Genomic DNA, 102486 nt, shown 5'->3' on the forward strand with positions numbered 1-102486 from the left:
CGATGAACCTAAAAAAAGGGCCAACTCTTTCGAGTTGGCCCTTTCCAAACGTTTGGTGGAGCTGGCGGGAGTTGAACCCGCGTCCAAAAATCATTCATCATTGGTACTACATGCTTAGTCGATCTTTAATTTCACCAGCAACCTGCGAACCGACACGCTAGTTAAAGGCTAACCTGAATTATAATTCGCGCTTTTCCTCTCAGGTGGGAGAAGCCACGCTAGCTAGTTTGGGTTTGATCTCTTATTGGTCCCCGTCTTACGAGCGGAAGCTAGGGTAAGAGAGCTCTGAGCAGGTTATTAAGCTGCTAGTGCGTAGTTTTCGTCGTTTGCGACTATTTTTTTGCGGCTTTTAACGTGGCCAACCGCCCCACGGCATGCACCTCAGACTTCAAAATTCCTGTCGAATCCTAAATCAGCCCCAAGTGTTATTTGCATAGTACCAGAAAAGCTTACCCTGTCTAGCACTGTGCGTTTAAGTGCTTAAAATTAACGCAAATTACTCTTCATAATTCGTGCTTTATCTCTCGCCCAATCTTTTTCTTTCATATCAGTACGTTTATCGTGCAGCTTTTTACCTTTCGCTACGCCAACTTTAATCTTCGCCCAAGAGCGAGACCAGTAAAGTGCGGTTGCGACAAGCGTCATGCCTTCACGGTTAATACGACCGATAAGGTTGTCGAGTTCTTTTCTCGACATTAATAGTTTACGGATACGTGTTGGGTTCGCCACGATATGAGTACTCGCTTGAGTTAGCGGAGTAATCGTCATACCACTGATGAATGCTTCGCCATCTCGGATGTATACGTAGCTTTCTGCGATATTGGTTTTGCCTTCACGTAGGGATTTTACTTCCCAGCCTTGTAGCTCAAGCCCCGCTTCTATCTCATCATCGATGAAATATTCGTGGCGAGCTTTCTTATTAAGCGCAATGGTATTACTACCGGCTTTTGATTTTGATTTATTCTTTGCCATAATGGCCTCATTATACGGAATGCGCCCTAGATGGGGAATCCTTTTTATTTGCGCTCTGGCCCAATACAATTAAAATTGCAGTTTGTGTTAATGTAACGCTGTCTTTAACAGGAGTCTATATGCCAAAGGTTACTCGTTCAGCATTAGTGTCTTTTAGTGCCGACCAGATGTTCAGCTTGGTCAATGATGTTGCTCGTTATCCTGAGTTTTTGCCAGGATGTTCTGGTTCTCGTGTGATCGAATCTTCAGATTCCGCGATGGTGGCTTCGGTTGATGTCTCTAAAGCTGGTATCAGTAAAACATTCACTACGTCGAATCGAATGGCGGATGGTGCTGAAATTTTAATGGAGCTGGTAGATGGCCCGTTTAAGAAGCTGGAGGGGGGCTGGTATTTCACTCCTCTAGACGACCAAGCATGTAAGGTTGAACTTAAACTAGAGTTTGAATTTTCTAGTCGAATGATTGAAATGGCATTTGGCAAGATTTTCAATGAACTGACAAGCAATATGGTCAGTGCTTTTACTCAACGAGCGAAACAGGTTTACTAAGCCATGACTATTGAATCAGATATGATCCACGTAGAAGTTGTGTTTGCGCTTCCACATGAGCAGCGTGTATTTACCTTAGTGGTAAATAAGAACGCGACCGTTGAAGAGATTATTGCGCAGTCTGGTGTTTTAGAGTTGTATCCAGAAATCGACTTGGCGAAAAATAAAGTTGGCGTATACAGCCGCAACGTTAAGTTAGATGCAACCGTTCGAGATAAAGATCGTATCGAAATTTATCGAGCACTGTTAGCCGATCCAAAAGAAATTCGCCGTAAGCGTGCTGAACAAGCAAAAGCGGCCGCAGCTAAATCGTAATGCTAAACAAGTTTGACTAAGAAGAGAGCTCGCTATATTGGCGAGCTTTTTTGTGCCTGTTGGTTAGACAACGCAGCTAATTTGTTAGCAGATATTAAAAAGCCTGCTCATGTGAGCAGGCTTTTGCGATTCTTGCTTTGTCGACGGATAGTTTTGTCGACTGATAGCTTTATCGGCCGAGAGCTTTGTTGACTGGAAAGCTAGCGAAGGCTTTCGAAGAATTCATCACTGGCTTCAAAATCACCATTGATCGTCACTAAGGTGCCCGTTGCATCAAAGTTAACAACAAGATTTTTTTGAATCGAGTCTTCATGGCCTTTTGTGTGGTGGTAAATGTAGTACCACGTATCTGGGTAGCCATTTTCGATAAGCATAGGTGAGCCCATAACGTAACGAACTTGTGTTTTTGTCATGCCAAATTTCAGCTGATCGACAGCTTCTTGTTCAACATAGTTACCCTGATTGATGTCAATTCGATAAACCAACTTCTCTAGTAGAGAGCAACCGGTCAACATTGTTAGTGCAAGTGGAACTGCAACTAACCACTTTTTAATTCGCATAGTCTGAGATCTTTCTTCGCTAAAATACTGCCTGATAATAAACAAGCTCCAGCAAGAAGTAAAAAGCTCCTTGCACTTTGAGCTTGTTATGACTGGCAATTTTGAATTAAGTTGCAAAATTGCCAAGAATTTTCGGTAAATTATCAGAAAGTTGCTGAATATGTAACCTAAGCTGCGATTAATAACTCTTTTGCGTTGGCAAGCGTCGATTCTGTAATCTGGCTGCCACCAAGCAGTCGAGCAAGCTCTGAAACGCGTTGTTGCTCATCAAGCGTGTGCATTTGAGTCTCTGTTTTACCTGATTTCGTGTTCTTCGCAACAAACAGCTGTTGGTGACCGCAACCGGCAACTTGAGGTAAGTGCGTCACACACATCACCTGCGTAGATTCGCCCAGCTTACGTAGCATTTTCCCGACAACCGCAGCCGTTGGTCCACTGATACCCACATCGACTTCATCGAAAATCAGGCTTGGTGTGTCGACTTTTTGCGCTGTGATCACCTGAATCGCTAATGAGATTCGTGATAACTCACCACCAGAAGCCACTTTAGCAATTGGCTGCATTGGTTGGCCTGGGTTGGTCGAAACAATGAAGGTCACGTTATCCATACCCAATGGAGAAGGGTGTGTGTTGGTGTTGTTCACTTCAATGGCAAACTGCGCTTTTTCCATGCTCAGTTCGTGCATGCTTTGCGTGATCAGTTTGTTGAGCTCTTTTGCATAACGAGTTCGAGATTTATGAAGCTTCTCTGATTTGGCAACGAACGACTGGTATTGGTTTTCCACCTCGTTTGCCAGTTCTTCTAATTTTTCATCAGAGCAATCAAGCGCTTCAACTTGTTGTAGTAAGTCTTGATGGTGCTTATACAGCTCTTCAGGTAACACGTGGTGTTTACGAGACATCGACATCACTTTAGAGAAACGCTCCTCAACGTAAGCCATACGACCGGGATCAACATCAATGCTGTCTAGGTAGGTTCTTAACTCGTTGTTGGTCTCTTCGATCTGAATAATGGCTTCAGAAAGCAAGTTCGGTAACTCGGCCAATCTTTCATCTAGCTCAGCTAGCTGAATTAAGGAGTTATTGGCCGATTGCAGAATACCAAGCGCATTAACTTCTTCGCCTTCATAAATAAGCTCGATAGCTTGCTGACAGGTTGTGGCCAGTTCTCCGCTATTGGAGAGGCGCTTATGCTCTTGTTCGAGGTCTTCATATTCTTCCTCCCCAATAGACAGCTCATTTAACTCTTTGATTTGGTATTCAAGAAGTTGTTTTTGAGCTTGGTTTTGCTGGCTATTTTCACGTAACTCTTTTAAGTGGTTATCCGCTTGTCGCCAGGCTTGATAAGCATTACGTGTCGATTTCAATAGGTTCAAGTGGCCTGCGTATTGATCAAGCATGGCCATTTGGTAATCGCTTTTCATCAACTGGTGATGCGCGTGTTGACCATGGATGTTGATCAGCAGTTGTCCTAGCGATTTCAATTGCGAAAGAGGGACAGGGCTACCGTTGATGAATGCACGAGAACGACCTTCTTTTGAGATGGTTCTGCGCAGGATGCACTCACTGCCATCAAGCAATTCGTTGTCTTCTAACCAGCGGGTAGCATGCAGATTGTTCTCAAGTAAAAAAGCGGCACTGACTTCGGTTTTTTCTTCACCTTGTCGAACCATTCCTGCATCGGATCTTCCTCCAAGGCATAAGCCTAAAGCATCGATAGCGATAGATTTACCCGCACCAGTTTCCCCGGTGATTGTTGTCATGCCTTTAGAGAGTTCTAGCTGTAAAGACTTAACAATAGCGAAATTATTAACACTTAAATGAGCCAGCATTTTTATTTACCTGTATAACTGAACAATACTGTATATAAGCTCAGTATATACTGTTTCTTTATACAGTAAAGTCGACAGGTGAAAATTTTTTGCGACAGCTCTCAGAATTGAGCTTGTCTGTAGATCACTGAAACCGCTATAGATTCCCAACTCAGTCGTTCCTCCCTCTTGGGAGTGGAGGTATAAGGAACTGCAGAGAAGCTAGAGCCGACGGGCTTTTACTGGCAATAAAAAGGCTGACGAATGTCGTCAGCCTTTCAAATTTTCGGTTACCACTGGAGCGTTTATTCTTTTAGAACAGCTTACTCGACCAACCTAGTTTGTTACGTAGAACATGGTAGTAGTTGTAGTCTTTAGGATGGATCAACTTAAGTACATTCGGGCTTTGGTAAATGTGGATCTCATCACCAGGAGAAACAGGCAGTGAGATTTGACCATCGCAGCTCACCTCCTGAGTTCCACGGTTATCAGGCGATACGATAAGCTTAATACGACGCTTGCCATCCACCACCAATGGGCGGCTTGAAAGGGTATGCGGGAACATTGGCACGAGTGAGATAGCATTTAGGCTTGATGACAGGATAGGGCCGCCGCCGGAAAGCGAGTAGGCGGTAGAACCTGTCGGTGTTGAGACGATTAAGCCATCAGAGCGCTGTGAGAAGGCGAAGCTGTCATCGATATACACTTCGAACTCGATCATGTGAGCAACTTGGCCGGGGTGCAGTACAGCCTCATTAAGGGCTGCATTGTGGCTTTTTATCTGGCCGTGACGATGAATTTCAGTTTCAAGTAAGAAGCGTTCTTCTTCCATGAACTCTCCCTTAAGCACATCAGTCAGCGCGCTCTGGAAGTTTTCAGGGTTGAGATCGGTTAGGAAACCAAGATTACCTCGGTTAACACCTATCACTGAAATGTCGAAACGTGACAAAATTCTAGCCGCACCGAGCATATTTCCATCACCACCCACAACAATTGCGAGATCGGCACGTTTACCCAATTCAATCAGGCTAGAAAAATGTTCTTGTGGGATATCGTCCAAAATGCTGGAGAGCCTATCATCAACAAACACTTGATAACCCTCAGTACTTAACCACTGATAGAGCTCTCTATGAGTCTGAATTGCTTGCTGATCTCGAGGTTTACCAATAATTGCGATGACTTCAAATGGCTTTTTCATAACGTTTCCAAACGAATTAGGCTTGAATCAAAATTCTTCATCCCCATAATAAAGGCAAGTTGAACGTCTATGCGAGTGTTTTATATCAATTTGGGGTGCAAACACGCCTGTCACTTGCATTGAAAACGAATTCTGGAGATATCATGAGCAACGAAGAAAACAAAGTAACCGAAGCAGAGCTAGATCAGATCATCGCTGAAGCTGAGAAAGTTGAAGAAGCTGAACTGAATGAAGACGCTGCTGATGAGCAGGAAGCAAAAATCGCTCAACTGGAAGCTGCACTGCTTTCTAGTGAATCTAAAGTGAAAGAGCAGCAAGATTCTGTTCTTCGCGCGAAAGCTGAAGTTGAAAACATGCGTCGCCGTAGCGAACAAGAAATTGATAAAGCGCGTAAATTCGCTTTGAACAAGTTTGCTGAAGGTCTGCTTCCTGTAATCGACAACCTAGAGCGTGCAATGCAAGCAGCAGACGCTGAAAACGAAGTGGTTAAGCCACTGTATGAAGGTGTTGAGCTAACGCACAAAACGTTCGTAGACACAGTTGCTAAGTTTGGTCTTAAAGAGATCAACCCTGAAGGTGAAGCGTTCAACCCTGAATTCCACCAAGCGATGTCTATTCAAGAAAGCCCAGATCACGAATCGAACACGGTTATGTTTGTGATGCAAAAAGGCTACGAACTAAACGGTCGTGTGGTTCGCCCAGCGATGGTTATGGTTGCTAAGTAATGACGAATTACGTTGCCAAGTGATTGACTGGTGCATTGACTGAGTTAGTCGCAGCGACAAAATAAATCACTGGTTTGCGTAAAATAAAAAGAGAGGTATAGGCCTCTCTTTTTTTGTGCCTATAACTTGAGAGTCCACGTAAATAAGCATCAAAACCGCATTAAGAATGTCGTTCTTTTTATTTCATTCAGGTCAGCGATTTAGAGTTTTGTGTTATGAAGCTTGTTGTTATTGAGTAAATGTTTTGATGTCACATTTGTGATATTTTTGTAAATAAATACTTTTAATTGTTATCTTTGTATGTAAAATCCACTGCCATATAGCGATTTTGGTCGCATATATAACTATAAAAGTACAAATTTCAAACACAACAAACTGGAGAAGAACGATGGATAAATCGCTCTCAAGTAAAATTTTTGTAGGCTTGTTCGCCGGTCTACTTATTGGTACTGCTATTCAGTACCTATTCAGCGGTATTGCTATTTTTGATACGTATCTACTTGGCGCTGCCGAAGGTGCTGGTGGTATGTTCGTATCACTTATCAAATTGCTTGTAGTTCCTCTTGTTTACGTATCTATTGTTTGCGGTATCGTTGAGCTAAAAGATATTCGTTCATTTGGTCGTCTTGGTGGTAAAACCTTTGGTCTTTACATTATTAACACCATCATCGCGATTTCTGCAGCGCTAACGATTGGTCTTATTTTCCAACCGGGTGCTGGTGCGAATCTAGCGGGTACAGTTTCTGAGACAATTGCGCTTACAACAACTGAAACGCCAGATATCTTCTCTCTTGTTGTTAATATCGTTCCTAGCAACCCTGTAGAAGCATTTGCAAGTGGAGACATGCTACAAATCATCTTCATGGCAATTTTGACAGGTCTTGCTATTCAAGCGCTTGATTCTCGTGGTGGCCCAGCTATCAAGACATTCAAGATGGCTAACGAAATCATGATGAAGCTTATCGGCCTAGTAATGAGCTTGGCGCCTTACGGTGTATTTGCTCTGATGATTCAACTGGGCGCAACACTGGATGCAGACACGCTAATGTCAGTTGCTGGCTATGTAGCGCTTGTTGTAGCGATGCTTGTGTTCTGGATCTTCTTCTTCTACCCAATGATGGTTGGTTCATTCACTGGTATTTCTCCAAAGCAGTTCCTACGTGCAACTCGTGAGCAAATCCTTTTCTCACTATCGACTGCAAGCTCGAACGCGACGATTCCAGTAACAATGCGTACTCTGACGGACAAACTAAACGTATCTAAGTCAGTGGCAGGTTTCGGTGTACCACTAGGTGCAACAATGAACATGTCTGGTGTATCTATCTACATCGCACTAGCAACTATGTTCGTAGCAAACGCATTCGGTCAGCCAATCAACACTGCTGATATCTTTACTCTAGGTCTAACTATCTTGCTACTTTCTATCGGTGCTGGTGGTGTTCCTGGTGGTGGTGTGGTTATGGTCGGTGTTCTATTGCACCAACTAGGTTTGCCACCAGAAGGTCTAGCGATTGTTGCTGCTGTTGACCGTATCTGTGACATGTTCTGTACTTCTTCTAACGTTGTTGGTGATACTGCGGTTAACACTATCGTAGCGAAATCTGAAAACGAAATCGGCGTTGAAGCTAACGAAGAAGCTGAGCTAAAGAAAGCAGAAGCATAATTCTTAATTAAGATTCGATAATTAGAAGCCCCGCTCAATGAGAGCGGGGCTTTTTTGTTTCTGATGATAAGTGCTTTGGGCTATCTGATAACTTAGCTAAAAAGATCTTTGATTGGTGTTAAGTCTCATTTTTTCTTTTTACTCGTGCCGAATTGGCCATCAGTTTTCAATCTTTAATATAGATCACATATAATAATACAATATTATTATATTGTTCTGACAACCTACATTATGACGACATAAAGGAAACCCAATAATGAAGCTGTCTTACCTTAGCCTACTGACTGCCAGCCTTTTAGCCGCTCCCGCTCTTGCTTCTAATCACGATATTGGTCAACAGTTCAATCTTGACCCTGCAAAAGCACCAGCACAAAACTTCGATTTATCTAAATGGAAAATTAACTTACCGGAGCTGACGACTGAAGGGTCTAGAAAAGGTAAAACGCTGGAGATTGGTAAAAAGGAACTGTCGAATGTAGACACGCCTTACGTTCACCCTAAATGGTTCTACACGGATGCCGAGTCTGGTGCGATGGTGTTTGTGGCTCCGAATACAGCTCCAACGACGCCAAACAGTAAAAACACGCGTAGTGAGCTAAGAGCGATGCTAGCGGATAGCTACTCTGCGCCGAGCAACAACTTCGCGATTTCAAGCCATAAGAACGCGGAAGAGTTTGGCTCTATCGGTGGCCAGATGACGGCAACACTTTCTGTTGATCAGGTGAGCACCAGCGGTAACTATAAGAAAACCGGTGCATTCTCTGTGGTTATTGGTCAAATCCATGGGTCGGATAATGAACCTCTGAAAATTGTTTACCGCAAATTGCCAGAGCATGAGCATGGTTCGTTAACGTGGAACTATGAATTAAACCCGCCGACAGAGATGAAAAATGCGAAGGATGAAAACGGTAAGAAGCTTCGTAAAGACATTCGCCATGATGTATTTGGCCAATACAATCTGAAAAAAGGCAGCTCGGATCCTACTGATGGTATCAAGCTAGGTGAAGTGTTCTCATATGATGTGAATATCAAAGATAACATCATGCACTTAACCTTTACTAAAAATCCAAACTCAGCCGAACCTGTTGTGAAGACCTATGATGTTGACTTGGCAAAGGGTAAATATCAGGGACACGATATCGATCTTGGTTACGGTCAAGACTGGATGTACTTCAAAGCGGGTGCGTATAACCAGTGTAATACTAAGAAGTCGAGCTCAGCCTGTGAATGGCGTGGTATGGAAGCGGGTGATTACACTCAAGCGAGCTTCTACCAGTTAGTGCTCAACCAATAATATGGCTGAATCAGTCACCATTTGAACAATATTTAACTGATTAATATCTATTTGAAAAAGACCTTCCACATGAAGGTCTTTTTTTATGGCATCTGGAATAGGGTTGAGGTTTCAATGTGGCGACAAATGCGAGAGTTTCTCAACATTGGAGCCTTAATTGGCAAGGGATCGGTCACTTTTTACCTTTATGTAAAAAGATACGGGAAAAAATAGATTTTTTTTACTTATTCCCTTGAAAACCAGTTTGCAGCCCTTATCTATGGTGCATACGAAAGCAAATTACATTTGCACTTTAATTTTGTGTATTAGGGTTGATTCCCTGATTACCACCCCCACATATGTGGGTATAGCAAAAACTTAATAGAAAATATTTCGGAGATGGCCTGATGGGTAAAATCATTGGTATTGATTTAGGTACTACTAACTCTTGTGTTGCTGTTCTTGACGGCGACAAACCACGCGTAATTGAAAATGCTGAAGGCGAACGCACAACAGCATCAGTAATCGCATACACAGAAGGCGAAACGCTAGTTGGTCAACCTGCAAAACGTCAAGCTGTTACTAACCCTCAAAACACACTGTTCGCTATCAAGCGTCTAATCGGTCGTCGTTTTGAAGATGAAGAAGTTCAACGCGATATCGAAATCATGCCTTTCAACATTGTTAAGGCTGACAACGGTGATGCATGGGTTGAAGCGCAAGGCCAAAAAATGGCTGCTCCTCAAGTATCTGCTGAAGTTCTTAAGAAAATGAAGAAAACAGCTGAAGACTTCCTAGGCGAAGAAGTAACTGGCGCAGTAGTAACTGTTCCTGCTTACTTCAACGATGCTCAACGTCAAGCAACGAAAGATGCTGGCCGTATCGCTGGTCTAGATGTTAAACGTATCATCAACGAACCAACTGCTGCTGCTCTAGCTTACGGCCTAGACAAGCAAGGTGGTGATCGCACTATCGCTGTATACGACCTTGGTGGTGGTACATTCGATATCTCTATCATCGAAATCGATGAAGTAGAAGGCGAGAAGACTTTCGAAGTTCTTTCAACTAACGGTGACACTCACCTTGGTGGTGAAGATTTCGATAACCGCATGATCAACTACCTAGTAGATGAGTTCAAGAAAGAGCAAGGTATCGACCTTAAAGCTGATCCACTAGCAATGCAGCGTGTTAAAGAAGCAGCAGAAAAAGCGAAAATCGAGCTTTCTTCTACTACTCAAACTGACGTAAACCTACCTTACGTTACTGCTGATGCGACTGGTCCTAAGCACATGAACATCAAAGTGACTCGTGCGAAGCTTGAGTCTCTAGTTGAAGACCTAGTTCAACGTTCTCTTGAGCCACTAAAAGTTGCTCTAGCGGATGCTGACCTATCTGTAGGCGAAATCACTGACGTTATCCTAGTTGGTGGTCAAACTCGTATGCCTATGGTTCAAGCTAAAGTAACTGAATTCTTCGGTAAAGAGCCACGTAAAGACGTGAACCCTGACGAAGCTGTTGCAATGGGTGCTGCTGTTCAAGGTGGTGTACTAGCGGGTGACGTTAAAGACGTTCTACTACTAGACGTTACTCCTCTATCTTTCGGTATCGAAACGATGGGCGGCGTGATGACTAAGCTTATCGAGAAAAACACAACTATCCCTACTAAAGCGGATCAAGTGTTCTCTACAGCTGAAGACAACCAAAACGCAGTAACTATCCACGTTCTTCAAGGTGAGCGTAAGCAAGCGACTTACAACAAGTCTCTTGGTCAGTTCAACCTAGAAGGTATCCAACCAGCACCACGTGGCATGCCACAAATCGAAGTAACATTCGACCTAGATGCTGATGGTATCCTGAACGTATCTGCTAAAGATAAAGCAACAGGTAAAGAGCAGAAGATCACTATCCAAGCATCAGGCGGCCTGTCTGAGGAAGAGATCGAAGCAATGGTACAAGAAGCAGAAGCTAACAAAGAAGCGGACAAAAAGTTCGAAGAGCTAGTAACTGCACGTAACCAAGCTGACCAAATGATTCACGGCACTAAGAAGCAAGTAGAAGAAGCTGGTGAAGCTTTACCTGCAGACGAGAAAGCTAAAATCGAAGCGGCTATCACTGCACTAGAAGAAGTTAAGTCTGGTAACGATAAAGAAGCTATCGACGCTAAAGTTCAAGAACTTATGCAAGCAGCTCAAAAGCTAATGGAAATTGCTCAACAGAAAGCTCAAGCTGAACAAGCTGGTGCTGACGCTGGTGAACAACCTAAGCAAGACGACGATGTTGTAGACGCTGAGTTTGAAGAAGTTAAAGAAGACAAAAAATAATTTCGTCGCAGAGTAGCCTGATTTCGTTATCGGAAGTGTCCACCTACTAACGTAGGCTCCGCGCTTCCACTTAGGACTCAAGCTATCTGCTTAGAAATTTGTCTCAAAGACTTATTATTGCGGGCGTCAGAGGTAACTCTCACGCCCGTAAATTTGTATTTAGACTTGTCGATCTAGATAATAGCTTTATTCGGCATTTCAGCCGGCAGAACTTTTATCTAGATTGATACACAGACTACTGAAGTGATCATTCGGTAGTAGCAATTATTTTGGTGACCTAGAACATGTCAAAACGTGATTTTTACGAAGTATTAGGCGTAAGCCGCGATGCATCAGAGCGCGATATTAAAAAAGCGTACAAACGCTTAGCGATGAAATTCCACCCGGACCGTAACCAGGGTGATGAGACCGCAGCAGATAAGTTTAAAGAAGTAAAAGTAGCGTACGAGATCCTAACCGATTCTCAAAAGAAAGCAGCTTACGACCAATACGGTCATGCAGCCTTTGAACAAGGTGGCATGGGCGGCGGCGGTGGTTTCGGCGGCGGTGGCCAAGGTGACTTCGGCGATATCTTCGGTGACGTATTTGGCGACATCTTCGGCGGCGGTCGTCGTGGTGGCGGTCAACAGCGTGCACAACGTGGTTCAGATCTACGTTACAACATGGAACTTTCTCTAGAAGAAGCGGTTCGTGGTGTTTCTAAAGAAATCGAAGTACCAACACTTGTAGAGTGTGATACGTGTGACGGCAGCGGCGCGAAAGCGGGTTCTTCTGCACAAACGTGTGGCACTTGTCATGGCCACGGCCAAGTACAAATGCGCCAAGGTTTCTTTGCGGTTCAACAGACTTGTCCTACTTGTAACGGTAAAGGCAAGATCATCAAAGACCCATGTAACTCATGTCATGGTCAAGGTCGCAAACAGAAGACGAAAACACTTAACGTTAAGATCCCTGCTGGTGTTGATACTGGCGATCGTATTCGTCTATCAGGCGAAGGCGAAGCGGGAGAGCAAGGCGCTCCAGCTGGCGATCTGTACGTACAAGTACACGTAAAAGAACACAACATCTTTGAGCGTGACGGCAACAACCTTTACTGTGAGGTTCCAGTAAGCTTCTCAATGGCTGCTTTAGGCGGTGAAGTTGAAGTTCCAACACTGGATGGTCGTGTAAACCTTAAAGTGCCAGAAGAAACACAAACGGGCCGTATGTTCCGTATGCGTGGCAAAGGCGTGAAAGGCGTTCGTGGCGGCGGTGTGGGTGACCTAATCGTTAAGCTAGTGGTTGAGACTCCAGTTAAGCTAAGCTCTCGCCAAAAAGAACTACTGCGTGAATTCGAAGAAACATGTTGTGGTGAAGCGGCAAGCAAGCATAAGCCAAAGTCTGAAGGTTTCTTTAGCGGCGTTAAAAACTTCTTCGATGACCTAACTAAGTAATCAATTTATTGATGTCTTAGGTTATTGATGCCTTGAGTTTTTAATGATTTAAGTTATTGATAAAGTTGGAAAAGCCTGCTCGTTTAGCAGGCTTTTTTGTATCTGTAGATCAGGGGAAAAGAAGCTCGAGAAGAAAGAGTCGAGATTTATCAGATAAATTCTAGAGCCCTTTGGTGGTTGCTCTTGTTACTTCCAACACGTTTCTGGCTCCGAAATGCCCGAGTGGTGCAATTCCAACTTATCGGTATTCGAGTCAAAACATTCATCATTTACTTGCTGCGAAAGCGGTTCCGCTTGAATTGAATAGGTGGTGCTACTCGCAGAGATCGCTAGCGTGTATCGGCTAGTATCGGTATCGCAAAACAAGCATGTCCCTCCTGAAATAATATTCTCCGCTGCCGACGCATAGTTCCCTGTGTATAGAGTTTCTATCTCCAGTTGCATCTTGGTTAAGTCGGCCATCGCTGTAACTCGATGTGCCTTGATAACATGGTTGGTATAACTTGGATACGCAATGGCGCCGAGTATCCCCACGATGGCGACAGCGATCAATAATTCGATCAATGTCATTCCTCTAATGCTTAAGTTGTTGTTGTTGCATATATTTCTTCGAATCATCGCGAGTAGTTTCCTTTCATATCTCTGCCCATTTTTCTCTGGTGGTAGCATCGGTGCAAGATTAAATGCAGTTGCGCATTGAGTTACATAGGAATTTGGGAAATGACTCGCGGGTTTACTTTATTAGAGCTGTTAGTAACGGTATCGGTACTGTCGATACTGATAGCGACGGCTGCCCCGAGTTTTAGTTCGGTTACTGAAACCGTCAAGATGCAGCGACTCGCCGGAGAGTTGAATGGTTTTCTCATTCAGGCCAAGTCTGAATCGGTCAAAAGGAATCAAGATCTGTGGGTACATTTCTCTATGGATAAAAATGAGGTGCAATCAACCGGAGAGTGGACTGTAAGGTTAAAGCCTACTGAAGACCTTTCTGGTGAAACGTTACTGATGTTGTCAGGCGAACCGTTTCGAGATGTCTCGTTTTCCCATAATTACACAGGTGCAAGAATCAGTTTTGAGAGTGTAAGGGGAAGGCCAGCCAGAGGGACGATTTATCTTTCTCCAAACACAGCGTCCACAGACAGATTGTTGGTTAAATTATCCAGCCCTCCTGGGCGAATTAAGGTGTGCGGTGAGTCGAGTGCGCAGTATGGCTATGATGCGTGTTAGACCGATTGTGGTAGCGCCTACTAAACAGCAAGGCACATCATTAATTGAGTTAATGGTGGCGTCTGTGATTGGTGTGTTTGCGATTTCGATTATTGGCAGTGTCTTTATAACAGGGCAGAGAATTGCCAAAGACAAAGGCATTGAATTATTGCTGCTACAAAATCTAACCAGCACCATGCAGGTCATGAAAGAGGATATCCAACGAGCGGGTTACGATGGTTCAAACGGTTACTCAATCAAGTTGTCTGGCGCGAGTAACACCATCCAAGTGAGTGGCGGTGTGGCGGTGGGTTTTGTTTACTTCCGAGAGGGCTCAAGCGCAAGTAAAGAACATCGAAATATCGTTTACAGAAAAAATGGAACCAAACTGCAAATATGTGAGAAGGGCACCACTGTATCGGAGGCAATTCCTACATTTCATGAGGTTACTGGATGTTACTCACTGTTCGATGACAACCTCATTGATGTTGATGAGTTCAGCATTAATTCCCAAGTATTGGAGCAGAATTCTATCAAGAGCACGCTCACTGATATCAGTATTACAGCGTCAATCCCAACCGCAGGTGTTTCCAAATCTGTTTCGGTTTCCGTTAAGCAGAGGAACTGGCAATGATGATATTTAAAAAGCAGCGTGGTGTGGTGACGTTATTGATTACGTCAGTGCTTTTAATTGGTGCTTTAGTGGTGACATTAGGCACGTATCGCAGTGTATTCCATCAAATTAAAGTCGCACAGAATGAAGTGCAGGGCAGACAAGAACACTGGCGATCGGAAGGAGGCTTGGAGTGTGGCTTCACTTACATCGCTGAAAATGATCTGACAGCTATTCCCAATGATTTAATGGATTATTGTCAGCAGTCGAAAGTCGTTACGTTGGGATCAGAAGCACTCACGCCAAATATATTGGTGTCGAGTTCTGAGTCTTTATCGCTGAACAAAGAGATTAGTTTTGTAGACGCTTCGGGATTAGGAGTAATGCAAACCAATTCGAGTTTAGAATTTATTTCTGATCACAATATCGATATTAATCCTGATATTGCTCTTACTGCTGTTGATGGTATTAACGAGTGTGTATCGGTTCGATTTTTAGATAGTGTTATCTATAAGCAAAAGGGAGGAGGACGTTTGAAGACCATTACTCCAGAGTCACCTCCTTTTTCTACGTTTGAGTCTTGCCAACAAACCACCAATATTAGCAATGATGCAACCATCGACTCCGTTGGGGCGCTGCCTTCAAACTCTTTTCAATCAGATTTCAAATTCGATCCGGATATCGATACGTTCTCTAATTATTTTGGCGTGCCAAAGACGTCAGAGAACATTGACCAAATTAAGCTTGATTATCATGTTATAGACCTTATTGATCGGACAGTTGTCCCCCCTAAGCATATTGACTTGGTTGATGGTGAATATGAAGGAAATAAGTGTAGCAAAGCCATTAATGATGCCTTTTCAAGTGGGGAGAATAAGGTATGGGTTATAGGTGATTGCGTCGTTTATTCACCTGCGATTAATGTAGTTGAACCTATCCCAGGGGTTATTACGCCTCGCTCTTTAGTGATTCAGGACGGCATCGTTGCGAATGGTAACGCGAGCGTATTTGACGGGGCTTTTTATCAGCTAAATGATATGACCGTATTCGATAACACTAACTCTCCCGATACTGATACCGACCTACTGAGTGGTTTGTGGGCTAAAGTTCCAGATACAATTCCTATTACTGATTTAGTACAGAGTAATTCGGTTTATATTGGATTTGCTTCTTTTTTCCCTAAAGGAGGGATGTTCTTTGATTCCGTTGGTGGGTTATCGACAATTCAGGGTTCAATCAATTTGGATTATACCGGTGAATACAACCCTCATAGCACTCCTTTAAAAGCGAAGTGGAAGCGAGGATCATGGAATGATTTCTAAGAACTCAGGTTTTAGCTTGATAGAGGTTCTTATCTCTTTTCTGTTGATTGGCGTTGCCTCACTAGGGCTGGTTAAATTACAGGTCTACGCTGAACAAAAATCGGATTTTGCGCTCCACAGCGTAGAGGCGCTGCATTTTGCTGAAAGGCAGATGGAGTATTATCGAACTCGGGCGTCTAATGCGAGTGGGGCGGTAGGTTTAATTCCTTTTTCAGAACTAAATCAGGCGAGTCATTGTCTCAACACAGCAAGTTCAGATCCTTTATCCGGTTTGTCGGGGTCTGCCTATGCCATGACTTGTGAAGTGACTAATGCAAACGGTGCTCTGTCTAGCGCATTAAAAAGCATTACTGTCACAATTGCATGGCAAGATCGTATGAACCACGCACAAAGTATTTACCTCGAAACTATGCTCTCCAAATACAGTGAATTTGATTGATCTATTAAGCAAACGTTTACTGCATGCCAAGGCCTACGCATCCCCTTTACTGATAGTTTTCACTCCTCGGACATTGTTTACGTGCCAGTTAAAACTCTGTATATGGAATGGTGTTTTTTGTGTTTTTATATTGTTGCTGTTGTACAGTATTTTTGCAAAATATGTCTCCATTTATGGAAAATGATGTGGAACCTTGTGCTTTTTAACAGCGACTTTAATAGAATATGTGCTGTACCAATAGGCCGTGGTCAAAACTTATATTAGGCCTAAACAAAACAACATCACATATGGAGTTACAATGAGTAACCAAGCCGTAAAAAAAGCACCATCGACTGAGAAGATCAGTGGTATGGACCGCTTTCTAAACTTCATTGAACGCGCCGGCAACAAAATTCCAGATCCAGCAATCCTGTTCTTCTGGGCTCTAGTTATTGTATGGGTAGCATCTGCACTTTTATCGAATCTTTCATTCGACTTAATCAACCCTCAAACGGGTGCTGCTCTTGAAGTAAACAACCTACTAACTGGTGAAGCGCTTGCTAGCTTCCTAGCGAATATGGTTACCACATTCACAGGCTTCGCACCTCTAGGCATCGTACTTGTTGCTATGCTAGGTGTTGGCGTTGCAGACTCTTCAGGCTTCATTACGACTGGCCTTAAGAAGATGCTTAACTTCACGCCAGCTAAGCTACTAACGCCGATGCTAATCTTGGTTGCTATCGTGTCTCACACAGCAGCTGATGCAGGTTACGTTCTAGTAATCCCTCTTGGCGGTATCATCTTCCACGCTGCGGGTCGTCACCCTCTAGCGGGTATTGCAGCAGCGTTTGCTGGTGTATCAGGTGGTTTCTCAGCGAACTTTATCCCTTCAGGTATTGATCCGCTACTAGCTGGTTTCACTCAAACAGCGGCAAACGTTCTTGACCCTGCATATGTGATCAACCCTCTAGCGAACATCTTCTTTACTGGTTTGTCTTCAATTCTAATTGTGGCAATTGGTTGGTACGTTACAGAGAAAATTATCGAGCCTCGTCTTGCTAATACGCCTGTAGATGAAGATGCAGAACAAGCACCTGATCTAGGTACGTTCACAGCCATTGAATCTAAAGCATTCAAATTCGCTGGTTGGGCAATGGTTGCCGGTATTGGTCTGCTTATCGCGGCTCTAATGCCTGAAAACTCAGCACTTCGTTCACCTGAAGGCGAATTAACGGCGTTCTCAGCACCAGTAATGAAGTCTATCGTTCCTCTGATCTTCATCCTGTTTATTATTCCGGGTATCGTCTACGGCCGTGTAGCGGGTACATTCAAGAATAGTAATGATGTTATCAAAGCAATGTCTGAGACGATGGCAACGATGGGCGCATACATTGTAATGTCGTTCTTCTGTGCTCAGTTCCTATCTGCATTCGCTCAATCAAACATCGGTACTATGCTGGCACTTTACGGTGCTGAAGGCTTGAAAGCGATGGACCTTCCAGGTGAAGCAACGGTTGTTGGTATGATTCTACTAACGGCTGCAGTTAACCTTCTTGTTGGTTCTGCTTCAGCTAAGTGGGCACTGATTGGTCCTATCCTAGTTCCAATGCTAATGGTTGTGGGTATCTCTCCTGAGCTATCTCAAGCGGCTTACCGTGTAGGTGACTCAGTGTCTAACATCATCTCTCCACTAATGGTGTTCTTCCCACTGGTTGTTGTTTACTGTCAGCGCTATGTTAAGTCGACAGGTATCGGTACTCTAGCTTCTCTAATGATGCCATTCTCGATTGCGATGTTAATCGGTTGGTCTATCTTCTTGCTAGCTTACTGGGCTCTTGGTATCCCACTAGGTATCCAAGCACCTTACACTTACACAATGTAAGATTGAACTAAGCAAAACTAAGCTTTATTCATTGCTAAGCCCGCACCGAAATGTGCGGGCTTTTTTTCGCTATTTTTTCCGTTTTTTATATCCAAGGTTTTTATATCCAAAACTTTCTATATCCAAAAATTTTTATATTCAAAATAATGGCACTCAGCTTATACTCCGGATTACGGCTAATTGTTGGCCGGTAAATTTAGGAAATCCAAGCCACATGAAAATTCTGCTTTTAGTAGGGTTAATTGTTTTAAATGGTCTGTTTGCCATGTCTGAGATTGCATTGGTAACAGCAAAAAATAGTCGGCTGAAACGCTTAGCCGAAAAACACCGCTCCGCTCAGGTTGCTCTTGATCTCAAAGAAAACCCAACCCGCTTCCTCTCTACAATCCAAATCGGTATCACGGTAATCGGCCTACTCAGCGGGATTGTGGGTGAGGCGACGCTATCGGCTCCACTAGCCGTTCAACTTGAACTGTGGGGACTAGACCCAACACAAGCGAACATCTTGTCTACTGCGGTTGTGGTGGTAGGTATTACTTATTTCGCTATCGTTGTCGGTGAGTTGGTACCAAAGCGTTTTACTCAGTCTCAAGCTGAAAACATTGCTGTGTTAGTCGCGCTGCCAATCTTCTGGTTATCTAAAATCGCGACGCCGTTTGTGTTTGCGTTGTCGGCTTCAACGGAAGGTATTCTTAAGTTGATGGGCCGAGGCGGTGAAGAAGATAGCGTTACCGAAGATGATATCCATGCACTTGTGAAAGAGGGCTCAGAATCGGGTGTGATTGAACGCGGCGAACAAGAGATGATTCGTAATATCTTGCAGCTTGATGATCGTCTTGTGAGCTCATTGATGACTCCGCGTCGAGACATCGACTTTCTGGATGTCGACCAACCCGTTGAGCAGATATTAAAGAAACTGCGTTCATCAAAACACAGTGTGTTTCCATTGTGCCAAGATCACCTCAATAAAGTGGTGGGTACACTGTCAGCCAAAGCCTTGCTGAATCAGGCGGGCAATCTAAGCATTCAAGTGATCATGGGGCTGTCTCGCTCGCCGATCTATGTTCCAGAATCGATGAAAGCTCTGCGTCTACTTGGCTACTTTAAAGAGTCGGGCACCGAGATGGCATTCATTGTCGACGAGTATGGCGATGTTCAAGGTCTTGTGACTCATTACGATATTCTTGAGGCGATTGCTGGCGAGCTATCGAATAATCCGAACGATCTTTGGACCGAGCAAGTGGAAGACGGTTTGTTGGTGGATGGATTGATTCCTATCAGTGAACTGAAAAACCGTTTAGAGCTATCGGATTTTGAGGGCGAAAGCGAGAGCTTCCAAACGCTGAATGGCCTTGTGACATGGTTAATAGGGCGCTTACCGGATGCAGGCGAAGTTGTTCAATACCAGCAGTGGCAGTTTGAAATTATCTCTGTTGAGAACAATCGCATTGTGAGTATCAAAGCGACGCCAATAGCCGATGACATAGAAGACGCTAATAGCTAACAGTTCGACCAACCAGCAAGCGGCAATGGTTCATTGTCTGTTGTTGTCTATTACCTCTTTATTGTTCATTATCTCTAAGATTAGGTATGCTTCACCGCATACCTATTTTCGTTTTTATCCTTTGTTTCTGGAGTTCCCTTTGTCAGACCATCAATTCACCCCTCAAGATGAAATCTTCATGCGACGCGCCATTGAGGTAGCTAAGCAAGCAGAGAGCGAGGGAGAGGTTCCTGTTGGTGCAGTATTAGTAAAAGGTGGGGAGATTATCTCTGAAGGATGGAACCGTTCGATTGGCAGCCACGATGCTACGGCACACGCAGAAATTGAAACCTTGCGTAAAGCCGGTCAAACCTTAGAAAACTATCGGCTACTCGATACCACTTTATACGTTACGCTAGAGCCTTGCCCAATGTGCGCAGGTGCCTTGCTACACAGCCGAGTAAAGCGCATTGTGTTTGGTGCTCCAGACTTAAAAGCAGGCGCTGCAGGTACAGTGTTGAATTTGTTTGAAAGCCAAGCCTCATACCACTATGCCGACGTTGAACATGGTTTGTTAGAGGAAGAGTGCCGTGAGCAATTACAAGCGTTTTTCAAGCGTCGTAGAAAAGAGATAAAAGAGAAGCGAAAGCAAGAACGTCTGTTGGAAGAGCAGCGTTTAGAAGCAGAGATGAAGGCTGGCAATAAGAAATAGCAGCGTACTTTCGGCACTCTCTATCGCAAGAGTGCCAAGCAAACTGACTGAGTAACTACATTTACTCAGCAATCATCTGCATGAAAGCGCGATTGCGCCAAATGATCTTCTTCTTATTATTTGAAAGCATACGCTTACGACGGTTTGCAGCAACGGTCTTATCAAGGCGCTTCGATTTCAGTTTCTTCATCATTTCAATGATTTCCTATTTGTCGTCTGACTTTTTAGTTTGGACTAACGATTTAATTATAGTGTTATTCGTTTATTTGGCCTGTCGCGCGCTTGGCTTAAATAGAAGAGCAGTTCTAGTCTAAAGCCAGCACGGAAGTGCAACAGAGCGTAATTTTGATTATGGTGTGCCGTTATAAAGTTCGATTGTTACTGCAATATGACACATCGATTTTCACGGCCTTTTGTCGAGCTTATTCTTTTATGCGCAGTTATAAAAAGCACAATAAAAAAGAGCAATGCTTAATGGCATTGCTCTTTTAGTTTCTATTGCGAAGATTCTGAACTGCTTACTGTCGATTCAGCAGCGCTAATGCTTGATTCAGCACTAGAAGTCTCTAAAGGTGGGATGACAATCAAACCCTCAAGACTCTCTTCTTGTTCTTTATTACGCTTATTTACATGGCCGATGATGCTTTGGTAATAACGGCGAATGTTCTCAACGTAATTTCTAGCTTCATCACCACGCGCATAGCCGTAGCGAGTTTGGCTGTAGTACTTCTTCTGTCTTAACAGAGGCAGTCTGTCTTTCACATCGCCCCAAGCATCGGGATCGCCACCTTGTGCCTTCGTGAGGCGACGCGCGTCCATCATGTGCCCGTAACCGACATTGTATGAAGCAAGTGCAAACCAGATCTTTTCGTGTTGAGTGATTGAATCTGGTACTCGGTTCACGATACGACGCAGGTACTCAACACCGCCTTGTACCGACTGGTTCGGGTCGAGACGGTTGGTTACCCCAACACTCTTCGCGGTGGGCAGTGTCAACATCATCATGCCACGAACACCCGTTGGTGAGCGCGCAACAGGGTTCCAGTGTGATTCTTGGTAGGCCAAAGCGGCAATCAAGCGCCAATCAAATTCTTGAGAGTACCTTTGAAATAGCGGCGACCATTTTGGCAACTTGCTGTCCAGTGCGCGGATAAAGGCACGAGTATCAACGTAGTCAAAAGTGCCGATGTGGCCGATGTATTTCTCTTCTAGTGAAGCCAGTTCACCAGACTGTTTTAGGTTACCGAAGAACTCAATCAACAGAGCATAAAGGCTTTCATCTTCAGACTTCTGCAAATACCAAGAGATAGGTTGGTCTTCTGTCAGTTCAAAAGCCAAAGCTACGTCTGGGTATAAACGTTGTGCCAGTGACAGCTCAATTGAGTCCGCAACCGTAAATAAGCGCTCGCCAGTCGATACTTCTTTGAGCAGGTCGTTGATATCAGCATTGCCGACCGCATCATAGATAAAGTCATCGTGTGTTTTCTGCAGCTGCTTTAGTGTTGGCTCAAAGTGTGAGTCTTTCACCACAACCAAAGATGGCGTTAATGTGTCAGTAGACGCCGCCTCTTCTGATTCAGTTTGTGCTTTAACAAAGTCAACCTGACGCTCATTCTCGAAATTGATCAGTTGTTCAAGGTTTCTCGGTCGCCACTGGCCTTTTTTGTATACGACCTGTTGGCTTACGTAGTAATAAGCAGGTGCGGCGCGATAAGCTCGTGTCAGTTTGTTGTTTTGCGTTAAGCCGGTCGCGATAAGATCGATTTCGCCTTTCTGCAGTGCAGGGAACAAGCCAGACAAACGGTAAGCGGGTTTAACCTCAAGCTTTACACCAAGCTCCTGCGCAAATTCACGAGCTAATTCGTAATCCAAGCCAGCAGGACCATCAGGACCGATGTAATAAGAGAGTTGGTTATTTAGGGTGCCGACACGAAGAACGCCACGATCTCGTATCTGCTCAAGGACACTTTTAGGTTCAGATTCAATCTGGCATCCAGCCAACCCAAATAGGGCGATGGCGAGCAGAAGGAACTTAGACGAAAAGATGAGCGTAAATTTAGGCATCAAAATGAAATCTCGAAAAGTGGAAGCTCCTTTATACCAAACCCCGCAAGGCTGGCAAAGCAGGTTTAATTAAACAGTTGTAAAAGTGGTGATAAATGCAGCAAAAGTACCATTTACGCAGAAAGATAAAAAAAATCACGCAAACGGTTGCTTTTGGTGTTACGTCACAAAAAGAAATGCTTTATAATGCGCTCGCATTGAAGAGGTGGGATCGGCATAGGTTTTTAAACCTTCGGGAATAGCTTCGAAGAAAACAGTTAGGTTTTTCCTTTAACCCACTGAATTTATTCCAATACTACCTTAATCAACTGCATAAGAGACGTAAGCACATGAGAATTTTGCGTGGCTCCCCAGCTCTATCTGAGTTTCGTGTTAACAAGCTTTTAGAGCTTTGTCGTGAATTAAGCTTACCTGTAACAGGTATTTACGCTGAGTTTGCCCACTTTGCTGATCTAACGGCAGACCTAGATGAGTCTGAAGTTGAGAAGCTAGAAAAGCTACTGACTTACGGTCCAACGATTGAAGAGCATGAACCTGAAGGTTTACTGCTGCTTGCTACACCTCGTCCAGGCACTATCTCGCCTTGGTCTTCAAAATCAACAGATATCGCACACAACTGCGGACTGGCTAAAGTGTCACGTCTAGAGCGCGGTACTGCTTTCTACATTGAAACCTCTGCTGAACTTTCTGAACTTCAACTTGTTGAGCTGAAAGCAATCCTGCACGACCGTATGATGGAAGTGGTTTTCACTGACTTCGAATCAGCGGCGGCACTATTTACCGTTGCTGAGCCTGCTCCTTATGCGGAAGTTGACCTACTAACTGGTGGACGTAAAGCGCTTGAAAAAGCAAACGTTACCCTAGGTCTTGCACTTGCAGAAGATGAGATTGATTACCTTCTTGAAAGCTTCACTGAGAAGCTAGGTCGTAACCCGACGGACATCGAGCTAATGATGTTTGCACAAGCGAACTCAGAGCACTGTCGTCATAAGATTTTTAACGCTGATTGGACTATCGATGGCGTTAAGCAAGAAAAATCATTGTTCAAGATGATTAAGAACACCTTTGAAACGACACCAGAACATGTTCTGTCTGCTTATAAAGATAACGCAGCGGTAATGACAGGTTCTGAAGTTGGTCGTTTCTTCCCAGATCCAGAAACTCGCCAGTACAGCTACCACCAAGAAAAAACACACATCTTGATGAAAGTTGAAACGCACAACCACCCAACGGCAATCTCACCGTGGCCAGGCGCATCGACAGGTTCAGGCGGTGAAATCCGTGATGAAGGCGCAACCGGTATTGGTGGTAAGCCAAAAGCGGGTCTTGTTGCTTTCTCTGTATCTAACCTTAAGATCCCGAACTTCGTTCAACCTTGGGAAACTGACTTTGGTAAGCCAAGCCGTATCGTTACTGCTCTGGATATCATGCTTGAAGGTCCTCTTGGTGGCGCGGCATTCAACAACGAATTTGGTCGTCCAAACCTACTTGGCTACTTCCGTACTTACGAAGAGAAAGTAAACTCTCACGCAGGTGAAGAAGTGCGTGGTTACCACAAACCAATCATGCTAGCTGGTGGTCTTGGCAACATCCGTGATGAGCACGTTCAGAAGAAAGAGATCCCGGTAGGTGCAAGCCTAATCGTTCTAGGTGGTCCTGCGATGAACATCGGCCTTGGCGGCGGTGCGGCATCTTCAATGGATTCTGGTTCTTCTTCTGAAGATCTTGATTTCGCTTCTGTACAACGTGAAAACCCAGAGATGGAGCGTCGTTGTCAGGAAGTTATCGACCGTTGTTGGCAGCTTGGTGATGCGAACCCAATCGCATTTATCCACGATGTGGGCGCGGGCGGTATCTCGAATGCTCTTCCTGAGCTAGTCGACGATGGCGAGCGTGGCGGTATCTTTAATCTACGTGACGTGCCAAACGATGAGCCGGGCATGAGCCCACTTGAGATCTGGTGTAACGAATCTCAAGAGCGTTATGTAATGGCGGTTGCTGATAAAGACATGGCAACGTTCGACGCGATTTGTAAGCGTGAACGTGCACCGTACGCAGTGGTTGGTAAAGCAACTGAAGAACGTGATCTGAAATTAGAAGATTCACACTTCGACAACACGCCAATCGACATGCCAATGGACATCCTATTAGGTAAAACACCTAAGATGCACCGTGACGCGAAAACGCTAAAAGCTAACAACCCTGCGATTGACCGTTCTGGCATCGAGATGAACGAAGCGGTTGACCGTGTTCTTCGCTTGCCAACAGTCGCTGAGAAAACATTCCTTATCACCATCGGTGACCGCTCGGTAACAGGCCTTGTAGCTCGTGACCAAATGGTTGGTCCATGGCAGGTTCCTGTTGCTAACTGCGCAGTAACAGCGGCAAGCTACGACTCTTACCACGGTGAGGCTATGTCTCTTGGTGAGCGTACGCCAGTGGCACTTCTAGACTTCGGCGCATCGGCTCGTCTAGCGGTTGGTGAAGCAATTACTAACATCGCAGCGACCAACATCGGCGATATCAAACACATTAAACTGTCGGCTAACTGGATGTCTCCAGCAGGTCACCCAGGTGAAGATGCAGGTCTTTACGAAGCGGTTAAAGCGGTTGGTGAAGAACTATGTCCAGCTCTGGGTCTAACTATCCCAGTGGGTAAAGACTCAATGTCGATGAAGACTAAGTGGGAAGAGAATGGCGAGCAGAAAGAAGTAACGTCTCCGCTATCTCTTGTTATCACTGCGTTTGCACGTGTTGAAGATGTTCGTAAGACGATTACTCCTCAGCTTCGCACTGACAAAGGTAATACAAGCCTAGTTCTTATCGACCTAGGTAACGGCAAAAACCGTATGGGTGCAACAGCACTTGCACAGGTTTACAAGCAGCTTGGTGACAAGCCAGCAGACGTAGACAACGCAGCGCAACTAAAAGGTTTCTACGAAGGCGTTCAAGCACTTGTAGCGAACGACCAAGTTGTCGCTTACCACGATAAAGGCGATGGTGGTCTATTCGTAACGCTAGCAGAAATGGCATTCGCAGGTCACTGTGGTGTTAATGCAAACATTGAAGCGTTAGGTGAAGACACGCTAGCAGCACTGTTCAACGAAGAGCTAGGTGCAGTAATCCAAGTCCGTAACGACGACCTAGACGCAGTACTTTCTACTCTTGCAGCTAACGGTCTAGAAGCATGTTCTCATGTGATTGGCTGCGTTGTTGGTGAAGGGGAAGCATCAGATGAACTAGTGATTAAGTCTGGCGAGTCTGTAGTGATTGAACGTAACCGTACTGAACTACGTACTATCTGGGCTGAGACAACGCACAAGATGCAAGGTCTGCGTGATAACCCAGTATGTGCTGACCAAGAACATGAAGCGAAGAAAGACAACTCGGACCCAGGTCTGAACGTGAAACTGAGCTTTGACGTAAACGAAGACATTGCTGCACCGTTCATCAACACTGGCGCTAAGCCTAAGATGGCGATTCTACGTGAGCAGGGTGTTAACTCTCACGTTGAAATGGCAGCAGCATTCGACCGTGCAGGCTTCGAAGCAACTGATATTCACATGAGCGACATCCTTACGGGTCAAGCAGTTCTAGAAGAGTACAACGGCCTTGTGGCTTGTGGTGGCTTCTCTTACGGTGACGTACTAGGCGCTGGTGAAGGTTGGGCTAAGTCGGTTTTGTTTAATGACTCGACTCGTGAGCAATTTGAAAACTTCTTCAAGCGTGAAGATACCTTCTCTCTAGGTGTGTGTAACGGTTGTCAGATGTTGTCTAACCTACGTGAACTTATCCCTGGTGCAGAGTACTGGCCACGTTTCGTTCGCAACGAATCTGAGCGCTTTGAAGCACGTTTCAGCCTAGTAGAAGTTCAGAAGTCAGATTCTGTATTCTTCAACGGCATGGAAGGTTCTCGTATGCCAATCGCTGTTTCTCACGGTGAAGGCCGCGTAGAAGTACGTGATAACGACCACCTAAACGCGATTGAAAACTCAGGTACGGTTGCTCTACGTTACGTTGATAACAACGGTAACCAAACGCAGCAATACCCGAATAACCCGAATGGTTCGCCAAACGCTATCACAGGTTTAACAACGACTGACGGCCGCGTGACAATTATGATGCCTCACCCAGAGCGTGTATTCCGTACGGTTGCAAACTCTTGGTCTCCGGAAGGTTGGGGCGAGAATGGCGCTTGGATGCGTATGTTCCAAAACGCACGTAAGAACGTGGGTTAATTGAAAACGATTTAAACAGTGTTATCGGGACAATAACCACAAGCGCATATCGAAAGGTCTGCGCTTTTTTTGGTGGTGAGTGTGGTGTAGGGATCACCGTATAGTGGATGTGTGTATAACAAACTTTTGGACAGAAATGAGTTTTGGAAAATCAAACATTAGCAAATGACTAATAACTTCAGGTATGACAAATAACTAAACCTGATAGAAAAACTGCCACCAAAGAGCAAAAGACAAGACCTGACCCTATTGTTTTTTGTACGCAAAAAAACAGCAGTCAGTGATAGGGTTTAATCGCCAAATAAATTCTACGCAAACTACCATTTTCATGCCGGGCTAAATGACATGGTTCAGCATGCACTCCCAAGGGCCTCAAAGGGAAGATTGAGCACCTTCTGCCCATTTGGTCAGCTTTAAATCGTCCAAAATAAGCAGCACGCAAGGCACAACAATTGACGCTAGTAACGTAGCCGAGACTAAGCCAAACGCAATACTGGCAATTAACGGGATCAGAAATTGCGCTTGCGTACTGGTTTCGGTTAACAGTGGAAGCAATCCTGCAAATGTGGTTAACGAGGTGATAAATATCGCTCTAAATCGGTCACGTACCGCCTCTCGACAAGCGTCTATCAAGCGCTCGCCTTGGGCGATATTCTTCTTAATAAAATTGACCAACAGAATGTTATCGTTAACGACGATACCCGCTAAGGTAGCAAAGCCAACCAAGCTTGGAATAGTCAAATCGAACCCCATGCCCAAGTGCCCCCATACCACACCAATCCAGCCCATAGGGATTGCCAGCAGCACAGCAATCGGTTGAGTGTAGCTTTGTAACAGGAACACTAAAATAAGATAAATCCCCACCACGCCAAGAGCAAAGAAGGTCGCCAGCGAGGAGCCCGTATCTGAGCTTTCTTTATCCTGACCTTGCGAGGTGAAGGTGATGTCTGGGAATTTGTGTTGAGTTTGCGAGACAAATTCGCTATTGAACTGCAGCATGATTTCACGCGCATTGGCAACCCGCGTATCGATATTGCCTTGCACAACCACAGTGTTCATCCCATTAATGCGGTGAATTCGCGAGAAGGCTTGTTTTCTGTCAAACGTCGCAACACTTGATAATGGAACTAGGGTTCCATTGCCTGCCGTCACCATCAAGTTATTCAACTCATACAGGCTAGCTTGGTGCGTAAACTCATCCAGTCTCACACTAATATCCACCAGCTCGCCTTGTTGGAAAACCGTCAGATCAGTACTGCCTTTTACCGCGCTGCGCAGCGTTTGAGCAATGTTGGAAGCATTAACTCCCATCACGCCAGCTTCATCTTTAAGGTTAACGTGAAATTCGGTTCTGCCCTCACGCAGATCGGTGGAGAGGTTATAGACACCGTCAAATCCCTTCAACCATTTCACCAGCGAGCGGCTGACTTGATTGAGCTCTTGTAACGACTCACCCTGAACCCGAATATCAATGCCATTGCCAGCAATGCCCCGTTCTTTATCGGTAAACTTGAGTGAAACCACATCCGCCGTAGGGCCTACTTTTTGTTTCCAATCTTGGATCAGATCTTTAATGCTCTGCTGCCTAAATTGTGCTGGCAATAGATCGGCACTGACGGTTGCCATATGCGGCCCCGACTCATTAGCATCAGCATTTGAGTTGAACATGATCGTGGTGCTCGCGACCAAAGGTTTTGAGCTTGGGTATTTCTCTGCGTATTCTTGGTTGAGTTCATCAAGCGCGTTTGAAACCTTCTCCACCACCGCCTCTGTCTGGCTCAGTAAACTGCCTTGAGGGAGCAAGATACGCGCCTGCAGCACATCACTTTCCAAGGCAGGCATGGCTTTGAATTTCAGCCAACCTGACGAAATGGAAGCGGTTGAAATCATCACCACCATCACCAATATCCCTACTGAAAGATAAGGTGCATTCATCGCCTTGACACTCACTGGCACAAAGAATCTGTCTCTGATGTTTTCAAAACCGGCAATGAACTTGTCCCGTATAGGATTAGAGCGAGATTCAGTATGGCTATGTGCCAAATGAGACGGCAAGATCAAGAAAGCTTCTATCAGACTAACAAGCAAGGTAATCAATAACACGATGGGAATATAGCGTAGTACTTCGCCCATCTTGCCTGTGAGAAACATCAGCGGCCCTATCACCATGATGGTGGTAGCAAACGATGCAATCACACCTGGGAAGACTTGTTTGGTACCTTCAACTGCAGCGTCAAACGCGGGTAGCCCTTGTTGCCTCTTGGCAGCGATGTTTTCTGCAATGATCAACGAGTCGTCCATTAGCAGACCAATCGCGACAATCAGCCCGACCAGCGTCATCATATTCAGGGTATAACCGAGAAGTTGTATCGCAAAAATGGCGCCAAGGAATGAAACCGGCAGCCCCATGGTGACCCAAAAGCTAAAGCGAATATTAAAAAACGCCCACAACATCAAAAATGCCAGTGCTAATCCCTGTGCGCCATTGCTGGTGAGGATTCTCAGACGCTCAATAATATTGGTGCTGGAATCTTGGGTGATGGTTAAAGCGACGCCTTCAGGGGCTCTCGCCTGTTCTTTTTCAACCATGCTGACGATCGCATCTTTGACCGTTAAGGTATCTTGAAATTGCGTTTTGGACACCTGAAGCAAAGCGGCACGCTGACCATTGAACAGGATTTGATTTTCATCGCTAGTGAACTTCTGCTGAATAACGGCAACATCACCGAGGCGAACCTGAGTCCCCGTCTCACTGGATTTAATCACGATATTTTCGAAGTCTCTGACGTTGCTGCCTAAGTGGTCGAAGCGGACGCTGATCTCTTCCAAGTCATTACTAAATACGCCAGCAGGAGTGCTGATACTTTGCTGTTGTACTAGATTGGACAAGTCGGACACACTCAGGCCGTACTGCTGCAACTTCCACTGCGATACGCGAATTTCTATTTCTTGATCCGCAAAACCGCTCACGGTCACCTGAGCGATCAATGGGCTCTCTTTTAACTTGTGCTTAATTTGTTGGGCATAGAGATATAAGTCCCTATCTGACATATTGCCGGTAATCGCGACACTGGCCACCGTTGCCACTCGGTCCAGTTTCGACACCGTGATCTGCTCAACTCGATCCGGAAAATCACTGATGGCGTTAACCTGCTGTTGAATATCGCTGGTTAAAGTGTCAATGTCTTCATCATCGCCGATTTCCACATTGGCGATGACCAAACTCTCTCGGGCATCACAGCTTAACTCTTTAATTCCACTCAGCTTATCGAGAGAATCTTCCAACGGGTAACACACTTCTTCCATCATCTCAAAAGGTGACGCGCCCGGATAAACGATCCGAACCTCAATATTTTTGGTCGGCGTCAACGGAAAAGTGTCTTTCTGCAGTTTGGGCAAGGCAAAAGCCCCTAACAGCAGTACCGCCATCATCAGGACATTGGCGCCAGTGGTGTGCCGAGCAAAAAAAGCGATCATAATTTGCCCTCTTTCTGAATCGCGTTTAGGGCTTTAAATCCGCTCTGCGTATCCAACCAAAGGCCGATTTTCTCATCCGGTTGCGGTTGTAAAGCCATCCCCTCAACGGCGGGTGAAAGTTTACTTAGCACAACCACATCACCGAATTCCACGCCAGATTTGATCACCGCAACCTGCCCTTGGACGAAATCTATCCTGACAGGTTTGCTTTTCAGTTTACCTTCAGAGACAGTGTAAACTTTACCATCATGGATGGCGTTTATCGGTAGCAAGACTTGTTGCTCCATCATTGGTGCTTTAATCGTGACTTTAACGAAAGTCCCACGAATAAGTGGTGGCTTCTCCCCGGGAATGGCTTGCTGATAGGGCTGATTTACTTGTGCAACCAGGCTTTGGCTTTGAGTCTGAGCATCGATTTCACCGCCGGAGCGGCTGATCTCGGCAGGCCAAGTAATTACTTTATCGCCTGCTTGGAGCTCGACTGTCGCGCTCAAGTTGCTATGAACATCTTCGTCAAGCGAGTCAAAGCGATTGGAATTTCTTAGCGGACGCATTTTACCAAGCGGAAACTGCGCGCGAACCTCAACGGCATCGATGTCATCCGCTTTGAGCAGCAATTCCCCCTTGTTGACATACTCGGCGAGTCCAACCAAGGTTTCGACAATGCGAATATCAAATGGGGCTTTAATTACGGTTTGTTCGAGATCTCGGTTTGCAAGTGCTAGTTCCGTTTGCAAAACCTTTTGCTGCGCTTGATTAATTGCCAGTTGGTTTTTCTGTGTCTGGAGCTGTTGCTGGCTGCTGAGCAAGTCTTTGGTCGCGCGGTCTTTCTCTGTTTTGGAGATATGCCCGGTTTCACTCAATTTGATTGAGCGGGCATATTCTGACTGTTGTACCTCAAACTCTTTCTCTGCAATCTTGAGCGAATCGATAATGGTCTGATTCGTTAGCATTAGCACTTCAAGCTCAGCTTGCAAACGGGCAATAGTAAGTTGATAAGCGGTGGGGTCAATTCTAAGGAGTTCGCTGTCTTTGCGGATAATAGCGCCCGTTTTGTATTGCTCAGAAACCCACACAACCGCGCCGTCAAGTTCAGACTGTGCCTGCCAGTCTTGAACAGACTCGGTATGTCCATATCCGATGGCAGAAGGTTGGATATTTCGCGGCTCGACTTTCAACACCCGAACCACCTTTTTAGCAGCCGTATTACTCGCATTAGGCGGTTCAGCCTTCATCCCTGGTGCGATCACCAATAACGCGATGCCCAACAAAACAGGAGGAACAAACAGAGCCCTTTGTAACCAGCTATACCTAGTCATAGCGATTCCCTTACTATATATTAGCTTTTCCTTAAGCAAAAGGTAGCACACCAACATAAGCGGATTTGCTTCCTTGATCTCAAAATAAGTCAGGCCTCACAAATGGAGGCCTGATTGAATTGAGCTACTGATTGTTTTTGCCTTTGCCCATGGTATTTTTGGGGTTCACCATGCCTTGATGAGCATTAAACTCTTGTTGAGAGATAGCGCGATCCGCGTTGCTATCTAACGAAGCAAAACTGTGGCTTTGATTGATATTTTTCAACGTACGTCCCTCTTCTGCTCGCTGGGCAATACGTTCTGAGCGTGCTTGATTGAACTCGGCTTCGGTTATCTTGCCATCACCATCGAGATCAAACTGTGAAAATACTGGGCGTGACATATTGTTATTCATGCCACCAGCCATTGCTCCGAAGGCAATAACGATACCGAGTAACGCGAGTATCGTGCTTTTGATTTTCATGACGTTTTCCTTCTCTTTGTTTCACTACTTAAGAATATACTAATGTAAGTAAGATAACGTCATGTGATGTAAAGGTATGTAAAGATGGCTAAGTAGATATCGATTTATGTTCTTATCGGTTTGTAAGCGCAGCGCAACAGAAATTATGAAACTTCTGCCGCTAGTACTCTGGTAAGAGTACAGGCATAGCTATGTCCAAATGGTTTTCAAATTATCCCAAACTTTCAGCCACCGAAACCGAAACCGAAAAGCCAATGATATAAAATCCCTAGTTTCGAAAAATATGGCGATTTTTAGACATTCAGAGTGTTTTCGAACTTTTGCCCAGCAGTTTGCCTTGCAAATATCCAACAGACAAGGGATTACTTTTAGTAGGGCAAATACATGTTAACATTCTGTTAACTCTGACTGGTAATGGGGCAATAATGATTCCCAGAACATACAAAAAAGCCGCTGGATTGAACCCCAGCGGCTTATTATTTTCTAGCATCTAGCATCTAGCATCTAGCATCTAGCATCTAGCATCTAGCGCTTAGATTAGTTGTTGCTGTGCAGCTCGCTGTTTAGCTCAACCGCAGACTTGTTCGCTAGGCACTCGATTTGGCCTGTGATTGAGTTGCGACGGAACAGAAGATCAGACACGCCAGCAAGATCGCGAGCTTTAATGATTTCTACTTCATTGCCTTCTTTATCTAGCATGCGAACCTTAGTACCCGCAGTCACGTAAAGACCAGACTCAACTGTACAACGGTCACCCATAGGGAAGCCAAGACCCGCGTTTGCGCCTAGTAGGCAGTTTTCGCCGATAGAGATAACCATCGTACCGCCACCAGACAGAGTACCCATGATAGAAGCGCCGCCGCCGATGTCTGAACCGTTACCTACAACAACACCCGCAGAGATACGACCTTCAACCATGCTCACGCCAGTTGTACCAGCATTGAAGTTGATGAAACCTTCGTGCATTACTGTTGTGCCTTCGCCTACGTGTGCGCCAAGACGAACACGAGAAGTGTCAGCAATACGGATACCTGTTGGTACTACGTAGTCCACCATTTTAGGGAACTTGTCTACGCAATCTACAGACAGAGCACGACCTGCAAGGCGAGCTTCGATTTGACGTTCAGCCAGCTCAGGTAGGTCGATAGGGCCTTCGTTTGTCCATGCGATGTTGTGCAGTAGACCGAAGATGCCGTCCAGTACCGTACCGTGTGGTTGTACTAGGCGGTTAGAGATAAGTTGTAGCTTTAGGAAGCCTTCAGCAACTGATGCTGGCTTCTCGTCAGTAGCAAGAACAACAAGAACAAGTGGCTGTTCAGACGCTGCCGCTTTTTCTGCTAAAGATGCGTTAGCTGCATCATCGTTTGCTGCGAATGCCTTCGCCAGTTCTGCGCTTTGTGCAGCAGAGATTTCGATAGCTTGGTTGCCTTCAGCGTAACCTGACACTTCAGCTACAGCTGCTACAAGAGCGTCGCTTGGGTTTAGAAGCGGGTTAGGGAAGAACGCTTCAATGATTTTATTGTCGCGATTTTTGGTTGCCGTACCGAAGGCTAGTGAAAAATAAGCCATGTTGAATCTCCATGTGTTGAGTCTTGATTTTGCTATTCCAAAACAACGGCTCGAATAACAAGCGCTGCCGTTAGCAAAGTTAATTTAATTGCGTTCATCATAAAGAGAGCGCCCTCGTTATGAAAGGGCGTATCGGGATAAAGTCTGTAAAATGATATTGCTTGTCTTTTGAGAGATAGTTTTCATTATCCGGATATTATACCTCGCTCTTAAATATGGGCGTTCTTACTTAAGTAGCGCGGTGCCATTTCATTTCCATGCCTGACACTTATCTTTAGTCCATCCTCTTGTTAGCCGTATCAATAGAGTGAGTCACACTTTCTTTATAAATTCATGTTTATTATCAGAATTATTCGACTTCTGTTGATTAATCGCTTGTGCCTACAGTTAGGGTAAATACTCAACTTTCCAGACATGTAATTAAGAGAACGATCACTAAAACCCTGCAAGATGTCAGTATATTGCCTGCCATAACGACATTAAAACGATTAATAAAGGATCTTCTATGAATTTTACTAAGTCTTTACTGGTGTTATCTATCGGCGTAGCGATGGTTGGTTGTGGCTCGGACAGTGACGATATCGCAGTGACATGTGACACTGCCGCTTCTTGTACCAAGTTTACTGTTTTACATACCAACGATAACCATGGTCGCTTCTGGGAAAATAGTAAGGGTGAGTATGGAATGGCGGCTCGTAAGACGTTGATTGATAGTATTCGTGCGGAAGTGACTCAAAACGGTGGTGAGACGATCCTACTGTCCGGTGGTGACATTAATACTGGTGTTCCAGAGTCTGATATGCAGGATGCGATACCAGATTTTGTTGGCATGAACCTTCTTGGTTACGATGCGATGGCATTAGGTAACCATGAATTCGACAACACCTTGGATGTGCTTGAGATGCAATCTGAGCTAGCTGACTTCCCGATGCTTGCGGCGAATATTTATATCAAAGATGGAGACACAGTTACTGATGAACGCCTTTTCTCTCCATATAAAGTATTCACCATTAATGGTTTAAAGATTGCTGTTATTGGCCTGACAACCAAAGATACGGCTAAATTAGTTAATCCTGACAACGTCGCGACAATTCACTTTGCCGACCCACAAGTTGAAATCAAAAAAGCCATAAAAGAAATAGAGGCCAATGAAACGGTTGACCTGATTTTTGCTACCACGCATATGGGGCATTACGCAGATGGTCAGCATGGTAGTGAAGCGCCTGGCGATGTATTGCTTGCTCGCTCTCTAGAAGAAGGTCAGCTAGATGCAATTATTGGTGGACACTCTCAAAACCCTGTTTGTATGGAAGGCAATGAATACGCCGACTTCAACCCAGGGGATGACTGCAAACCTGATCAGCAAAATGGTACCTACATCATGCAAGCTCACGAGTGGGGTAAGTATGTAGGCAGAGCTGACTTTGAGTTTTATGACGGCAAACTGCATTTAGCGAAGTACGATCTGGTTCCTGTGAACCTAAAAGAGAAGGATGAAAACGGTGATTATCAGTTTATTCAATCTGAAATAAAGCCTGATGCAGCTGTAAAAGCTACTCTCTACCCATACCAACAACAAGGGCAAGATCTCCTCGATGTCATCATCTCAAAGACAGATGCAAAACTGGAAGGTGATCGTGATGTTGTTCGTTCAGAACAAACTAATCTTGGTCACTTGTTAGGAGAAGCATACCGCACTTATGAATTGGTGAATGCTGACTTTGGTGTAATGAACTCTGGTGGTGTCCGTGACTCAATTGCGGCAGGAGACATTGCTTATCGTGATGTACTGACGGTTCAACCTTTCGGGAACTTCGTGACTAAAGCAACGATGACAGGTGCTGAAGTAAAAGCGTATTTGGACGTTGTTGCGACGAAGACTGCAGGATCCGGCGCTTATGCCCAACTCGACAATATCAGCTTAACGGTTGACTGCGATTTGAGTGATGTGACCATTCGAGATATCAATGGCAAAGGTTTTGATTTAGCAGACACTTACACGTTCTCCGTGATCAGTTTCAGTGCGGCTGGTGGTGATGACTACCCAGTAATTGACGTTGAATCGACACAGTTAACGGATGCCTCGGTACTGCGCGAATTCTTTGTTAAGAACCCTGATGTCACTGCAGCGAATTACGCACCAGCGGATGGTGATCTAATCTACATGAGTAAAGGTTTAGAAGTAAAAGGCTGCCCTGCGAACTAATTTATAATTCGTAAACAAAAGCGCCAAAGAAAATAGCCAGCGAATCGCTGGCTATTTTTGTATCAGAAATTTGTTGTTCTGAGCTTAAACAAACAGCGCCTTATGAGCTTGTTCAATACCTTCAATCAGCATCTGCATACCAATAACGGCGAGTATCAAACCCATCATTCGGGTAATTACATTCAATGCACTTGGTCCAACGGCTTTAACGAAGCGCTCGCCAAATACAAACAATACGTAGGTTAAGGCGCATAGTAGGCCAAAGGCGACGATGGTGATGATGGTTTCGTAGATGCCTTCGGTGTTGGCAAAGTTCATCGCGGTGGCAATGGTGCCCGGTCCGGCTAATATTGGCATTGCCAGTGGCGAGACGGCGATACTGAGCGCCGCATCTTGTTGAGCGTCTGAGTTGACCTTCTCTTTTGCTTTAGAGTGTGTTGAGTCACATTGCAGCATATGAAAGCCAATCAAGAACACGAGGATCCCGCCGGTGATACGAAGCGCGTAAAGCGTGATACCAAAGAGGTCGAAGATGAGTTTGCCCGAGACAGCAAAGGTGCTGACGATGATGAAGGCGATGAACACTGAGCGGAAAGCGATAGACTTGACCGTTTCCCTATCATTATCACCTGTTAATCAAAGAAAGATCGGTGTGTTGGCGATAGGGTTCATGATGGCAAAAAAGCCCATGAACACGGTAATGGTATGAATGATGAGCTCTTTCATATTATTCCTTTGAAAATATGTAGTTAAATACGACAGCAGAATGTATTTAATCTTAGATACAAATAATTATTAGAAATAGATAGTAGAGCAAGTGTGAATAAAAAACAGCCAGCATAAGGCTGGCTGTTTGGTTTTAGTGATAGGTGTAGAGTTTTAGTCGTCCGTTATTGCTTGATTCTCAACTAACAGACTCTACATAACAGGCAGATTGTGGGACTCACTTTGTCGTTATGCGTGTTGAGATTCACTCACTGCCACAGCCAATGCAACCGTCGATCCGACCATTGGGTTGTTGCCCATGCCGATGAAGCCCATCATCGCCACGTGAGCAGGAACTGAAGAGCTACCTGCGAACTGAGCATCAGCGTGCATTCTGCCCATGGTATCGGTCATGCCGTAAGACGCTGGGCCTGCTGCTACGTTATCTGGGTGCAATGTTCGACCTGTACCGCCACCTGAAGCAACTGAGAAGTATGGCAAACCTTGGCGAGTGCGTTCTGCTTTGTAGATACCAGCAACAGGGTGTTGGAAGCGTGTTGGGTTGGTTGAGTTACCCGTGATACTCACATCCACTTCTTCTCTGTGCATGATCGCTACACCTTCACGTACATCATCAGCGCCGTAACACAAGATCTCGCCACGAGGGCCTTGTGAGAAGCGGCGACGTTCTGTTTCAACTAGCTCACCCGTTTGGTAATCAAATTGAGTGCGAACATAAGTAAAGCCATTGATGCGAGAGATTAGGTAAGCGGCATCTTTACCTAGACCGTTCAAGATAACTTTCAATGGTGTTTTGCGTGATTTGTTCACGTTCAGTGCAATCTTGATCGCACCTTCTGCAGCAGCAAAAGACTCATGGCCTGCAAGGAAAGCAAAGCAGTGGCTCTCTTCATTGAGAAGGCGAGCAGCCAGTGCGCCATGGCCGATACCGACTTGGCGTTGCTCCGCAACACTGCCGGGTTTTGTGAATCCTTGAAGGCCTTCACCAATGATATTCGCTGCTTGTTCTGCGTTGTTCGCTTTACGGAACAGCGCCAATGCTGCACCAAGAGTGTAAGCGTCAGCTGCGCTTTCAAATGCGATAGGTTGAGTGTCCATCACTAATGCTTTTGGATCGACATTGTGTGATAAACAGTATTGGTTTGCTTGCTCTAAAGAGTCGAAGTTCATTTCTGCCAATACGCGAGTTACTGATTCATTAAATTGAGTGTTCATCATATCTTTCCTCTTTTATTGGCAAAAGTTATTGTTGACGTGGGTTAATGGTGGTCACGGCTTCGTCGAAGCGACCATAAGTCCCTGTCGCAAGGTCGGCCGCTTCATTCGCTGGCACGCCTTGGTTAATCGCCTTCATCATTTTGCCGAGGTTGAGATATTCGTAGCCAATCACTTCGCTGTGATCATCAAGTGCAAGCTTGGTTACGTAACCTTCTGCAAGCTCTAGGTAACGAACGCCTTTTGCTGCGGTTGAGTAGCTGGTGCCAACTTGGCTGCGCTGTGTTTGACCTAAGTCTTCTAGTGCTGCGCCGATCTCTAGGCCACCTTCAGAGAAAGCCGACTGAGTTCGACCGTAAACAAACTGCAGGAAGATTTCGCGCATCGCGACGTTAATCGCGTCACATACCAAGTCAGTATTCAGCGCTTCTAGAATGGTTTTTCCGGTGAGGATTTCCGCAGCCATCGCGGCAGATTGAGTCATACCTGAACAACCAATCGTTTCGATTAATGCTTCTTCGATGATGCCGTTTTTTACGTTAAGAGTCAGTTTTGCAGCACCTTGTTGTGGTGCACAAGTGCCAACACCGTGGCTTAAGCCAGAAATAGCGATGACATCTTTTGGGCTAACCATTGCGCCTTCAACTGGAATTGGAGCTGAATTGTGAAGATCACCCCTTTGAATAGGGCACATTGATTGAATTTCTGAAGAGTAGTGCATAATGTTTTCTCACTTATAGAGCCATTTAAGGCCTAGGGCGTTGAGAAAACAGGACGTGTTGGAAGAGGTGCGGCTAATTCACTACAGATCTTGAGTATCGATAATCCAAAGGTGTCATGGAACTTGGTCTTAATAGACTAAGTCCATTTCAAAATGGAGGAATAGCGATACGTCCAACAGTATTACCTGTTTTCGATTCTGTAGGAGTCATTAGCACTGTTCGGAAAGAACGGGCGGTTGAAGCAAAAGCTTAGGTGGAACCCCATCACCTGATGGCTATAGATTAGATCTTCCTCACACTTTCATGCAAGCGAATGTTTAGAGCGATTTCGACTATAAACAAGCTTCATTATATTTCGATAAGTATAAAAAAACGCCAATAACGAACTCTGATTAGAGGCGTCATTGACGTTTTTTAGAAAGGTATCAGCTAGTTAAGCTGCATCTTCTTCTGCGTCTTCAACAGCTTCAAGCTTCTTAGCTTTTTTCGGAGCTGGCTTACGCTTAGCACCTAATGCGTAAAGAACTTCTTCTTTGTTCTTCGCTAGGTACATTGCAAGTTCTTCTTGCTTGCCTTCATCTTCAACTAAATCGCTTTTGCCTAACAGTTCAAAAAGCTCATCAGCCATATCCAGCATTTTGTCGTATGCGTCGGCTTCGGCTTTAGAGGTAAAAGTCATTTTCTCTTCTCCGTTGCGTTCCACCACGTACTTGACGATAACAGCCATGGTTAATCCTCTAAGTTTGATAAATTTTACTGGCTTTTTATACAGTTTCTGATGTTAAAAGTCCAGTTGGAGCCCTAACAATGCGGCCTCAATCTTGATGTGTAGCCCAGTCTTCACAATAACTCATGAAAGATTTCAGTAGTGGGCTCTGGTATTTGTCTTTATGGACCAGCATCCAGAATCGGCGTTTCATATCAAGTGGCACATTAAGCGCTTTTACTCGGCCTGAATCGATCGCTCGCTGAGCAGCTAAACGAGACAAACAGGCAAAGCCAAGACCGGCAGAAACAGAGTTGATGATTGCTTCTGTGGTGTTGAGTTCAAAAGATTCATACCAATGTTCGATGCGCGGTGCGACGGCACGAAGGAAAAACTCGCGAGTCCCTGAGCCTGATTCACGTAAAATCCAATGGCTGTCTTCTAAATCGCTTAAAATCACTTTTTCTTTGGCAACGAGAGGATGTTGATTACTAACAATAATACACATTTCATCGCTGCTAAACTGACTCGAAATGAGTTCAGGGTGTAATGTTTTTCCTTCAATTAGCGCGATATCAAGTTCATAATCCACCAACTTTTGGCAGATCAGGGCACTGTTTGAAATGAACAAGCTTTGATCCTGATGTTGAGTTCGTTCGCGAAAGCCTGACAAAATAAACGGTGCGACCTGATTACCAATCGTGTCACTCGCGCCGACCTTTAGATTGCCACTTAAAGGCTGATCATCACGGAACAAAACATCAATACCAGCAGCACGATGTAATATTTCATCCGCCAATGGAAGTAACTTATGTCCCTCTTGGTTGAGAATTAATCGGTTGTTGACCCGGTCAAATAGAGAGTGGCCGAGTTGTTTCTCCATTTCGCCTAGTGCCATGCTGACCGCAGCTTTAGACAGAAACAGAGCCTCAGAGGCAGCAGTCAATGTCGAGTGCTGAGTAATAGTGACGAACACTTTGAGCTGTTTTATTGAAATATTAGCCATCAGATTCCTAGTTTTACTCTGCTGGTGAAAATGGATTCTGTTCAGTATTGATGAACACTTGTTATATATAATTGGATATTGTTTAACGAAGCGCAAGCGTATTATGGCTTCAACAAGCTGATGAGTTCACAAGTTTAGTGAATTAGGTTTAAGAGAGGCTGACATGATTCAACGTATTAAATATAGATTAACAGGAGCTCCAACACCCATGGCAGGGTTAGCACTCGCAATTGCAAGCTTAGGCTGGTGTTGGGATGGTGTTCTAGTCGCACAAGGTATCTTACACACACCGGGTTTGGTGCAGTGGATCAGTGCTGGCATTGCGGCGGTATTACTTCTTGTTTTAGCTGTGAAATTTTTGATTCATGGTCACCTATTGCGTGAAGATCTTGCTCACCCTGTTGTCGGCAGTGTGGTACCAACATTTGCAATGGGGTGCATGGTGGTGTCAGCGTCTTTGGCGCCAATCTCTCAATTCTTACAAGAAGCTATGTGGTTGGCTTCTGTGGCTTTGCATGTTGTGTTTCTAATGAGCTTTTTGTACCACAGAGCTAAAAACTTTGAGATTCACCACATGGTGCCAAGCTGGTTTGTGCCACCGATCGGTATTATCGTCGCTGACGTCTCTTTCTCAGGTAATCCAGTTTTAGAGCCAGTAGCTAACGCGACTTTGGTATTCGGCTTATTGGTTTACGCAGTAATGCTACCAATCATGGTTTACCGTTTGATCTTCTCTCACGAAGTGCCAGATGCTGCAAAACCAACGATTGCGATTATGGCAGCACCGGCAAGCCTATCTTTGGCGGGTTACTTAACCGTTACTGCTAACCCTTCACCTGTGATCATTGATTTACTATTTGGTATTGCAGTGTTGATGACGTTCATTATCTATATGGCGTTTTTCAAACTACTTCGTCTTCCATTTAGCCCTGGTTATGCAGCGTTTACCTTCCCAATCGTGATTGGTGCAACAGCGTTATTTAAATTGGCTGCGTGGATGCAAGCACAAGGTATTGAAGCGCATTACATTAACCAAGTGTTTAACCTAGCTTATTTAGAGCTGATTGTTGCGACGTTGGTGGTAGGTTATGTGGCGGTTCGTTACTACATGAACTACAAACCTCACCGTGTTTTAAGTGCGGTAGCGGGCAGATTGTAAAGGGCAATAGTTCAAAAGATAAACGGAGCTTAAGTTTTCAGTATTTCATAAGCTTATATTCCTAATCCAAACTCGGCACTTATGCTAATCTGGCTTTATATTGTGGCAAGATTAGCGTGAGTGCACTTTGTTTACTGTTTACCATTCCAATAAAGTCGATACTTTAAAAATCCTTCTCGTTCATTTAATCAAAAGTGATCCTTTAGCCAACCCTTTCGAAAAAGAGCAGATCTTGGTTCAGAGCCCAGGTATGTCTCAATGGCTTAAGATGGAACTCGCCAAAGAGTTTGGTGTAGCAGCAAATATAGACTTTCCTCTTCCAGCAACCTTCATTTGGGATATGTTTACCCAAGTGCTTCCTGATGTACCTAAACGCAGTGCTTTTAACAAGGAAGCGATGACGTGGAAGCTGATGAGTTTGCTACCCGCTAAGCTTGACCACCCTGATTTCTTACCCTTACAACGCTATCTTGAAAACGACGAAGATGATTCGAAGCTGTATCAATTGGCTGAGAAGATTGCCGATATCTTCGATGGATACTTGGTATATCGTCCTGAGTGGATGGCGATGTGGGAAGCGGGCGAGCCCGTTACAGAATTGATTGATGGTGAAGGGCAGCAAGAACACCCTTGGCAGCCAATTTTGTGGAAGGCACTCTACGAGCAAACCCTGTCTCAAGGCCAATCGAAATATCACCGTGGTAACCTGTACCACGACTTCATTGAAGCGCTAGCCAACCAACAAGGTCAGCTACAACGCTTGCCGAAACGTCTGTTTGTGTTTGGTATATCGTCGCTGCCTCCTCGTTACATGGATGCCTTGAAAGCGCTGGGTGAGCAGATTGATGTTCACCTGATGTTTACCAACCCTTGCCAACATTACTGGGGCGATATTCGTGACCGTAAATACTTGGCTAGAGTGGAAGCGCAACGTCGTAAGCAGTTTGCTCTGATTGATGGCTTGCCTCAGCTAGAAGGCGAAGTCTCACCATTGAAAGACGGTATTGAAGCCAACGTTGAAGACGAACTGCATACTAGCCAAGCGGTAGGCAATAGCTTACTCGCATCTATGGGTAAGTTAGGTAGAGATAACCTGTTCTTGCTATCTCAATCAGACAGCGAAGAGCATGAGTTCTTTATTGATGTAGAGAGAGATAACCTGCTGCATCAACTGCAAGCCGACATTCTCCAGTTAGAAGAACACCAAGATGATCACATCTTAGACTCCAGCAACCACAAACAAGTGGTTGAGCTGGGTGATCGCTCATTGACGGTACATGCTTGTCACAGCCCAATGCGTGAGGTTGAAGTTCTTCATGATCAGCTGTTAGCAATGTTTGACGCTGACCCGACATTAAAGCCACGCGACATTATCGTGATGGTGGCAGACATCAATGCTTACAGCCCTGCGATTCAGGCGGTATTTGGTAATGCTCCGGGTGAGCGTTATATCCCTTACTCGATCTCGGATCGAACGGCAGACCAAGAGAGCCCGATTCTGACCGCGTTCATGCAGTTGGTCGCGCTACCGAATACGCGTTGTTTAGCGTCTGAGTTGTTAGAGCTACTAGAAATCCCAGCGATGATGGCACGCTTTGGCATTGATGAATTTCAATTCGAGCAAGCTAAGCAGTGGGTTGAAGAAGCAGGCATCCGTTGGGGTGTCGATTCGTCTACCGCAACTGAGTTTGATTTGCCTGCCACCGAGCAAAATACCTGGCTATTTGGTATCCAGCGAATGTTATTGGGTTATGCGATGTCGGATTCTGCGGGTCTGTTTGAAACCGAACACTCTCCAATTGCAGCTTATAACGAAGTTCAGGGCATTAACGCTGAACTTGCAGGTAAGTTAGCGCACTTTATTGACCGTATTGCCCATTACCGTCAACGCCTTACTGAGACGCAATCCATCGATATGTGGCGTGAAACCTTGCTGCAAATGATTGACGATTTCTTTGCCGTTGAGCTAGAAGGCGAGGTGGTGCTTAAGTCGATTCGTGATGCACTTTCTCAACTGAATGAACAGCTTGATGATGCCTTGTACGAACAAGAGCTATCGCCAAGCATCATTTATCAGTACTTAAACAATAAACTGTCGGGCGCGCGTATCAGTCAGCGTTTCTTAGCGGGGCAAGTGAATTTCTGTACTCTGATGCCGATGCGTTCTATCCCGTTCAAAACCGTTTGTCTATTAGGCATGAATGACGGTGTTTACCCACGCTCAATGCCGCCGGAAGGTTTTGATTTGATGAACGGACGCACTCGTCCGGGAGATCGTTCTCGTCGAGATGATGACCGCTACCTATTCTTAGAGGCGATGTTGTCGGCGCAAGAGTGCTTGTACATCAGCTATGTCGGCCGCTCGATTCAAGATAATACTGAGCGAGTGCCGTCGGTATTGGTTTCAGAGTTGATTGAGTACTGCCAGCAAAACTACTGCCTAAGTGAAGACCAATCATTACCAAGTGATGATTCAGGCATCAAACTGACTCAAGCGATCAGCTTTGAACACACAATGACGCCGTTCAGCCCTGCAGCCTTTACGCAAGGTGATGCAGGTCATGTATTGAGTTACGCCAAAGAATGGCTTCCTGCGGCTAACCGTTCCGGTGAATGCAGTGGCGAATTCAATCGTGCGTTGGATGACTATTTGCTTGGTGCGACTTATCCGTTAGAACTCGATCTGGTTGAACTGCAGCGTTTCTGGCGCTTGCCGGTACAATACTTCTTTAATCGTCGCCTAAAAGTAGTGTTTGAGCCACCGCTTCCGGTAATGGATGACGATGAGCCGTTCGTGCTTAATGGCTTAGAAAGCTTCCAGCTTAAGGATGCTCTGCTGCAAGTGTTGCTAGACCATCCAGAAGGGGCTGATGAAGCGGTTCGATTGTTTGTCTCTGAGCAAAAAGCACAGGGCCGATTACCGGTTGGCGCTTTTGGTGATATCGAATTTGAAACCAATCGCGTTCAAGCGGAAGACTTAGCCAAAGAGATTCGATTTGTAAGTGGGCAGCCACAGCAAGATCTTGAGGTAAATATTGAATTTGACGTGCTAGGCGAGGGTAAACCCGTTCGTTTGATGGGTTGGCTTACTCAAAACTATCAATCGGGGCTAGTACGTTTTCGTAGTGGCAAAATTCGTTCGCAAGATTACTTGGCCGCGTGGATCGATCACTTGTGTTGCGCAGTGATGGGGCACGGCAAAACGACTCATATTATTGGTTATGACAGAAAAGAAGGTGTGGTTCACCAAACGCTACAACCTATCGGTGATGCGCAGCAGGCGAAGAGTTTATTGGCTGAGTTAGTACGACTGTTTTATCAAGGTATGACTGCACCATTGCCATACTTCCCGAAAACGGCATTAGCTGGTGTTGAAGCGGGCTTTAGCCGTGGTAAGTGGGTCGATGATGAAGAAAAGTCACTCAAGAAAATGGCCGATACCTTTAATGACAGCTTCGCCTTCACGGGCGAGGGTAGAGATACCTACATCTCACGAATCTGGTCTAAATGGGACGATGAATTGGCTACTGAGTCGCGTATGTATTCAACGCTTGTGCTACAGGCGGCAAGGTTGGCTGCTGCCGATCTGGAAGATCAGGAGTAGGTGGCTGTGATCGACAAGATCAATAGCGAGTGCGCTGAATTAATGAAAGACAAAAGAGAGTCGCTGGTAAGCGTTTGGTACGCTTGCTTTCAAGATGAAGGGAATCAAGGTGAATAGAAGCAAGGTACAGGAAATAAAGTGGCCGCCAGTAAATCATTATTAGTGTAGGGCGTTCGCTGTACGGCCACAGGTCAGAGGGACCATTATTCTGTGGTTCAAAGTAACGCCGTAAAGTACAAAACTCGTACGCGCTCCTGAACTCGTGGGCGCATAGTAGCGAGGCGATCCGAATTGATCCGTGAGAGAGATCGCACTAACTATTAACAAATTAGCGTAGGACGTAAATTGAATGACGTTTTCCACGCTAGGTCACATTTGTAACAACATATTTATCAGAAGGCAGTAAGGCATGACGACCACAAGCAGTGTTCAGGTAATTGCTCCACAGACACTCAATACCATGACGTTTCCACTTCATGGCGCGCGTTTAATTGAAGCATCGGCGGGTACTGGTAAAACATTTACTATCGCTGGCTTGTACTTACGCTTACTGCTCGGACACGGCACGGCAGCACCAACAGGAGAGCTTACAGAAGCTACCCGACATCATGAGCCACTTACCGTAGATCAAATTCTGGTGGTGACTTTTACTGAAGCAGCTACGGCTGAGCTGCGAGATCGTATTCGTGCTCGTATTCATGATGCACGCATTGCGTTTGCACGTGGGCAAAGTGACGACCCAGTGATTGCACCTTTGTTACAAGCCATCGATGATCATGCTGGCGCGGCTAAAACTCTGCTTAACGCTGAAAGACAAATGGATGAGGCTGCGGTATACACCATTCACGGTTTCTGTCAGCGAATGTTGACTCAAAATGCTTTTGAGTCTGGAAGCCGCTTTGATAACGAATTTGTGACCGATGAAAGTCACCTAAAAGCACAAGTAGTTGCTGACTATTGGCGTAAACAGTTTTACCCGCTGCCCATTCAACTGGCTGGTGAGGTTCGTAATATCTGGGGTTCACCGGCTGCGTTATTAGCAGACGTAAATCGTTATCTGACAGGATCTCCGCTGAAATTGACGGTAGATGCGATGTCGGGCGACCTGCAAACTCTGCACAACCAAAACCTAGATAAAGTGAAGCAACTTAAAGCGCTATGGTGTGAATCCGAAGCGGACTTTTTGGCTTTGATCTCTGCTTCGGATGTGAACAAGCGTAGCTACACTAAGAAATCTCTGCCGACATGGTTAGAAGCTGTGACAGCATGGGCGCAGAGCGACACTCATGATTACCAGTTTCCAGATAAACTAGAGAATTTCTCACAAGCAACGTTAATTGAAAAAACACCAAAAGGCACCGCGCCTCAGCACGCGGTGTTTGAGGCTATTGAGAATTTCTTAAATTCTCCTGTAGATCTAAAAGCTCCATTGCTGGCGCATGCGATTACTCATTGTCGAATCATGTTAGCTAAGGCTAAACAGCAGAAGCAGTGGTTATCGTTTGATGACCTACTGACCCAGTTATCTGCGTCGATCGATGTCGATGAGCAGTCACTGCTGGTGGAGAGAATCCGTACCTTATACCCGGTGGCGATGATCGATGAATTCCAAGATACCGATCCGCTGCAATACAGTATTTTTAGCCGAATCTACCTCGATAATCCGCAGTGCGGCTTGTTTATGATCGGTGACCCGAAGCAGGCTATCTATGGTTTCCGCGGTGCAGATATCTTTACCTACATTAAGGCAAGAAACCAAGTTAGTGCTCACTATACGTTAGGCACTAACTGGCGTTCGAGTGCTGATATGGTCAGCGCGGTAAACCAAGTGTTTATGAATTCGGATAGCCCGTTTATCTACGACCAAGACATTCCATTTCTGCCCGTCGCTGCCAGTCCATCGGCTGACAACCGCCAATGGGTGATGAACGGAGAAACTCAACACGCACTGACCTTTTGGTTACAAGAAGCAGAAGATAAGCCACTACCTAAAGGCGAATATCACAAAGCCATGGCCGAGGCGACGGCGAGTCAAATTCAAACTATTCTGACCGCTTCTCAAAATCAACAAGCCTATTTTGATAACGGCAAAAAACAACATGCCGTGAATGCGGGTGATATTGCTGTTTTGGTTCGAACCGGTAGTGAAGGTCGTCTGATTAAGAACGCGTTGTCGGAACAAGGCATTGCGAGTGTGTATTTGTCGAACCGAGACAGTGTGTTTACCAGCTTAGTCGCACAAGATATTCAACGCTTGCTACAAGCTGTGCTGACACCTGAAAATGACCGAGCATTACGCGCCAGTTTAGCGTCGGAGTTGTTTGCTCTGGATGCCGCATCATTGGATGAACTCAACAACGATGAAGTGGTGTGGGAAAACGTCGTTAACGAGTTTAGAGAATATCGTAAGTTGTGGCTTCAGCGCGGCGTGTTGCCAATGCTTCGCAGCGTGATCAGTAAACGACATCTCGCGGAACGCTTACTGGAAGAAGAAAATGGTGAGCGCTCACTCACTGATTTAATGCACATTGGCGAATTGTTGCAACAAGCAAGACAAGAACTCGACAGTGACTATGGCTTGTTGCGTTGGCTGGCTGAAGCAATCTCAGATGCACAAAATGGTTTAGGTGGCAGTGACGACGACATTCAACGCCTTGAATCAGAAAGAAACTTGGTTCAAATCGTTACCATTCATAAATCGAAAGGCTTGGAATATGACTTAGTATTTTTGCCGTTCGTTGCAAGCTATCGTGAAGCGAGTGAAGGTAAGTTCTACGACCATGATTCAGACACCACAGTACTCGATATTACTGGCAGCGACAGTGCCTTAGCGCAAGCCGATAAAGAACGACTAGCGGAAGATTTGCGCCTGGTTTATGTAGCGCTGACTCGTGCGGTTTATGGCTGTTTTATTGGTATAGCGCCACTGCGTAAAGGGCGTTCAACCAAAGAACCGACAGGCGTGCATTTGAGTGCGATGGGCTACTTGGTTCAAAACGGACAAGAGCAGGGTATTGCCGAATTGCATCAAGCTCTAACGGCAATTGAAGGCAAAAATTCAAGTGTGCTGTTAGCCGAAACACCAACCGCTCATGAACAGGTGTTTGTACAAACAGAGCAAGTGAGTGACGACTTACATGCTAATGAACTCAAGGCTTCAATCGACCGAGCTTGGCGTATCACCAGTTACTCGGGGCTTGTAAAGCAAGGCAGTCACGGCGCGAGTCATGACGCGACCATTGAGGTGTCTGGCTTTGATATTGATTCGGCTGATGAGCAGGATGAGTCTGAGTTGATTGAGCCTGAACGCTCTATCTTTACGTTCCCTCGTGGTGCTCGCCCAGGTACTTTCTTACACACCTTGTTTGAGGAGGTTGAATTTACCGAGCCAGCAACCAGTGAACATAACACGCAAGTAATCACTCACTTATTAGAATCAGAGCAATACGAACTCGAGTGGCTACCTGTGCTTCAGCAACTGGTCGATACGGTACTGAACACCGCGTTGGATGGTAAGAGCTTAAAACTAAGTGAGAAAGACTCAACACAACGATTAGTTGAGATGGAGTTCTTACTACCAATCGAAGTGTTGGCTGCATCTGAATTGAATCAAACCATTCAATATCATGATCCGTTATCGGCAAAAGCGGGCGACCTAGGTTTCCAAACCGTGCAAGGTATGTTGAAAGGCTTCATCGATTTGGTGTTCGAGCATCAAGGTAAATACTATGTTCTTGACTGGAAATCGAATCATTTAGGAGATGATGTTGCTGTCTACCATGGCGAAGCATTGAAATCGGCGATGGCTGACCACCGTTATGATCTGCAATATCAGATCTATGCGTTGGCATTGCATCGCTTTTTACGCAGCCGCGTTGCGGATTACAGTTATGAACAACATTTTGGTGGGGTTTATTACTTGTTCTTAAGAGGAATGGACGGTCAATCTCAACAAGGTATTTTCTCGGCGAAACCAACACTGGCTTTGCTCGATGAAATGGATCAATTGATTGACGGTAAAGTGATAGACAGACGTTCAGCACAATTGAATGACAATGAAACTGGACAGATGGGGCTTTTATAATGACAACAACGACCACTAATACCGGCATAGATACTGCGAACACAGCAAAGCCAGTTTCACTTATTCCTGAGCAACTGATGGATGTACTCCAGTTTCTTGCGGATAAGGGTTCTATTCGTCAGTTGGATTATCAATTTGCCCGTTTTCTTGCTCAGCAAGCCACGAGCTACCCTCAAGAGATCGGCTTTCTCGCGGGGGTAGTGAGCCATGAATTAGGCAAAGGACACATTTGTACTCAGCTTATACAGCAGCATACGACAGGCCCTGAACTAGCGGCAGATCTTGCTCAGTTACTTGGGTTATACGGTGAAACTGCACTGCAATTGAACCAAAAACTGTTGGGTATTGATTGGGTGGCTGTGCTTCAATCATCAAACTTAGTGGGAACGACCAACGATTGTGTTAAGCCTCTAATGTTCGATGGGCAGCGTGTCTATTTACAGCGTTATTGGAACTACGAAGTTGTGTTGGCTGAGACCTTAAACCGTTTAAGTAAGCCGGTAGAGTTCAATACTGAGCAGAAAAAAGCGCTGACTGAAACGCTCAATCTGCTTTTTGCACGTAGCTATCATTTTCTGTTTAACGCCTTAGCCAGGGCTGAAGCAAATCAGCAGACGTCTCAGGTATTACGCCAACAATTGGTGTGTGACCATCTTGATATTGTGAATGAGCAGGCTTTAGATTGGGGATCAATCGACCAAGCGATTGTACAAGCTAAGCAGGTGACGGACTTAGATGTGTTGGACGACTTGGTGCCGTTATCGGCATGTTTGAACTGGCAAAAAGTCGCGGCAGCGGTGGCGCTGAGTCGTCGTTTTGCGGTGATTTCTGGTGGGCCGGGTACTGGTAAAACAACCACGGTAACCAAATTACTGTCGGCGATGGTCGAGCAATCTCTCAGCCAAGGTAAAACACCAACGATTAAGCTAGTGGCACCAACGGGTAAAGCGGCGGCGCGTTTAACCGAGTCGATCGGTAAAGCAATTGAACAGCTGCCATTAGCGCCTGAAGTGAAAGCCAACATACCGACCGAATCGAGCACCTTACACAGATTACTCGGCGCGATTCCTAACCGTGCTGAGTTTAGACATAACCGACGCAATCCACTCCACCTTGATATCTTGGTAGTGGATGAAGCTTCAATGGTTGATCTGTCGATGATGTATAAGCTGGTGGATGCACTTCCTGAGCACGCAAGGCTCATCTTATTGGGTGATAAAGACCAACTCGCTTCAGTAGAGGCAGGTGCTGTGCTCGGTGATATCTGTTCATTCAACTCTGCAGGGTACAGCACAGCGCAAGGCAATTTGATTGCAGAGATGACAGGTTTTGATGCGATAGCTAAACCAAGACAAGACAAAGCTGGAGCGGTGAATCCGCCTGCGATTGCGGATAGCTTGTGTATGCTGCAGAAGAGTTATCGTTTCGATGCGCGCTCCGGTATCGGTCAGCTGGCAAAAGCAATCAATAATGGTTCTGCGAATCAAGTAGACCAAGTGTTTGCCAAAGGTTTTGGCGATATCGAAAACCACCCTCTGTCGAGTGACAGCTATAACCTGATGCTGCGTACTTTGGTTAACGAGTATGGTGCGTACCTCAATAGAATGAATGTGCCGTTGGAAGAGTTAGAAACTCAAGAAGCGAGAGCGAAATCGGTACTCGATTTGTTCAGCCAATGCCGACTGTTGTGTTCCATTCGTGAAGGGGATTTTGGTGTTAAAGGCCTCAACCACAGAATTGAAAGAGCACTGGCCGCAAGGCGTTTGGTGAGCCCTCATAATGATGAGCTGTGGTATCACGGACGTCCTGTTATGGTGACGCGAAATGATCATGGCTTGGGTTTGTACAATGGTGATATTGGTATCTGTATGCTTGAGGCGGGTTCTAGTCAACCTGACTTAACCCCTCGTTTGAAGGTCTATTTTGAGTTGCCCGATGGCAGCGTAAAAGCTGTGCTACCAAGCCGAGTGCCCGATCATGAAACGGCTTATGCAATGACAATACACAAATCTCAGGGTAGTGAATTTGATCTGACCTTAATGATCTTGCCGCCAGATTTCAGCCCTATTTTAACGCGGGAGCTTATCTATACAGGTATTACACGTGCGAAGAAACGACTGATGATGTTCAGCGATACAAATGTGTTGAAGCGTGGGATTAAGGTGAAAACAGAGCGAGTGAGTGGTTTAGGCAGTCGCTTAACGAATTAGTCGTTATGGACGGCTAGAGAAGGTTTTGAACTTAGGGCTAGATAAACACAAAGCAACCATCCTTGGTTGCTTTGAGCGTTATTAGGAATGAGAGCCTAAAAACGCTCGAGTAAACGATATGTGGTTTATCTTGTACTTTGCTTGGCAATTCAAAATAAACTCTTTTAGATTCTCGCTAACAGGGAACACGCAGTGTACGTCTAGCCCTTCTAAGAATTGGTTATCAGCCATATCCCAAAAACTTTGCAGCGAGTTACAAACAATGGTTCTCATATCAATATTGCTCTTTTTGCTGTTTATATTAACGAGCAGAGCTAATGTTAGCGTGCTGGCCGTCAACGGGTATAGCAATCCGTGCAGTGACCACCTCAATGAGTTCGACATGACTATCGAGATGGCAATTCCAATAAAAACATTTGTTATTTTGTTAAAGCGACCAAATTCTAAACAATTTTGTTTGTGAGTTAAAGTGCATACCTAATAAATCTCATATAGAAAACGATTACATTTGCAATTATTTTTCCTTTGAAGTGAGATTTTAGTCCAAAACTTTATTTACACATTTAACGCTAAGATTTTTGAGTTACGTTGATAGTTGTACAGCCCCTGTTTTTCCATCGGTAGCTCATCAACTCCGATCTCGTAAAACCCTTGTTCACGGAACCAATGCAGGCTATGTGTGGTTAAAACGAAAATTTGGTCGATATCACGAGACTTCGATTGATGACGCATGTAGTCCAGTAATATTTGCCCGCGGTTGCCATCACGATAATCAGGATGAATAGCCACGCACGCCATCTCCGCCATATGATCTTCCGGGTATGCGTAAAGCGCTGCGCAACCGATAATCAGCCCGTCTTTTTCAATAATGGTAAATCGGTGGATTTCTTGCTCTAGCTGTTCTCGAGAGCGGCGCACTAAGATGCCTTGTTCTTCAAGAGGGCGAATAAGGTCAAAGATGCCGCCAATATCGTCGATCTGAGCTTGTCTTACTTGCTCGGCGCTCGCCATCACTACTTGGGTTCCAATACCATCGAAAGAGAACAACTCTTGGATTAATGCGCCATCTACCTTGTAGCTGATTAGATGACAACGAGGCACACCAGCTCGACAAGCGGAGATCGCTCCTTTCAAGAAGCGCAGTGTTCCTGTGCTCATGTCTTCGGCAGGATTTTGAGATTCCGTTAATCGTTCTAGAATTTGCTTGGCATCTTTAGGGAAGAGTTCGGCGAGCACGTTACCGCGTTCATCTGTTACCCCTTGTTCGGAGCAGAAGCCAATCAGCTTGTCGGCCTTTAGACGAATAGCAACTTGGGTAGCGACCTCTTCAGAAAGTAGGTTAAAGCTTTCGCCTGTCACGGAGCTGGCAATAGGGCCAAGCAGTACAATTGAACCTTGGTCAAGCGTGCGATTGATCCCTTCGATATCGATTCGACGAATACGCCCGCTGTGGCAATAATCCGTACCGTCATCCACGCCAAGCGGTTGAGCCGTAATGAAGTTACCACTCATAACATTGAGTTGAGTGCCTGCCATCGGCGTGTTGTTTAAGCTCATTGAGAGGCGTGCGGTGATGGCAAGTTGAAGCTGTCCAGCAGCCTGCATAGCGACGCCCAAAGAATATTCATCAGTGACCCTAATATTCTTGTGATAAGGCGTATGGCAATCTTGCTTGGCGAGCAATTGGTTGATCTGCGGTCTTGCCCCGTGAACGAGAACAATCTTTACTCCAAGGCTGTGGAGCAAGGCTATATCACTAATAATGTTACCAAAGTTCCTGTCGGCAACGGCTTCGCCTCCCAGCATAATGACCATGGTTTTGCCACGGTGAGCATTTACGTAAGGGGTTGATTGTCTGAAACCTTTTACTAGCGCTGTACTTCTTAATTTCACAGAACAAGTCCATTTTGTTTATTTATTCGATAATTTAGCATTTAAATTCAAATGTAAACAACACCTTTTTGGAATAAAGCGCAAACTATTCTTATCTAGGCTTCAATATATAAACTGTCTCAGTGTAGAATGCGCATAGCATCCTTATGAGTAGTCACCGAATGCAACAAGCTCCAGCAACAAAGAACAAAATCGATGAGATAACCAAAGGTCTCTACAGCGAAGCTGATCAGCGCAATCAATCTAAGTTGAAGCGTAAGATCATTGAACGTTGTTTAATGGTTCTAGCCTTAGTGGGTTCGTTTGCGGTGGTTTCTTTGTTCGGCGATGTGCTTTCCCGAGTGCAAAATGCGGCGACGCCCGACAATCTGATATACGGCACTTGGATAGAGCAAGATGTTGCACATTATGCGACCGATGAGTTTGTTCTGAATGCTAATGGTGTGTCAGTTCGTGGGTCTGTTGTTTCGACGAGCTTTGACTTTGATGGAAACTACTTTGAATACAAGGCGGGTGATAAAACCTATCGCTTCCGCATGACCAATTCTGACAATACAGAAATGGTGCTCGATTCTGACAGTCACTACAATCCCATCTTCCGCCTTAAGGGCCATATCGATAACTCCGTCCGATAGGTTATCTTCTTGTAAACTCTTACAATCTAAGATTGTGTTATCTGACTGTTTTTGTCATCCTCGATGCATAGAATTTTTAGGATGACTCTTGTGATTAAAAAATGGCTTCCCCTTGTCGCTGCCTCTTTGTTATTTGGCTGTGCTCAACCCACTGATCTTGCTCAGCAACACCTTGATGACGAATTTCCTCGCACCTTGAATAAGGTCGATCAGGTTGAATCCAATAAACCAAGAGACTACACCGCATTTGCAGAACAAGCTGAGATGGTGGTTTCTAAATCCCCTTCGATGGCTAAAATCTATGAGCCGCTTTATCAACAACTCAATGAGTGGGCGATGCTGAGTGGAGATCCAAGCGAGCTAGCGAATTTTGGCGTTCAAACCGCTCAACTAGGTGGTGGTGATAAACAAGGCAATGTTTTGTTCACGGGCTACTTTTCTCCTGTGATGGAGCTGCGCCACGAAGCGAATGAAGAATATCGTTACCCTGTTTACGGGCTTCCTGAGTGTGGCAAAGAGTGTCCAACACGCGAAGAGATTTACAACGGCGCATTAGAAGGTCAAGGCCTTGAGTTAGGTTATTCAGCAAACCGCATCGACCCATTTATGATGGAAGTGCAGGGCAGTGGATTTGTGCACTTCGGTGATGATGACACGCTGCAGTATTTCGCCTACGCGGGTAAGAATAATAAAGCTTATGTGAGCATTGGCCGTGTTCTGATTGAACGAGGCTTAGTTCCACGCGAAAAAATGTCGCTAAAAGCAATCAAAGAGTGGGTATTGGCAAACGATCCTGAAGTAGTGAAAGAGCTGCTTGAGCAAAACCCTTCTTTCGTTTTCTTTGAAGCGAGAGACGACCTATCGGTAATGGGCAGCGCGGGCATTCCTCTATTACCTATGGCGGCGGTAGCGGGCGATCGCTCTATCTTACCTATGGGAACACCGATTCTTGCTGAGGTTCCACTACTGAATGCTGATGGTACTTGGAGCGGCGCTCATCAACTAAGACTGCTATTGGTTTTGGATACGGGCGGCGCGGTTAAGCAAAACCATTTGGACCTTTACCACGGCATGGGCCCTCGAGCGGGTACAGAAGCGGGCCATTACAAGCATTTTGGTCGTGTGTGGAAGCTCGGTTTAGATGGCAGCGCAACTGAAGCGCCTTGGGCTTTGCCTCCTGAAAAGGTTGAGTAAGCTACAATAAAATAGGGCATTGAAAGCGAATCGCTAATCCCCTAGACTTTTTATTCAAGAGTGCGTATAAAACGCACTCTTTTCTTTTTCTCAGAAATAAATTGGCGGCAACAATGCGTGAATTGACCACTCCAGCTTCAGAAAACTATGACCAACGATTTGGTGGCACCCGTCGCCTATATGGCAATAGTGAAGTCGACATACTTAGAGCAGCACACGTGTGTGTGATCGGTATTGGTGGTGTCGGTTCATGGGCGGTTGAAGCGCTTGCTCGTACTGGTTTAGGTGAGCTGACTTTGATCGATATGGATGATGTGTGTGTGACCAACATCAACCGTCAGATCCACGCAATGTCGGGTACCGTTGGTAAAAGCAAAATTGAAGTGATGGCAGAGCGCGTTAAGCTGATTAACCCTGAGTGTAAAGTTAACCTGATTGACGACTTCATCGGCCCAGACAATCAGGCTGAATACCTATCGAAAGAGTTCGACTTTGTATTAGATGCGATTGATAGCATGAAAGCTAAGGCTTCACTGTTGGCATATTGTCGTAGCAACAAAATTAAGGTGATCACCACTGGTGGTGCGGGTGGTCAAATCGATCCGACTCAAATCAAAGTGGCTGATCTGACTAAGACGATTCAAGACCCGTTAGCGAAGAAATTGAAAGACACATTACGTCGTCATCACAATTTCCCTAAGAACCCAGCACGTAAGTTTGGCATCGATTGTGTGTTCTCAACTGAACAGCTGAAATATCCTCAAGCTGACGGCAGTGTATGTGCTGCGAAAGCGACCGCAGAAGGGCCAAAACGAATGGATTGTGCGACAGGTTTTGGCGCAGCAACGGTGGTAACGGCTACGTTTGGTTTTGTGGCGGTTTCACGTATCGTAGAAAAGATCGTTCAAAAGCATACTAAGTAACTCGTTACTTTGAGCTTACTAAGAATTTACTGGATATAAAAATGACGTCATTTCCAAGTTCTCCATTCGGCCAAGAAATTACCAGTGATGATATTGTCGCAAAGATGCAGACATTCAGCGGCTGGGAAGACCGTTATCGCCAAGTGATTCAATGGGGTAAGAAACTGCCAACGATGCCTGATGAACTGAAAAGTGAGCAGGTGATTGTCTCTGGCTGTGAAAGCCAAGTGTGGTTGGTTTCTCAAAATATCGACGGTGTTTGGCACTTTTGTGCTGATTCTGATGCTCGTATCGTTCGCGGCCTTATCGCATTAGTGATGGCTGCGTATGATGGAAAAACATCAGAGCAGGTTCAAGCGTTCGATATTGATGGTTACTTTGAACAAATCGGTCTAATTACCCACCTTAGCCCATCTCGCGGTAATGGATTAAAAGCGATTGTTGCTCAAATCCAAGAGCTAAGTGCTTAATATCTCCTTGATACACAGAAGCAAAAAGGGTTGACGTTAAACGCCAACCCTAAGTAATTTCGCTACTCCCTAAAGCATATCAACGGCTTTTTCTATCGCCGCTACGAGCTTTTCAACATCATCCATGTTGTTGTAAATACCAAATGAAATTCGAACCGTTCCTTTCACATTAAGTGCATCCATTAATGGGTGAGCACAATGATGTCCTGCACGTACTGCGATACCTTGCTGATCCAGTAGAGTCGCTATATCTTGATGGTGAACACCATCCATCACAAAAGTAATCACACTTGCGTTAGGTTGATACCCTAAAATCTGAATGTCATCCAGTTTACTGAGAGCAAGATAAGTCTCGTGTTGTAGTTGGTGGATATGATTTTCGACATCTTGTTGTACAAAACCACTTAACCATTCTATTGCGGTGCTTAGTGCTATGGCTCCTGCCACATTTGGCGTGCCCGCTTCGAATTTGCCAGGCAGTTCTGAAAAAGTAGTGCCAGAGAAAGAGACGCGCTCGACCATTTTGCCACCACCATGCCAAGGTGGCATCGCTTCTAACAATTCAAGCTTGCCGTAAAGCACACCGATGCCCGCAGGGGCATAGAGCTTGTGTCCAGAGAATACGTAGAAATCCGCACCTAAAGCTGCAACATCAATAGGCTCATGGACGATGCCTTGCGCGCCATCGACCACAACAATCGCATTCATCTTGTGTGCTTTTTCTATGACAGCTTCAATTGGCTGACGAGAACCCGTTACGTTGGTTACCTGAGCTAATGCAACAATCTTGGTTCGTTCATTTAAAAGCGTATCAAACGCGACTAGGTCAAATTCGCAATCCGGTGTCATCGGTACTTTAACGACTTTAGCCCCGGTTTGTTCTGCCACAATTTGCCAAGGAACTATGTTAGCGTGATGCTCCATTTCACTCACTAAGATCTCATCGCCAGGCTGAAGAATACTTCTTGCGTAAGTTTGAGCAATTAAATTGAGCGCTTCGGTTGCACCGCGAGTCCAGATGATCTCTTTTGAAGAGCTTGCACCGATAAACTGAGCGACCTTATCTCTGGCAGCTTCAAACTGACTGGTCGCGTTCGCTGTTAAGCTATGGCTACCACGGTGCACATTGGCATTCTGCTTCGAGTAATATTGGCTAATGGCATCAATAACCACCTGAGGCTTCTGTGTCGTCGCCGCGCTGTCTAAGTAAATCAACGGTTGTTGATTGATGGTTTGGGATAGCGCAGGAAACTGCTCTCGGATGTGATTGATATCAAGCATCTATTCTTACCTAAAATCTTGGAAATTGGTGCCAGCGTTATGCTTAGCGGTATTGTTATTTTATCGCGACTTGTTGACCGTTGCTGACTAATCTTGATGATTCCAGCTATTTTCTTGCTCTTTGACTTGAGCAAACAGCTTTTGGTTAACAGGAACCTTTATGCCGTGCTTAAGTGCTGTCTTGATTAGATGGCCGCTAATGAAGTCGACCTCTGTCTTACGCTGATAAAACATATCTTGCTGCATTGAAGAGTAGTTCTCTGCCGTCGCTAGGATGATGCGTTTGACGCTTGCTGCTAATTCATCGAATGAACAGGCGATCCCTTCTGCTTGCATCACTTCTGTCAGTTCTTGAACTATCGAACGCAACACCCCCTCAAATTGGTGATCAGCAAGTTCGCCATTCTTAATCTGCTTGAGCCCAGTGAGTGGATTTATGGCACAGTTAATCGCGAGCTTAGTCCAAAGCGCAGTTTTTATTTCAGGGTTCCAGCTTACCTCTGGCAGGGCATGGTTGAGGACATCAACTAAAAACGTGCATTGCTGACCGACTTGGTTAAAAGCACCCAATTGGGTGTGGCCTAACCCTGTATGAGATACATGATTACGGCTGGGTTTGAATGCGGCTTGGGTCGTGGTTGCCAATACTATCGGGTGAGCATTAATTTGAGTGGCAATGTTGTCGACCGCGCCCATTCCATTGTGCATGAACATTAGAATGGTGTCTGGGTCGAGATGTTGGAGGAGCGGAGTGGTTGCGGTTTCGACTTGCCAAGCCTTGACGGTGAAGATAACCAGATCACTCGCGGCTAATCGTTCGATATTGTTGTTACTGATAGGGAGAGAGGGTTGTCCATCAAGTGATAGCTCAATGGAGTGGTCGGAAGAACGGCTCCACAAAGAGACATTATGACCAGCTTGAAGCAGTTTTATTGCCCATAAAGAGCCGATGGCCCCTGGCCCAACAATAGTGATGTTCACAGCAATACCGAGATAAGAAAGTGATGCTGCAAGGATAGCGAGGCATTAAATGAAAGCAATAAAAAATGGCACCCGAGGGTGCCATTTAGGAAACTTTCTTAGAAGTTCGATTAGAACTTGTAAGTTACTGCAACGTAGTGACCGAAGCCTGTTGATTTGAATCCATCAGTATCTTTAATACCGTAGATGTCTTTGTAACCTTTTAGGCCGTAACCAACAGCAAAACGATCTGAGTGCCAGTAGATACCATTGTACATTGCACCACCGTTACTTGCAGAAGAGTACTTGTCTTCCAGACCAAATTGGTAATCGATGTAACCTTGGTAAGAGACGAATGAACCGTTCTCGAAGAAGTAGAAAGGTTTAAACCAGTTTGCAGAAACTTGGTAACCGTTCCAATCTTTGTTGTTTGAATCGTATGTACCGTAAAGGTTTAGGCCAATTTTGCCTAACCACGGAACCATTACGTCAGAACCTAAACCAACTTTTTGAGTGTTAACGCCAGAGTTACCACCCCATTCCATAAGTGTAGATACGTAAAGCTCTTGAACTGGACCGAAAGAAAGATCTTTACCTGTAAGTCCGTCTAGAGACATACGAGGAGCGAACTTCATGAACATCTTTTCAGCACCAGCTTTATCGCTGCCTGGATCAGACGTTAGGTTGAATACGTCAACATAGCCATAAAGGTCGAAGATTCCCGAGCGGCCACCGAATTCCATCTCTAGGTAATCATGTGAAGACTCACCTGGAAGTTCGTCAATTGCAGCCATAAGGTTGAATTGCATCCATTTGTAATCGTTCTTATGGATGTCGCCGTCAGAATAATCAGCCGCCATTACTGGAGCAGATGCTGCTGCAAGTAGGCCAAGAGTTAAAAGTGATTTACGCATAATGGAACTCTCTATGTTTGAAATAAGTAACCCGCTAATCCGTGCGTGTTTATGATGTCCGAATGCCGAGCATAATAGCGATTTTGTTCTCAAATAAAAGTGAGACGGAGTGAAAATTACAATTATTAAGGTGAAGCTGATCACACTAATGATCTAAATGATGGAACTTTAATGTGGCAATGCATCTTGATGCACCTCTAATTCTATTGATTTTGTGAAACTCGATTATTTTGTGGATAAATAGGTGAAATACTGTGCTAAGCAAACGATTCTACTAATTAGAGTGACATGCATATCAAAATCAACAGTATTCATTTCTAAGCGTTTTCTCTTAAAAAATGACAATTCAACCCGTCTTACAATCCAGTCTTTGATCTATCTTTGACCGAAAACGGTGGGTATTGCTGGCAGCACTCCGGCGCTAAGTGATGTGAAATTCAAAGATTATGCGAATGGCATTTATGTTGCGGCGGGGTCTTACTTTGTGACGATTACTGTAGCGGGTCAGCCTTTGGTTGTGGCGATTGATGATTCGATGGGAACAGGTTTTAATCTTATCGTGAGCGACACAACAGACTAGATCTGAAGACCGAACGTAAAAGAGGGAAGCTCAATGCTACCCTCTTATCATTTTTTTTGACTCTATTCTTGATTGTTTTTGGCTTTTTCTAATAAATCCGTGAAAAAGTGGCGTAACGAATAGAGCATGATCAAACTCGGTATCACCATGAGTGCAGTCAGTATAAAGAAGGTTGACCAGTCATTGAGGTAATCAACCAACTCACCACTGAAGGAAGCCAGCGTTGTTCGACCGAAATTGCCCAAGGATGCGAGTAATGCATATTGTGTCGCTGAGAATGCTTGCCCGGTTAATAGCGTTAAGAAAGAGACAAAAGCTACTGTTGAAAAGGCGGTTGTGAAGTTATCGACAATAATCGTTGCCAAGAACAAGGTTTCACTCGGGCCAGTGTGAGCGATCCACGCAAACATTAGATTACTGGCCGCCATTGCCACACCGCCGATCATCAGTCCGCGTACAATACCGAATTTCACATTGAAGACACTGCCTACCAAAGTGAAGAATATCGTCGCGCCCCAGCCAATTAACTTGGAGTAATGACCGATCTGTTCATTACTGAAACCTATCTCTTTATAGAAGGTGATCGACATGCGACCTAGGAAGGCTTCACCTATCTTAAATAGGAATACGAACAGCAGTAGGGTGATGGCAACTTGAACTCCGTTTCGTTTGAAGAAGTCATAAAACGGTTCTAACACGGTAACACTGAACCAAGCCACGACTTTCGAACCGACAACCTTATTGTGGCGTTGCTGAGCCTGTTCTTGCAGGGCTTCGCGTTGTGTATTTGGCTCTCCGACAAAAAGAGTAAACAGCATTAGTACGACAACGACGCCTGCCATTCCGTAATACACGCCATTCCAACCGATTGAGTCTGCGTTAATAAAGGCAAGGTAGCCTGGTAGAGAATACCCCGTCCACCAACCAATTACGGCCATTGCAGAAGCTTGCGGCAGTTTTGATGCTTCGGATTTTGGGAAGGTATCAATACGAAATGCATCAATCGCGATGTCTTGCGTGGCTGAGGCAATGGCAATAGCGAGCGCCAACATTGAAGTAAACGCCAAGTTCTCTGCGGGATTGACGCCTGCGATGAATAAGGTACCGATTAAAACAATGGATTGGCAGAAAAAGATCCAACTGCGTCGCTGGCCGAGTATTGCGTGAAGCACCGGCAGTTTTACTCGGTCTACCAATGGTGCCCATAGAAAGTTAATCGCATACACGGCAAACACACTGCCAAAGTAGCCGATGGCAGCACGCGTTAAACCTGCATCTTTTAGCCAACCAGACATATTGGATCCAATAAGAACCCATGGGAAGCCACTCGAACAGCCGAGCATAAACACCCAAAGTAGGCGTTTATCTAGGTAGCTGCGGAAAGTCTGCATCCAAGAAAGAGAGGGAGTGCCTGATGACATAGGGCGTCCTTGTGTAGAAAAACGCCCTTAAGAAATAAGGGCGTTAGATTGGATTACTTAAGAAGGGTCACTTTAGTGATGACGATTGGGTCAACTGGTATGTCTGACATGCGGCCCATTCGCTTGGTTGGAATCGTTGCCATCTTTTGAACAACATCAAAACCTTCAGTTACTTTGCCGAATACAGCGTAGCCTGGGTTGCTACCTTTTGCGTTCAAGAAGTCATTATCAGAGAAGTTAATGAAGAACTGACGAGTTGCAGAATCTGGCGCATTAGTACGAGCCATCGCGATTGTTGCTGTATCGTTCTTCAAGCCATTGCTGCCTTCATTCTTGATAGGAGCGTAAGTTGCTTGTTGATTCATCTCTTGATCGAAGCCGCCACCTTGAGCCATAAAGCCAGGAATAACACGGTGGAAGATAGTGCCTTCGTAGCTGCCGTCAGCAACGTATTTTAGGAAGTTCTCCGCACTAACCGGTGCTTGTTCTTGGTTAAGCTCAATAGTGAAGTCGCCTAATGTTGTTTCCACGTTTACTTTAGGACCAGCCCAAACGCTCACGCTCACTAGCATTAATGCGATAGAAGATAAAATACGACCCATTAGAAACGTTCCTTCATGTAAGTTTGTAGCTCTTGGTCGTTAGCGATCTCAGTAAGAACCAAGTTGATCACGTCATTAAGAACCATAGAGATGTCGTCGTTAGATGCACTCAATGCACCAGTGCGTGTTGCAGTGCCGTTGAATGTTTTAACTAGTTTGCCTTCAGGTGTTTCAGCGGTAACTTCAAGCGTTACTTTACCGTCCATTTTGTTTTCCATAATGGTGTGCTCTACGGTAACGAGTGCTTCTTGAATCTCTAAAACAATCGAGTTTTCACTGTTTACGCTCGCACGAAAACCTTGAGACTCTAACTGCTGTGCAACAGCATTTTCTAGAGAAATACGCATGTTTTGCTTAGCGTGAATTGGCTGAATGTTTGAACGGCCACTATCAACCAATGCAACATATTGAGCGGCACGAACATCTTTACTGGTTAGTGTGTATGTTTTGCCTTGTACAAGGTTGCTTGAGCTTAGTGAAGCTTCTGGCATTACATTGATCTGTTCTTGCTGAGGGGCTGAACATGCTGTCAAAGCCATAATAGAAGCAGCCAAAATCAGTTTTTTCATTCCTTTATCCTTTCTAAATTCACACCAGAAGCTCGGTATCTTAAATTCTTGTGAAGTCGTTTCTGCTTATTTATTAAAATTCGCAGGCTCTCTTGTTGCTTGTAATATCTCAAATTTTTGGTTTAGTTCAAGCGTTTCAACGTTAGCTTCACCAAATAGTCTCGCTAGTTTGACATCGTATCCGAGGTGTCGGTTGCCAATAACAATTAATTTGCCTCCATTGCTAAGAACATGCTTTGCATCACAGAACATTTGCCATGCAATGTGATCAGTAATCGCTTGTTGCTGATGGAATGGAGGATTACACATCACTAAGTAGGTGCTGTTTTTCTTAAAGCCATCTAAACAGTTGTTGGCGATGAACTGGAAGTTGCCGTCTTCACCAAGGTTATCCTTGACGTTTTGGCGTGCTGACTCCACAGCCATAAAGCTTTCATCCACACAGGTGATACGAGCTTGTGGGTTCAATTGCCCTGCTTTTACACTCAATACACCGTTGCCACAGCCTAGATCGATGATATGACGTAGCTCAGGATCTTGTGGGATGTGCTCTAGCATATAGCGAGCGCCTTGATCGAGTGCTTCCCCTGAGTAAACATTTGGTAAATTTTTCAGACGGATATCTTCACCGTCCACATCCCATTCAACAAAAGGCTCTACCGTTTGAATTGGCTGGCAGTTTGGAGATGAGAAGACTAAGCGGTGTTTTTTCTTCGCTAGTGATGTTTTGGTTTCGCCTAGGTATTTTTCGAACAGGTTAAGCGTAGAGGTGTGAATCTCTTTTACCTTGTTGACGCCAATCACTTGGCAGCCTACAGGCAATGCTTGGCGTAGCTGGCTCAGTTGCCAGATTAGGTGACGATTTGTTTTTGGCAGCTGCATGATCACAAGGTCGATACCGTGTGGGATATCATCCATCGTGTTCAAGAAGTTCACTCGGTTACTTTGATTGCGCTGCAAGTTTTTCAGGGCGCCACGGTGAGAGATAAATGAGTCGCTCATCATAGTGACATCATGATCTTTCGAGAACCAAGTCGATAGGGCACCGAAGCTGTCGTTCATGATCAGGATGTGTTTACCAGGTTCAAGGTTCATCTCTTCAACATGGCTAATAATGTATTCGTCGCCCGCATCCCAAGCTTGAAGGGTTTCATTTGAACGTTTCGGGAAACGATGTAAGGTCAAAGTTCTGTCGTGAAGGGTAAGTTCGGTTTTCATTGCTTGAGATACTTATGTAAGAAATAACAAAGATATTGTCTCAAATGCAGGCTGAACAAGATAGAAAAAACTCAACCAAACCTATGCCATTTGCTATGAAATACTCAGACACTCGACCTGTTAGGGTTTATACTCAGCCCACGGATAATGCCAATACGTTATTAAGGAATCACAATGATCCAAGAAGTTATCGAAACAAAATTGCACAATGAGTTTTCACCAAGTCATTTAAACGTGGTCAATGAGAGCTATATGCACAATGTTCCGGCTGGTTCTGAGAGTCATTTCAAAGTGATTGTTGTCAGCGATGTGTTTGAAGGTTTGCGTCTTATTGCTCGTCATCGAGCGGTAAATAAGGCACTTTCAGAAGAGTTAGCCAATAATATCCACGCACTGTCTATTCACACTTATACAAAAGATGAATGGATGAAGCAGCTAGATAGCGTGCCAGACAGTCCAATGTGTATGGGTGGCGGAAAGTAAGAAGGCCTATATACAGAGAAAAGCGCCATGGCGCTTTTTTTGTCGTCAAACGTATGTATTTTTCGTTCTTATATCACCCAAACTGATGTCAAATTGAACGAGCTCAAATACCTACAATGAGTAATGTTTTTATTAACAGTGTTTCAACATAACTAGTAAAATATTAGTTTGTGACAGAGTATTAATCTCTTGTTTAAAACACGATTCAAAAGCCATTTTATCTGTGCGGCTCGTCAAATTTATACATATTTGAGAGGCCATATGCTTCAAATCTCACCAAATAAAGGCTGTATTCAAGTTATTGGTCATGGCATCGAGTTGTCAAAAAATGCTAGAATATCGCACCTGATAAATCTCACATGATTCGTGTGGTGATTTTATTATGAAAATGTTGCGATTTTGGTATCTCAAATTTACCAAAACCGGACACTGTAATGTCGTGTCTAAGGGCGATTTTAAAACGTCCTGAATTTACGCAATTAAAAGAATCTTTTTCCCGATAAAGTAGTGCAAGTGCGTATGATTACAATAAAGAAGGGTTTGGATCTTCCTATCGCAGGAACTCCATCCCAGGTGATTAATGATGGTAAGTCCATCACTAAAGTCGCCTTGCTTGGCGAAGAGTACGTTGGTATGCGTCCTACGATGCATGCTCGCGTTGGTGATGAAGTGAAGAAAGGCCAAGTTCTTTTTGCAGATAAAAAGAACCCAGGTGTTGTATTTACTTCTCCAGCAAGCGGTAAAGTTATTGAAGTGAACCGTGGTGCTAAGCGTGTTCTTCAATCAGTAGTGATTGAAGTAGCAGGCAATGAGCAAATCACGTTCAATAGCTATGAAGCTAACCAACTAGTAGGCCTTGACCGTGAAACGGTTAAAGCTCAGTTAGTTGAGTCTGGCGCATGGACCGCTTTGCGAACTCGTCCGTTCAGCAAGGTTCCAGCAGTTGATTCTGAAACTCAGGCTATTTTCGTTACTGCTATGGATACTAATCCGCTAGCAGCTGAGCCAGAATTAATCATTAACGAGCAGTCTGATGCTTTCGTTGCTGGTTTAGATCTTCTTTCAACTCTGACTAACGGTAAAGTGTACGTTTGTAAAAAAGGTACTAGCTTACCTCGTTCAGCTCAGTCTAACGTTGAAGAGCATGTTTTTGATGGCCCACACCCTGCAGGTCTTGCAGGCACGCATATGCATTACCTATATCCGGTAAATGCACAAAATGTAGCGTGGAGCATTAACTACCAAGATGTTATCGCATTCGGTAAGCTTTTCCTTACTGGTGAGATTTACTCTGAGCGTGTTGTTTCTCTGGCTGGTCCAGTGGTGAACAACCCACGTCTAGTTCGTACTCAAATTGGTGCTAGCCTTGAAGAGTTGACAGACAGCGAGTTAATGCCAGGCGAAGTTCGTGTGATTTCTGGTTCTGTACTTACGGGTACTGAAGCAACAGGTCCACATGCTTTCCTTGGTCGTTACCATCAGCAAGTTTCTGTTCTACGTGAAGGTCGTGATAAAGAGCTATTCGGCTGGGCTATGCCTGGTAAGAACAAGTTCTCTGTTACTCGTTCATTCCTTGGTCACCTGTTTAAAGGTCAGTTGTTCAACATGACAACGACAACAAACGGTAGTGACCGCTCAATGGTTCCAATTGGTAACTACGAGCGCGTAATGCCTCTAGATATGGAACCTACATTGCTGCTTCGTGATCTATGTGCAGGCGACATTGATAGTGCTCAAGCACTAGGTGCGCTAGAGCTAGACGAAGAAGATGTAGCATTGTGTACCTTTGTATGTCCAGGTAAGTACGAGTACGGTCAACTACTTCGTGAATGCCTAGATACGATTGAGAAGGAAGGGTAATTTTCATGGGCCTTAAAAAGTTTCTTGAAGACATCGAGCATCATTTTGAGCCAGGTGGTAAACACGAGAAGTGGTTTGCGCTTTACGAAGCAGCAGCGACAGTGTTCTACACGCCAGGTCTTATTACAAAGAAAAGCTCGCACGTTCGTGATAGCGTTGATTTAAAACGTATCATGATCATGGTTTGGTTCGCGGTATTCCCAGCAATGTTCTGGGGTATGTACAACGCGGGTGGCCAAGCTATCGCAGCACTTAACCATATGTATGCAGGTGCTGAACTAGCATCTGTTATCAGTGGTAACTGGCACTACTGGCTAACCGAAATGCTTGGAGCCTCCTTAGGAGCCGATGCAGGTGTTGGCAGCAAGATGCTACTTGGTGCGACTTACTTCCTACCTATCTACGCAACGGTATTCATCGTTGGTGGTTTCTGGGAAGTTCTGTTCTGTATGGTGCGTAAGCACGAAGTAAACGAAGGTTTCTTTGTTACTTCTATCTTATTCGCGCTTATCGTTCCGCCAACACTTCCTCTATGGCAAGCAGCACTAGGTATTACCTTCGGTGTTGTAGTCGCTAAAGAGATCTTCGGTGGTACGGGTCGTAACTTCCTGAACCCTGCACTTGCTGGCCGTGCGTTCCTATTCTTTGCATACCCTGCACAGATTTCAGGTGACGTAGTTTGGACTGCTGCAGATGGTTTCTCTGGTGCAACTGCTCTTAGCCAATGGGCTCAAGGCGGCGGTAGCGCACTAATGAACGTAACATCTGGTGAAGCAATCACTTGGATGGACGCATTCATTGGTAACATCCCAGGTTCTATCGGTGAAGTATCGACTCTAGCACTTATGATCGGTGCTGCGATGATCGTTTACATGCGTATCGCTTCATGGCGAATCATTGCTGGTGTAATGATCGGTATGATTGCTGTGTCTACGCTGTTTAACGTGATCGGTTCTGATACTAACGCAATGTTCAGCATGCCTTGGCACTGGCACCTAGTTCTAGGTGGCTTCGCATTCGGTATGTTCTTCATGGCGACTGACCCAGTATCAGCTTCATTTACCAACAAAGGTAAGTGGTGGTACGGCATCCTAATCGGCGCAATGTGTGTAATGATTCGTGTAGTTAACCCTGCATACCCAGAAGGCATGATGCTTGCGATTCTATTCGCAAACCTATTTGCTCCTCTGTTTGACCACGTTGTAATCGAGAAGAACATTAAGCGGAGACTAGCGCGCTATGGCAAGTAATAACGATAGCATTAAAAAGACGCTGTTTGTTGTTATCGCATTGAGCCTAGTGTGCTCAATCATCGTTTCAACAGCTGCAGTTGTTCTTAAACCTAAGCAACAAGCTAACGCGGTTCTAGATCAGCAAACTAAGATCCTTGAAGTTGCGGGCATTGAAGTTGCGGGTAATATCCCTGAACTGTACGCAGAGAACATTGAACCTCGTCTAGTTGATTTCGCTACTGGCGATTTCGTTGACGGCGATGCTGCTGCATACGACCAACGTAAAGCGGCAAAAGATCCAGCTCAGTCAATCAAGCTTTCAGCTGAAGATGACATCGCTAAGATCCTTCGTCGTGCTAACACGGGTACTGTATACCTTGTGAAAGATGGCGCTGAAACTTCTAAAGTTATCATCCCTGTTCACGGTAACGGTCTATGGTCAATGATGTACGCATTCGTTGCGGTAGAAACTGATGGCAACACAGTTTCTGGTATCACTTACTACGAGCAAGGTGAAACTCCTGGACTTGGTGGTGAAGTTGAGAACCCATCTTGGCGCGCTCAATTCGTTGGTAAGAAATTATTCGACGAAAACCACAAACCTGCTATTCAGGTTGTTAAAGGTGGCGCTCCTCAAGGTTCTGAGCACGGTGTAGATGGCCTTTCTGGTGCAACACTGACTAGCGTTGGTGTTCAACATACATTTGACTTCTGGTTAGGTGATATGGGCTTTGGTCCGTTCCTAGCGAAAGTTCGTGACGGAGGTCTGAACTAATGTCTAGTGCAAAAGAAATTAAAAAGAGCATCTTAGCGCCGGTGTTGGACAACAACCCAATCGCGCTACAGGTTCTTGGTGTGTGTTCTGCTCTTGCGGTAACCACTAAGCTAGAAACAGCATTTGTTATGACTATCGCGGTAATGTTCGTTACTGCTCTGTCTAACTTCTTCGTTTCTTTGATCCGTAACCACATTCCTAACAGTGTGCGTATCATCGTTCAGATGGCAATTATCGCATCACTAGTAATCGTGGTAGACCAAGTGCTTAAAGCATACCTATACGATATCTCTAAGCAGCTATCTGTATTCGTAGGCCTAATCATTACTAACTGTATTGTAATGGGTCGTGCTGAAGCATTCGCAATGAAGTCTGCGCCAATCCCATCTCTAATCGATGGTCTTGGTAACGGTCTTGGTTACGGTTTCGTTCTTATCACTGTTGGTTTCTTCCGTGAGCTTCTAGGCTCTGGCAAACTATTTGGTATGGAAGTACTACCTCTAGTGAGCAACGGTGGTTGGTATCAGCCAAACGGCTTGATGCTTCTAGCACCTTCTGCATTCTTCCTAATTGGTTTCTTGATTTGGGCAATTCGTGTGTTCAAACCAGAACAAGTAGAAGCGAAGGGGTAAGGTAGTCATGGAACATTATATTAGTCTGCTAGTTAAATCGATTTTCATCGAAAACATGGCGCTTTCTTTCTTCCTAGGTATGTGTACATTCCTAGCGGTATCTAAGAAAGTTAAAACTTCTTTTGGTCTTGGTGTTGCGGTAGTTGTAGTACTTACAATCGCTGTTCCTGTAAACAACCTTGTTTACACACACATCCTGAAAGAAAACGCGCTTGTTGAAGGTGTCGATTTAAGTTTCCTTAACTTCATCGCATTCATCGGTGTTATCGCGGCACTTGTACAAATCCTAGAGATGGTTCTAGACCGTTTCTTCCCACCTTTGTACAACGCACTAGGTATCTTCCTTCCACTGATCACAGTTAACTGTGCAATCTTTGGTGGTGTATCTTTCATGGTAACTCGTGACTACAACTTTGCTGAATCTGTTGTTTACGGCTTCGGTTCTGGTGTGGGTTGGATGTTAGCTATCGTTGCTCTTGCGGGTATCCGTGAGAAGATGAAGTACTCTGACGTACCTCCAGGTCTACGTGGCCTTGGTATCACGTTCATTACTGTTGGTCTGATGGCGTTAGGCTTTATGTCTTTCTCTGGTGTTCAACTGTAGGGTAAGCACCCAGTAATAAGGAATAACAAATGTTTAGTATTATTCTTGGCGTAGCGATGTTTACCATTATTGTACTGGCTCTAGTACTAGTGATTCTTTTCGCTAAGTCTAAGTTAGTACCATCAGGTGACATCACTATTTCAGTAAACGGCGACCCTGAAAAGGCGATCGTTACTCAACCTGGTAGCAAGCTACTTGGTGCCCTGGCTGGCGCTGGTATCTTCGTATCTTCTGCTTGTGGTGGCGGTGGCTCTTGTGGTCAGTGTCGTGTAAAAGTTAAGTCTGGTGGTGGCGACATCCTTCCAACTGAACTTGATCACATCACAAAAGGTGAAGCTCGCGAAGGCGAACGTCTTGCATGTCAAGTTGCTATGAAAACTGACATGGAGATTGAACTAGACGAAGATATCTTTGGTGTTAAAAAGTGGGAATGTACTGTTATCTCGAATAACAACGAAGCTACTTTCATCAAAGAACTTGCGCTAGCAATCCCTGAAGGTGAAGAAGTACCGTTCCGCGCGGGTGGTTACATTCAGATTGAAGCTGAACCACATCACGTGAAATACGCAGATTACGATATTCCTGAGGAATACCGTGGTGACTGGGATAAGTTCAACCTATTCCGTTACGAGTCTATCGTTAAAGAACATTCAATCCGTGCTTACTCAATGGCTTCATACCCAGAAGAGAAAGGTATCATCAAGTTGAACGTTCGTATCGCGACTCCGCCGCCAAACAACCCTGATGTTGCTCCTGGTGTGATGTCTTCATACATCTGGTCTCTTAAAGAAGGCGACAAGTGTACTATTTCTGGTCCATTTGGTGAGTTCTTTGCTAAAGACACAGACAATGAAATGGTATTCATCGGTGGTGGTGCAGGTATGGCGCCTATGCGTTCTCATATCTTCGACCAACTTAAGCGTCTTAAGTCTACTCGTAAGATGTCTTACTGGTATGGCGCACGTTCTAAGCGTGAGATGTTCTACATTGAAGATTTCGATGGCCTAGCGGCTGCAAACGAAAACTTCGTGTGGCACTGTGCACTGTCTGATCCTCAACCAGAGGACAACTGGGACGGTTACACTGGTTTCATCCACAATGTACTGTACGAAAACTACCTGAAGGATCACGAAGCTCCTGAAGATTGTGAGTACTACATGTGTGGTCCACCGATGATGAACGCTGCTGTTATCGGCATGCTGAAAGATCTTGGTGTAGAAGATGAAAACATCCTACTAGATGACTTCGGTGGTTAATCCACTTAAGTGATTGATATTATGGCTGACTCCTACGAGTCAGCCATTTGTTTTTCTAAGACAGCTTTTGACAACATACTGGCTTATATAAGAAAGAGTAAGGCATTCAAAATACCTATTTTTTACTCTTATTTTTCCTTATATAAATCCTCAACATTAGACAGGAGTAAGCAAGTGAGAATTTGGCTTGTTGCATTAACTTCTTTGATTTTTCTTGCGGGCTGTGAGCAGTCAAGAGAGCAAGTGCATTTGAGTGGCCCAACGATGGGCACGAGTTACAATATTAAATACATCAATGGTGATGAATTTCCTGAGTCTAATGAAGTTCATACAGAGATCGATCGTCTACTTGAAGAAGTAAACGACCAGATGTCGACTTACCGTGAAGATTCCGAATTAAGCCGTTTCAACCAGCATAAAGGTGCGGATGCGTTCGAAGTATCTGAGCAAACAGCGACGGTTGTGAAAGAAGCGATTCGTTTGAACGGTCTTACTGAAGGAGCTCTGGATGTAACGGTTGGTCCGTTAGTTAACTTATGGGGTTTTGGTCCTGAAGCTCGTCCTGAAGTTGTGCCATCAGATGAAGAGCTGGCGGCTCGCAAGGCTAAGATTGGTATCCATCATCTTAGTGTTGAAGGCAACATGTTGAAGAAAGACCTACCTAACCTGTATGTCGATCTATCCACGATTGCAAAAGGTTGGGGTGTTGACGTCGTCGCTGACTACCTTGATTCTATCGGTATTCACAACTACATGGTTGAAGTCGGTGGCGAAATTCGTCTGAAAGGTTTAAACCGTGAGAACGTGGGCTGGCGTATCGCGATTGAGAAACCAAGCGTTGATGAGCGTAATATTCAAGAGATCATCGAGCCGGGTGATATGGCTATCGCAACCTCTGGTGATTACCGTAACTATTTTGAACGTGATGGTGTTCGTTACTCACACATCATCAACCCTGAAACAGGAAAGCCTCTTCACCATAAAGTGGTTTCTGTGACTGTTTTAAACCCGTCTTCAATGACTGCAGACGGCTTATCTACGGGCCTTATGGTCTTAGGTGAGGAAAAAGGAATGGAAGTCGCAAACCAACATAACATCCCAGTGTTCATGGTGGTAAAAACAGCAGATGGCTTTAAAGAAATTGCTTCTGAAGCATTTAAGCCATACTTAGGTAAATAAGGTAAGCGAGATAATTATGAATACATTTCTGATTACATTTGGTGTTTTTCTTGCAGTAATCGCAGCGATGTCAATTGGCTACATTATCCAAAAGAAAGTTGTGAAAGGTAGCTGTGGCGGTTTGGGTGCTGTTGGTATTGATAAAGTATGTAACTGCCCTGAGCCTTGTGACGCGCGTAAGAAGCGTGAAGCACGTGAAGCTTACCGTGAAGAGAAGCTGGCTGAGCGTCAACAAAAAGAAGCGGCTTGGAGTAAAGACCGTATCGCTTAATTGGTGACAGTCATAGGGGATAGAGTTATCTATGCCCTCAAATTGAAAAGCTCAAGATTATCGTCTTGAGCTTTTTTAGTTTTGAGGTCTAGCAATTAATCTTGGTATACCAAAAATGGAAACAGAGGCGAATGACTATTGTTCGATTTGCATGCTGTTACGCGCAAACACTAGTTGGTTTCTACCTTGCTCTTTTGCCGTATAAAGAAGCTCATCAGCGGCTTTGATCTGCTCATCTAGCTTCGCGTCTAAATCGGTTACGCCGATACTGATACTGACCTTGATTCTTTGAGAGTCATGCTCAACAACATGGCTTTCAATGGCTTCTCTCATGGACTCTAAGTTGTCAACAAAGCTTTCAAATGCGCCGCACGACTGAATACAAAACTCTTCGCCACCAAAGCGCACAGCGACATCGTCTTTGAAATGATCTTTGATTATTTTCCCTACATCGATCAGCACGGCATCACCACCATCGTGTCCAAAGGTATCATTCACTTTCTTAAAGAAGTCGATGTCCATCATCGCGATGTTTCGTTGATCGCAGCCTTTACAAGGATGATTGAACAGGTAGCGACGATTCCATAAGCCAGTAAGAGCATCCTCGTTGGCATGTCGAAATAGCTCATTAGCCGCTTCTTTCATATCAAGCAGCTGATGGATACGGCAGAAAAACTCTTCTTGGTTAAAAGGTTTGTAAAGGAAATCGTTGGCACCCGCTTTAAGGAATCGCGCTGTCATAGTGCGATCATCACTCCCGGATAATCCTAGAATGGCCAACTGGTTTCTGTCGTGATCGCGTCGTATCTCACGGATCATCGCTATACCGTCTTTCTTCGGCATATCATGGTCTGTAACAACGAACGTAATATCGGGATCGTTATGAAGGAGCTTTAATGCTTGTTCGCCATCTTCGGCTTGGATAGTTTGGATATATTGGTGTTCTAGAAGTTGAGCTATGTAACGGCGAACGACCGCTGAATCATCGACAACCAATGCTTTGTGATGGCGATTATTCGAAATTCTTTGAACCAGGGGAAGTAGGTAGCTTACTGATGACATACTGTCTTTAAGTATGTAATCGATAACGCCTTTGGCTAGGACTTGCTCTCGCAGTTGATTGTCGAACATCCCGGTCAGGACAATGATTTTCTGTTGATAGCCTAAGACGAGATCAATGATCTCGCCGTCTTGGCCGTCAGGTAAACAGTAGTCGAGGACTGCACACAAGAAATCCGTTTCTTGCTCTAAGATCGCTTTGGCTTCTTCTACAGATTCCGCCAACGCAACTTCATAGCCATCGTTCTTAAATTGTTGGTAAAGATAGTTTCTGAATGCGCGACTATCCTCTACCACTAGTATTTTTTCACTCAAAAGCTATCCCTACTTATAGACTAAATACTCCTAACAATACTATCAGAATAGTGGGCGGCGAATGAAGTGAAACCTGTTGAGCTGGACTCCAGATCATTTTAAATCTGAGAATAATTGATTATACTGTTCATAGATACAGTTGTAAGGTTGAGTTATTTCCAAATGTGCAGTTCGGACCAAGAGAAAGTCAGAAAAATAATCCATGTCGATATGGATTGTTTTTACGCGGCTGTAGAAATGCGTGATAACCCTGCTTACCGAAATCGCCCGTTAGCTGTTGGTGGGCATGAAAAGCAACGCGGCGTTTTGAGCACCTGTAATTATGAAGCCCGCAAGTTTGGTGTTCGCTCTGCAATGCCTACCGGAAAGGCCCTACAGCTTTGTCCTAATCTATTGGTTGTGCCGGGAAGAATGTCGGTCTATGTCGAGATATCTAAAAAGATCCGTGAAATCTTCTCTCGATACACATCAATCATTGAACCACTTTCCTTGGATGAAGCTTTCCTTGATGTCACCGATTCTAAGCGGTGTCACGGTTCAGCAACACTTATTGCCGAGTCTATTCGCCGTGATATTTGGAACGAACTGAACCTGACAGCTTCTGCAGGAATTGCACCGATTAAATTCTTGGCGAAAGTGGCCTCAGATCTGAATAAGCCCAATGGTCAGTTTGTTATCCCTCCACAAGACGTGCAATCAGTGATCGATGAGCTACCACTTGAAAAGATTCCCGGTGTCGGCAAAGTGAGCATAGAAAAGCTGCACCAAGCGGGTTTCTTTACTTGTAAGGATATCAAAGAGTCTGACTATCGAGACCTGCTACTCAAGTTTGGCCGTCAAGGTGCATCACTCTGGAAGCGCAGTCATGGCATTGATGATCGAGAAGTTATCATCGAGCGCGAGCGAAAATCGGTAGGTGTAGAGCGCACCTTTACCCAAAACATTTCAAGCTACGCAGAATGTTGGCAGGTAATCGAAGATAAGCTATTTCCTGAACTCGAGACTCGCTTAGAAAAGGCTAGCCCAAGCAAAGCGATCATCAAGCAGGGCATTAAGCTCAAGTTCGCCGACTTTCAACAAACCACGATTGAACACATCCATGCCTCTCTCGATCGTGAACACTTCAAAGAGCTGCTTAGTGAAATACTGAAAAGACAACAGGGGCGAGAAATACGCCTGCTTGGTTTAAGCGTAATGCTGCAACCTAAAGACCAAATGCGTCAGTTGAGCTTCTTTTAAAGATAATGAGTGAGATGAATACCGACTACGCTTCATAGCCTAGTCGGTTTTTTATAAGTAAGAATTACCTAGGAAGTTGTTTTACTCGCGCTAAGGTATCACTGAACGGTTGCTGCTCTAGCTTGCCGTAACCGACCATTTTACTGGCTTTGAGTTTGGTTGAAAGCGGGGTGGCGATTCCACATAAGAAGCGAGTAATTGCCTCGTCGGTAATCAGTTGTTGGCTAGCCGAAATAAACTCATGTATCCATGTCATCACCGTCTCATCATCGATAGGTTCAACATCAACGGTTGGTAAGATTGCCACTTCTCCTCGACATACAGAGCAGTGACCGCAGTTTGTTGGTGCTTTATCATCGGCAAAATAACTCGCAAGGCGTGAGCTTAGGCAAGTATCCGCCTCAAAGAAATTCAGCATTTGGTTAAGGCGGTTTATCTCGCTGTTTTCTTTTGCTTTAAACAACTCAGTTAGACGCTCTGACAGTTGCATCATATCTTCAGAAGTATTGTGGATCGCGTAGACATCGGTGATCTGCTTGCTTTCTAGTTCAATCCAACCTTGTTCATTGAAGTAGTCGATAGCCGCAATCACACGCTGACGATCGGCTTGGAAGTGTGTCCAAAGCGCATCGAAGTCGACTTGGCACCACACTCTTGCTTGAGGAGAGCATTGGAAAATCGCTTCGACAAATTGACGACGTTCACTTTGAAATTGCTCTGTGATCTGCTGTTTCGGACGAATGAACTTAAATTTGTAGTCTGCGAAGTAGCTGTACTTGGGCTCAATCACACCTTCAATTTCGAGATACACCAGTAGTGTTTTTAGCGGTAACTGACGAATGTTGGATTCACGTGATAGTTGATTAAGCATGATCTCCCATTGATTCGAGCCAGAAGCGCCAATGTTTTGATTTTCGTAGATCTCTTTTAATACCGCTTGGATCGATATGTTGTCTGGCGTATCACCAAAAACGAAGTTCTCGAGTGTGCTTAAACCGTGTTTGTTAGCCAGTAAAATACATTCAGACGCTTGCCCATCTCGACCAGCTCTGCCGATCTCTTGTGAGTAGTTTTCGATCGATTTTGGTAAGTCAAAGTGAATCACTCGGCGAATGTTGGACTTATCCACGCCCATACCAAACGCGATAGTTGCGACGATACAGCTCACGTCATCATTCATGAATTGGTGTTGAATAGCATCTCTATTTTCAGGCTTAAGACCCGCATGGTAAGCCACTGCATTAACGCCAGCATTGCGAAGCTGCTGAGCCACCATCTCTGCCGTTTGTTGAAGGGTGACATAAACAATAGTCGGAGCGAGAGAAGCTTGGTTAACCACATTGCACAAGGTTTCTAGCTTACTGGTTTGTTCACAAGGTTGAATCGACAGATCGAGATTTTGACGATAGAAACCCGTAACCACAACGCGCTCCTCATCAATTTCAAACTTTGACTTCATATCTTGGATAACCGCTGTAGTCGCAGTGGCTGTCAGTAGTAGAACCTGAGGAATATTGAGCTGTTTTTGGTATTGAGGAAGCTTCAGGTAGTCGGGTCTGAAGTTGTGTCCCCATTCTGAAATACAGTGCGCTTCATCGACCACAAGCAGTGAGATCGACACTTGGGAGATAAACTGACGAAAGCGTTCGTTCTTCAAGCGCTCGACGGAGATCATGAGGATCTTGGTGTCACCGTTACGCACTGACTGCATAACCTGTTGTGTGGTTTGTCTGTCTTGGCTTGATTCGATTGCAGCTGCGCTAATGCCTTTGCTGTGCAAGAAGCTGAGCTGGTCTTTCATTAAAGCTAACAGTGGCGATATCACTAAGGTTAAATGTGGCAATGCTAGCGCTGGCAATTGATAGCACAGCGACTTACCTGAGCCGGTTGGGAATATGGCCGCCGTCGAATGACCAGATAGAACATTATCAATGACTTGCTTTTGCCCATTACGCAGTGAGTCGAATCCGAATACTTGTTTTAACTTCTGCTCAATCATTTATGTTCTACCTGAGTTATTAAGTGTCGTATTGATGCTAAAGCGGGCGCCCATTCATGATAGCGTCGCTTGATGAATCAAATGTCTTGCACCTGATTGTACCTAATTCTATTCTGTAGCTCCTATAGAAAAGCACCCCAATAGTATGAATAAGTCTGAGCTTCGCCAAATAATCATAGAGCAACTTGAATCCCGATTACGTATCGCACAATCTGCTACTCAACGCGCTATTGATGCTGCGACAGATGAAGAGACAGTGCCTGAACATAAGTACGATACATTGGCATTAGAAGCTTCGTATCTCGCCCATGGTCAAGCGGTGAGGGTACAAGAGTGTGAAGACGATATTCAGTGTTATCGTAACTTAGTGTTGCGTGATAGTGAGAAGGTTACGGTGAGCAGTTACGTTGTGGTCATTGACGAGCATGATCAATATAAACACGTTTTTATGGGGCCGAGAGTCGGCGGACTTTCTGTCACGTGGAATGAGAATGAGATTGCCATCGTGACGGCAAATGCACCTTTTGGTCAGGCTCTAATGGGTAAAGAAGTTGGCGATGAGATTGAATTTAAAGTCGCTGATAAGCAGTTTTGCTACGAAGTTATCTCTATCGACTAACTAACTGACTAATAGATATAAAACGTTTCTCTGACAAAGAGGCATAATCCAAGGGTATAGTAATCTGTCAGATTGATGAGAGGATGTTATGAAAAGCTATGTATTTATGAAAAACAGTGTATTAATTGCATCGTTAACTGCGGCGATGGCAGTTGTGAGCCTGCCAACGTTTGCTGCTCAGTGTCGAGTTGATTTGAAGAATGAACTAAGAATCGATGATCAAAAAGTCGAAATCCATCAAGTGAATGGTGATACGGCCGTTTTTGATGATAACAACGACCTCTATATCCATGGTGAGAAGGTTGAGCTTGATGCCGACCAACAAGCGGCGATTGAGAAATACCGCGAAAATATGAGTGAGTACTTACCTCGAGCGAAACAAATGGCGAACGATAGCTTAGCGTTAGCCAATGACGTGATTGATGATATCGCGGCTAGCCTGGATTCACCTGAGTCATTTGATAATGTAAAAGAATCGATGAAAACCTACTTTGCAGAACTGGAAGCGCGTTATTACAAAGATGGCGAATTAGTGTTACCTGCAGAAAGCTTTGATTCGATGGCCAATGGCTGGTCTGAAGATTTCGAGAAGGCGAAAGAAATCTTTAACCAAGAATTTATCTCTAGCGCTTTTAATGCGATGTCAGAAAAAATGAAACAAGATGGTGGCCTAAACCTGACTGAATTGGCTGACAGTATGGCTGAATTAAAGCTGAAAGTTGAAGAGCGAATGAAAGAACACTCTCAACAAGTGAAAGAGGAAGCGAATGAGTTCTGTGATTCTCTTGATGAGATGGCGGAACAAGAGCAAGAGCTGCATGAAATCATTCCGAATCTAAAGGACTATCAAGTATTCACGATCTAATCTGAATTAACTGATGAATCACAAGAGCACCGTTTGGTGCTCTTTTTGTTTGTATAAATGGAACCATACGGCGAGTATTTATCTCTATTTAATCCATTTCCTTCTCAAGCCTTCCATTTCGCTTTGTTGTTTCTAATTGAACGATAAGACTGGTCTTTTGTTAATTTTGTGGTTCTAAATAGCGCATTGATTGTAAAAAATAGAGAATTGTTCATTTATTGGTTGTGCCTATCATTGCTTTTTATTACTGTACTTCTCAACTAGTTCACTGATTCTTAATGCGGGCGATATGGACCAACAACCTTCCTCTTCAAGAGAGCACTTTAGCTCTCGTTTAGGCTTTATTTTAGCAGCGGCTGGTGCAGCGGTTGGCTTGGGTAATATTTGGGGTTTCCCGACTCAAGTTGCCAGCAATGGTGGTGGCGCTTTCCTTTTAGTCTATTTGATCATGATCTTCGTGGTTGCTTTCCCTATGCTGGTGGTTGAGATGGCTATCGGCCGTCACGGCCAAGCAAACCCAGTTGATAGCATGCGATCTTTGACGACAAACCCTTTGGGTAAGAAAGTCGGTGAGTTTATCGGTTGGGTTGGACTGAGTGTACCAAGCGCCGTATTGGCGTTTTACAGTATTGTTGGTGGCTGGTTGATCTGCTTCCTAATTGGTGCGGTCGCGGATCTTATCGGCCTAGAAGCGATTGCTGATTGGTTTAAAGGCTTCAGTGTTGAGCGCAACGTATTTGGTACCGTCGCGTTCTATGTACTGACTATCTTGATTGTGCAGGGCGGTGTTAAGCAAGGCATCGAGAAGTGGTCGACTCGTTTGATGCCTGCGCTGTTTGTTTTATTTGGCTTATTGTTTGTTTACATCATGACGCAATCTGGCGCGATGGAAGGCTTAAAACATTACCTTGTTCCAGACTTTGAGAAAGTGTGGGATAGAAAATTGATTCTGGCGGCAATGGGACAGGGCTTCTTCTCGCTCACTATTGGCGGTTGCTCGATGTTGGTTTATGGCTCTTACTTAAGCAAGAAAGAGAACCTACCCAAAATGGCGATGAACGTAACTTTGGTGGATACTGCTGTCGCTTTTATTGCTGGCCTAGTGGTGATGCCAGCCATGTTTGTTGCGATGCAAAAAGGCGTACAAATCTATGCGGAAGACGGCTCACTATTAAGCTCTGACACGCTAGTATTCACGGTTTTGCCGTTGATGTTTGATAGTTTAGGTGTGCTTGGTCAGATCTTTGCGATTGTGTTCTTCTTACTACTAACGATTGCAGCACTGACTTCTTCGATTTCGATGCTTGAAGGCCCGGTTGCGCTAGTGAGTGAGCGTTTCAATACCAGACGAACGCCAACAAGCTGGGTGATTGGTGGTGCTATCGCGCTGTTTAGTGTGGTGATTGTTTACAACTTTGCTGCGATGTTTGGCATGGTAGCGATGATTGCAACTCAGTATCTTCAACCAGTCGCTGCACTGATGTTCTGTGTGTTTGGTGGTTGGGTATGGAGCCGAGCTTCAAAAGTGAAAGAGCTTGAACAAGGCAGTCCTGATTTTCAACTTGGTTGGTTTGGTAAGGTTTGGCCAATGTATGTGAAGTTTGTGTGCCCAATTTTGGTAGCAACGGTTATCTGGGCATCTTTCGGTTAATGCAGAACCCTATCTGGGCTTTTTGAAATTACCTCCTCTGAACTTGAAATATTAAGCACAAAGCCACTCATAAAGAGTGGCTTTGTTGTTTTTATATAAAGCTTAGTGGCACGAAATATAAAGCTATAGTGGCACGAACAAGATAGAAAAAAGGCGCTGAACATAATATTCAGCGCCTTTGCATTGTTCGTTAAGCAATCGTGATTACTTAATTTCCATACCTTGAGCTTGCAAGTCCGCATGGTAAGAAGAACGTACAAACGGGCCACACGCTGCGTGAGTAAAGCCTAGCTCTAGAGCAATCTCTTTCAGCTCATCGAACTCAGAAGGCGGCACGTAGCGTTCTACTGGTAAGTGGTGACGGCTTGGTGCTAGGTATTGACCTAGTGTCAGCATAGTCACACCATGTTCGCGAAGGTCTTTCAGTACTTGAACGATCTCTTCTTTTGTCTCGCCAAGACCCATCATCACACCTGATTTTGTTGGGATATCAGGGTGCTGCTCTTTGAATTTCTTCAGTAGATCAAGAGACCACTTGTAGTTCGCACCTGGACGCGCTTTACGGTATAGACGTGGCGCTGTCTCTAGGTTGTGGTTGAAAACATCTGGCGGGTTGTCTTTCATTAGGTCAAGCGCAACGTCCATACGACCGCGGAAGTCTGGAACCAGTGTTTCGATACGAATATTTGGGTTTAGTTCGCGAATCTCACGGTTACAGTCAGCAAAGTGCTGAGCACCGCCGTCACGCAAGTCATCACGGTCAACTGAAGTGATTACAACGTACTTCAGTTTCATGTCTTTAATCGTCTTAGCCAGTTTCTTCGGCTCTTCAGCTTCAGGAGCAACAGGACGACCATGGGCAACATCACAGAACGGGCAGCGACGAGTACAGATAGCGCCAAGAATCATAAACGTTGCCGTACCGTGGTTGAAACACTCGGCTAGGTTAGGGCAAGACGCTTCTTCACAAACTGAGTGCAGGTTGTTTTTACGCATTGCTGATTTGATTTCTTGAATACGATGGCTGTCTGAAGGAAGTTTAATCTTCATCCATTCAGGCTTACGTAGAACTTCTTTCTGTTCAGCAGGCATATTCTTTACGGGAATTAATGCCATTTTGTCAGCGTCACGATATTTAACGCCTTTTTCCATTTGGATTGGTTTGCTCATGATTTTATGCTTCTGCTGTAATGTTACTGGTGGCTTGAATGTCTACTTGGTCATAGCCGAGTAGCTCTACGAGCTCTTGTATTAACTGTTGCTCAACGTTTTCTAGTTCACTTGGTCCACCGAGTTGGCTTACCTGCGCCATTTCCATACCTTGGTAACCACATGGGTTAATACGCAGGAATGGAGACAGGTCCATATCGACGTTGAGTGCTAGCCCGTGGAACGAGCAGCCACGTCGAATACGTAATCCGAGTGAACAGATTTTCTTGCCATCGACATAAACACCAGGAGCGTCAGGTCGGGCAGCTGAATCTATATTGTAAGCTTTCAGAGTATTGATTACGAGGTTCTCGATATGAGTAACCAAATCACGCACTCCGAACTTCTTGCGGCGGATGTTAATCAGAAAGTAAGCGACTAATTGGCCTGGGCCGTGATAAGTCACTTGGCCACCGCGATCGCTTTGTATTACAGGGATATCACCAGCATTCAATACATGCTCGGCTTTACCTGCTTGTCCTTGAGTGAAGACAGGGTTGTGTTCAACCAACCAAACTTGGTCTACGTCTTCTTCCGTGCGTTCGTCTGTGAACTTATGCATGGCTTTCCATACAGGTTCGTAATCCTGACGGCCTAATTTTTTTACGATTAGCTTATTTTGCAAAGCTGCACTCCCTCAAGGATTAATAAAGTGAACGCATTATAAACGCGAAACATGATTCTAACTACAGACGGACTGCAAGGTTTTTCAACTTTCTTTGTATTTATTGAAAATTAAGTTGAATGAATTTGAGCTAGATAGGGTGCTTTAAACAAAAACAGCGGCAATAAGCCGCTGTTTTTCATGTGCAATCGGAGATTACAGAACCATACGAACGATTTCGATCTCGCCCAGTTCTTTATAAAGAGTTTCTACTTGTTCAATTGAAGTCGCAGTAATATTGATAGAAACAGAGTGGTAGTTACCTTTCGCACTCGGTTTTAGCGTTGGGCTGTAGTCACCAGGAGCATGACGCTGGATCACTTCTAGTACTAGCTCAGTCAGTTCTGGCTTAGCGTGGCCCATTACTTTGTAAGTGAATGAACAAGGGAACTCTAAGAGGTCTTTTAGTTTTGCATCAGAATTGATGTTCATGATTAGCTCCAAAAGGCTAGACGCTCGCAAATTGGCGAAATGTCGATAAAAAGCGTGTTCGGTCAACAGACACGAGTAATAAGGCGGAATATTACGTGTAAATATCACCGAACTCAAGATCAACAAAAGCCGCACATGGCGGCTTTTGGTTCACTAATGAGCAAATCATGAACTTACTCATTAGGTTAGCTATATAACAAGCTTAGGTTTTACCTAGAACAAACCTTTGGCTTGTTTAGAATAAACCCTTGAATAGAAGAACTAGGTAGTCCCATAGACGGCTGAATAGGCTGCCTTGGTCTACATCTTCAAGTGCTAGTAGGGGGTATTCAGCAACGTCTTCACCGTCTACTTGGTAGAATAGTTTACCAACTACATCGCCTTTGCTGATTGGCGCTTCTAGCTCTTTCTCAAGAACGAAGCTTGCCTTCAGGTTCTTAGCTTGACCACGAGGTAGCGTCACGAAAGTATCTTCGTCGACACCTAGCGCAACTGTGTCCTTGCTACCCATCCAGATCTTCTCTTCTACGAAAGTTTCACCGGCTGTGTGTGGTGCCACTGTTTCAAAGAAGCGGAAGCCGTAGCTAAGCAGTTTTTTGCTTTCTGTTTTACGAGCATTCGCATTCTTGGTGCCCATAACTACAGCAACTAGGCGCATTTTGCCTTCTGTCGCTGAGCTTACTAGGCTGTAACCTGCGTTGCTTGTGTGGCCTGTTTTGATGCCATCAACGTTCATGCTCTTATCCCATAACAGACCGTTACGGTTGTATTGGGTGATGCCGTTGTATGTGAATTTCTTCTGTGAGTAGATACGGTACTCGTCTGGTACGTCGCGAATCAGCGCCTGACCAAGTAGCGCCATATCGTAAGGCGTTGAGTATAGGTTCGGGTTGTCTAGACCGTGCACGTTAGCGAAGTGCGTGTCTTTCATACCGATAGAGCTTGCCCATGCGTTCATTAGGTCAACGAATGCATCTTCAGATCCGGCGATGTGTTCAGCCATCGCAACACAAGCATCGTTACCTGACTGAACAATGATACCGCGGTTCAGTTCTTCAACTTTAACCGTTGTACCTACTTCAACGAACATCTTAGATGAATCTGGGAAGTTTTTAGCCCAAGCATTTTCACTGATTACAACATCGTCGTTTAGGTTGATGTTGCCACGGTCGAGCTCTTGGCCGATCACGTAGCTCGTCATCATCTTGGTTAAACTTGCTGGAGAAAGCTGAGTATTCATCTCTTTCTCTGCTAGTACTTTGCCTGAATGGTAATCCATCAGAACAAAACCTTTAGCGGCGATTTGAGGAGCATCAGGAACAACAATAGGAGCGGCGAATGACGATGTAGCTATCGTTGCAGAAAGAGCAACAGAAGTAGCAAAAATCGATTTAACAAGTTTATTAGATTTAATCATTTTGAATGCAATTATTTGGTGAACTATTCATATATTAACAGAATCACTCTGTCACACCAGAGCGCTGATTACCAGAAGTAACTGTTAGATTAATTAGCGAGTTAGGGTGTGTTTTTTTATATAAGCTGACGGGTAACCCATTAGCTTAACTTGTTCTAATTTCTCTTGAGTCAGAGCATAGTCATGAAATGGCCCAATCATCAGACGGTAGTTGTCATCATTTGGCTGCAAGAACGTTGCTACTTCTAGCTTTTCGGCTAGATCTTTCGCTAACTTCTCTGTTCTATCTTCATGTGGAGATGTTGCGACTTGAATAATAAATTGCGGTAAAGCAGCCTTTTTATTTGCGTCGGTTGGCATAGCCACAGTAATGACTTCAATCTCAACATTTGCCGTGCCGGTTCTCAACACATCGAGCTTGTAAGCTGCCGCATAACTAAGGTCAATGATTCGGCCTTCATGGAATGGGCCGCGGTCATTGATACGAACAATCGTCGTTTTGTTATTGTCGGTATTCGTCACTTTTACATAGCTTGGAATTGGCAATGTTTTGTGCGCCGCAGACATCGAATACATGTCATAGATCTCGCCGTTAGACGTTAAGTGACCATGAAATTTCTTACCGTACCAAGAGGCTTTGCCTTTCTCAGTAAACCCTTCGGTCTTCTTTACGATCTTGTAGTCTTCGCCACGTAAAGTGTAATCCGTGTTACCACCTAAACTATAAGGTTCATACTGAGGGTGAGCATCCTCGAGATGCTCTACTGAGATAGGTGCGTCTGGTGCAATATCTGAATCAATATCGTAGCGGCCTGTTGGCTGCTTTGAAGAACAACCATTGATTAAAATCGCTAGCCCTAAGATAGAGGCTATTTTTTTGATTGGCAGCTCATCAACCAAGGATGCTTTTTTTGGAAACGTTGTAATAGACATCGATTAGGTCGCCTTTGAGAATGCTTTTCTGTGTGTATGGATCGACATTAAAATACCAAAACCAGCCATAAGGGTAACCATTGAAGTACCACCATAACTGACTAAAGGAAGAGGAACACCAACCACAGGTAGAATGCCACTTACCATGCCAATGTTTACAAAAATATAAACGAAGAAGCTCAGTACAATACTGCCGCCCATCATTCGACCGAATGCGGTTTGAGCTTGGCTCGCAAGCACTAAGCCACGTCCAATAATAAACAGGTAGATCGCAAGCAAGAACAAGATACCAATCATGCCCCATTCTTCGGCGATGACCGCAAAAATGAAGTCAGTATGACGCTCTGGGATGAACTCTAGTTGAGATTGAGTGCCTTGCAACCAACCTTTTCCTGATATACCACCCGAACCTATCGCAATCTTACTTTGAATGATGTGGTAACCCGCACCTAATGGATCTGATTCAGGATCAAAAAGGGTTCTAACACGCACTTTTTGATATTCACGCATCAAGAAGAACCATAGGATTGGGATAAATGCCCCTAATGCGATTGCGGCGCTAGCAATGATTTTCCAACTGATACCAGCCAGGAATATCACGAAGATACCAGATGCGGCGATAAGGATAGATGTACCTAGGTCAGGCTGCTTTGCGATTAGAATCGTCGGTACAAACACCATCACTAGCGAGATCGCTAATGTTTGGAATGTTGGTGGAAGTGAGCGCTTACCGATAAATCGTGCCAGCATCAAAGGCACCGCGAGCTTTAATAGCTCTGACGGTTGGAATCGAACAAAGCCGAAGTTTAACCAACGCTGGGCGCCTTTAGAGGCTTCACCAAAGAACAACACGCCCAATAGCAAGATGACACCACCTACAAATAGCAGTGGTGCCAAGGTTTCATAAGTACGAGGTGAGATTTGCGCTAGGAAGATCATCACACCTAAAGACAGAGCCATGCGCATCGCCTGGCGGTCCATCATCGCAAGGCTTTGTCCGCTTGCGCTGTACATGATCAGCAGGGCAAAGCCCATTAAAACCAGAATGCCAAGCAAAAGCGGCAGGTCGATATGCAGCCTTTCGAATAGGGCTCTATTTCGTCCAGTTGAAGGATCAAGTTTCATTATTTAATTGGCTCACTTTGATAATCTTCTGCAAGGATAATATGGTCTAAAATCCTTCTTACTACTGGGCCGCCGTTAGAAGAACCGCCACCTGCGTTCTCTAGAACGATAGTCACGACGGCTTCAGGATCTTCAAAAGGCGCGTAACCCGTAAAGAGGGCGTGATCGCGTAAGTGCTCTGCGATTTCATCCGCGTTGTACTCTTCATCTTCTTTTAAGCCGAATACCTGTGCGGTACCCGATTTACCAGCGGTTTGGTAAGACATCTTCTGGAATGAACGTCTTGCCGTACCTTTCTTACCGTGGTTAGCCAGCCTCATACCTTCCTGAGCGATATCCCAATACTTCTTCTTAACCCCGGTTAGCGGTGGGTAAGTTTCAATGTCCGACATGATTTGTTCATCGAATGGACGACCGTTATCAATGGTTGAACGAAGTAGGTGAGGTGCGGTTACTTCACCTTCATTGACCAAAACTGATGTGGCTTTTGCAATCTGCATGGGTGTTGCAGTCCAGTAGCCTTGGCCAATACCAACTGGGATGGTGTCACCTTGGTACCAAGGCACACGGTGTCTTGCCATCTTCCAATCACGAGTTGGCATATTGGCTTTGCTTTCTTCATAAATATCGATGCCAGTATAATCACCAAAGCCGAACATCATCATCCATTTGGATATGCGATCAATGCCGAGATCATAAGCAATTTGGTAAAAGAAAGTATCCACTGACTCTTCAATCGCTTTCTCTATATCAACGACCCCGTGTCCCCAACGCAACCAGTCACGGAATGGTCTTGTTTTTGAATTAGGGATCTTCCAATAACCTGGGTCATTACGCGTTGTATTAGGTGTAATCACACCTTCTTGCAGAGCCGCAACAGCAATGAATGGCTTGATCGTCGATGCTGGTGGGTAAATACCTAGCGTTGCACGGTTAACCAAAGGGCGGTCTTTGTCTTGAAGCAGGGCGTTATAACCTTTAGACGAAATACCATGTACGAATGCATTTGGGTCGTAGCTTGGGCTAGATACCATGGCTAACACGCCATTGTCTTTCGGGTCGAGAACGATAGCTGAGCCACGGCGGCCATCCAGTAACTTATGTACGTATAGTTGTAGCTTGATATCCAAGTTGAGCACGATATCTTTACCCGGAACCGACGGTACAAATTTTAGAGTACGGATCACTCGTCCACGGCTGTTAACTTCGACTTCTTGATAGCCAGCGGTACCGTGAAGCATGTCTTCGTAGTAGCGCTCAATACCAAGTTTACCGATGTCGCGAGTGGCTTGGTAATTGGCGTCTTTCTCTTCGCGAACCAGGCGCTGCATATCACGGTCATTGATGCGCGATACGTAGCCAATCACGTGAGTTAACACATCAGCATAAGGGTAGAAACGTTTTAGCGTACCTGTAACTTCAACGCCTGGGAACTTATGTTGATTTACAGAGAAGATCGCAACTTGTTCTTCGGTAAGCTGATTCAGAATAGGTACTGACTTGAAGCGTCGTGAATTGCGACGATCACGATCAAATAGTTCAATGCGCTCTGGCGGGATCTCGATTAATTCTTGTAGACGGACGAGCGTGTCATCCATATCTTTGATTTTTTCTGGCGTGATTTCTAGGTTGAAAACCGGGCGATTTTCGGCAAGAAGTACACCATTACGATCGTAAATCAAACCACGGTTAGGGGCGATTGGAACGACCTTGATACGGTTATCGTTAGAGCGGGTTTTATAGTCTTGATATTGATTGACCTGAATGTTGTACAGATTAACAACCAACATCGATATCATGACTATGATCCCCGCAAACGCAACAAAAGCACGATTAGTAAATAGTCGTGCTTCTGCTTTGTAATCACGGATTTGGCTACGTTTACGTAACATTAACGCTTATTCTCGATGATAAGGGTGGTTAGCAGTGATGCTCCAAGCTCGATACAAGCTTTCAGCCATGATAACGCGTACTAATGGGTGAGGGAGAGTAAGCGCAGACAGAGACCAACTTTGGTCTGCGGCCGCTTTACATGCAGGTGCTAATCCTTCAGGCCCGCCAATTAGGATAGATACGTCACGCCCATCCAGCTTCCAACTTTCTAATTGCTCAGCAAGTTGAGGTGTATCCCACTTTCTACCTGGGATATCGAGCGTGACAATACGGTTGCCTTTTGGAACTGCAGCCAGCATCGCTTCACCTTCTTTTTGAAGAATGCGTGCAATATCTGCATTTTTACCGCGCTTTCCTGCAGTAATTTCAATGAGCTCTAATGGCATATCGTGAGGGAAGCGGCGTTTGTATTCTTGAAACCCTTCTTCAACCCACTTTGGCATTTTTGTGCCAACTGCGATTAACTGGATCTTCAAAGCTTAGCCCCAAAGTTTTTCTAGTTGGTACAGCTCACGATGCTCTTCTTGCATAACGTGAAGCATGCTTGTGCCCATATCTAGAACAACCCATTCACCTTCTTGCTGACCGTCCATACCTAGAGGTTGCATACCCGCTTTACGCACTTCATCAGCAACATGCTGTGCAATAGAGGCAACATGGCGTTTAGAGGTGCCAGTACAAACAATCATGTAATCAGTAACGCTTGATTTGCCTTCTACATCGATAGTTACAATCGATTCTGCTTTCATGTCGTCGGCTTTGTCTGCAAGAAAATCTTTTAGTTCTTCACGTAACACTGGGTGTTCCTTTAATCTGAATTTAGCTTTGTTTAGGGGCTGTCGACCCTAGAATATAACACGCTTTTATGCGTGGAATGGTATTGAAGCTGAAGGGATACAAAACTCTACGCTTAACTGATGAATTAGTGGCCAAGGCGACTGCTCATATTGAGTTTTTGTCATCAATTCAGCTTGAGTGAGCAACGCGAACAAAGAGTGTAATTGAGAAATCGAAACTCTTGTTAGCGCGGCGTTATAAAGAGGCTTTTTAGATTGCCAGATACGGTGTTTTTCGAAGACCTGACCAATCGGCATCTGTTTCATTTGTTGCTGCATTTGTAATAGCAGAGCAAGCTCTCGTTGTATGCTACGTAATAAAATGACGGGTTCGACACCTTCAGCTTCTAGCTGACGCAGGATTCGTTGTGCTCGGTTACCTTTGCCTGCCAATAACGCATCACTCCAATGGAATGGAGTAAAATGGTTGTGTCGACTCAGCGATTCTTCTAAGCGTACTAACGTGAGTTTTCCATCTGGGTATTGGAGAGCCAGTTTTTCTAGGCTTTGGGTGAGAGCAAATAGATTACCCTCATGCCATTGCGCCAGCATTTGAATCGCTTCAGGGTCTGGCGTTAAACCGATTTGACGGCAACGCGCTTGGACAAACTGAGGTAACCGACTGACATCTGGCGTTAGGCAACTGACCCAGTGACCCTGATTCGAAAGAGCCTTAAACCACTTAGCGCTTTCTTGAGCTTTGGTGAGCTTAGTGCCCACCAAGATTAACAAGATATCACTGTGGATATGCTCGGAGATTGCGAGTAGCTCTTTCGCTATTGTGGCATTGACGCCTGACTCTGGCAGTTCAAGCTCGATGACCTGACGGCTAGAGAATAGGCTCAGTGCTTGAGTGCAGTCGTAGACTTGATTCCAGTCGAGGCTGCTATCAATCGCAAAGCGATGACGTTCTTCAAAGCCTTGTTGTTTTGCAGCCTTTTGAATCGCTTCTCGGCTCTCTTGCAACAGTAGAGGTTCATTACCAAAAATTAGGTAAACATTACTCAACTGTTTGGTAAGTTGCTCTGATAAGCGGTCAGCAAAAATACGCATCAAATAAACCTATTACTCAGCCGAATCGCTAAATGTTGGTTGTTCTTCTGAAGCTGGTACGAGCTCAACATTCTTGATGTTGTATTGCTTTTCGAGTTCTTTCACTTGAACGTGCTCTAGTGCATCTAGGTCCATGCTATCAGCTGCAATGTTCGCTTTTAGTCGAGCCATCTGACGAAGGATTTGGCTTGTTGCCAACTTACGCATCTCATCTTCGATCATGTCTCGTTCAACCGACTTCGCAAGTGCAGTTAGCGGGTTATCTAGGTAACTACGGGTTACGCTGGTTGAGAACGTCTTTGAGCCTAGATCCGGGACAGTTACGCGGTATGAAGCGCGGAATGTCAGTTCTTTCTCTGCTGCACGAGTGTTTTGGTATAGAGACAGAGTTCGCTCACCTACGCTCTCACTAATAATATGCAGGTTAGGTGTATTCTCAGCCGGTGGCACAATTTCTACATCATTCATACGCAGTTGACCTTTCATCATACGTGTAAACGTACTGTATTGGTCGTAACTGGTTACGGAGATCTTGTTGAGTTCTTCTGGTACGGAGTAATCACCACGTAGGTGGAAACCACACGCACTTAATAGGCTGACGGTTAAAACAACAACAGTAACTTTCAATGAAGATAGTGAAATCAGGCGCATTATTTGATGGCTCTCATGAAGGTAGAATACTTATTTAAAGGCTTTAGTTCGTTTGAGTGGTTAGGCTCAAGTCTAAAGCGCTTAAATAAGTAGACAGGGCAATTAGCTACCCTGTCTACAGACTGCTTTTGATGAATTAAGTTCGTTAATTCTTTAGCAATTGCATTGTGCTAACGAAATTAGTTAGCAACGATGTTTAGAAGCTTACCTGGTACGAAGATAACTTTACGGATAGTTAAGCCATCTAGGAACTTCTTAGCGTTCTCATCGTTTAGACCAAGCTCACGAACTTGCTCTTCTGTTGCATCAGCAGCAACGGTTAGTTTCGCACGTAGCTTACCGTTGATCATAACAACGATAGTTTTCTCGTCTTCAACTAGCGCTTTCTCATCGAAAGTTGGCCATGTTGCTGAGTCTACGTTTGATTCACCAAGTGCAATCCACATTTCGTAAGAGATGTGTGGAGTCATTGGGTAAAGCATGCGTACTACCGCTTTTAGCGCTTCGTCAAGGATTGCACGGTCTTGTGCAGATTCTTGAGGTGCTTTCGCCAGCTTGTTCATCAGTTCCATGATTGCAGCGATTGCCGTGTTGAACGTTTGGCGACGGCCAATATCGTCCGTTACTTTCGCGATAGTTTTATGGATATCACGACGAAGTGCTTTTTGGTCGCCAGATAGAGCAGAAGCATCCACAGATTCAGCGGCACCTTTAGAAGAGTGAGCGTGAACCAATTTCCAAACACGTTTAAGGAAGCGGTTAGCACCTTCAACGCCAGACTCTTGCCACTCAAGCGTCATGTCTGCAGGTGATGCAAACATCATGAATAGACGTACTGTATCAGCACCGTACTTGTCTACCATCTCTTGTGGGTCGATACCGTTGTTTTTCGACTTAGACATTTTGATCATGCCTGAGTGTTCAACTTCACGGCCTTGATCATCGACTGCTTTTTCGATGCGACCTTTACCGTCACGTTCAACCGTTACGTCAGTCGGAGCAATCCACTCTTTAGTGCCTTTTTCGTTTTCGTGATAGAACGCGTCAGCCAGAACCATGCCTTGACATAGTAGTTGCTTGAACGGTTCATCAGACGTCACGTAGCCAGCATCACGTAGAAGCTTATGGAAGAAACGAGAGTAAAGCAGGTGCATACAAGCGTGCTCGATACCACCAACGTATTGGTCAACTGGTAGCCAGTAGTTTGCTTTCTCTGGATCTAGAATGTCGTCTGCTTGCGGTGAACAGTAACGTGCGTAGTACCAAGAAGACTCCATAAACGTATCGAACGTGTCAGTCTCACGTAGAGCGGGTTCGCCGTTGAATGTTGTTTCAGCCCAAGACTTGTCAGCCTTGATTGGGCTCGTTACGCCATCCATTACTACATCTTCAGGAAGAATGACTGGCAGTTGGTCTGCTGGTACTGGGTGAACTTCACCGTCTTTAGTGGTTACCATTGGGATTGGAGCGCCCCAGTAACGTTGACGAGATACACCCCAGTCACGTAGACGGAAGTTTACTGTCTTCTTACCTTTGCCTTCAGCTTCAAGCTTCGCAGCAATTGCATCGAATGCTTCTTGGAACGCAAGACCATCGAATTCACCAGAATCAAACAGTACACCTTTTTCAGTGTAAGCCGCTTCAGACACGTCTAGTTCAGAACCATCTTCAGGTTTGATTACTGGGATGATATCGATGCCGTACTTAGTTGCGAACTCGTAGTCACGTTGATCGTGAGCAGGAACCGCCATTACCGCACCTGTGCCGTAATCCATAAGTACGAAGTTTGCTACGTATACAGGAACAACACGACCGTTAAGAGGGTGGATAGCCGTTAGGCCAGTATCCATACCTTTCTTTTCCATCGTTGCGAGTTCAGCTTCAGCAACTTTAGTGTTACGACACTCTTCAACGAATGCAGCAAGCTCTGGGTTGTTCTTCGATGCTTTCTCTGCAAGAGGGTGACCTGCAGCGATACCAACGTAAGAAACACCCATTAGTGTATCTGGACGTGTTGTGTACACTTCTAATGGTGCTTCTTCGCCGTTAACAGCGAAAGATAGCTCAACACCTTCAGAGCGGCCGATCCAGTTGCGCTGCATGGTCTTAACCATTTCAGGCCAACCTTCAAGGTTGTCTAGATCGTCTAGTAGCTCTTGAGCGTACTCAGTGATTTTAATAAACCACTGTGGAATTTTCTTTTGCTCTACTGGAGTGTCACAACGCCAGCAACAACCGTCTTCTACTTGCTCATTTGCCAGTACTGTTTGGTCGTTTGGACACCAGTTCACTGAAGATGTCTTCTTGTAAACCAGGCCTTTTTCGTAAAGCTTAGTGAAGAACTCTTGTTCCCAACGGTAGTACTCTGGAGTACACGTTGCGAATTCACGGTTCCAGTCGTAACCAAAGCCTAGAAGCTTAAGCTGGTTCTTCATGTACTCAATGTTTTCGTAAGTCCATGGTGCAGGTGCTGTATTGTTTTTAACAGCGGCGTTTTCTGCAGGTAGGCCGAATGCATCCCAACCAATTGGCTGCATTACGTTTTTGCCTTGTAGACGTTGGAAACGAGATACCACATCACCGATGGTGTAGTTACGCACGTGACCCATGTGCAGTCGGCCACTTGGGTAAGGGAACATAGAAAGACAGTAGAATTTTTCTTTGTTTGGGTCTTCACTTACAACGAAAGTCTCGCTGTTATCCCAGTGTTGTTGAACCTTTTGTTCAATCTCTTGCGGGTTATATTGTTCTTGCATCGATGGTATCCGGTTATCTTGGAATTTGTGAGTTCGGTTAGAACAGAATCTTACAGATCGTCATAGAATACCTAAAGGAGCTGAGTACAACAATAGTTATACCCTTCATACTTGCAGTTGCCGCTTAGTAGATTGTGTAATTTTCACTGAATTTCGCAGGGCAACTATACTTAAGAGTATGAATTGCATTTGTTTGTAAGCGGGAGTGCATTGCAGCGCATCCGTTTGCTCACTAAAAGGTTGGTTATCTTAAGGAGGTTGTTATGCCGAAGAAAAAAGCGCTCTATGAAGAAGTCGTCGAAGAGGTGATTGAAACGCTGAAGCATAGCCCTGAAGAGCTCAACAACAAAATCGAAACGTCGGGCAAGTTTGCGAAAGCAGCTAATGATATGACTAAAGATGAGCTTTCATTGATCTCTGCCTACGTGAAGTCGGACTTAAAAGAGTTTTCCGAAAGCTATGAAGAGAGTAAAAGCGGTCCATTCTATTTGATGATTGCGGACTCTATTTGGCAAGGGCTGTTGGATATTACTGATCGTACTAAGGTGGAATGGGTTGAACTGTTCCAAGACTTAGAACACCAAGGCTTGTATCAAGCGGGTGAAGTCATTGGCTTGGGAACCTTAGTATGTGACGAGTGTGGTCACCAAACCGAATATAACCACCCAACCAATATCATTCCATGCATTAAATGTGGTTCTAAAGGGTTTAGTCGTAAAGCCCTTAAACCGTAAGCTTCTGAACCATAGCGTATCAACGCAAAACCACAGCAATGAAAAAGGGTTGACCCGATCAGTCAACCCTCAAATCACTTTTCGTCGAATCTAGCTTTTTGGCTTTCTAATTACCCAACCAATCACCAAGCTGAGCATCGCCCAGATATACAGTGGCCAAGTACCTACTGTGTGATAAGGCGTTTGACCATCCGTTGAAATGAGTTCAGCTTTTAACACTGCCGTTTCAAACTGAGGCACTTGCTTGATTATATTGCCTTTGTAATCAGTAACTGCCGTCACACCGTTGTTGGTCGAGCGAATAACCGGCTTACCAAGCTCCAGAGCACGCATCTGTGCAATTTCCATATGTTGCAGAGGGCCAATCGAACGACCAAACCACGCATCGTTAGAGAGCGTTAAAATAAAGTCAGTCTCGTCGGTTACGTTCTGTCTAACTTGATCATTAAAGATGATCTCATAACACAGTGCCGGCGCTAAGTGACGACCATTTGCCACTATGTTTGGTTGAACAAAGTCGCCACGGCTAAATGATGACATTGGCAAGTTAAAGAAAGGTGCTAATGGACGCAAGATATCTTCAAACGGCACAAACTCACCAAATGGTAACAGGTGGTGTTTATGGTAGCGTTCGTCTGGATCGTAGCTGTACTCACCGTATGGATTCACACCGAGAGAAAGAACACTGTTGTAGTATTTCTTATCTTCAGACTGATTCAGCACACCGGTAATGATCGAACTGTTGTTCATCTTCGCTGCGCTATCCAAGTTACGTAGGAAAGATGGGATCTCAACTTCGAATGCTGGAATAGCGGCTTCAGGCCAGATGATGATATCCGCTCCCCAGTTTTCTCTGCTTAGGTCGGTGTACTTCATCATGGTTGGCCAGCGATGACTCGGTAGCCATTTACTGTCTTGATCGACGTTGCCTTGTATCAAGACGACTGACGTGGTTTTTTCAGGGTTCGGCGTGACCCAGTCGATGTTGCGAATACCAAAGCCTGCGCTAAATACGACAGCGGGAATGATAGCGATGCTCCAAGCCCGGTTAACAATCGCATAAGTGAATGCAGAGGCTGAAACAATGATCGCTAAAGTTACTAGCTCTACGCCGCCAATCGGTGCAAATGAACCCAATGGCGAATCGATTTGGCTGTAGCCTAACCAAAGCCAAGGGAAGCCCGTCATTACCCAGCCACGCAGCCAATCACAGACTAGCCAGAATGCAGGAGCTGCAAGGAAAAAGCGGCTTAGGTTATTGGCAGGGAAGAATTTATTCAAACCCCAGGTAAATAGCCCTGAATAAACGGCTAGGTAGCCAACAAGCAATGCCATCAAAAATAGGTTGGCTGCCAGTGGCATGCCGCCAAAACCATCAATGCTGACGTATACCCAGCTGATACCTGTGGTGAATTGACCTAAACCCCATGCGTAGCCAATCCAAAGCGCACTTTTAGGAGAGCGGTTGTGGATCAGTAACAGCAACAAAGCTGGGCTGAGAATAGCAAGAGGCCATATAGAGTATGGAGCGAATGAAAGGGTGGTTATAGCGCCAACAAAAACGGCCGCAAGCGGCCGTAATAGGCGATGAATAAAGGTATTAGTCATCTAATTTCTGTCATCTCTTTAGAGAGAAGTTGTTATTCTTCGATAGTCGGAAGAGGCTGTTCGTCAGGAATGGTTACCTGTAGCTGAATCACACGACGGTTATCTGCTGATGTTATTTTGAAATGGTAGTTTTCGATTTCTACAATTTCGCCACGAACCGGCAGGTGGCCGAGTGCTGTCATAACCATGCCGCCTACCGTATCCACTTCGTCGTCACTAAAGGCAGTGTTAAACGTATCGTTGAACTCTTCAATAGTGGTTAAAGCTTTTACAGAGAAGGTATGCTTACTCAGCTTACGAATATCTAGCTCTTCTTCATCGTCGAACTCGTCTTCAATTTCACCAACGATTTCTTCGAGGATATCTTCAATGGTTACCAGGCCAGAAACTCCACCAAACTCATCGACAACGATAGACATGTGGTAACGCTCTTCTTGGAACTCCTTAAGCAGGCGATCAACTCGCTTACTTTCAGGAACAACCACGACAGGGCGAATCACTTGTTCGATATCAAATGGAGCACTTTCTGAACCCAAATACTTAAGTAGGTCCTTCGCTAATAGAATGCCTTCAACATGGTCTTTATCTTCACTGATCACTGGGTAGCGAGAGTGTTGAGCATCAGTAATGAGCGCAATCAATGTATCTAGATCATCTGTGCGTTCAACTGTAACCATTTGAGAGCGAGGCAGCATGATATCGCGTACTCGCATCTCTGAAATTTCCATAACACCCTCGAGCATGTCGCGTGTGTCGTGGTCAATTAGGTCATTAATTTCTGAGTCGCGGATTACATCTACGAGCTCTTGGCGATCTTTTACTTCACCTTGAAATAGTTGGCCTAGGCGTTCAAAGAAGGACTTTCTACTCGGACCTTCAGATTTTTTACTTCCCTCAGAAGTGGGGGGGTTACCTTCGTTCATGATTTCTCAAAAAATAACGCTATCAGAAGTGTGATAGCACACGTTACAACTCAGATTCCTGTGAAAATCACAGGTTCGATGAGTTATTGTTTCTCTGCAACCTACTTTACTAGAATCAATTTACTTTTCTAGAATGTAAGGGTCTTCAAACCCCATAGATTGCATGATTTCTGTCTCGAGTGACTCCATCTCTTCAGCTTCATCATCTTCGATATGATCATAACCTAGCAGATGCAGACTGCCATGTACAACCATATGAGCCCAGTGTGCTAGCAGAGGCTTACTTTGCTCTTCTGCTTCTTTTTCGACAACTTGGCGGCAGATAATGAGGTCGCCCAGTAGATCTAACTCGATCCCTGGAGGAGCCTCGAATGGAAAAGACAACACGTTAGTTGGCTTATCTTTGCCACGATATTCATGATTGAGCTGGTGGCTTTCTTGTGTATCAACGATACGAACCGTCAACTCAGCGTTCTCTTGAAACTGAGGAATTGTTTTGTCCAACCAAAGCTGAATATCTTGCTCAGTTGGAAGACCTTGCTCATGTTCGACCGCTAATTGCAGGTCTAGTTCAATAGACATCTATTTATCACCTTGTTCTGCAATTACAGAGCTATTTTGTGTTGCTAATTGTGTCGTAACTACCTGCTGAGCCTCAAGAAGTTTGGCTTCACGCTCTTCACGTTTACGCTTTTCAAACTCTTTGCGCTCTTTCTGGTCTTTTGCTTCCCACTTCTCGTATGCGTTGACGATACGAGCAACTACAGGGTGACGAACGACGTCTTCAGACATGAAGAAGTTAAAGCTAATGTCGTCGACTTCATTGAGCACTTCAGTCGCATGGCGTAAGCCTGATTTTGCACCACGAGGTAAATCGATTTGCGTAATATCACCTGTGATCACAGCGCGTGAGTTAAAACCGATACGGGTTAAGAACATCTTCATCTGTTCTACCGTGGTGTTTTGGCTCTCATCAAGAATGATAAACGCATCATTCAATGTACGACCACGCATGTAAGCCAGTGGCGCAACTTCAATTACGTTACGTTCAATCAGCTTCTCAACTCGCTCAAAGCCAAGCATCTCAAACAGCGCATCGTAAAGTGGACGTAAATATGGGTCTACTTTTTGGCTTAAATCACCCGGTAGGAAACCAAGCTTCTCACCGGCTTCAACAGCAGGACGAGTCAGTAGGATTCGGCGAACCTCTTGGCGTTCAAGTGCATCAACTGCTGCAGCAACGGCTAAGTAGGTTTTACCTGTACCTGCTGGCCCAATACCAAAGGTGATGTCATGAGTCACCATGTTCATTAGGTACTGTGCTTGGTTTGGCGTTCGAGGTTTGATGACGCCTTTTTTAGTCTTAATGGTCACTTCTTTGCCGTAGTCAATTTCAGACTCGACGTGTTGCTCCAAAATGCCTGACTCGGTGATCGCCAGATGTATTTGCTCTGGTTCGATATCGATTATGTTGCCTTTAACTGGAGCCGTTTCAATATAGAGGTGTTTGATGATGTCTAAAGCTGCGGCTGTAGTGTGAGGCTTACCAACAATGGTGAAAAAGTTGCTACGGTAATTAATCTCAACGCCCAGACGACGCTCAAGATGCTTGATGTTGTCGTCAAATGGTCCGCATAAACTTGCCAAGCGCTTGTTGTCTGCTGGTTCTAGATTTATCTCTAAGGTAACGATTTTATTGCTCAAATTAGCCTCTCATTTTGTGCCACTCACTCTTAAATAAAACAAAGAGCAAAAAGCCCGATTTAGACCGGGCTTCTGATGGTGATATCCCTATTTCTAAGATGGTCACTTAGTTAGGTAATTTCAAGCTTTGTGTTTGCGCTTTGTGCTCAAACAGTTGTATTGCCTATGGCGTAAATGTCGCTACACCTAGCTCGTCTTCACGTTTTGTTTTTTCCATCATTTCTGCTGGAGTCATAACAACGCGTAGACCCATGTCTTTTTCTGTGCGAACTAGCTCACCACGTAGTGAGTTGGTGTAAACCTCAGTGATCTTCACATCTACGAATTGACCGATTAGGTCTGCAGAACCTTCGAAGTTCACAACACGGCTGTTTTCTGTACGGCCGCGAAGTTCCATTAGGTTCTTTCTTGATGGGCCTTCAACAAGGATACGTTGCTCTGTGCCTAACATTAGACGAGAGAAACGCATAGCTTGTGTGTTTACCGTTTGCTGCAGTTCGTACAGACGATCTTTCTTCTCTTGTGCTGGTACATCACATGGGTAATCTGCCGCTGGCGTACCTGGACGTGGAGAGAAAACAAAGCTGAAGCTCATATCGAAATCAACGTCTTTAATTAGCTTCATTGTATCTTCGAAGTCTTGCTTAGACTCACCAGGGAAACCAACAATAAAGTCAGAGCTGATTTGAATGTCAGGGCGAGCTTTACGCAGTTTACGGATAATAGATTTGTACTCGATAGCCGTATGTGGGCGCTTCATCATCGTAAGAATACGGTCACTACCACTTTGTACTGGTAGGTGAAGGAAGCTCACTAGCTCTGGTGTGTCTTTGTAAACTTCAATGATGTCGTCACCAAACTCAAGCGGGTGGCTTGTTGTGAAACGAATACGGTCGATACCGTCGATAGAAGCAACAAGACGAAGCAGTTCTGCGAATGAACAGATATCGCCTTCGTGTGTTGGACCGCGGTATGCGTTTACGTTTTGACCTAGCAGGTTAACTTCACGTACGCCTTGCTCTGCAAGTTGAGCAACTTCGAAAAGTACATCATCCATTGGACGGCTAACTTCTTCGCCACGTGTGTATGGTACAACGCAGTAAGTACAGTATTTAGAACAACCTTCCATGATAGAAACGAACGCCGTCGCGCCTTCAGCTTTTGGCTCTGGCAGGTTATCGAACTTTTCGATCTCTGGGAAAGAGATATCCATTACTGGCTTTTCGTTAGACAGTGATGATTTAATCATCTCTGGCAAACGGTGTAATGTTTGTGGGCCAAAGATAACGTCTACGTAAGGTGCACGTTGACGAATGTGATCACCTTCTTGAGTCGCTACACAGCCACCCACACCGATCACCACACCTTCTTTTTTATCTTTAAGCGTTTTCCAACGACCAAGCTGGTGGAATACTTTTTCTTGCGCTTTTTCGCGGATAGAACAAGTATTCAATAGTAGTACGTCTGCTTCCTCAGGTACTTCAGTTAGCTCATAGCCATTTGCAGCGTTAAGCAGGTCGGCCATTTTTGATGAATCATATTCATTCATCTGACAGCCCCAAGTTTTAATTAGCAGTTTCTTACTCATTATATGTTCGCTCGATCGTTAGTTTAATTTAAGGGAGCAAATCGCCCATTATTCATCCGCTAGCCCCGTTTGTCATAATTCGGTATTCAATTTTATGACAGGCTCTAGCGGCAAGCGGCGTATTGTACTGGTTTCAAAACCGACTGACTAGTAGTCTGAACAAATCTCTTATGTAGTGGTTTTTATTATCGTTAACGCCATATGCCATAAGGGATAACCCTTTTTTCGAATAAGGTTTTTGGTTACAAGTTAGTTATGAAAAAGTACAATCAAAAACAGTCAAAGAATCAAACTGATAAGTACGAAATATGAACAGTTACGATATTGTAGTAGTCGGTGGCGGCATGGTTGGCGCAGCAACAGCAATCGGTTTTGCAAAGCAAGGTCTGAGTGTTGCGGTGATCGAAGGTTTTGCCCCACAAGCATTTGATGAGTCGCAAGCGATGGATATTCGAGTGTCAGCGATTTCTCAGGCGTCAGTCGATTTACTTGACGATCTTGGTGCATGGCAGAACATAGCAGCAATGCGAGTGTGTTCTTATAAACGTTTAGAGACGTGGGAGCACCCAGAGTGTCGTACTCGATTTGATGCTGCCTCACTAGACCTTCCTCGTTTGGGCTATATCGTTGAGAACAGACTCATTCAATTAGGTTTATGGTCTCAATTTGATGCCTACGACAATCTCGAACTGTTATGCCCAGAAAAGCTCGATGTGATTGAGTTTGGTGAAATCAATATCGTAAAGCTTCAATCAGGGGCTGAGTTGTCTGCGAAGTGGGTGGTTGGTGCTGATGGTGCGAATTCAGCCGTTCGCCAACAAGCTGGAATTGGCATCACGGCTTGGGATTATCGACAACACTGTATGCTTATCAATGTAGAAACAGAACAACCTCAGCAAGATATTACTTGGCAGCAATTTCTACCAAGTGGCCCTCGTTCATTTTTGCCTTTGTGTTCTCTAACCTCTGACGGTCAAGAAGTCGGGCTGGGCTCGTTAGTTTGGTATGATTCTCCACTGCGTATTAAGCAACTGTCAGCAATGGCCCCTGAAAAACTACGTAACGAAGTACTTACTCACTTTCCTAAAGAGTTAGGTGATATCAAGGTACTGAATTCGGGTTCTTTTCCTCTGACACGACGTCATGCTCAATCATACTCGAAGAATAACTGTATTTTGGTCGGAGACTCTGCGCATACCATCAACCCTTTGGCTGGGCAGGGTGTTAACTTAGGCTTCAAAGATGTATCAGTACTGCTGGATGTCACCAAAGAAAAGGGTGAATTGAACCAGTCTGTAGCAAGACGCTATGAAGTGATAAGAAGAGGCGACAATCTAATGATGCAAAGTGGCATGGATTTCTTCTACAAGACATTCAGCAACGACATTGGCCCACTGAAATTTGTACGTAATGCTGCTCTAAAACTAGCTGAAAATTCAGGCCCGATTAAAGCTCAAGTATTGAAATACGCTTTGGGTCTCTAATTGAGCGTTTAAGACTGCTTATGAAAAGAAGGAGAGCGAATGCTCTCCTTTTTTGTATCAGATGACTACTATCGCTGTTGCGTCACACAAACCGGTGCATCGATCTCTAAAGAGTACCCTGTATAAACCAAAGACCCATCTTCATTATCTCGCTTGAATGAGGTGATGTTGTTGGAGTGCTGGTTGGCGGCGATAAGCCATTTCCCATCGTTCGTTATATGGAAGTCTCTTGGGAATTTGCCTTCAGTGTCGTAGCTATCAATGAAAGTCAGCCTTTGAGTCTCAGAGTCGATTTTGAAGCTACTGATTCTTGATTGGTGTCGACATGACACATAAAGGAATTGCTCATCAGGCGATAGCTTAATCGCAGCTGCGGCTTCTCCCTTCTCCATATTAGGCAATGCATCAATCTCTTCCACTACATTCCAAATGCCTAAAACCTTTTCCAAAGTCAGCAACGTTTCAGAGAGTTCACAGACCACATAGGCTCTGTCTTCAGCTTTGTTAAAGATTAAATGGCGAGGTCCATTGCCGGCGGGCACCTTAATAGACTGCATTGGTTCATCAAGGAACTCTTCTTGCTCTTCATCAAAGCAATAGAAGTTGATGCGATCGGTGCCGAGATCGACAGTCACAAACTGTGGTGAGTTTTGTAAGAACAGGCATTGATGGGCGTGTGGGCTAGTTTGTCTCTCTTTGTTTGGCCCGGAACCAACCATCTGGATTGTTTTGAGTCGTTTATCGATGCTGCCGTTGATACTTAAGCTAAAAATATCGAATGTGCCTGATGAGTATTGCGACGTGATAGCAAACTTATTGTGTGGATCTATCGCGACGTGACAAGGGTGATCTCCCGAGATGAGGCTTGTATTGTGTGTTAGCTGTGAATCAACATTAGGTATATGAATGAGCTGGGGCTGTTTTTGCTGGTCCACTTCCGATGCAGTATAGATCCCAGTCTTTGTTACAGTAATAAAAGAGGGGTTAGTACATTTGATGATCAGCTCTAGAGGTAATAGTTTTCCTGTTTCTAGATCTAACTGAGTTTGATAAACACCTTGGCTTTTACTTGGTGTATCTGTGTAGCAACCGATCGTTAAGGGGAGGGGTTTCATAGGCTAGTCATACTCAATTAGAAAATGGAGCTGACATTGTCTTATAAAATCGTATTAAAAGTGAGGTTATAGAAGAGAATACTTGGTGACTTGGCTAGCAGATTTGCATATTCCAGATAAAACAAAACCCAGCTAAAAAGCTGGGTTCTATTTAATGATGGTGCGGTCGGAGAGACTTGAACTCTCACACCTCTCGGCGCCAGAACCTAAATCTGGTGCGTCTACCAATTCCGCCACGACCGCAGCAAATCTTTATAGTCATATCGAATATTGGTGCTTCAATAAGACGTTGTATAAGTGGTGGCTACTGCGGGATTTGAACCTGCGACCCCATCATTATGAGTGATGTGCTCTAACCAACTGAGCTAAGTAGCCATAATAAATCTAATAGATTCACTATTTGTTCTCTAATGAAAGAGAAATAATGGTGCGGTCGGAG

82 protein-coding genes, 2 tRNA genes, 1 other RNA gene, 3 pseudogenes and 1 riboswitch are annotated in these 102486 nt (G+C 44.8%); of the genes and pseudogenes, 40 read left to right on the forward strand and 48 right to left on the reverse strand.

What is annotated here, in order from left to right; genetic code table 11:
* Positions 1-53 precede the first annotated feature (53 nt).
* Positions 54-420: a transfer-messenger RNA gene (gene ssrA / locus AB4249_RS15160) on the reverse strand.
* A gap of 66 nt (positions 421-486) precedes the next feature.
* Positions 487-972, reverse strand: a complete 486-nt coding sequence (smpB, locus tag AB4249_RS15165; RefSeq protein ID WP_004735156.1) for an SsrA-binding protein SmpB — start codon at positions 970-972, stop codon at positions 487-489.
* A 119-nt stretch (positions 973-1091) separates the two neighbouring features.
* Here smpB and AB4249_RS15170 point away from each other — a divergent pair, with 119 nt between their 5' ends.
* Positions 1092-1520 carry an SRPBCC family protein gene (locus AB4249_RS15170; protein WP_010438915.1) on the forward strand — a complete coding sequence of 143 codons (429 nt, stop codon included), beginning with the start codon at positions 1092-1094 and terminating at the stop codon, positions 1518-1520.
* Between the two features lie 3 nt (positions 1521-1523).
* Positions 1524-1835, forward strand: a complete 312-nt coding sequence (locus tag AB4249_RS15175) for an RnfH family protein (protein WP_010438916.1) — start codon at positions 1524-1526, stop codon at positions 1833-1835.
* Between the two features lie 200 nt (positions 1836-2035).
* On the opposite strand, the gene bamE is transcribed toward AB4249_RS15175, so the two are convergent.
* The 3 genes from bamE to nadK form a co-directional block, all read right to left on the reverse strand.
* Entirely contained in the window at positions 2036-2395 is a 360-nt protein-coding gene (gene bamE / locus AB4249_RS15180; protein ID WP_010438918.1) for an outer membrane protein assembly factor BamE, read from the reverse strand.
* A 167-nt stretch (positions 2396-2562) separates the two neighbouring features.
* Positions 2563-4227: a DNA repair protein RecN gene (gene recN / locus AB4249_RS15185; protein ID WP_017059862.1), complete on the reverse strand. Its 1665-nt coding sequence runs from the start codon at positions 4225-4227 to the stop codon at positions 2563-2565.
* 292 nt (positions 4228-4519) lie between these two features.
* Positions 4520-5404 (reverse strand): NAD(+) kinase, encoded by an 885-nt coding sequence (nadK, locus tag AB4249_RS15190; protein WP_004735161.1) that lies wholly within the window; start codon positions 5402-5404, stop codon positions 4520-4522.
* Positions 5405-5547: 143 nt separating this feature from the next.
* Between nadK and grpE the strand changes: the two genes are divergently transcribed.
* The 5 genes from grpE to dnaJ all read left to right on the forward strand — a co-directional run bounded on the left by grpE (position 5548) and on the right by dnaJ (position 12819).
* Positions 5548-6129 (forward strand): nucleotide exchange factor GrpE, encoded by a 582-nt coding sequence (grpE, locus tag AB4249_RS15195; RefSeq protein ID WP_017069543.1) that lies wholly within the window; start codon positions 5548-5550, stop codon positions 6127-6129.
* A gap of 388 nt (positions 6130-6517) precedes the next feature.
* Positions 6518-7792 carry a dicarboxylate/amino acid:cation symporter gene (locus tag AB4249_RS15200; protein ID WP_017067647.1) on the forward strand — a complete coding sequence of 425 codons (1275 nt, stop codon included), beginning with the start codon at positions 6518-6520 and terminating at the stop codon, positions 7790-7792.
* Between the two features lie 256 nt (positions 7793-8048).
* Positions 8049-9086, forward strand: coding sequence for a polysaccharide lyase family 7 protein (locus AB4249_RS15205; RefSeq protein ID WP_017091481.1), 1038 nt, complete (start codon positions 8049-8051; stop codon positions 9084-9086).
* A 386-nt stretch (positions 9087-9472) separates the two neighbouring features.
* Positions 9473-11386, forward strand: coding sequence for a molecular chaperone DnaK (gene dnaK / locus AB4249_RS15210; protein WP_017067645.1), 1914 nt, complete (start codon positions 9473-9475; stop codon positions 11384-11386).
* 284 nt (positions 11387-11670) lie between these two features.
* Positions 11671-12819 (forward strand): molecular chaperone DnaJ, encoded by a 1149-nt coding sequence (gene dnaJ, locus AB4249_RS15215; RefSeq protein WP_048608049.1) that lies wholly within the window; start codon positions 11671-11673, stop codon positions 12817-12819.
* Positions 12820-13005: 186 nt separating this feature from the next.
* Here dnaJ and AB4249_RS15220 read toward each other — a convergent pair whose 3' ends face one another.
* Positions 13006-13437 (reverse strand): type IV pilin protein, encoded by a 432-nt coding sequence (locus AB4249_RS15220; RefSeq protein ID WP_102320238.1) that lies wholly within the window; start codon positions 13435-13437, stop codon positions 13006-13008.
* Positions 13438-13539: 102 nt separating this feature from the next.
* On the opposite strand from AB4249_RS15220, the gene AB4249_RS15225 reads away from it, so the two are divergent.
* The 7 genes and pseudogenes from AB4249_RS15225 to tadA all read left to right on the forward strand — a co-directional run bounded on the left by AB4249_RS15225 (position 13540) and on the right by tadA (position 20455).
* Positions 13540-14046 carry a GspH/FimT family pseudopilin gene (locus AB4249_RS15225; protein ID WP_102333756.1) on the forward strand — a complete coding sequence of 169 codons (507 nt, stop codon included), beginning with the start codon at positions 13540-13542 and terminating at the stop codon, positions 14044-14046.
* Positions 14027-14659 carry a PilW family protein gene (locus AB4249_RS15230; RefSeq protein WP_102333757.1) on the forward strand — a complete coding sequence of 211 codons (633 nt, stop codon included), beginning with the start codon at positions 14027-14029 and terminating at the stop codon, positions 14657-14659. Before AB4249_RS15225 ends, AB4249_RS15230 begins: the two co-directional genes overlap by 20 nt.
* On the forward strand, positions 14656-15960 hold the full coding sequence (locus AB4249_RS15235) for a hypothetical protein (protein WP_372103783.1): 1305 nt from the start codon (positions 14656-14658) through the stop codon (positions 15958-15960). The genes AB4249_RS15230 and AB4249_RS15235 overlap by 4 nt, the downstream gene beginning before the upstream one ends.
* Complete coding sequence (locus AB4249_RS15240; RefSeq protein ID WP_017062783.1) at positions 15950-16399, forward strand: prepilin-type N-terminal cleavage/methylation domain-containing protein; 450 nt, start codon at positions 15950-15952, stop codon at positions 16397-16399. Before AB4249_RS15235 ends, AB4249_RS15240 begins: the two co-directional genes overlap by 11 nt.
* Before the next feature lie 298 nt (positions 16400-16697).
* Positions 16698-18260, forward strand: a complete 1563-nt coding sequence (locus AB4249_RS15245; protein ID WP_017059875.1) for an AbgT family transporter — start codon at positions 16698-16700, stop codon at positions 18258-18260.
* A 214-nt stretch (positions 18261-18474) separates the two neighbouring features.
* Complete coding sequence (locus AB4249_RS15250) at positions 18475-19764, forward strand: hemolysin family protein (RefSeq protein WP_372103786.1); 1290 nt, start codon at positions 18475-18477, stop codon at positions 19762-19764.
* An 86-nt stretch (positions 19765-19850) separates the two neighbouring features.
* Positions 19851-20455 (forward strand): annotated as a pseudogene (gene tadA, locus AB4249_RS15255) (tRNA adenosine(34) deaminase TadA).
* A gap of 61 nt (positions 20456-20516) precedes the next feature.
* Here tadA and AB4249_RS15260 read toward each other — a convergent pair.
* Both AB4249_RS15260 and mltF read right to left on the reverse strand, forming a co-directional pair.
* Entirely contained in the window at positions 20517-20648 is a 132-nt protein-coding gene (locus AB4249_RS15260; protein ID WP_017059878.1) for a hypothetical protein, read from the reverse strand.
* Between the two features lie 302 nt (positions 20649-20950).
* Entirely contained in the window at positions 20951-22519 is a 1569-nt protein-coding gene (gene mltF / locus AB4249_RS15265) for a membrane-bound lytic murein transglycosylase MltF (protein ID WP_017067640.1), read from the reverse strand.
* A 329-nt stretch (positions 22520-22848) separates the two neighbouring features.
* Here mltF and purL point away from each other — a divergent pair, with 329 nt between their 5' ends.
* On the forward strand, positions 22849-26757 hold the full coding sequence (gene purL / locus AB4249_RS15270) for a phosphoribosylformylglycinamidine synthase (RefSeq protein ID WP_372103789.1): 3909 nt from the start codon (positions 22849-22851) through the stop codon (positions 26755-26757).
* Positions 26758-27129: 372 nt separating this feature from the next.
* Here purL and AB4249_RS15275 read toward each other — a convergent pair whose 3' ends face one another.
* The 4 genes from AB4249_RS15275 to dapD form a co-directional block, all read right to left on the reverse strand.
* On the reverse strand, positions 27130-30234 hold the full coding sequence (locus AB4249_RS15275; RefSeq protein WP_017059882.1) for an efflux RND transporter permease subunit: 3105 nt from the start codon (positions 30232-30234) through the stop codon (positions 27130-27132).
* On the reverse strand, positions 30231-31553 hold the full coding sequence (locus AB4249_RS15280; RefSeq protein WP_032545691.1) for an efflux RND transporter periplasmic adaptor subunit: 1323 nt from the start codon (positions 31551-31553) through the stop codon (positions 30231-30233). The genes AB4249_RS15275 and AB4249_RS15280 overlap by 4 nt, the downstream gene beginning before the upstream one ends.
* A 124-nt stretch (positions 31554-31677) precedes the next feature.
* Positions 31678-32016 (reverse strand): EF-hand domain-containing protein, encoded by a 339-nt coding sequence (locus AB4249_RS15285; RefSeq protein WP_372103792.1) that lies wholly within the window; start codon positions 32014-32016, stop codon positions 31678-31680.
* A gap of 537 nt (positions 32017-32553) precedes the next feature.
* Entirely contained in the window at positions 32554-33585 is a 1032-nt protein-coding gene (gene dapD, locus AB4249_RS15290) for a 2,3,4,5-tetrahydropyridine-2,6-dicarboxylate N-succinyltransferase (protein ID WP_372058755.1), read from the reverse strand.
* Between the two features lie 505 nt (positions 33586-34090).
* Here dapD and ushA point away from each other — a divergent pair.
* Positions 34091-35791, forward strand: coding sequence for a bifunctional UDP-sugar hydrolase/5'-nucleotidase UshA (gene ushA, locus AB4249_RS15295; protein ID WP_017064205.1), 1701 nt, complete (start codon positions 34091-34093; stop codon positions 35789-35791).
* A gap of 84 nt (positions 35792-35875) precedes the next feature.
* Here the strand turns inward: ushA and AB4249_RS15300 are convergent.
* The 5 genes and pseudogenes from AB4249_RS15300 to AB4249_RS15320 all read right to left on the reverse strand — a co-directional run bounded on the left by AB4249_RS15300 (position 35876) and on the right by AB4249_RS15320 (position 40166).
* Positions 35876-36517 (reverse strand): annotated as a pseudogene (locus AB4249_RS15300) (MarC family protein).
* A gap of 228 nt (positions 36518-36745) precedes the next feature.
* Entirely contained in the window at positions 36746-37735 is a 990-nt protein-coding gene (locus AB4249_RS15305) for a GGGtGRT protein (protein WP_372103795.1), read from the reverse strand.
* Between the two features lie 25 nt (positions 37736-37760).
* Positions 37761-38453: an iron-sulfur cluster assembly scaffold protein gene (locus tag AB4249_RS15310; protein WP_017071044.1), complete on the reverse strand. Its 693-nt coding sequence runs from the start codon at positions 38451-38453 to the stop codon at positions 37761-37763.
* Between the two features lie 194 nt (positions 38454-38647).
* Positions 38648-38732: riboswitch (Fluoride riboswitch) on the reverse strand.
* 155 nt (positions 38733-38887) lie between these two features.
* Positions 38888-39181, reverse strand: coding sequence for a YebG family protein (locus tag AB4249_RS15315; RefSeq protein ID WP_008223840.1), 294 nt, complete (start codon positions 39179-39181; stop codon positions 38888-38890).
* A gap of 88 nt (positions 39182-39269) precedes the next feature.
* On the reverse strand, positions 39270-40166 hold the full coding sequence (locus tag AB4249_RS15320) for a LysR family transcriptional regulator (RefSeq protein WP_372103798.1): 897 nt from the start codon (positions 40164-40166) through the stop codon (positions 39270-39272).
* A 208-nt stretch (positions 40167-40374) separates the two neighbouring features.
* Here AB4249_RS15320 and AB4249_RS15325 point away from each other — a divergent pair, with 208 nt between their 5' ends.
* The 4 genes from AB4249_RS15325 (at position 40375) to recD (ending at position 51223) form a co-directional block, all read left to right on the forward strand.
* Positions 40375-41325, forward strand: coding sequence for a TDT family transporter (locus AB4249_RS15325; RefSeq protein ID WP_372103801.1), 951 nt, complete (start codon positions 40375-40377; stop codon positions 41323-41325).
* A gap of 127 nt (positions 41326-41452) precedes the next feature.
* Positions 41453-44929, forward strand: a complete 3477-nt coding sequence (gene recC / locus AB4249_RS15330) for an exodeoxyribonuclease V subunit gamma (protein ID WP_372103804.1) — start codon at positions 41453-41455, stop codon at positions 44927-44929.
* 409 nt (positions 44930-45338) lie between these two features.
* Positions 45339-49013 carry an exodeoxyribonuclease V subunit beta gene (gene recB, locus AB4249_RS15335; RefSeq protein ID WP_372103807.1) on the forward strand — a complete coding sequence of 1225 codons (3675 nt, stop codon included), beginning with the start codon at positions 45339-45341 and terminating at the stop codon, positions 49011-49013.
* Positions 49013-51223 (forward strand): exodeoxyribonuclease V subunit alpha, encoded by a 2211-nt coding sequence (recD, locus tag AB4249_RS15340; RefSeq protein WP_017064195.1) that lies wholly within the window; start codon positions 49013-49015, stop codon positions 51221-51223. The genes recB and recD overlap by 1 nt, the downstream gene beginning before the upstream one ends.
* Positions 51224-51304: 81 nt before the next feature.
* Here the strand turns inward: recD and AB4249_RS15345 are convergent, their stop codons facing one another.
* Together AB4249_RS15345 and argA are read right to left on the reverse strand one after the other, a co-directional pair.
* On the reverse strand, positions 51305-51496 hold the full coding sequence (locus AB4249_RS15345; RefSeq protein ID WP_372103810.1) for a hypothetical protein: 192 nt from the start codon (positions 51494-51496) through the stop codon (positions 51305-51307).
* A 282-nt stretch (positions 51497-51778) separates the two neighbouring features.
* Positions 51779-53116, reverse strand: a complete 1338-nt coding sequence (argA, locus tag AB4249_RS15350) for an amino-acid N-acetyltransferase (RefSeq protein ID WP_017064194.1) — start codon at positions 53114-53116, stop codon at positions 51779-51781.
* 161 nt (positions 53117-53277) lie between these two features.
* Between argA and AB4249_RS15355 the strand changes: the two genes are divergently transcribed.
* The 4 genes from AB4249_RS15355 to csdE all read left to right on the forward strand — a co-directional run bounded on the left by AB4249_RS15355 (position 53278) and on the right by csdE (position 56338).
* Positions 53278-53751 (forward strand): DUF2850 domain-containing protein, encoded by a 474-nt coding sequence (locus AB4249_RS15355; RefSeq protein ID WP_017064193.1) that lies wholly within the window; start codon positions 53278-53280, stop codon positions 53749-53751.
* An 81-nt stretch (positions 53752-53832) separates the two neighbouring features.
* A complete protein-coding gene (mltA, locus tag AB4249_RS15360) occupies positions 53833-54945 on the forward strand; it encodes a murein transglycosylase A (protein ID WP_017059898.1) in 1113 nt (370 codons plus the stop codon).
* Positions 54946-55058: 113 nt separating this feature from the next.
* Entirely contained in the window at positions 55059-55868 is an 810-nt protein-coding gene (gene tcdA, locus AB4249_RS15365) for a tRNA cyclic N6-threonylcarbamoyladenosine(37) synthase TcdA (protein ID WP_102571878.1), read from the forward strand.
* 41 nt (positions 55869-55909) lie between these two features.
* Positions 55910-56338 (forward strand): cysteine desulfurase sulfur acceptor subunit CsdE, encoded by a 429-nt coding sequence (gene csdE, locus AB4249_RS15370; RefSeq protein WP_372103813.1) that lies wholly within the window; start codon positions 55910-55912, stop codon positions 56336-56338.
* Between the two features lie 69 nt (positions 56339-56407).
* Here csdE and csdA read toward each other — a convergent pair whose 3' ends face one another.
* From csdA to AB4249_RS15385, 3 genes are all read right to left on the reverse strand, one after another.
* On the reverse strand, positions 56408-57619 hold the full coding sequence (gene csdA / locus AB4249_RS15375) for a cysteine desulfurase CsdA (protein ID WP_171732567.1): 1212 nt from the start codon (positions 57617-57619) through the stop codon (positions 56408-56410).
* Positions 57620-57706: 87 nt separating this feature from the next.
* On the reverse strand, positions 57707-58600 hold the full coding sequence (gene panE, locus AB4249_RS15380; RefSeq protein WP_372103816.1) for a 2-dehydropantoate 2-reductase: 894 nt from the start codon (positions 58598-58600) through the stop codon (positions 57707-57709).
* A 110-nt stretch (positions 58601-58710) separates the two neighbouring features.
* Entirely contained in the window at positions 58711-59493 is a 783-nt protein-coding gene (locus tag AB4249_RS15385; protein ID WP_017059903.1) for an outer membrane protein OmpK, read from the reverse strand.
* Between the two features lie 360 nt (positions 59494-59853).
* Between AB4249_RS15385 and AB4249_RS15390 the strand changes: the two are divergent.
* Positions 59854-60073, forward strand: a pseudogene (locus AB4249_RS15390) (2-dehydropantoate 2-reductase); the annotation flags it as partial.
* Positions 60074-60135: 62 nt separating this feature from the next.
* Here AB4249_RS15390 and AB4249_RS15395 read toward each other — a convergent pair.
* The 4 genes from AB4249_RS15395 to AB4249_RS15410 form a co-directional block, all read right to left on the reverse strand.
* The gene (locus AB4249_RS15395) at positions 60136-61494 is read right to left on the reverse strand and encodes an AmpG family muropeptide MFS transporter (RefSeq protein ID WP_102428258.1); all 1359 of its coding nucleotides are present in this window, start codon (positions 61492-61494) and stop codon (positions 60136-60138) included.
* A gap of 53 nt (positions 61495-61547) precedes the next feature.
* Positions 61548-62096: a peptidylprolyl isomerase gene (locus tag AB4249_RS15400; RefSeq protein WP_017059906.1), complete on the reverse strand. Its 549-nt coding sequence runs from the start codon at positions 62094-62096 to the stop codon at positions 61548-61550.
* Positions 62096-62665: a YajG family lipoprotein gene (locus tag AB4249_RS15405; protein ID WP_017059907.1), complete on the reverse strand. Its 570-nt coding sequence runs from the start codon at positions 62663-62665 to the stop codon at positions 62096-62098. Before AB4249_RS15405 ends, AB4249_RS15400 begins: the two co-directional genes overlap by 1 nt.
* 66 nt (positions 62666-62731) lie before the next feature.
* A complete protein-coding gene (locus AB4249_RS15410) occupies positions 62732-63883 on the reverse strand; it encodes a methyltransferase (protein WP_017059908.1) in 1152 nt (383 codons plus the stop codon).
* 174 nt (positions 63884-64057) lie between these two features.
* Here AB4249_RS15410 and bolA point away from each other — a divergent pair, with 174 nt between their 5' ends.
* From bolA to nqrM, 9 genes are all read left to right on the forward strand, one after another.
* A complete protein-coding gene (gene bolA, locus AB4249_RS15415; RefSeq protein ID WP_017059909.1) occupies positions 64058-64366 on the forward strand; it encodes a transcriptional regulator BolA in 309 nt (102 codons plus the stop codon).
* A 519-nt stretch (positions 64367-64885) separates the two neighbouring features.
* Positions 64886-66226, forward strand: a complete 1341-nt coding sequence (locus AB4249_RS15420; RefSeq protein WP_019823845.1) for a Na(+)-translocating NADH-quinone reductase subunit A — start codon at positions 64886-64888, stop codon at positions 66224-66226.
* 5 nt (positions 66227-66231) lie between these two features.
* On the forward strand, positions 66232-67476 hold the full coding sequence (locus AB4249_RS15425) for an NADH:ubiquinone reductase (Na(+)-transporting) subunit B (protein ID WP_017067139.1): 1245 nt from the start codon (positions 66232-66234) through the stop codon (positions 67474-67476).
* Positions 67466-68233, forward strand: a complete 768-nt coding sequence (locus tag AB4249_RS15430) for a Na(+)-translocating NADH-quinone reductase subunit C (protein WP_372103819.1) — start codon at positions 67466-67468, stop codon at positions 68231-68233. The genes AB4249_RS15425 and AB4249_RS15430 overlap by 11 nt, the downstream gene beginning before the upstream one ends.
* Positions 68233-68865 carry an NADH:ubiquinone reductase (Na(+)-transporting) subunit D gene (locus AB4249_RS15435; protein WP_008223083.1) on the forward strand — a complete coding sequence of 211 codons (633 nt, stop codon included), beginning with the start codon at positions 68233-68235 and terminating at the stop codon, positions 68863-68865. Before AB4249_RS15430 ends, AB4249_RS15435 begins: the two co-directional genes overlap by 1 nt.
* 7 nt (positions 68866-68872) lie before the next feature.
* Positions 68873-69469 (forward strand): NADH:ubiquinone reductase (Na(+)-transporting) subunit E, encoded by a 597-nt coding sequence (gene nqrE / locus AB4249_RS15440; protein WP_009848375.1) that lies wholly within the window; start codon positions 68873-68875, stop codon positions 69467-69469.
* A gap of 29 nt (positions 69470-69498) precedes the next feature.
* Positions 69499-70725, forward strand: coding sequence for an NADH:ubiquinone reductase (Na(+)-transporting) subunit F (nqrF, locus tag AB4249_RS15445; RefSeq protein WP_017059912.1), 1227 nt, complete (start codon positions 69499-69501; stop codon positions 70723-70725).
* Between the two features lie 174 nt (positions 70726-70899).
* Complete coding sequence (locus tag AB4249_RS15450; RefSeq protein WP_017059913.1) at positions 70900-71904, forward strand: FAD:protein FMN transferase; 1005 nt, start codon at positions 70900-70902, stop codon at positions 71902-71904.
* 16 nt (positions 71905-71920) lie between these two features.
* Positions 71921-72175: a (Na+)-NQR maturation NqrM gene (nqrM, locus tag AB4249_RS15455; protein ID WP_009848378.1), complete on the forward strand. Its 255-nt coding sequence runs from the start codon at positions 71921-71923 to the stop codon at positions 72173-72175.
* 135 nt (positions 72176-72310) lie between these two features.
* On the opposite strand, the gene AB4249_RS15460 is transcribed toward nqrM, so the two are convergent.
* On the reverse strand, positions 72311-73549 hold the full coding sequence (locus AB4249_RS15460; RefSeq protein WP_017064183.1) for a response regulator: 1239 nt from the start codon (positions 73547-73549) through the stop codon (positions 72311-72313).
* Between the two features lie 162 nt (positions 73550-73711).
* Between AB4249_RS15460 and dinB the strand changes: the two genes are divergently transcribed.
* Positions 73712-74788, forward strand: coding sequence for a DNA polymerase IV (gene dinB, locus AB4249_RS15465; RefSeq protein ID WP_029235195.1), 1077 nt, complete (start codon positions 73712-73714; stop codon positions 74786-74788).
* A 64-nt stretch (positions 74789-74852) separates the two neighbouring features.
* Here dinB and AB4249_RS15470 read toward each other — a convergent pair whose 3' ends face one another.
* Entirely contained in the window at positions 74853-76787 is a 1935-nt protein-coding gene (locus tag AB4249_RS15470) for an ATP-dependent DNA helicase RecQ (protein ID WP_102428256.1), read from the reverse strand.
* A 145-nt stretch (positions 76788-76932) separates the two neighbouring features.
* Between AB4249_RS15470 and AB4249_RS15475 the strand changes: the two genes are divergently transcribed.
* The 3 genes from AB4249_RS15475 (at position 76933) to AB4249_RS15485 (ending at position 79922) form a co-directional block, all read left to right on the forward strand.
* Complete coding sequence (locus AB4249_RS15475; protein ID WP_372103822.1) at positions 76933-77406, forward strand: GreA/GreB family elongation factor; 474 nt, start codon at positions 76933-76935, stop codon at positions 77404-77406.
* Between the two features lie 88 nt (positions 77407-77494).
* A complete protein-coding gene (locus AB4249_RS15480) occupies positions 77495-78271 on the forward strand; it encodes a YggN family protein (RefSeq protein ID WP_102333775.1) in 777 nt (258 codons plus the stop codon).
* 289 nt (positions 78272-78560) lie between these two features.
* Positions 78561-79922, forward strand: a complete 1362-nt coding sequence (locus tag AB4249_RS15485) for a sodium-dependent transporter (protein ID WP_372103825.1) — start codon at positions 78561-78563, stop codon at positions 79920-79922.
* A 204-nt stretch (positions 79923-80126) separates the two neighbouring features.
* Here AB4249_RS15485 and lipA read toward each other — a convergent pair whose 3' ends face one another.
* From lipA to leuS, 12 genes are all read right to left on the reverse strand, one after another.
* Positions 80127-81092 (reverse strand): lipoyl synthase, encoded by a 966-nt coding sequence (gene lipA, locus AB4249_RS15490; RefSeq protein ID WP_017059920.1) that lies wholly within the window; start codon positions 81090-81092, stop codon positions 80127-80129.
* Positions 81093-81096: 4 nt separating this feature from the next.
* Positions 81097-81756, reverse strand: coding sequence for a lipoyl(octanoyl) transferase LipB (lipB, locus tag AB4249_RS15495; RefSeq protein WP_004737632.1), 660 nt, complete (start codon positions 81754-81756; stop codon positions 81097-81099).
* Between the two features lie 195 nt (positions 81757-81951).
* Entirely contained in the window at positions 81952-82230 is a 279-nt protein-coding gene (gene ybeD / locus AB4249_RS15500; RefSeq protein WP_026084358.1) for a DUF493 family protein YbeD, read from the reverse strand.
* A gap of 232 nt (positions 82231-82462) precedes the next feature.
* Positions 82463-83644, reverse strand: coding sequence for a serine hydrolase (locus AB4249_RS15505; RefSeq protein ID WP_372103828.1), 1182 nt, complete (start codon positions 83642-83644; stop codon positions 82463-82465).
* 93 nt (positions 83645-83737) lie between these two features.
* Positions 83738-84577, reverse strand: coding sequence for a septal ring lytic transglycosylase RlpA family protein (locus AB4249_RS15510; RefSeq protein ID WP_136974115.1), 840 nt, complete (start codon positions 84575-84577; stop codon positions 83738-83740).
* A 3-nt stretch (positions 84578-84580) separates the two neighbouring features.
* Positions 84581-85702, reverse strand: a complete 1122-nt coding sequence (gene rodA / locus AB4249_RS15515; RefSeq protein WP_017062334.1) for a rod shape-determining protein RodA — start codon at positions 85700-85702, stop codon at positions 84581-84583.
* Complete coding sequence (gene mrdA / locus AB4249_RS15520) at positions 85702-87594, reverse strand: penicillin-binding protein 2 (RefSeq protein WP_372101319.1); 1893 nt, start codon at positions 87592-87594, stop codon at positions 85702-85704. The genes rodA and mrdA overlap by 1 nt, the downstream gene beginning before the upstream one ends.
* Positions 87595-87600: 6 nt before the next feature.
* Entirely contained in the window at positions 87601-88071 is a 471-nt protein-coding gene (rlmH, locus tag AB4249_RS15525; protein ID WP_017068506.1) for a 23S rRNA (pseudouridine(1915)-N(3))-methyltransferase RlmH, read from the reverse strand.
* A gap of 3 nt (positions 88072-88074) precedes the next feature.
* Positions 88075-88392, reverse strand: coding sequence for a ribosome silencing factor (rsfS, locus tag AB4249_RS15530; protein WP_004735247.1), 318 nt, complete (start codon positions 88390-88392; stop codon positions 88075-88077).
* Between the two features lie 66 nt (positions 88393-88458).
* Positions 88459-89484, reverse strand: a complete 1026-nt coding sequence (holA, locus tag AB4249_RS15535) for a DNA polymerase III subunit delta (protein WP_372103830.1) — start codon at positions 89482-89484, stop codon at positions 88459-88461.
* 12 nt (positions 89485-89496) lie between these two features.
* Entirely contained in the window at positions 89497-90135 is a 639-nt protein-coding gene (lptE, locus tag AB4249_RS15540) for an LPS assembly lipoprotein LptE (RefSeq protein ID WP_372103833.1), read from the reverse strand.
* Positions 90136-90314: 179 nt separating this feature from the next.
* Positions 90315-92891, reverse strand: a complete 2577-nt coding sequence (gene leuS, locus AB4249_RS15545) for a leucine--tRNA ligase (protein ID WP_372103837.1) — start codon at positions 92889-92891, stop codon at positions 90315-90317.
* Positions 92892-93154: 263 nt separating this feature from the next.
* Between leuS and AB4249_RS15550 the strand changes: the two genes are divergently transcribed.
* Positions 93155-93625: a zinc ribbon-containing protein gene (locus tag AB4249_RS15550; protein WP_017062329.1), complete on the forward strand. Its 471-nt coding sequence runs from the start codon at positions 93155-93157 to the stop codon at positions 93623-93625.
* 90 nt (positions 93626-93715) lie between these two features.
* On the opposite strand, the gene lnt is transcribed toward AB4249_RS15550, so the two are convergent.
* From lnt to miaB, 5 genes are all read right to left on the reverse strand, one after another.
* On the reverse strand, positions 93716-95233 hold the full coding sequence (gene lnt, locus AB4249_RS15555) for an apolipoprotein N-acyltransferase (protein ID WP_065584440.1): 1518 nt from the start codon (positions 95231-95233) through the stop codon (positions 93716-93718).
* 32 nt (positions 95234-95265) lie between these two features.
* Positions 95266-96156: a CNNM family magnesium/cobalt transport protein CorC gene (corC, locus tag AB4249_RS15560; RefSeq protein ID WP_012603382.1), complete on the reverse strand. Its 891-nt coding sequence runs from the start codon at positions 96154-96156 to the stop codon at positions 95266-95268.
* 120 nt (positions 96157-96276) lie between these two features.
* A complete protein-coding gene (gene ybeY / locus AB4249_RS15565; protein ID WP_372103840.1) occupies positions 96277-96738 on the reverse strand; it encodes an rRNA maturation RNase YbeY in 462 nt (153 codons plus the stop codon).
* Positions 96739-97860, reverse strand: a complete 1122-nt coding sequence (locus tag AB4249_RS15570) for a PhoH family protein (RefSeq protein WP_372103843.1) — start codon at positions 97858-97860, stop codon at positions 96739-96741.
* 163 nt (positions 97861-98023) lie between these two features.
* Positions 98024-99448: a tRNA (N6-isopentenyl adenosine(37)-C2)-methylthiotransferase MiaB gene (miaB, locus tag AB4249_RS15575; protein WP_017062326.1), complete on the reverse strand. Its 1425-nt coding sequence runs from the start codon at positions 99446-99448 to the stop codon at positions 98024-98026.
* Positions 99449-99756: 308 nt separating this feature from the next.
* On the opposite strand from miaB, the gene AB4249_RS15580 reads away from it, so the two are divergent.
* A complete protein-coding gene (locus AB4249_RS15580; protein WP_372103845.1) occupies positions 99757-100932 on the forward strand; it encodes a 2-octaprenyl-3-methyl-6-methoxy-1,4-benzoquinol hydroxylase in 1176 nt (391 codons plus the stop codon).
* Between the two features lie 68 nt (positions 100933-101000).
* Here the strand turns inward: AB4249_RS15580 and AB4249_RS15585 are convergent, their stop codons facing one another.
* From AB4249_RS15585 to AB4249_RS15595, 3 genes are all read right to left on the reverse strand, one after another.
* A complete protein-coding gene (locus AB4249_RS15585; protein WP_017071286.1) occupies positions 101001-102047 on the reverse strand; it encodes a lactonase family protein in 1047 nt (348 codons plus the stop codon).
* Positions 102048-102205: 158 nt separating this feature from the next.
* A tRNA-Leu gene (locus tag AB4249_RS15590) sits at positions 102206-102290 on the reverse strand.
* Between the two features lie 55 nt (positions 102291-102345).
* A tRNA-Met gene (locus tag AB4249_RS15595) sits at positions 102346-102422 on the reverse strand.
* Positions 102423-102486 lie beyond the last annotated feature (64 nt).

Origin of the sequence: Vibrio sp. 10N.261.55.F4 (assembly GCF_041470465.1) — a bacterium.
In the GTDB taxonomy this organism is placed as follows: Bacteria; Pseudomonadota; Gammaproteobacteria; order Enterobacterales; family Vibrionaceae; genus Vibrio; species Vibrio crassostreae_C.

Coding starts and splice junctions, on each gene's coding strand:
- mrdA (WP_372101319.1), bottom strand. CDS start 87,594: ATGTTACGTAAACGTAGCCAAATCCGTGATTACAAAGCAGAAGCACGA.
- AB4249_RS15425 (WP_017067139.1), top strand. CDS start 66,232: ATGGGCCTTAAAAAGTTTCTTGAAGACATCGAGCATCATTTTGAGCCA.
- AB4249_RS15355 (WP_017064193.1), top strand. CDS start 53,278: ATGCAACAAGCTCCAGCAACAAAGAACAAAATCGATGAGATAACCAAA.
- AB4249_RS15230 (WP_102333757.1), top strand. CDS start 14,027: ATGGCTATGATGCGTGTTAGACCGATTGTGGTAGCGCCTACTAAACAG.
- recN (WP_017059862.1), bottom strand. CDS start 4,227: ATGCTGGCTCATTTAAGTGTTAATAATTTCGCTATTGTTAAGTCTTTA.
- tcdA (WP_102571878.1), top strand. CDS start 55,059: ATGCGTGAATTGACCACTCCAGCTTCAGAAAACTATGACCAACGATTT.
- AB4249_RS15175 (WP_010438916.1), top strand. CDS start 1,524: ATGACTATTGAATCAGATATGATCCACGTAGAAGTTGTGTTTGCGCTT.
- dnaJ (WP_048608049.1), top strand. CDS start 11,671: ATGTCAAAACGTGATTTTTACGAAGTATTAGGCGTAAGCCGCGATGCA.
- csdA (WP_171732567.1), bottom strand. CDS start 57,619: ATGCTTGATATCAATCACATCCGAGAGCAGTTTCCTGCGCTATCCCAA.
- AB4249_RS15205 (WP_017091481.1), top strand. CDS start 8,049: ATGAAGCTGTCTTACCTTAGCCTACTGACTGCCAGCCTTTTAGCCGCT.
- AB4249_RS15435 (WP_008223083.1), top strand. CDS start 68,233: ATGTCTAGTGCAAAAGAAATTAAAAAGAGCATCTTAGCGCCGGTGTTG.
- nadK (WP_004735161.1), bottom strand. CDS start 5,404: ATGAAAAAGCCATTTGAAGTCATCGCAATTATTGGTAAACCTCGAGAT.
- lipA (WP_017059920.1), bottom strand. CDS start 81,092: ATGAGCAAACCAATCCAAATGGAAAAAGGCGTTAAATATCGTGACGCT.
- purL (WP_372103789.1), top strand. CDS start 22,849: ATGAGAATTTTGCGTGGCTCCCCAGCTCTATCTGAGTTTCGTGTTAAC.
- holA (WP_372103830.1), bottom strand. CDS start 89,484: ATGCGTATTTTTGCTGACCGCTTATCAGAGCAACTTACCAAACAGTTG.
- mltF (WP_017067640.1), bottom strand. CDS start 22,519: ATGCCTAAATTTACGCTCATCTTTTCGTCTAAGTTCCTTCTGCTCGCC.
- AB4249_RS15310 (WP_017071044.1), bottom strand. CDS start 38,453: ATGCACTACTCTTCAGAAATTCAATCAATGTGCCCTATTCAAAGGGGT.
- AB4249_RS15260 (WP_017059878.1), bottom strand. CDS start 20,648: ATGATGAAGAAACTGAAATCGAAGCGCCTTGATAAGACCGTTGCTGCA.
- AB4249_RS15395 (WP_102428258.1), bottom strand. CDS start 61,494: ATGTCATCAGGCACTCCCTCTCTTTCTTGGATGCAGACTTTCCGCAGC.
- AB4249_RS15200 (WP_017067647.1), top strand. CDS start 6,518: ATGGATAAATCGCTCTCAAGTAAAATTTTTGTAGGCTTGTTCGCCGGT.
- AB4249_RS15405 (WP_017059907.1), bottom strand. CDS start 62,665: ATGAAAAAACTGATTTTGGCTGCTTCTATTATGGCTTTGACAGCATGT.
- AB4249_RS15510 (WP_136974115.1), bottom strand. CDS start 84,577: ATGTCTATTACAACGTTTCCAAAAAAAGCATCCTTGGTTGATGAGCTG.
- AB4249_RS15480 (WP_102333775.1), top strand. CDS start 77,495: ATGAAAAGCTATGTATTTATGAAAAACAGTGTATTAATTGCATCGTTA.
- AB4249_RS15220 (WP_102320238.1), bottom strand. CDS start 13,437: ATGATTCGAAGAAATATATGCAACAACAACAACTTAAGCATTAGAGGA.
- dapD (WP_372058755.1), bottom strand. CDS start 33,585: ATGGCTTATTTTTCACTAGCCTTCGGTACGGCAACCAAAAATCGCGAC.
- dnaK (WP_017067645.1), top strand. CDS start 9,473: ATGGGTAAAATCATTGGTATTGATTTAGGTACTACTAACTCTTGTGTT.
- lnt (WP_065584440.1), bottom strand. CDS start 95,233: ATGACTAATACCTTTATTCATCGCCTATTACGGCCGCTTGCGGCCGTT.
- AB4249_RS15550 (WP_017062329.1), top strand. CDS start 93,155: ATGCCGAAGAAAAAAGCGCTCTATGAAGAAGTCGTCGAAGAGGTGATT.
- AB4249_RS15235 (WP_372103783.1), top strand. CDS start 14,656: ATGATGATATTTAAAAAGCAGCGTGGTGTGGTGACGTTATTGATTACG.
- corC (WP_012603382.1), bottom strand. CDS start 96,156: ATGAACGAAGGTAACCCCCCCACTTCTGAGGGAAGTAAAAAATCTGAA.
- AB4249_RS15505 (WP_372103828.1), bottom strand. CDS start 83,644: ATGATTAAATCTAATAAACTTGTTAAATCGATTTTTGCTACTTCTGTT.
- AB4249_RS15485 (WP_372103825.1), top strand. CDS start 78,561: ATGGACCAACAACCTTCCTCTTCAAGAGAGCACTTTAGCTCTCGTTTA.
- ushA (WP_017064205.1), top strand. CDS start 34,091: ATGAATTTTACTAAGTCTTTACTGGTGTTATCTATCGGCGTAGCGATG.
- recB (WP_372103807.1), top strand. CDS start 45,339: ATGACGACCACAAGCAGTGTTCAGGTAATTGCTCCACAGACACTCAAT.
- AB4249_RS15410 (WP_017059908.1), bottom strand. CDS start 63,883: ATGAAAACCGAACTTACCCTTCACGACAGAACTTTGACCTTACATCGT.
- AB4249_RS15285 (WP_372103792.1), bottom strand. CDS start 32,016: ATGAAAATCAAAAGCACGATACTCGCGTTACTCGGTATCGTTATTGCC.
- leuS (WP_372103837.1), bottom strand. CDS start 92,891: ATGCAAGAACAATATAACCCGCAAGAGATTGAACAAAAGGTTCAACAA.
- AB4249_RS15305 (WP_372103795.1), bottom strand. CDS start 37,735: ATGATGAACACTCAATTTAATGAATCAGTAACTCGCGTATTGGCAGAA.
- AB4249_RS15250 (WP_372103786.1), top strand. CDS start 18,475: ATGAAAATTCTGCTTTTAGTAGGGTTAATTGTTTTAAATGGTCTGTTT.
- AB4249_RS15475 (WP_372103822.1), top strand. CDS start 76,933: ATGAATAAGTCTGAGCTTCGCCAAATAATCATAGAGCAACTTGAATCC.
- bamE (WP_010438918.1), bottom strand. CDS start 2,395: ATGCGAATTAAAAAGTGGTTAGTTGCAGTTCCACTTGCACTAACAATG.
- lptE (WP_372103833.1), bottom strand. CDS start 90,135: ATGCGCCTGATTTCACTATCTTCATTGAAAGTTACTGTTGTTGTTTTA.
- smpB (WP_004735156.1), bottom strand. CDS start 972: ATGGCAAAGAATAAATCAAAATCAAAAGCCGGTAGTAATACCATTGCG.
- AB4249_RS15420 (WP_019823845.1), top strand. CDS start 64,886: ATGATTACAATAAAGAAGGGTTTGGATCTTCCTATCGCAGGAACTCCA.
- AB4249_RS15280 (WP_032545691.1), bottom strand. CDS start 31,553: ATGACTAGGTATAGCTGGTTACAAAGGGCTCTGTTTGTTCCTCCTGTT.
- AB4249_RS15345 (WP_372103810.1), bottom strand. CDS start 51,496: ATGAGAACCATTGTTTGTAACTCGCTGCAAAGTTTTTGGGATATGGCT.
- recD (WP_017064195.1), top strand. CDS start 49,013: ATGACAACAACGACCACTAATACCGGCATAGATACTGCGAACACAGCA.
- AB4249_RS15400 (WP_017059906.1), bottom strand. CDS start 62,096: ATGGGTCGTATTTTATCTTCTATCGCATTAATGCTAGTGAGCGTGAGC.
- AB4249_RS15315 (WP_008223840.1), bottom strand. CDS start 39,181: ATGGCTGTTATCGTCAAGTACGTGGTGGAACGCAACGGAGAAGAGAAA.
- AB4249_RS15240 (WP_017062783.1), top strand. CDS start 15,950: ATGATTTCTAAGAACTCAGGTTTTAGCTTGATAGAGGTTCTTATCTCT.
- mltA (WP_017059898.1), top strand. CDS start 53,833: ATGACTCTTGTGATTAAAAAATGGCTTCCCCTTGTCGCTGCCTCTTTG.
- bolA (WP_017059909.1), top strand. CDS start 64,058: ATGATCCAAGAAGTTATCGAAACAAAATTGCACAATGAGTTTTCACCA.
- AB4249_RS15170 (WP_010438915.1), top strand. CDS start 1,092: ATGCCAAAGGTTACTCGTTCAGCATTAGTGTCTTTTAGTGCCGACCAG.
- nqrE (WP_009848375.1), top strand. CDS start 68,873: ATGGAACATTATATTAGTCTGCTAGTTAAATCGATTTTCATCGAAAAC.
- AB4249_RS15275 (WP_017059882.1), bottom strand. CDS start 30,234: ATGATCGCTTTTTTTGCTCGGCACACCACTGGCGCCAATGTCCTGATG.
- miaB (WP_017062326.1), bottom strand. CDS start 99,448: ATGAGTAAGAAACTGCTAATTAAAACTTGGGGCTGTCAGATGAATGAA.
- AB4249_RS15470 (WP_102428256.1), bottom strand. CDS start 76,787: ATGATTGAGCAGAAGTTAAAACAAGTATTCGGATTCGACTCACTGCGT.
- nqrF (WP_017059912.1), top strand. CDS start 69,499: ATGTTTAGTATTATTCTTGGCGTAGCGATGTTTACCATTATTGTACTG.
- rodA (WP_017062334.1), bottom strand. CDS start 85,702: ATGAAACTTGATCCTTCAACTGGACGAAATAGAGCCCTATTCGAAAGG.
- AB4249_RS15580 (WP_372103845.1), top strand. CDS start 99,757: ATGAACAGTTACGATATTGTAGTAGTCGGTGGCGGCATGGTTGGCGCA.
- csdE (WP_372103813.1), top strand. CDS start 55,910: ATGACGTCATTTCCAAGTTCTCCATTCGGCCAAGAAATTACCAGTGAT.
- AB4249_RS15585 (WP_017071286.1), bottom strand. CDS start 102,047: ATGAAACCCCTCCCCTTAACGATCGGTTGCTACACAGATACACCAAGT.
- AB4249_RS15225 (WP_102333756.1), top strand. CDS start 13,540: ATGACTCGCGGGTTTACTTTATTAGAGCTGTTAGTAACGGTATCGGTA.
- AB4249_RS15325 (WP_372103801.1), top strand. CDS start 40,375: ATGGCAGGGTTAGCACTCGCAATTGCAAGCTTAGGCTGGTGTTGGGAT.
- ybeY (WP_372103840.1), bottom strand. CDS start 96,738: ATGTCTATTGAACTAGACCTGCAATTAGCGGTCGAACATGAGCAAGGT.
- dinB (WP_029235195.1), top strand. CDS start 73,712: ATGTGCAGTTCGGACCAAGAGAAAGTCAGAAAAATAATCCATGTCGAT.
- AB4249_RS15245 (WP_017059875.1), top strand. CDS start 16,698: ATGAGTAACCAAGCCGTAAAAAAAGCACCATCGACTGAGAAGATCAGT.
- AB4249_RS15385 (WP_017059903.1), bottom strand. CDS start 59,493: ATGCGTAAATCACTTTTAACTCTTGGCCTACTTGCAGCAGCATCTGCT.
- nqrM (WP_009848378.1), top strand. CDS start 71,921: ATGAATACATTTCTGATTACATTTGGTGTTTTTCTTGCAGTAATCGCA.
- AB4249_RS15430 (WP_372103819.1), top strand. CDS start 67,466: ATGGCAAGTAATAACGATAGCATTAAAAAGACGCTGTTTGTTGTTATC.
- AB4249_RS15320 (WP_372103798.1), bottom strand. CDS start 40,166: ATGGCTAATATTTCAATAAAACAGCTCAAAGTGTTCGTCACTATTACT.
- grpE (WP_017069543.1), top strand. CDS start 5,548: ATGAGCAACGAAGAAAACAAAGTAACCGAAGCAGAGCTAGATCAGATC.